Source organism: Filimonas zeae, from assembly GCF_014641615.1.
In the GTDB taxonomy this organism is placed as follows: Bacteria; Bacteroidota; Bacteroidia; order Chitinophagales; family Chitinophagaceae; genus Filimonas; species Filimonas zeae.
On sequence record NZ_BMIB01000001.1, the window covers coordinates 1,613,277 to 1,704,170 of the forward strand.

Here is a 90,894-nt window from a genome sequence, read left to right on the forward strand (position 1 = left end):
ACGCAAGAGTACAACTGGCCGTATTACGAATGCAGGAGGAAAAGGGCACTTACGCCATTCTGGAAACCTGCGAAATAACCAAAAACATATCCTGTATTCTGATAGAAAAAGGGCGCTTCTTTGGTATGGGCGTATTGCCCGACAAAAGTGCCGCGCAGGAGATTGAACTCATACGTACCCATATGACGCCTTATCCGGAAAACGAAACATTAAAAAGTATGCTCAGAAGCTACTCCGATAAATATCCCGCCCGGGTAAGGCAGCTGGGGTTATAATAAATTAATCATTTTTTACAGTGGCCACAACGCCCGTCATAATGGTTTTCCAAAGCAGGCTAAAGAAAGATTTATCCGGCGCACGCTCAAAATAGGCGTGGCGCGTTTTTAGTGCTTCACCCTTTTTGGGGTTCTCTTTGGTAAACACAAATGTTTTGGCAATAAAGTTGGCCAGGCCCTTCTTTTTCAACTCACCGTCATCATCCTTTTTTAAGATGGTTACATCCAGATCGTTGTAGGCCACTCTTAAATCGCCATTTGCACTGTTGTTGTTGCCTTTCATAAATACATAAAACTGTTTTATGTTGGCTTTTTTTACTTCAAACAACCCTAATGGTACGGTGGCTTTGTTCAGGCTGGTACCATCCATTTTACCCATACTGGCTTCCACGGTAAACAGGCCCTCTTTCAGGTGCGCCATGTCAAACTTCCAGGTGGTTTTCATATCCCCGTCGTTCATAAACTTACAGGTAGCATTTATCTGCATAGTGGGGTTGGCGGCTATTCTTTCTTCCCGGTTGGTAACATTGCTGATGGTTCCGTTTACACCGGTAAATTGTATAGTTCCCATCTGGCCCGATTTGGGGTTAAACTCGCGGTATAATATCTCAAACCGGTGCAGACCTATTTTGTCAATTGCCAGGGGCAACGGAATGCGCCCTACCTGCTGGTGCGGGTAACGGCCTGTTTTATTCTGTCCGCTCGGTGGCAGGGCCTTGTCACTGTATATTTCTACTTCCCCTTTATATATATCCACGCTTTTGGCATTAATACCCTGTTCAGAAAGGGCAGACCACCAGTCTGCCTCTTTCACTACGGCAGAGTCTGCTTTCAGGTCGTAACGGTCTTGCCGGAAACGTAGCTTTTTGCTGAAGGTAGCTTTATCGCCAATGGGTTTTAGCGATACGCCCCAGGCCTGAATAGAATTAGCTACCGTTTCAATCCGTAGCGAGTCTATTTTAAAACGATACAGGTTATTGGCTGTTTTCAGTTCGTACTCTTTCAAAAATATGCTGGCTTCGCGGGCATATAAAAAGCGCGTAGCATCGTTCTGCGTAGTATCGTTAAACAGAATATCGTTGAAGTAAAAAGTAAGGTCTTTTAAATGCACCTCTTTGTTTTTCTGGTCCATATCGTAATAATCTACCGCTACATGCTGCACGGTAGTATGGGCCAGTTTAAACGATTCAATCTGTTTGCTTACGCGCTGGTACAGGGTGGTGGTGGTATCCTTTACGCGGTTATAAGCGCGCTTACGGTGATAGATTTTAATTACCGGTTCTTTCAGATACAGATCCTGCAGGTCAATATGCTTTTTATCCAGTAAGTCCAGCGGTGTAATGCCTTTTATCTGTAAAGCCCCCAGCGATACGCGAAAAATATCGTCCGGTGCCTGCTGCCGTGCATCCAGCTGTTGCAGCCAGGCGCTATCCGGCAGCAGCTGTGCATTTATTACTGTAACTGTGGAATTTATTACATCAATTTCTACTTTGTCCAGCTGTAGCCGATACAAACTATCAGATCCGTTTCTTACCAGTTCTTCCAGTTTGCTTTTAATCAGCGGTTCAAAATCTTTGCTTTTGCGGGTGCTGAGATATATGATAACGCCTGCGGCTATTGCCAGCACGGTTATACCTGCTATCCATAGTACTTTTTTCATGGGTTCGGTTTTCTGTTGTTGAGTAGTTTATACAATCAGGTTCAGCTTTTTCAGTATCCGTATTACCAGAACTGAGCCAATGCTGAAGCCCGATGCCAGAAACCAGTCTAACTGCGTCATACTCTCCACCCGCAACGCGCGCGATAAGGCCGGTACCACCAGGGTAAGCAGGGTAATGCCCAGGCTGCTTAGCATGGCCAGCCACACGTAACGGTTACGGAACACTTCATTGTTAAAAAACGATGCTTTGGCCGAAGCCATGTTTAACACATGCAGCAGCTGACAAAAGATTAAGGTAAAAAAGAAGGTGTTATTGGAAGCGGCACTGGCTTCGCCCTGTAGTTCACCTACCCAGGCGGCACCCAGCGAGGCGGCTGCAATTACGGCAGAATATATCCAGATACTTATCCAGCGGCGTTTATCCAGCAGTGGCTGGCGCGGATCTTTCGGTTTTTTTTTCATCACCTCTGCATTGCCATCGGCCACGCCCAGCGCCAGTGCAGGCAGTACATCGGTAATCAGATTAATAAACAATATCTGCAAAGCAAACAACTGAAAGGGCAGGTTAAATGCGGCACAAACACCTATCACCAGTAGCTCGCTCAGGTTACAGCTTAACAGGAATATTACAAACAGGCGAATGTTATCGAATATAATGCGGCCCTGTTTAACGGCATCTACAATGCTGGAAAATGCATCGTCTTTCAGTATCATATCGGCCACTTCCTGGGTAACCTGTGTGCCGCGTATACCCATGGCAATGCCTATATCAGCTTTCTTCAGGGCAGGGGCGTCATTTACACCATCACCCGTCATGGCTACAATATCATGGTTTTCCTGTAACACACTTACCAGGTCCAGCTTTTGTTTGGGGCTTACCCGTGCAAACACGCTGGCTTTGCGCCAGGTGGTTTTCTGCTCGTTGCTAAGGCCTTCGGTATCGGGCATGTCTTTACCGGTAATTACCTTTTCTTCCTGCTCGCCAATATCCAGCTGGCCGGCAATATTCAGGGCGGTGGCGGGGTGGTCGCCTGTAAGCATCATAATTTGTATGTGCGCATGGTGGCATTCTGCAATGGCTTGTTTTACATCTTCCCGCGGCGGGTCTAAAAAGCCTGCCAGCCCCACAAATACCAGCTCTTCTGCCAGCTGCTGTGGTTCCTGGTCTGTTTCGCGCAGGGCAAAGGCAAGCGGCTTTAAACCCTTAGCGGCCAGTGCTTCTGTATGGTCCAGCCATTTTTTGCGTTCCCCTTCTTCTAAGGGGGCGGGTTGGCCATCCTGTAATATTTGTGTGCAGTGTTCCAGCAGGTTTTCTGTAGCGCCTTTGGCGGTAATGATAAAGCCGCCTTCTTTGCGTTGCAGTGTGCTCATAATTTTCACATCCGAATCAAAAGGCATTTCTTTTACCCGGCTGTACTGCTTGCGCCATTCCTCTGCGTTGGCACCTGCTTTTGCAGCAAACTCCAGCAGACTCACCTCCAGCGGGTCGCCAATGCCTTTGGCGGCTTCTTCTTTAGAAGTATCTACAGATGCGTTATTGCATAGTACGGCTACTTTCAGCAGGCTGTCCCACGCGGCATTGTCCTGCTTTTCCGGTTTGTCCTGTATGGCTATTTCCTCACCAGGCGGCAGGTTTACGGCCGTTACATCCATGCGGTTTTCTGTAAGCGTACCGGTTTTATCGGTACAGATTACGGTTACCGATCCCAGGGTTTCCACGGCGCTTAATTTCTTTACAATTACGTTGCGGCGGGCCATCAGCATCATACCTCTGGCCAGGGCCAGCGTAGCTACAATGGGTAAACCCTCCGGTATAGCGGCTACTGCCAGGGCAATAGAGGTTTCCAGCATTTCCTGCACGGGTACTTTGTTCAGCAGGCCCGCTATGAATATAATGGCTACTATTACCAGGGTAATACCCATCAGCCTTTTGCTAAAGTTGTCCAGCTTTTTCTCCAGCGGGGTGGCGGCCTTTTTAGCGCTTTGTACCATACTGGCAATGGCTCCCAGCTCTGTGTTCATGCCGGTGGTGGTACAAATAAGTCTGGCGTTGCCCTTACGTATAAAAGTACCCTTAAACAGCATGTTGTGCCGTTCTGCCAATGGTACATCGCCCTGCAGGGTATCTGTGTTTTTATCTACGGGTACCGATTCGCCGGTAAGCGCACTTTCATCGGCCTGTAGCTGTGTGGCTTCTGCCAGCCTTCCATCGGCCGGTACCATATCTCCGGCTTCTACCAGCAGTATATCGCCGGGTACAATATCATCGGCGCTAATCTCCTGCACCTTGCCATCGCGCAGTACTCTGGCCTGCTGCTGCGTCATTTTACTCAGCGCTTCCATAGAGCGGGCTGCCTGCCATTCCATAATAAAACCAATGATGGTGTTTACGGCAATTACCACCAATATGGCTACCGCATCGGCATATTCCTTAAAAAAAAACGATAGCCCTGCTGCACCTGCCAACAGGTAAACCACCGGGCTTTTCAACTGATTGAGTAAAATAAGAAACGGGCGCACGCGTGTGCCGGAAGAGGTAACATTCTTACCATGCTTTTCCAGCAATTCAGTAATACGGTCAGCGGCAAGTCCTTTTGCGGTATCTGTACCCAGTTCCCGGGCTACAGCGGTACTTTCTGCGTTGTACACAGGTGTATTTTCGGCCATGCTACAAGTTAAAGGTTAAAAGCAAAAGGTAAAAGTCAAAAAGGGGGCCGCTTTTCAAGTTTTCTTACCAGGCTTTTTAGTTTCCCGCTATATTTGCACCCCTTTAATGACCATCTATGTTAGAATTTGCACAAAGTATAGCCGCTAAGCTGAACCTACGTATACAACAGACTGAGGCTGTGCTTACCCTGTTAGCCGAAGGAGCCACTATACCCTTTATTGCCCGTTACCGGAAAGATAAAACCGGCGCGCTGGATGAGGTTCAGATACAGCAGATACAGGACGAAGCCAAGGCGCTGAAAGAGTTTACAGAACGGAAAGCCACTATTGAAAAATCTATTACCGAGCAGGGTAAAATGACGGAAGCCCTGCAGGCAAAAATTAATAAAGCAGTTACGCTGGCAGAGCTGGAGGATATTTACCTGCCTTACAAACCCAAACGCAAAACCAAAGCACAAACGGCCCGCGAAAACGGATTGGAGCCACTGGCATTGCTGCTGCTGGAGCAAACGGAAGCAGATATAGACAGCGAAGCTGTACAGTTCCTGAACGATAAAGTAGCTTCTGCCGATGACGCTTTACAAGGTGCGCGCGATATTATTGCGGAAATGGTGAACGAAGATGCCGTGGTACGTGCCAAAACCCGTAAGCTGTTTGAAAATACGGCCACCATACAAAGTAAGGTGCTGCCGGAAAAAGAAACAGAAGGCGTGAAGTACAAAGACTATTTCGATTTCTCTGAACCTATTCATAAAGTACCTTCTCACCGTATTCTCGCTATTCTGCGTGGTTTTCTGGAAGGCTTTCTGCGCGTGTCTATTTCACCCGTGGAAGAAGAGGCCATTGAGCCTATTGAAAAGCTGTATGTAAAAGGTATGTCGCCTGCTTCTACGCATATACGTAAAGCGGTTAAAGATTCTTACCGCCGTTTATTGCAGCCGAGCCTGGAATCGGAATTCAGAACCATTCTGAAACAGAAGGGCGATGAAGAAGCCATTACGGTGTTTGCTGAAAACCTGCGCCAGCTGTTATTGGGCTCACCCCTGGGTAGCAAACGCATTCTGGCTATTGACCCCGGTTATCGTACGGGTTGTAAAGTGGTTTGCCTGGATGAAAAAGGCGAACTGCAACACAACGATGTTATTTATATACATGAAAAGAACCGCCTGGCAGATGCGGAATACAAAATAAGAGATCTGGTTGCGCGCTATAACACACAGGTATTTGCCATTGGCGATGGTACCGCCGGCCGCGAAACAGAACAGTTTATTAAACAACTGCAATTGAACCTGCCGGTGTTTCTGGTAAATGAAGATGGCGCATCGGTATACTCTGCTTCTGAAACAGCGCGGGAAGAATTTCCTGATCATGATGTTACCGTACGTGGTTCGGTAAGTATCGGTCGTCGTTTAATGGATCCACTGGCCGAGTTGGTAAAGATTGATCCCAAGAGCATTGGGGTAGGGCAGTACCAGCACGATGTAAACCAATTCCGTTTAAAAGAGCGTCTGGACCAGACCGTGGTAAGCTGCGTAAACGCCGTAGGCGTAAACCTGAACACGGCCAGCAAACACCTGCTTAGTTATGTGAGTGGTATTGGCCCCACACTGGCAGAGAACATTATTAAACACCGCAGCGAAATTGGACGCTTCAGCAGCCGCCAGGAATTGCTGAAAGTGCCCCGCCTGGGTAATAAAGCTTTTGAACAGTGCGCCGGTTTCTTGCGCATTGCGGAAGGCGCTCATATTCTGGATGCCAGTGCCGTACATCCGGAAGCCTATGCTATGGTAGAAAAGATGGCGGCAGACCTCAACACCGATCTGCGTACCCTTATTGGCAACGAAAAGCTGGTTAACAGCATCGACGCTAAAAAGTACATTACCGAACAGTTTGGTGAGCACACTATTAAGGACATTCTGAACGAATTAAAGAAACCCGGGCTGGACCCGCGTAGTGAGCTGGAGCAGTTTGAGTATGCCAGTATTTATAAAATAGAAGATGTAAACGTGGGTATGGTTGTGCCGGGCGTAGTAACCAACATTACCCGCTTTGGTGCATTTGTAGATATAGGTGTAAAACAAGACGGGCTGGTGCACGTAAGCGAAATTTCTCACCAGTTTATTACCGATCCCTCTGAGGCATTAAAACTGAACCAGAAAGTGCAGGTAAAAGTGCTGGAGGTAGATGTTGTACGCAAGCGGATAGCCCTTTCTATTAAGCAAACAGAAGAGGCACCTGCCCGTGGAGCCAGCCGTAAAAGCGGAGGAAACGACAAACCACGCCCCAACGCCGGTAAAAAAGAAGACGATTTAAGCGGTTTGAGCGTAAATGACGCGCTGGCGCAGCTGAAGAAGAAATTTGGCAAATAATCAATTGTATTGCGCTGCGAGGAGGGATTCTGGCCCCCTGTTGTAGTAATTTGTGTAAATATAAAAGGCCTTCCCGGCAAATGGGAAGGCCTTTTTTTCATTTATACATCTTTCTGGTTTGTTCAGAAAAATTTCTAGCTAAGCCAGAAATCTTTCTGAGTTACTGGGAAATGTTTCTGATTAATACAGAAGCGTTTCTGTTTAATTTAGAAAGCTTTCTACATAGATGAGAAATGTTTCTGATTCAGTTGGGAGATTTTCTGGTTAGGTTAGAAAGCTTTTTGGCTCAGGTAGAAAGTTTTCTGGTTTGGTTGGAAAGTTTTCTGATTGAGGTAGAAAGATTTTTGTACCAACTGGAAATGTTTCTGCATATTATAGAAAGGTTTCTGAGAAAGTTGGAAAGTTTTCCTGGTGAATCAGAAAGTTTTCCAGGTGAACCAGAAAGCTTTTCCATTTTGCTGTTGCACTGCTCCACAGATCCGTAACGTACCCTTCAGCGGGGAATTTGCGCTTGCGCAACCGGATATTTAACTACGGGTGATATTGCCTCATGGCCGGAGTATGGTGGCATAGCCTACGCGGTCAGAACGGTATACCAGGATGCATAAATAAAAACAGCAGCTATATTACTTTCAAATACAGCTGCTGTTTACAGGTAAAGATATGTTGCACACAGTTGCAACGGCTCAGGGGAAAGCTACCGTTTAAACCCCGGCAATTGCCATTTACTCAATAATAATATAATTACAACCGGGGCCAATAGGTACATCTTCAATATCCAGATAATCTACAGCCCATTGCCCCTGCGCGCAGCCTACGCGAAAAAAGCGTGGGTCCGCATCAGTTGTGGCGGTGAAAATAACCCAGTATGTACCGGATGGAATAGTGCCAATATATTCTCCCTGTGCGCTTTCAACAGAAAAAAAGTACTGCTGAGCAGGGGAGGTAGTGGCATTGTAAAATTCAATAGTATAAATAGCGGTGCCAGCGGTGGAAGCATAAAGGTCCACATTTACAGGAGTAGTTTCATTGGTGTTATTTTTTACAGACATAGTACTACTGTTGTAAGCGCTGCCTGCTACGGGAAAATGTGGCCGGTATTGGGCCGGTGGCAGTTTGCGTTGAGCGGTTACTGTTTGTGTAATAAGTATTAACACTAATACAATGGCTGCAGACCGCAGCAGACGATACATGAATTTCATAAGCAAACTTTAAGTGGTGAATAGGTGATAGCTGAAAATAAGCAGAAATATCTTATTATCCAAATTTGTACTATGATTGCGTGTGTGTGACTTAATTGAAGCATCTGGAAGTTGTATCTTAGCCAACGGGTTACTTACAACAATGGAAAGCCTGTGAGATGTTTGCAGCAAAGGCGCTGGAGGTTGCTCAAAGATATGTTGATCCGATTGCAATTGTGAATGAGGCAATAGAGCTGCAAAAGACGCTGACGCGTAATGGCAAACTGAGCAAGGCAATGGAGATAGACGCGGTAATAGAAAAAACTTATCCCCAGCCAACCGGCTGCATCTGGTATGCCTGGATATATTTTTAAGGGGCAGCGAAACAGGGATGGATATAGCAGAGCAGTTACAGCAGGGTATTGGCTTTGTGTTTATTTCTGCCAGTACCTATACGTATATTGAGGAATGGGTGCAAACCATGCGGCCGATGGGTTTTATATCCAAACCTTTTCGTGAGCTGGATGCACTGCCGGTAATTGAAGCTGCCATGGCGCAGGTGTTGCAAAATGGCAGCGTATAAGTGGTATCTGACTTTTAATCAGATACTATTTTCTTTTTTGTTTGAAGAAGAAAACCTGGATGTCGGGGGCTGAAGCATTAATAATGGGTTTAAAAAGCTTCAAAAGGCTTGCAACAACCCATGCTTTTACACGCGACACGCTACGGTCTGCTCTTATTCTTTCTTCAATATGTTCAAAATCCAATGTGTCTAGTCTTAAACAAGCTTCATTAGTAAAACCATGCTTACTTAACAGCCTTTGGATATTATCTGAATTAAAATAGTTCATGTGCGGGCTGTGAAAGTTAAACTGCCACATTCTTATTAATGGTTTGCTTACACCAAGCTTATGTAATGCTGTTGCCATCTTGTAAAAAAAGCCTTTGCTTATCGGTAAGTTAATAATAAGAATACCATCTTCATGTAAATCCTTTCTCAAGCTTTCCAGCAGACCATTTATATCAGGAATATGTTCAAATACATCATTAAAAATGATAAAGTCATATCCATTTTCTTTATGCGGACTTACATCGGGATAAAACCCATATAAAACATTCAGGTTTCCCGCTTTGTGATAGGATTCGTAGATGTGTTCCGGCTCAATACCCACACAGTCAAGGCCATTTTGTTTACATGTTTCCAGCCACCATCCGTTACCACAGCCAATTTCCAGGCCGGAGAGTTGTTTGAATTTTTCTTCTGTATGCTTTTTCAGCATTGCAATAATGGCTGAAAAATTTTTTAAACGCAATTGTTTCAGGCCTACGTCCCTTGCATCCGACTCCAGGTCTGATTGAAAGGAATGTTCAAACTTAGCATCTGCGTGTAACAAGTCGCATTTGCCACATTCGTATACACTGTACTTTAATTTATATTTCAATGCAAGCATGTGGTCGCATATCGGGCAAAGCAGTGCGTTCATGGTATGGTGAAATTTCCGGTAAGATAAGAAAGAAAAAAAGATGATGGAGCATCGTATGTGTCAGATGCTATGCTCCTATACACCGCTTTTATTCCGTTCTTAAACTCTTTACCGGATTGGCTATGGCGGCTTTAATAGCCTGAAAGCTTACTATCAGCAACGCAAGTAGCGTTACCATAGCACCCGCTGTGGCAAACAGCCAGCCGGAAAGCTGAATATGATGCTCCATAGACGCCAGCATTTTTTGCATTACAAACCCTGCCAGCGGTACCGTAATAGCAAATGCCAGAAAAACAGGGGAGAGGAAGTCTTTGGAAAGCGACAGCCAGATAGTAGAAGAAGAAGCCCCCAGTATTTTTCGGATGCCTATTTCTTTGGTACGCCTTTCTGCTATAAACATACTCAACGCCAGTAAACCCATACACGATATAATAATGGCCAGTACACCTACCATGCTGGAGAAAGCCCCGCCGGAACGGATGCCGGTAAATTTATTATCGTACATTTCCTCTGTAAATTTGTAAACAAAGGGATAACCGGGAGCTGCCTGTTTAAAAGCCGCCTGAATACCTTCCAGCGTTTGCTGCCTGTTAGCCTGTTTATTTATGCGTACCAGAATATGACTCAGTTTGCCGGTGTCCAGAAAAGCCACCAATGGGGTAGGAGCAGCAAATACATTGTTATACACAAAATCTTTAGCTACACCAATCACCCTATGGCTGCCAATCATTTTACCCACCACCGGTTGCTGCAGGCCCATGCGTTTTACGGCTGCCTGGTTTAGTATACAGGTCAGTGAATCATTACCATAGGCACGGCTGAAGTCGCGGCCATCAAGCATAGCTATGCAGGTTGTTTTTGCCCAATCGTATTGTACATTGGTAGTATATACCGGAAAATCCTGATCGCTTGTTTTGCCGGGCCATAAGAGGCCGTTGGTGCTGGTGTTGATGTTTACGATATTATCGGAAGAGGCAGTTACAGCCTGTACGCCGGGCTGCTGTAACAAGGTGTTGCGAAACAGCTGAAACTTATTGCCTATATCACCCCGTGCCGGTATTTCCACCAGCCCCTGTAACTCATAACCTGCCGGAAACTGCTGCCCAAACTGTACCTGCCTGTAAATAACCAGTGTGGTAATAATAAGGAAGGACGAAATAACAAACTGAAAAGTAACCAGCCCCTTGCGCAGCAACGACCGGCCTTGTTTGGGGGAGGCAGTATCTTTCAGCACTTTCACCGGCTGAAAGCGACTTAGAAAAAAGGCAGGGTAGGCTCCGGAAATAACTGCCGTAACCAATGCCGTTGCCAGCAACGCCACCGGTATTTTCCAGTTACCAAAATCAAGCGTAGCATTTTTGCCGGTAAGGTTGTTAAAGGCGGGTAGCAGCAGTTTGGCTGCGGTAACCGCTGCTATCAGAGACAGAAAGGTTACCAGCACTGCCTCTGTTAAAAACTGCCATACCAGACTTGTTCTGGAGGCACCGGCTGTTTTTCTAATGCCCACTTCTTTAGCCCGGCGTTCGGAACGTGCGGTGCTCAGGTTCATAAAATTAACGCAGGCAATTACCAGCACAAACAAACCCAGTATGCTCATCATCAGCAGCATTTCCATGCGGCCGCCTGCAGGCTTTCCGTTTTTAAATTTGTTATGCATAGCCATTTCTGCCAGCGGATAGGCAAAGAAATCTGCTTTTTTATTATCTGCTCTGGTACGTACCAATGCACTTAATTTGGCATTTACCTGCTGCACATTCGCACTAGGTTGCAGCTGCACCCAGGTATTAATAAAGTTATTATTCCAGCCGGCGAGCGAAGCGCTGTTCTCTTTTTCAAATAGTGTAAAGGGCAGCACAGCACTGAAGGTATAACTGCTGTTAGAGGGAATATCTTTAATAACCGCGCCCACAGCAATGCTGTGTTGATTATTCCAGGTAACAATTTTGCCTATGGGGTTTTCTCCGTCAAATAATTTTTTCGCTGTTTTTTCGGTAAGTATTATAGTATTAGGAGTATTCAAAGCCACAACAGCATTGCCTGCAATGGCGGGAAAAGTCATAATGCGAAAATAATCCGGCTCTGCATATATAGTTTCTTCATAAATAGCCTTATCCATATAAGCAATCAGTTGCTGGCCCGTATTGGTTACCCGCGCAGCATATTTCACCTCCGGTACTTCACTACGCACTGCTGCAGCTAATGGGCCCGAAACAGACTTTACGGTATAAATATCGCCTCCCTGTTCCATGTTTTGCATAATGCCATATATATGAGGCAGGTTTTTATGAAACTTATCATAACTCAGTTCATCAGCCACCCAGGCCATAATAATAAACGCCACCGCCAGGCCAATGCCCAACCCGAGTATATTTACCAGCGAAACAAATCTGTTTCTTACAAGATTGCGCCATGCTATTTTAAAGTAGTTGCTAAGCATAGTGTTGAAGTGGTTTATAGCTGAAAGGCAATAAAAGATGTGCCGGTTTGTAAGCGGCTGATTGCTAGCTGTTTGTTTAGCTTTTACTATAGGTGTTGTGCGGTTTTGATACAATGGGTGTATGGTATTATTATTTAACGTCGTTGAAGGCTTCCCGATGGTTTTGCGGCAGATAAAGGAATCGGTGGTTTTTTGCATATTGATTCCCAATGTATTAAATATTTGAGGCAAACCACATCCCAAACTTAATACATTCAAACACCAATTACGGCTCAATTCTCCGTACTTTCACCACGTTTCAACGGCCCCTGAACTTTTAAAAAATGTGATTTTGCGGCCCTGTATTAAGTTAATTCCAATATTCCTGTTCGGCCTTCTGTTTGCTTTGCCGTCGTTCGCTACACATATTGTGGGGGGAGAAGTGTTTTATACCTGGCTGGGAGAGGGCGCTACTGCCGGAACCGGAAAGTATAAGGTTACACTGCGTTTGTTCCGTGCCTGTAACCAGGCCTGTGGAGCGGGGTCAGGTATAGCCTGTTTGCCCGATTCTGCACTGGTGAATGTGTTTGCAGCTAAGGCGCCTTTTGCACAGGTGGTTACGTTAAGAATGAGGATGACAGGCAATCAGCCACTTACCCTGGAAACTTATCCTGCCTGTATTGCTTATAAACCGGTTATTTGTTATGAAATGCGCACTTATACTACAGAGGCAGATCTGGCATATACGGCTGGTGGATATATTATTGCTTATCAGAACTGCTGCCGGGCCCAATCGGTAAACATAAACAATGTTGGGGGAAGCAGTAACGGATATCCAGGTTCTACTTTTGATTGTTTTCTGCCAGGTACAGATACGTTGGCTTTACCGCAGCACAATTCTTCAGCCGCTTTCCGGGTAAAAGATACGGTATTGATCTGTAGCCGGGCTCCGTTCAGTCTTGATTTTGGAGCTACCGATGCAGATGGCGATTCGCTTAGCTATGTATTTACAGGCGCTTTTGATGGTGGTGAATTTACTGCCTCGTTTGATGAGCGTCCGGCCGGTCCGCCGGAATACAGAATAGTTTCCTATAAATCGGAACTTGGCTTTTCCGGAGGGGGCCCAATGGGAGAAAAAGTGGCAATAGACCCGCGCACAGGACTTATCAGTGGCGAATCGCCCACGCCTGGCAGGTATGTATTAAGTGTGGTAGCTACGGAGTGGCGTGGTGGTATTGCTATTGCGGCACACCGGAAAGACTTTATGGTGCGGGTGGAAGATTGTAATCCTCCGGAAGCTATTCTTGAACCGGAATACCTGAACTGTCAGGATTCTACGCTTGTGTTTACCAACCAATCGGCTTCACCTTTAATTAATAGTTATTACTGGTCGTTCGGTACCGTGGGTGGCAATACATCTGTAGAGCCGCAGCCGGTGTTTACGTTTCCGGATACAGGGCAGTTTACCGTACGCCTGATTATTAACAGAAACCAGCAATGTACCGATACTACTACCACGCTGGTAAAAATATATCCGGGTTTTACACCCGCTATTGGTATAAAGGGCATTTGTGTATTGCATCCTTATGATTTTGCCGATGCATCGGAAATAGCTTTTGGAAATGCGGTGGCATGGACATGGCGTCTGGGAGATGACAGCGCTGCTGACGATTCATCATTATTGCCGCGTGTTACATATCAATACCCCCACGCGGGAGATAAGCAGATTTCGTTAAAGGTTACCAGCAGTATGGGGTGTACGGGCACGGCTACCCATGTATTACATGTGCGTGAAAAGCCAACTGTTGATTTGCCTTTCCGCGATACTACTATCTGTAGTACAGATACTATTCAGCTGCGGGTGAATAACCGGAATGTATTATATCAATGGCAGCCGCAATATAATATCAACAACACAGTTATTGCCAGCCCGGCGGTATGGCCGCGTGTTACGCAGGCATGGTATACAATTAATATTGACGAAGACCGTTGCGTAAGCACAGACTCTGTGCTGGTAAATGTGATAACCCGCTATCCGGTAAGTCTGCCTGCAGATACGGTTGTTTGTGCAGGTGATGATTTTCCGTTACATGCAGTAAGTGATGCACAGCGTTTTGAATGGTCACCTGCAACAGCAGTAAATAATGCAACCCTGCAATCGCCATTGGGGCGTATACAGCAGTCTTTAACCTTACGGGTTACTGCCAACCCCGGACGTTGCCCTTCGCAGGCTGTTATTGCAGTAAAGGCAGTGCCTTACCCGGTAGTATCGCTGCTGGCAGATACGGTGGTGTGCTATGGGCATACCGGCTGGCTGCAGGGTGCTACCAATGGTGCCTTTTTTAACTGGTGGCCGGTAAATACTCTACTGTATGCCAATACCCTCCGCCCACTGGCAGGGCCTGCCACCTCCACCTGGTACCGGTTTACGGCAACGGATACTATTGGTTGCCCTAACCCCACCATAGACAGTGTTTTTGTGCGCGTGGTTCCGCGTGTAATTGCGTTTGCGGGTAATGATACTACTGTGGTGGCTAATCAGCCTTTACAACTTACTGCTACCGGTGCCACTTACTATGCGTGGGCGCCCTCTACAGGACTTTCTAACAGCCTTGTTTATAACCCGGTGGTAAAACTGCCTGCCGGTACCGATTCTGTGGTGTATACGCTTACTGCTACTACGCCGGAGGGGTGTTTTGCTACCGATCAGCTGGTGGTGCGTGTATTTAATACACCGCCCGATTTACTGGTTCCCACTGCGTTTACACCAGATAACAACGGGTTGAACGATTATTTTCATCCCATTGCAGCAGGCATCAGCAACCTGGATTTTTTCAGGATATACAGCCGCTGGGGGCAATTGCTGTACGAAACTACCGATATTAAAGCCAGAGGCTGGGATGGTATGCATAAAGGGCAGCCACAGGCACCCGGTACCTATGTGTTTGTGGTGCAGGCTACCGATTATAAAGGCAATAAAATTCAGCGTAAGGGAACAGTAGTATTAATCCGTTAACCTTTCCTGTACCTTATTTAAGGCAAAAAGTCTTTACCGGGCAGGATAATCTGTTGTATGGCAGAATATACCAGACAGATCGCTTTAATTTGTGCCCGTTCATACCCCGCTGCATGATAATTAGTCATGTATAACCATATCAGCCCGAATTCTTTTATATGAAACAGTTTTGCTTATGCTTTGCGGCAGTATTTTGTTTTATGCCTTATGTATTGTCGCAACCGGTAGCCTGTAAAGATTCTTCGTACCGTAAAATATATGGCAGCGGCAGCGATACCGTTAAGGGGTATCATCATATAGCACTATCCAATAACCGTACTGTTATTGCCGGCAAATACAAGACCACCGGCGCTGCTGTTAGCGATGGGTGGATGATGCTGGTACAAGAAGATGGCACGCCCGTTAAAAGCAGCAGAACTGCCTCGCCGGATGCGGCTAAATCATTTGCCTGGGTGCAGAGCGTTTCGCTGCAAAATAATGCATCGGTATTGCTGGGTTTATTATACGATAAGTTTACACATGATGGGAATGAACTGGTAGTTACTAAAAGAGACGGTAATTTAAACCCGGCATGGACGCGCCGGTACCGCCTGAACCCGGCTGTATTAGGCAGTTTGAATGAACTTTTTATTACCAATCAGTTTTTATGGGAAGCCGGTAATGGTGATGTGATATTACTGATAAACGGCGTACATCCCGGTGGGCTGATGGCTAACTTCCATATGGTGGCACGTATCAGTAGTACAGATGGCAGCCTGGTGTGGCACAAAACTTTTATTCCTGTTCATCAGGAAAGTTTTGGTTATGCTTCGGGGGCTTTTCAAACAGGTAACTCGCTGGTGATAACCGGTTATATGGATATGCCACCTATAACAACCGGGGATGTACCTGCGGTATATGCTATGCGGTTAAACTGGGCCGATGGCAGTTTGCAGCTGCTGAAACGTTACCGGTACCATAATAATGATTTTGGGGCATGGGGTAACTCCTTCGATCAGTATAAAGGGCGGAGAATGGCTGGGGGAGGTTATGAAATATATGGTGAAGAATACCAGCAGGGGCATACAGAAGACAGGGAGTATATAGCTGTGCAGCTGAATGAAAATCTGGAATTAACCGGTAGCCAGTCCTGGGGTATCGATTATACTTTTGCTGATAATGAAGCATCCATAGCAGATGCCGCAGGCAATTTTGTGGTGCTGAACAGAGGAGGCTCTGGCAGTTCGGCAACACACCTGAGTGTTTATAACCGTAACGGCAAACACAGAAGAAGACGGCTGAACACCACGCAAAACAATGCAGACTGGAGTGATGAACAAAATGGTGCCCGCGTAGCTTTTAAACCCAACGGTAACACCACCGTGCTGCTGAACTATTACAATGCTGGCAGGCCTGTAACAGAACTGATGCAGCTGGTGCCTGAAGATACTCTTACGGGATGTACCGGCACAGAGGTAAGTGCAGGCATGGAACCCATTTCTTTTAAACTGGAGGCTGATCCTACCGGCTGGAAAACGATAGTAGATAACGGACTGGAAGAACGGGCCGTTACCCTTACCGATGTGGCATTGCCTGTTACAGAAGATGCTGTATGTAAAGTGGTGGTACCGGTTATGGCAGGCGCCTTATCGTTAGGCAGCGATGCGGTTGTATGTAACAATGATACGCTGGTGTTAACGGCCACCGGCGGTTTGAGCAATTATACATGGCCGGTGAGTTATCATTTGCTGCCGGTAAATGACAGCACGGTAAAAATAGCTCCTGATAAAGACACGGCTTATATAGTGCAGGCATTAACCAGGCGGGGCTGTACGGTTGCTGACACGGTGCAGGTACAGGTATGGAATACGCCGCAACATTTTTTACCCGCAGATACGGTTATTTGTGCAGGTAGCAGCGTAGTACTACAGCCTGTGGATGTGTTTAATACTTATCAGTGGAGTACAGGCGCTACAGCTGCTTCGGTAACGGTAAATAATGCGGGTAGCTATACGCTGAAGGTTACAGATGCCAATGGCTGCCGGGGAGAAGACGATATAAAGGTAGCGCTGAAAAGCTGCTCTGCTTATGTATATATACCCACTGGCTTTACACCTGATAACAACGGCGTAAATGATTTGTTAAGGCCTGCCGTAGCGGGTAACCTGGCCAGCTATTATTTTGCGGTGTATAACCGCTGGGGCCAGTGTGTATTTGCCTCACGCCAGCCAGGCGACGGTTGGAACGGCACTTTTAAAAATGCCAGACAAGGGGCCGGTACCTATACGTGGATGTGTAAATACCGGTTTGAAGGCGGTGATGAAAAACTGGAGAAGGGTACGGTAGTGCTGATCCGCTAAAGCCGGCTACTGTTTTACAGGATCAGTAACAATAACGTGCGTGGTTTTTTCCAGATATTTGCCTTTATTGGCATCCGTAATAACCAGTAAACGGTTTTTAACGGATATAATACCTTCCCAGTTATAGCAGTCATACCCAATTTCCTGCAAAGGCTGCCAGGTGAGCTGCTGGTTGTCGAGTTGTAGTTGCAGCACCCGGCCATAGCAGCTGAGCTTTTGCGCAGGGCCCCTGAACTGTGCGCTGTCTTTTACAGGAAGCGGTGTTTGCGGATTGCAGGTAAAGTAATCGGTATACTCGCCGCCCCACCAGAAATTGATACCATAGAATTGTCCGTTTTTACCGGCACACAAATCTGTAATACGAAAAGGGATGGGCTGCTGAATATATACAGGTGTTAAGTTTTCAGCAGGGCTTAGCAGCGTATCGGCCAAGTAGCCTATGGGTGTTTGCGTAACATCGGGTACATTGGTATACTCAAATACTGCCAGTAGTTGATTGGTGGCTGCATTATACGTAAGACTTTCGTAACCGGCATTGTTTACCACTTTGCCGTTGCATTTTACTTTGGGCAGCGCCAGTATATGTGCTGCATCCAGCACTATATGCTGTTGTTGTTTGTAGCCTTTTACCAGATAACAGCTGTCTGTAGCTTCATCGGTTTCAATACTCAGGAATAAAGTGTTGTTTACGGCTACTGCGCCTTCCACACCCTGATAAAAGTTGCCACCCAGGTTAACACGGGCCATAACAGCCGGCAGGTTTTGCAGGGTAACTTCTGTAAAAGCTTCTGTAGTAAAAGCGGGAGATGCCTGCTGAATGGTTTTCTGCACTGTTTTTACCGGTATGCTCCAGGTTTTCTGCTGATCGGGGTATTGCGGTATCAGCAGTATCTGCTTTTTTATGGTGGCCAGTGCAGAGTATTCTTCTGCCGCATTAGCAATGGGCTGTGGAAGCGTTACCGGCTTCTGGGCAAACAAGTAAAAACCTGGCAGTAGCAGAAACAGTGCCTGCAGTAGATGTGTATACATGCGCATGGGCTCAAAAATAGGCACAAACACCAATAAAAAAGGCTGCACCGTTGCCGGTACAGCCGCATTGCTTAACGGGGAAAAGCAATGGTCATGAACGCATCACGCCTATAGTATTGCCTTTCCAGTCGGGGAAGAGAACCTTATCATTATGAATATTCAGGTGTTTACCTGCCACTTCACTGAATACGCTGCGGAAGTCGGTGGTTACGGCCAGGTCGCGTCCGTCTTCCAGGTTTTCTACAGAAAGTGGCTGCACGTTACCATGTACTTTACCGCCGTTTACATCATTACCCAGCACAAACAGGCAGGAAGCACGGCCGTGATCCGTGCCGCCGGTTCCGTTCTGTTTTACTGTGCGGCCAAACTCGGTCATAGTCATCAGTGTTACATCGTCCTGTAAAGCGCCCAGATCTGTCCAGAAGGCTGTAATGCTGCTGCTGAGGTCGGTTACATTCCGGGCAAAAATTCCGGTGGCTGTACCCTGGTTAAAATGCGTATCCCAGCCGCCGGATTCGGCAAACGCCACTTCCAGGCCCACATCCATTTTAATCAGCTGGGCTATCTGCTTTAAGGCGTTGCCCAAAGCACTGGTGGGGTAAACGGCACCGTTGGCTGGTACGTATTTAGATACATCTGTTTTCTGTAACATTTTCACCGCATCAAAGCTTTCTTTGCCGGTTTCTTTTAACAACGAGGAAGATGTTTGATCGTACAGTTCTTCAAAGCTTTTTGCGGCCATGTTGGCAGCCATGGGGTTGCCCTTCATCTGTATAGAAAAATCGCGCAGATTACTGATGGCAATAGCAGCGTTATCGCCATAAAAAGAGCGGGGCAGGGAAGAGGTAAGACTTACCGAACGAAAAGGGGAAGCATCATGCCCCAGTAAACCCGCAGCCCGGTTTAGCCACCCGCTGGCAGTGCCTTTATTAAAGGGCGTGCCTGATTCCATATAATCCTGCGCATCAAAGTGAGAACGGGTGTTGTTGGGCGATCCTATGCCATGTACAATAGCCAGCCTGTTTTCTTTAAACAATGGTGCAAAACTACTCATGGCGGGGTGCAGGCCAAAACGCCCATCCAGATCAATCAGCGGGTTGTTATTGCCCTGTGTAGCAGCCGTCATAAACAAACCGGGCCTTGCTGCTTTCAGGTATTCATCTGTAAACGGGGTAACAGCCATCAGGCCATCCATTGCCCCCCGCTGAAATATGCATACCATTATCTTATTCTTCTTATACAGGCCGGTTGCCTTACGGCTGCCGGCTGCCCTTGCCATAAAGTTGGGCACACCACCAATGCCTATGCCAAACAATGCCAGCCCACCTGCTTTTATAAATGCTCTGCGCGATGTCATATGCTGTGTTTTTGTAGATTATCTTCTTTGAAATTCCGGACTGCCTATAATAATGCCTACCACCTGCGATAACTGATATTTATTAGCTGGTGCCATAGCTGTTGCTGCTGCTTTGCTGCGTTGCGCGGCGTAGCCGGGCTGTATGGTTTCCGGGGTTTCACGGTCTGGCTGCTGCATGGTGTTTTTGGCAGCGGCTTTATCTATCTTTTGCTGCAGGCGTGGATCGTTTAATAAAGGTGTTAACCGTTGTATAGTGGCTTCGCTGTTGCGTTCCGGCATCAGCAGGCGGCAGTAAGTTGCCAGTGCCGCTTCTGCACTCTCCGGCTCATGGTTATTGTTCAGCGCCAGCAGATTAAAGCTTACACCAGGTACCCGGCCCGAGGCCAGCGCCAGCCCAAAGTTCATTCTGTTAAGCAGCGAGCCGGTGTTAATCCAGTACGTGCCTTTGTCGGGAAAGCCGGTGGGGGCCTGATAATAGTATATTCTTTCGCCCATGCGGCTTATCCATGTATATAATTGATAAGGCTGGTGAATGCGGGCATCTAATCCTCTTACAGCACTTATAGCCAGTTCAAATGGTGACTTGGTTTTTTCGCGCAGGGCATCACTGCTCCAGAATTCCGGGGCATTTACCATAGTGATCAGCACCTGTTTAATATCCCCTTTTTTGTCGATAAAGGTTTTTGCCATCTTATCTATCAGGCTTTGTGGCGGATTATCACTTACAAATTTTACGGCCAGTTTGCGGCTGATAAAAGTGGCAGTGGAGGCGTGGTGAGCCAGCATATGCAATAATTCCACGCCTTCTTCATAGCCGCCGTTGGCCGCAAACTGTTTGCCTAATACTGTTTTGGTACCCATATCGTGGCGGTTGGGCTGAAACAAAAAATCGCCGGTATGCACTACGCCTCTGCGTTCCAGCGCAGCCGGATTGGCACTTTCCAGGCGCTCGCGGTTAGCTTTGTTATAATAATCGTTCATGGGGTAAAGCGTCCAGCCGGTAAGTACACGGGCTGCTTCTGTTACATCCTGTTGTGTATAACCACCATCCACCCCCAATGTATGCAGTTCCATTACTTCCCGTGCATAGTTTTCATTCAGGCCACCTGCTTTCTTTTTTCCGCCCTTACCATTGGGCATTTCTTTGGCGCCGGTGCTGTTAAAGTTGTCCAGATAGGTTAGCATAGCAGGCGATTTTGCCGTAGCCAGCAACAGTTCTTCAAACCGGCTCAGGGCATGAGGGCGTATCACCTCTCTTTCGTACACAGGAATATATTGTTCACAATCGTTTTTAGTAAACGATACATTAAAGTGGTTAAACCAGAAGCTGGTAAGTACTTCCTGCAGCTGATTTTGTGTATAGGCCGCACGTAATACTTTCTGATTAATAAAGAGTCTTGTAAGCTCCTGCACCGGCTTTAATCCCTTCTGTTGCATATATTGCTGCAACATATCCCTATAGGCTTTCTGATCGCCTTTGTTTACAGAATCTTTATTAATAAAGCCATCCTGTATAGCCATACGCTGTACCTGTGCATTGCGTGGGTAAGTATTTACAATTTCAGTATTGCTGAGTGTTAAGGCTTCATTACCCTGTAACAACACCTGTAACGAATCATCCGGAAGGCGGGCTTCCAACTGTTGCTCAAACCATTTTTCCAATCCTTGTTTTACTACTGCTTCTACCTGGCCTGGTGTGGCGCCATAGGTAAAGCGGCTGAGCAAATGAGCAGCAGCCTGCTCTTCAGTAAGTCCGGCCTTACGCCATGGGAAGCGTAAAGAAGAAAACCGGGCGCCTGCGATAAAGGAACTCAGTATTGCCAGGAACACGCAACAACTGCCTGTTACCACAGCAATCCGCAATAGTTTTTTCATTGAATACTTTATTTAATAAATGCTTTAATTGACATCTTCAACTCCGTAGCTTTCCTTCTTCCTCCGCTTACGCAATGCCTTCCGGGCATTGCAGCGCTCATAGGGGAACCGGCAGCATAAAGCCTGCAACTGCTGTGCCCTTTTGGAATAACCTGTTTTATAGCTTAGTCTTCGTACGTATACTATTGACTATGAAGGGTACAAAAGGTTTAGCGCTACAGGAATGTTAATATTGACTTTTTTACAACTACCATCTCAATCGCCTTTGAAACGCGGTTGGGCTGGTGAGTCTCTTTTGATCACCATGTTCCGGAAATGGCAGATAATACTCATAAATGTACAAGAGAAACGGGCTGTTATTATTCATTTTTGTACAGTAAGCAAATGGTATAGGATACGCCATTTATTTATGGCTAAAAACAGTTTTGCTTTTTGGTAACTGAAGTATAAATAAGACAAGTTATGACAACCAGAAAAGACTTTATTAAAACAGCCGGACTACTGGGTATGGCAGGCATTATACCCCCGGCATTAACGGCTACCCCTATTGAAAAGCAGGCAATGCGGGTTGCATCTCAATGGGCAGATGGCAGCCGCCTGGTGGTATCTGCCCATTGAGATGCAGTTTGAGGCCGGAGGACAACCGGAAAATGCGGAAAGTCCGTTTCCGCAGAATATGCAGCAAGGGTATAAAGACCTGCCTGCGGAAACCTGGTACCAATACGGCTATAAAGAGGGGATTCCGCGTATGCTGGACAACTGGGATAAACACGGTATTAAGGTAAGCTCGCATATGGTAGGCGCTGCCGTGGCTAAGAACCCTGCCCTGGCAAAAGAAATAGTACAACGTGGCCACGAAGCTGCTGCCCATGGCATGAGCTGGAGCCGCCAGTTTGATATGAGTTATGAAGTAGAGAAAAAGTTTATCCGTGATGGGGTGGAAGCAGTAAAACAGGCTACCGGTGCTACAACGGTGGGTTATAATGCCAACTGGCTTAGAAGGGGAGAAAACACCCACGATCGTATAGGAGGCAGTCCACAAATGGTAAAAATGACGGGTGAGTTACTCAGGTACATGCAGAAACATAAGGGCGTGGTGTTCAAAAAGAAGAAGAAATAACGCAAATGATTCTGACGGATAAAACAGCAATACGCGAATAGCAGCGTTTTATGCTGGTATGATGTTTTTATGTGCTGTTATGTACTAAAACCTAAGCATATGAATACAACCACTATTAACACCGCCAATGTAGCTAAAACGGATGAAAAACGGTTTAAAGAGGATGAGCGCCAGCACGATAAAAAAGGAGATAATAAAGGATTGGAGAAAACGGAACACCAGCCGGAGCCTGCCACTGGCGATAAATGTTCCGGCAGCATTCACCGCCACAACACACCAGCTAAATAACCTGTAGAATTTAATAACCAGTAAAAATACCATCTATGTTTTATATACTTAATGATTACGCTATAACCGAACTGGATGTTGAACCAGTAATAATTAATAGTCTACAGGCTGCCTGGCCAGGCGGGGAACATGACGAAGACGACGATTTTGATGAAGAGGAAGATGAGGAGGATGTGCCGGGTATAGCAGACGGAGATGCGGCTGAAGAGGCATTACCTGTGCTGGACGATGAAGATTTGGAGGATGCAGATATTGATGAAGATGAAATAGAAGATATTGAGTGGGACGAAGAGGATGATTTTGAAGAGGAGGAAGATGACGATGATACGGAAGAGCCTTAAGATAATACCAGAACATTCCTTATTGCCCGCATGTAGGTAAAAGGGAGTGTTTTAGGTTTTGGTCGTGTTGTTGAGTGAAAGAGGCTATCTCGTCTGAGACGGCCTCTGTTGTTTATTACGGTTGCTGCTATGGCTATTGCATGGAGTGAAAATTAAAGAGGCGCCTTTCAGGGGCGCCTCTTTAGGTTATTTCGCTTTCTTCTTCCTCGCCACCTTTTTGGGTGGGTTGGCTTTCAGCTCTTCTATAATAGCTTTTACCTCTTCTATAGTCAGTTCTGCGGCTCTTTCCTGTTGCTCTTTGCTCAGCTTGTAGTTGCGCAGTCCCTGCTTAATATAAGGGCCATAAGGGCCTTTCAGTACCTGAATTTTTTCTTTCTCAAACACTTTAATCGTGCGCTCGTCTTTTGCCTGGCGCTTTTCTGCAATCATGGGCGCTATTTCTTCCAGCGTTACGCTGTAAGGGTCCATTTCCTTGTTAAGGGAATAGAACTTTTTATCGTGCGCGGCATAAGGGCCAAAACGACCAATGTTAACGCTTACTTCAGAGCCTTCAAACTCACCCAGCTGGCGGGGCAGTTTAAACAGCTCCATTGCTTCATCGTAGCTAATGGTTTCAATGCTCTGGCTGGCTTTTAACTTGGCAAAGCGTGGCTTTTCCTCATCATCGGCATGGCCAATCTGTACCATGGGACCATAACGGCCCATACGGGCAATTACTTTTTTACCACTGGCTGCGTCTACACCCAATTCGCGTTCGCCTTTGGCACGCTCTGCAGTTTCCAGGGTAACTTCAATATTGCTGTGGAAGGGTTTGTAAAACCCGTCAATCATATTGTTCCACTTCAGTTTACCGCCTGCTATTTCATCAAACTCTTCTTCAATACGGGCGGTAAAGTTGTAGTCCATTACCTTTTGAAAGTGTTGTTTCAGGAAGTCAGTAACCACCAGGCCCAGATCGGTAGGAAACAGTTTGGATTTTTCCGCACCGGTATTTTCCTGAACCACTTCTTTTTTAATCTCGTCCTTTTTGGTCAGTTCCAGAATGTTCACATCTCTCTTTACGCCTTCTTTATCCCGCTTTTCCACGTAGTTACGCTTCATAATAGTGGAAATGGTAGGGGCGTAGGTAGATGGACGGCCAATGCCCAGTTCTTCCATCTTCTTCACCAGCGAGGCTTCCGTGTAACGGGGGCCGGGGCGTGTGAATTTTTCGGTAGCAGTCATACGGTTAAAGTCCAGCTGCTGGCCGGTAGTTAACGGTGGCAGCATGCCTTCTGTATCGTCCTCGTCTTCTTCTTCGTCTTTACCCTCCAGGTATACCTTTAAAAAGCCGTCGAACTTCATTACCTCACCGGTAGCGGTTAACAGGTCTTTATTGGTAGAGATACTGATTTTTGCAATGGTTTTTTCAAACTCCGCATCACTCATTTGTGAGGCGATAGTTCTTTTCCAGATCAGTTCGTACAGGCGGCGTGCATCTGCATCATCTACCGTATGTGCATTCATGTAGGTAGGGCGGATAGCTTCGTGCGCTTCCTGTGCGCTCTCGTTTTTGTTTTTATACTGGCGGCTCTGATAGTATTGGTTGCCGTAGCTATGCGTAACCTCGTTACGGATATCGCCCATAGCGGTATCACTCAGGTTTACGCTGTCTGTACGCATATAGGTTATTTTACCGCTTTCGTACAGCTTCTGCGCCAGTAGCATGGTTTTACTAACACTGTAACCCAGTTTACGGGAGGCTTCCTGCTGCAGAGTTGAGGTGGTAAAAGGTGCGGCGGGTGTACGTTTGGCAGGTTTAACCTGTATATCAGCCACTTTATAAGCAGCGCCCTTGCAGCTTTCCAGAAACTGCTGTGCGGTTTGCTGACTGTTTATTTTAGCAGGGCCATCTGCTTTAAAGCTTACTTTCTTTTTATGAATGTCTTCTGCGGTAAAAAACGCTTCTACCTTATAGCTGCTTTCTGCTTTAAAGGCGTTGATTTCGCGTTCGCGTTCCGCAATCAGACGTACGGCTACGCTTTGCACACGTCCTGCACTAAGGCTGCGCTGCATACCTATTTTACGCCACAAAACCGGGCTCAGTTCAAAACCCACCAGCCTGTCCAATACACGGCGGGCCTGCTGGGCGTTTACCAGGTCCATATTAATACGGCGCGGGGTTGCTACTGCTTTTTTAATGGCAGGGGCTGTAATTTCATGAAACACGATGCGTTTGGTGTTTACGGGATCCAAACCCAGTACTTCAGCCAGATGCCAGCTGATACTTTCCCCTTCACGGTCCTCATCCGATGCTAACCAAACCTCATCGGCTTTTTTGGCAAGTTGTTTCAATTCTTTTACCACCTTTTCCTTATCCTCTGGCACCATATAACGGGGCAGGTAGTTGTTATTAAGGTCTATACCCATATCGTCCTTTTCCAGGTCGCGGATATGCCCGTAACAGCTTTTTACCTCGAAATCATCACCAAGAATTTTTTCAATGGTCTTTGCTTTCGCCGGAGATTCGACTATTAAAAGGTTTTTTGCCATGCTGCAATATTAAATCAATCAGTTAAAAGACAAACAATGTTCTCATATTTTCAAAATAAATTGAAATCTGCGATCTGCTGCTGAACAGATTGTTCCCGGTAAATCTGACTATGTCCCCATCCGGTAGTTTGTACAAAGGTTACATGCGGCAGATGTTTAAGCCGGGTATCGGCTGTGTCGGCAAAAGGGCAAATCTTGTCCTCCGTGTCGTGCAGCCACATTACCGGCTGCTGCAGGTGCTGAACAATGCGGTTTACCGAAAACCACTGTACGGGATGTCCTCCTGCCGCCTCCAGCCTGGTAACAAAAGCGGCATGGGTAGCAGGGGAAAGCCGGAAAATATGGTTAAACTGATGCACAGCACGAGAAAGCTCAGAAGCTGGCGCTATCAGCGTCAGTTTCAGGTCAGGCTGCTGTAGTTCTTCCGCTGCCAGAGCCACCGCCAGGGCACCTATGGAGTGAGACAGAATGCCATTTACCGGGCCGAAACGGTGGATAATATCCAGTATAATCTGTTTATATTCAACAATATTCAGTTTTTTTCCATCGCTGATGCCATGGCCGGGCGCATCAAAAGCCAGCACCCGGTAACCCAGCTGCAGAAAACGGGTTACATAGTCTTCAAAACGGTAACTGAAGCTGTCAAACCCATGGCAAATGAGCAAAGTATGGGTGGCGGGCATACCCTGTGGCAGCCATTCAAAACCCCTGATGGTCAATTGCTGAAAAGTGAGGGAAACAGGCGTACCCTGTTGAAATACAGGAGGCATTTCCCTTTTGGGCTTACCGCTGTAAGGGGTGCAGAATAGCTGGAAAGCGGCTTCGGCTGCTATCCGGGGAGATACGCTGCCAAGTGTTCTGAACCTGGCCCTGTAATACCCTTTTGCTATCTTCTGTAAAAGCTTCATCCGGTTTAAGGTTTAAAAAAAGCAGGGCAACAAATTATAAGCCCTTCAAAAATAAGGGATTCGAAGTTGGAATTTTTTTTTAATGCCGTACGTATTTTTTCTCTTTGCGTACTCTTTTAACACGGAGAGAGCGTAAAAGCATTGTTTTGATGCCTTACTTTCTTTCCTGAAAGCAATGGCTATGGAAGCGTTCCGGGGGGAAACTGGCTTTTATAGCCTTTCTTTTTTTATGCCCGCTGTAGTTTGCCGTTCTCAGGCAGTTTTTGTGTCACATTGCTGCAACAACTCATTTATCAGCGGTGTATCGGCAGCCATTTCCCGGCTTTTCAATAACCATTCCCTGGCTTTTTCCGGTTCCTGTTTCAGCAGGTAATAAATACCCAGATTGCGCCAGGCGTATGAATTTTCTCTGTCCAGCTGAATAGCATGCTGTACATCTGCCAGCCCTTGTTCCAACTGGCCGGTTTTCATGCGGGCATATCCGCGGTTATTCCAGGCATAGCTATAATTATTATCCAGTTCAATGGCTTTGTTTAGCCAGGGTAAAGCCGATTCAAAAGCCTCCAGGGTGGTAAACAGGTAGCCGAGTGCATTCAACGTGTAGGGGTTATCTGGTTGCAGGGCTAATGATTGCTCCAGAAAATACTGCGCTTCTTCCGGTTGGTTCAGGTTCAGGTGCGCCATGCCCAGGCAGTACCAGTCATCCGCATTCAGCGGGCATTTGTCGCACAGCGCCATGTATATCTGTATTACTTTGGGGTACCGCCGGCAAAAAAGCCAGGCGGTGCCCGCCAGCCGGTAGGTTTCTTCATTGGTCCACCCGCGTTTTAATAACCGTTCAAATAATGTGGCCGCAGATTCATATTGTTTATCGCGGTAGTATTGCAGGGCCTGATGGTAGGTTTTGGCTGATTGTTTCAGCCGCAATAACTGAATAAGGGTGCGGCCATCGGAGTAATATGTCTGGCCTGCCTGCGTGCGTTTCAAAAACGGATTAAAATTAAACAGGATATCAAACAGGGCAGATGTAAACAACAGCGTGCAGAAAATAAGCAGCGGCATGGGCAGGCTGGCTGATAAAAGCAGGTACAACATCAGCAATGCAAAAAACAATGAAACCAGCGCGCCACCCATTACATAAATCACCTGCCTGGCCACGCTCATGCTACCACAATCCGCTTCGCACAGGCCCCACCACCATTGCAAGGGGTTACGGCGAAACCAGCAGGTAAGGCGCCCCAGCTTTACAGATTTGCTCTGATGGGTTTCTTCAAAAGAACCTATATATATAGTAACCGGCCCGCGGCTGAATAAAAGTGCAGGAACAGCATGGCCCAGCTCGTGAAGCAGCACCGTTAATGGCCTTGTAACAAGTAACATTACAAGCACCGGAACAATGGCGGGTGGGTATTCCATATATTGTTAACACATACCGGCACAGGGGATAGTAATACCGGTGGAATGTGATGGTTGATTCTAAAATAGGCAAAAAATGGCAACCAGGATAAAATCATTTCCTACGGTTAAGTGTACCGGCTGGTTGGCTGCGAAAAAATATTCTCTTACTTTCAGGCACGAAAAAGCTACACCTGAAAAGTATTACAACATGAAGATAGTACTCATCGGATCTGGAAATGTAAACACCGTACTAGGCAGAAGAATGGTAAAAGCCGGTCATTCTGTATTACAGGTTATCAGCCGTAATCTGGATAATGCCAGTAAACTGGCGGCAGAGCTGGATGCCACCGCTGCCGATTCTATGCAGTATTTAAATGGAGATGCAGATTTGTATATGGTTTCTGTATCGGATACAGCGCTGCCGCAGGTAGTGGAAGAGGTGCTGCTGCACGAGCAGCTGGTGGTGCATACTACCGGAGCTGCGCCTTTACAGATACTGAAAAACAGCTCGGCCAACTATGGCGTATTATACCCTTTGCAGAGTTTGCGTAAAAATATGGATAGTGAGCCGGTGATACCCCTGTTTACCGATGCCAATACACCGGAAGCGGAAGAGGTAATTACCCGGTTTGCCCAAAGTTTATCGCCCATTACCGGGCATGCTGGCGATGCAGAGCGTTTAAAACTGCACGTAGGCGCCGTGTTAGCCTCCAACTTTACCAACTTTTTATACATGCAGGCAGAGGAGTTTTGCAAAAAAGAGAACATAGGTTTTGAAGCGTTACTGCCTTTAATACAGGAAACGGCCGCCCGTTTACAGCATTATTCGCCTGCCAGCGTGCAAACCGGCCCTGCAGTAAGGAGGGATATGGTAACTATTGAAAAGCATTTACAGGTGCTGAAACCTTATCCGGAACTGACTGATTTGTATAAACATCTTACCGGTGCCATTATAAGCCATTAAAAAAACACCCCGTGCGGAGAACCGGACGGGGTTAAAATCAATAGCAAGCAACCGATAAACATTGTAAATGGATGGCAAAAATAGGGGCGGATAATTGTATTAACAAACAATTGTTTGTTTTTTGTTTTCGGTCAGCTGTCTGCATTACGCCCGTCAGGTTGGTTTTATAGCTTTATCCCTACTTTTGCAGCGCAAACTGAATGAGTTATGTACCAGATAAAGGTGAAATTTGAGCAGGTGGGAAGGTCGCCGGTAGTTTTACATCAGGTAGCGGCCAGCCAGTCTTTGCTGGATATTTGCCTGGATAATGGTATAGAACTACAGCATAAATGCGGTGCTTCCTGCGCCTGCAGCACCTGTCATTTGTACGTGGTAACGGGCATGGCATTTCTTTCGGGAATAACCAGCCGGGAAGAGGATTTTATTGAAAGGGCAGAAAATCCACGCCCGGAATCGCGCCTGGGTTGCCAGTGTACGTTATTGCCGGGAACAGGAGAGCTGGAAATAATGGTGCCCGATCAGCAACAGTTTGTGCAGGAAGAAGAGGGGATACTTTTGTGAACGGAGATAATTAAGAAATATAGCGGTAAATGAATGTACTTGAATTGTTTAAACCCATAACCACCTTTGTTTTTGATGTAGACGGGGTGTTAACAGATGGAATGTTACTGGTAATGCCTGGTGGTTTAATGGCCCGGCGTATGAATATTAAAGACGGTTATGCGTTACAGCTGGCCGTAAAAAAGGGATACCGTGTGGTAATTATTTCCGGTGGCAATTCGCCGGAAGTAAAAGAACGCCTGAACAATCTGGGTATTACCGATGTGTTTATGCGGGTGGAGAATAAACTGGAATGTTTACAGCAATACATGCAGCAGCAGCAGCTGCGTAATGAAGAATTGCTTTTTATGGGTGATGATATACCGGATTATGAAGTGATGCAACTGGTAGCTTTGCCGTGCTGCCCAAGTGACGCGGTAGCGGAAATAAGAGGTGTTGCCCGCTATATTTCCCCACTGAAAGGAGGAGAGGGATGTGGCAGAGATGTAATTGAGAAAGTACTGAAGCTGCGTGGCGACTGGATGGCAGATACACAGATTAAATCGCAATAAAACCTATTTTAGTTGAAACAAATCACCGCATTTTTAAAATTAATCAGGTGGCCTAACCTTGTGTTTATTGCGTTAACACAGGTTATGTTTAAGTACTGTGTACTAAAGCCTGTGTTTGATCAGGCCGGATTAAAGCCTAATGTAGAAGGTATTTATTTTGTGCTGATTCTGCTTTCTTACGTGCTGATAGCTGCTGCAGGTTACATTATTAATGACTATTTTGATTTGAATATAGACCAGGTAAACAAACCTGATAAAGTTATTATTGACCGCGTAATCCGCCGCAGAAAAGCGCTGGCGCTGCATATTCTGCTGAGTATGCTTGCTATTGGTTTCAGCTTTATTGTAGACCTGCGGGCTGGCAGTAAAATTGCGGGGCTAAGTGCCATAGCATGTGTAATACTGTTATTCTTTTACTCCACCACACTCAAGAAAAAGTTTCTGATAGGTAATGTACTGGTAGCGGCTATTACAGCGTGGTCTATCATTGCGCTTACCTGGTTTGAAGGTAACCAGTTTTTTCTTTCTAAAAGCCGTGCAGGCAATCTGGAAATTGAAAAGATATTCCGGCTTACCGTATTATACACCGGCTTTGCCTTTATTATATCACTGATACGCGAAGTGGTAAAGGATATGGAAGATGTGGAAGGCGATCGTAAATATGGTTGTAAAACCATGCCTATAGTGTGGGGATATAATGCTACCAAGGTATTTGTAATGGTATGGCTGATTGTGCTGATTGCCATGGTGGGTACTACACAGGTATATGTAATACAGTTTGGCTGGTGGATTAGTATTGTATACTCCGTGTTTCTGATTATAGGGCCATTGCTGAACATAAGCCGGAAACTGTTTTCAGCACAATCGCCGGCGCATTACCATAAACTCAGCAGCCTTATTAAACTGGTAATGCTTACGGGTATATTGTCTATGGGTTTCTTTCTTATTTATTCCGATGTAATATGTCGTTATTTTTAACATTATGCAGCAAGAGGTAATACTGGCATCACAATCGCCCCGCAGAAAGCAGTTGCTGGAATGGGCAGAAGTGCCTTTTAAAGTAGTAGTACAATCCACTGACGAGTCTTATCCGGAAGGAATGGCTATTGCAGAGGTGCCTGTGCATATTGCACGTAACAAGGCGCTGGCAGTAAAAGCGCAGTTATGGGGCGGGGCGGCTGTAGAAGCGCCTGCACCAGTGCTGGCTGCTGATACTGTGGTGGTGCTGGGGAAAAAAATAATAGGCAAACCTGCCAGCCGCGAAGAAGCTATTGAAACGCTTACCGACCTTGCCGGACAGCGCCACGAGGTAATTACCGGAGTGGTGCTGCTGTACGGAGAAAAGGAAATTGCTTTTTATGATGTTACCCAGGTAGAGTTTCATTTTCTTACGCAGCAAGAGATTGCTTTTTATGTAGATAAATATAAACCATATGATAAGGCTGGTGCCTACGCCATACAGGAATGGATTGGTGTAACGGGTATTAAAAGTATTTCAGGTGACTTTTATAACGTGATGGGGCTGCCGGTAAGCCGTGTGGTAAAGGCCTTAAAAGAGTTGGAAATCTTGTGATTATGAAGCCGGTGGTTTATATTTGAATAAACCACCGATTGCTTATGCTGACTTATGTGCCACAGGCAGCTGTTATTCCTGAAAAATTATTGCAGTTTATCTGGCTGCATCGTTACTTCAATTTCAAATCGGCTTATACTACAGAGGGGGAGAAGATTCACATTCTTCAGCCAGGTATGTTCAACACCAATCAGGGGCCCGATTTTCTGAATGCACGTGTACGTATTGGCAGTAAAATCTGGGCCGGGCATGTAGAAGTACATATACACGCCCGTGATTGGGACAGGCATCATCATTCCGAAGACAGTAATTACGACAATGTTATTCTGCATGTAATATGGCAGCAGGGAACGCCCGCACAGTCTATGGCTAACCGCGCCATACCTGTGCTGGAGCTGCAACCATTGGTATCGGTATTAATGCTGAACGAATACCAGCGGTTAATGGAAGCGCCGGTTACGCCTGCCTGCGGTGCTATGTTGCCGGTACTTTCTGCCCTGGGCTGGACGGCCTGGAAGGAAAGGCTGGCAGTGGAAAGGCTTACCCGCAAATCGGAAGCCATACGCCAGCTGCTGAAAGAAACCAATAACCATTGGGAAGATGTGTTCTGGCGCTTACTGGCCCGTAATTTTGGTATAAAAGTAAACGCGTCATTTTTTGAACAGGTAGCAGAATCACTACCGGTGAACGTGCTGGCTAAACATAAAAGGCAGATTAACCAGCTGGAGGCGCTGCTGCTGGGGCAGGCTAATCTGCTGGAAACGGAAATGACCGGTAGCTACGAAATAATGCTACAGAAAGAATACCGTTATCTGCGCCATAAGTATCAGCTGAAGCCGGTAAAAGCTACTGCCTCCTTTCTCAGAATGCGGCCCGCTGCTTTTCCTACGGTAAGGCTGGCGCAACTGGCTATGCTTATTCATAAAAGTAACCATCTGTTTTCCTGGATACGCGATGCGGCAGCGTTAAGCGAAGTAACGCGTTTGCTGGATATTACTGCCAATGATTACTGGCATTATCATTACCAGTTAGAACAACCGGCAGACTATTTACCTAAAAAGCTGGGGCAGGCCATGGTGTATAACCTGGTAATTAATACGGTAGTGCCTGTATTGTTTGCTTATGGTTTGCATATGAACGATACGGCTATAAAAGAAAGAGCCGTGGCATGGCTGCTGCAAACCCCCAAAGAAAAGAACAGTATTCTGCAGGATTGGCAGCAGCATGGTATTACGGCAGCAAATGCCATGGATTCTCAGGCACTGATTGAATTGAAAAACAATTTCTGCAATGCCAAACGATGCCTGGAATGTGCAGTAGGTAGTGCTTTGTTAAAAACTACCATCCAAAACTGATGCTCTGCACCAGATCGGGATGCAGGGTTTTGGCTACCGGGCAGTGGCGGGCGGCGTTTTCCAGAATGGTTTTGTCTTTATCGCTCAGTTGCAGGCTTGCGGGAAAGGTAAATGCTACCTGTATTTCACCTATCCGGCGCGGATCGGCGGCCATAATTTTGGTAATAGCTATCTGCGTGCCTGCCAGGTCAATCTGCATATCCCGTGCTTTTATGCCCATAATAGTAAGCATACAGCTGCCCAGTGCCGTTGCCACCAGATCGGTAGGGGAAAACCGCTCGCCTTTGCCCTGGTTATCGACGGGTGCATCGGTTTCAATGATGGTTGCACTTTGCAGGTGACGGGCCTCTGTTCTCAGCTCTCCTTTATAAATTATTTCTGAAGTCATTGGACGAAAAATTTGCCTAAATTTACGCTTATCAAATAAATACGTTGTGAAGAAAACCATATTAGTTGCCCTGGCAGGACTTGTAGCGGTAGTCGCATTTGGACAGGATAAAAAGACCCGGAAACAGAAACAGGACGATAGAAAACAACGGATTAACCAGTTGATAAAGCAGGAGGAGGAAGGGGCACTTATCTATCACAAACAAGGTGCATTTGGTATAAAGCTGAATACAGATGGTTACGGTATTTTTTACGAACATGGTAAATACAAAACTATTAACCGCACCGATCTCTGGTGGATGGAACTGGGCGAACACCAGAGCAAAAAGCAGGAAAAAAGGACTAACTCGCTCGGTGGCTACTACATAGGCAACCCCTACGTGTATGGTAAAATCAATAATTTCTATCATTTTAAGCTGGGTTTAGGTCAGCAAAGGCTGATTGGGGGCAAAGGCAACAAAAATGGGGTAGCCGTTTCGGCTATTTACGGCGGCGGTTTATCTGCCGGTATGCTTAAGCCTTATTACCTGAGCGTATATTATTCCAATACAGGCCAGTCTAAAGATATCCGCTATACTGACGATCCGCAGAGTTTTCTCGACCCCTCGGCTATTGACGGGGCGGCAGGCCTTTTTAAAGGTTTTAACAAAATTAAATTTGTGCCCGGTGTACACGCCCGCGCAGCCCTCCGGTTTGATTACGGACGTTTTAATGAGTTGCTGAGCGCCATTGAAGTAGGGGTGAATGCTGAGTATTACACGCAGAATATGCCAATTATGGTGTACGACAGCAATCAGAAGTTTTTCTTCAACGGATATGTTGCCCTGGTGTTTGGTAAGAGAAAGTGATTTAATTTTGTTGATTATGCAGGAATTACCGATAGTTACGAAGACGACGGAGGAAACGATAGTTACGGCGGAGGGAAGGCCTAAAAAACCCAACTGGTTACGTGTAAAACTGCCTATTGGCGAAAGCTACAAACACGTGCGCAACCTGGTTGATACTCACAAACTACATACAATATGCGAAAGCGGTAACTGCCCTAATATGGGCGAATGCTGGGGAGCCGGCACCGCAACGTTTATGATATTAGGTAACACCTGTACGCGCAGCTGCGGTTTTTGTGCGGTTGCTACCGGCAGGCCCGACGCGGTGGATTGGGATGAGCCGCAGCGTGTGGCAGAAGCTATTCACCTGATGAAGGTGAAACACGCGGTTTTAACCAGTGTGGACAGGGATGAACTGAGAGATGGCGGATCTATTATCTGGTACAATACCATTAAAGCGGTAAAATCGCTGAATCCGGATACTACATTGGAAACCCTGGTGCCCGACTTTAAAGGTCAGGTAGAGAATATCCAGCGTATTATTGATGCGGCACCCGAAGTGGTGAGCCATAACATGGAAACTGTGGAAAGGCTTACCCGTCAGGTACGTATTCAGGCTAAGTACAGACGCAGCCTAGAGGTATTGAAAGTGTTAAAAGAAGGTGGTATGCGCACCAAAACCGGCCTTATGCTGGGCCTGGGCGAAACCAAAGAGGAAGTAATACAAACGCTGGAAGACCTGGCAGCCGTGAATGTGGATGTTATTACAATAGGACAATATTTACAACCTACACAGAAACATTTGCCTGTACACCGCTTTGTACACCCGGATGAGTTTGCCGAACTGCGCGAAATTGGCTACCAACTGGGCTTTGATTATGTTGAAAGCGGTCCGCTGGTACGTTCATCTTACCATAGCGAGCGCCACGTATTTGAAGGCTACGGACGTAAAAAATGGATGGAAGAGAAGGAAGCCAAAGAGGCTGGCATCTTTCTTGGATAAAAGATAGGAAACACTATTATTCACTCAATAAAGAAGTTTCCTATGAGCGTACAAAAAGTATTGATCGGTGCCTTGTCTGGCGTAGTGGCTGGTGTAGCCATTGGTTTATTGGTAGCACCTGCAAAAGGTAGCGAAACCCGCACTAAAATTGCTGACTCTGCCGATCAGTTAAAAAGAAAATTCCGTCGTTTAAGAGGCCAGGCTGATGCTGAGCTGGACGAACTGAAAGAAATATTTGAAAGCGAAATAGATGGTTTAAAAGGTGATGTGCGTGAGCGTGTGCTGAAGCTGATTGAAGCCAGCAAAACCAGCTATAAGCATATGAAAGAAGTAAAAGAACAAAACGGAGTAGAGGTAATATAATTGCCACCTTCTCTGTTTCAGATAAAAAGGCCGTTTACCGATGTAAACGGCCTTTTTATTGGGTGCAACCCGGCAAGTACGAAGATTTTACTATTTTCCGTTTAAATTGATGATATGATTAAAACCCACCGTAAAAAAGTGGCGGTTATTGGTGTACTGTGTGCTTCTGTAATTCTGAGCCTGGTAGCCTATAAACCCGTAGAACAACCCCGCAAAAGAAACCTGAAAGTTTTGCCTCAAAACATTAGTCGTGACAGCCTTGACAAAATAATGAAGTCGTACAACGAGGCATTGGGCGTTAAATGCAGCTACTGCCATGCAGAGAACAAAGAAACGGGTAGAATGAGCTTTGGTAGTGATGACAAACACGAAAAGGAAACCACCCGTCATATGATGATGATGACCGATGATATTAATAAGAAATACTTTATGGACGCGGTAGACTCTGCAGATGCAGCGAAGTTTTTACCTAAGGTGAGTTGTATTACCTGCCATAAAGGCCAGACAATTCCATAGCAGAAAATGCCGGTTCCGTAGAAAGACCGGCATTTTTTATAGTAATCAAAATTACATTGATAAACATGAGAACAGCAGTAGGGGTAATTTTAATAGTTATTTCTATTTTATTACTAAAAACCAACCTGGAAGAGCGAAAAATTGCCCGAGAGGGAGAAATAGTAAAAATGACGATTGTGGACCTGCCGGAGTCATGTGCTAGCATAAAAGGAAATTACTTTGTAACCTTTCAGTATCAGCAATTTTTGTTTAAGAAAAGAATACCGGCAGGGTTTTGTAAAAAGCATAAAGTAGGTGAAGTAATGGATGTGCGTTATTCTGATCAGCATTATACTGTGCTGTGGCCTGGTGAAGATGTAAATAAGGGACTTTGGTTTCCGGTATTAGCCGGAGTAACCGGATTGGGAATTATTACCTACGCGTTATTCCGTAAAAGTACAAGCATCGGAAGCGGGAGTAAACAGGGTAAGAACAGCCGTAAATAAAAACTCCCTTACAAACAACTGTAAGGGAGTTTTATATATTGTACGTTCTCTTATTTCTTAGGAGGTTCTTTTACTGCACCGGCACCTCGTTTCAACCGCACAGCCTCGCTTTCCCGGAAGTTGCTGCTCAGGTTTACTTCGTAGCGGTGGTCTTTGTCTGTAATAATCATTAATGCGGCGTTAGGAGGTATGCTGCCCAGGTTCTCGGCAAACATTACTATTTCATTATTAGCCGTAATACTATCTACAAATACGCGGAAGCTGATGGGCTTGCGGGTTTCCAACTGCTGTTTGTGCTGCACCAGTTTGCCGTTATAGAAAACAGAAATGGTATCATTATCAAATTCACCGTTGTCGTACAGGTCAATACGTACCGAATCTTCCGATACATCCAGTTCCTTCACCACTTTTTTAGTACGCATATTCAGCTGAATCAGTGCCTCCCGCTCCAGTTTTAGTACCGGGTTTTCCGGTTGCTTCAGCATGGTATCTTTTTCCAGTTGCTCAATATCGTTTTCTACCAGGGCCTTAAACGGTACTTCTTTCAGCAGTTTGGTAAGCCGTATATTAATAGGAGCACAGGTGTACTTATGGTCTTCATCGCTGTTGAACTGTCCGGTAAGCGTGCTTTCTGCTCTGGATACTTTTAAGGTAAATTCCCCTTCCATGGTACATTCCACCCCCACGGCTGCGTCTACTGTACGGTGGAAGATGATGGGAATGAATTTAATTTTCAGCAATCTTTTATCGGCATTATAAGTGCCTTTGATTTTGTTGCTGAAATAACCGTTGCGGAAAAAATAATTGAATTCTCCGGTAATAACATTACCCTTTTGCTCCAGTAAAAATTCGCAGAGATAGTTACTGGTATTGCCGGTAATATTAACGTTACCTACACCATACCATTTACCTTTAATGCTTTGTGCATGAGCGGATACCGGGGCAAACAGATACATAAGTACCAGCGCCAATGTGCAGAGGCTTTTATACAAACATTTCATGCCGGGGAGATGGTTTTGCCGAATTATTCAAGAATCATGCTAACTAATCATTACCTGTAACAATAACCTACACATAACGCTTCAGTTCCCTGTCGTTGTCCCTTTGCTTAATGGTATCCCGCTTGTCGTACAGCTTTTTACCTTTACCCAAACCAATTTCCACTTTCACCAGGTTTTTCTCGTTTAAAAATACGCGGAGTGGCACAATAGTATACCCCTTCTCCTTCATTTTTAACGTAAGTTTTTTTAATTCCCTTTTGGTTAGCAGCAATTTGCGGTCGTGCACCGCCACGTGGTTATTGGTTGTTCCCAGTTTATACTCTGCAATATATAAACCGCGTACCCAAAGTTCGCCATCATCAAACAGACAGAACGCATCGTTAAAGCTTACTTTTCCTTCTCTTATCGATTTTACCTCAGTACCCAGCAATACCACCCCTGCTACATATTTATCTTCTATGTAGTAGTTGAAGTACGCCTGCCTGTTATTCATTTCTTTAGCCATGTTCTATAAAAAACCATCCCGCCTTTAGGGCGGGAGAGGATGTAATATAATATGTTTTTCCGGCTCACTAGCCTTGGAACAAGGTAATCAGTTGTGCCAGCTTGTCTTTCAGCACTTTCCTGTCTACAATAAAATCCAGAAAACCGTGTTCCAGCAAAAATTCGCTGCGCTGGAAGCCCGGAGGAAGATCTTTTTTAATGGTTTCTTTAATTACACGCGGCCCGGCAAAGCCAATCAGCGCACCTGGCTCGGCAATGTTCAGATCGCCCAGCATTCCAAAACTGGCAGAGATACCGCCAAAAGTAGGATCGGTCATCAGCGAAATGAACGGTAAACCGGCATCGCTTAACTGAGACAGTTTACCCGATGTTTTAGCCAGCTGCATTAAGCTGAAGGCACTTTCCATCATACGGGCACCACCACTTTTAGATATTACCAGGTAAGGCAGTTTGTGTTCAATACAGTAATCCACGGCGCGGGCAAATTTTTCGCCCATTACGCTACCGAGCGATCCACCGATGAATTCAAAATCCATTGCTGCTACCACCAGACCTTTGCCGTTTACGTTACCGGTGGCAACGCGCATACTGTCTTTCAGGTCGGTTTTAGAATGAATTTCGTCCAGCCTTTTCTGGTATGGCTTCAGATCGGTAAATCCTAAAAAGTCTTTGCTGTATATGTTTTCAAACAGAGCGGTGAATTGCTCTTCGTCGAAAATGATTTTAAAGTAGTCTTCACTGCCTATGCGGTGGTGGTAGTTACATTTAGGACAAACGTACAGGCTTTCCTCCAGCTCTGTAGTTGTGCAGATGTAGTTACACTCCGGGCACTTGCTCCACAAACCTTCAGGCGTTTCCTTCTTTTCTGAAGTAGTGGTGGTAATGCCTTTACGTAATCTTCTGAACCATCTTTCCCTGGACTCAGCGGTATCTGGATGGTTTGCGTCGTTATCAGCTTCACCAGCCAGGTTTGATTCAAAATCTTCTTCTTTTTTCATCCGAAATTTTAATTTAAAAAGAGGGTTCGGACAGCAAAAATAAGCAGTTTGCGCTTATACGGTCAAACCTGTGTCATTTATTTGGTTTGAATGTTCGTGTTTTATACGTTTATTTTGCAGCGCCTAGTGTATGTAAGCTTATTCTAAAACTTTAAAATTTTTCAAAATGGCCAGGTATCGTGCCGGTGTTTTACACGGAGAAGAGTTAACAGCTTTATATGAAGACGCAAAAGCCAACAAATTTGCCCTGCCCGCTGTAAACGTAATTGGAACCAACTCCATTAACGCCGTATTAGAAACTGCTGCTAAAGTACAGTCTCCTGTAATTATACAGTTCAGTAACGGTGGTGCACAGTTTTTTGCCGGTAAAGGCATGCCTAACGACCAGTTGCAGGCGAATATCGCCGGTGCGGTTAGCGGTGCTTTACACGTGCACAACGTAGCTAAATATTATGGTGTACCTGTAGTACTGCATACCGACCATGCTGCCAAAAAATGGTTACCATGGATTGATGGCCTGCTTACTGCCGGTGAAGATTATAAAGCTAAAAACGGCCAGCCCCTGTTCAGCTCGCACATGTTAGACCTGAGCGAAGAACCACTGCACGAGAACATTGAAATCTCTGTAGAATACTTCAAAAGAATGGCTAAGCTGGGTATGAGCATTGAAGTAGAGCTGGGTGTAACCGGTGGTGAAGAAGATGGTGTTGACAACTCTGGTGTTGAAAACTCTAAATTATATACACAGCCTTCTGAAGTAGCTGAAACTTACGAAGCACTGGGTAAAGTTAGCCCGCTGTTTACTATTGCTGCTTCTTTTGGTAACGTACACGGCGTATACAGCCCCGGTAACGTGGAACTGCGTCCTGATATTCTGAAAAACAGCCAGACTTACATTCAGGAGCATTTTAAAACCGGCGATAAGCCAGTTAGCTTCGTATTCCATGGCGGTAGCGGCTCTGCAAAAAGCCAGATTACCGAAACACTGGACTACGGTGTAATTAAAATGAACATTGATACCGATATGCAGTGGGCTTTCTGGGAAGGCGTACTGGGCTTTTATAAAAAGAATGAAGCTTATCTGCAGGGCCAGCTGGGTAACCCTGAAGGTGCAGAGAAGCCTAACAAGAAATTTTACGATCCGCGCGTGTGGCTGAGAAAAGGGGAAGAAACTTTTGTGAAGCGCCTTGAAGAAGCTTTTGCCGATCTGAATTGTATTGGTAAAAACAAATAAGCCTTTAACTCCATGGTTGACAACAACTGTGGTTGGTTGAAAGTTCTCAATAGTAAGAATGGCGCCTGTCGTTTCCACGACAGGCGCTTTCTTTTATATCCAATTGCTAACAATTGTTATCTTTATGAAAATCGATTGACATATGGATAAAAGAACGGTATATGTGGTTGCAGCAGTGCGTACACCTATGGGAAGCTTTGGCGGAGCGCTGAAAGATTTTTCGGCCACCCAGCTGGGGGCGGTAGCCATTAAAGCCGCCGTAGAAAAAGCCGGCCTGAAACCTGAACAGGTAGAAGAGGTGCTGATGGGTTGTGTGTTACAGGCTAACCTGGGCCAGGCGCCTGCGCGGCAGGCAGCTATATTTGCAGGGTTACCTGCTTCTGTAGTGTGCACTACCGTAAATAAAGTATGCGCCAGTGGTATGAAAGCTATTGCGCAGGGCGCACAAAGCATATTACTGGGCGATGCAGATATAGTAGTGGCCGGTGGTATGGAAAGCATGAGCAACGTACCTTATTACTCAGCCAATACCCGCTGGGGCAACAAATACGGCGATATCAGTCTTGCAGATGGTTTAGCCAAAGACGGTCTTACCGATGTGTATCATAAATATGCGATGGGCAATGCGGCCGAACTTTGCGCCACAGAATGCCATTTTTCACGGGAAGACCAGGATGCGTTTGCCATTGAAAGCTATAAACGCAGCCAGGCTGCCTGGGAGGGCGGTAAATTTGCTGCTGAAGTAGTGCCCGTGCCTATTCCGCAACGCAAAGGCGATCCGGTATTGTTTAGCCGCGACGAAGAACCCTTTAATGTAAAATTTGATAAGATACCCGAGCTGAAGCCTGCTTTTGTAAAAGACGGCACCGTAACCGCTGCCAATGCCAGTACCATGAATGATGGTGCAGCAGCCCTGGTACTGATGAGTAAGGAGAAGGCAGAAGAGTTGGGTATACAACCATTGGCGGTTATACGCAGTTATGCAGATGCGGAACAGGCGCCGGAATGGTTTACCACTACACCCTCACTGGCAGTACCTAAGGCAGTTGCCAAAGCAGGATTGCAGTTAAATGATATAGATTATTTTGAGTTAAACGAAGCCTTTTCTGTAGTGGGCCTGGCTAATATTCAGAAGATGGGGCTGGACGCAGCCAAAGTAAATGCACACGGTGGTGCGGTGGCGCTGGGGCACCCGTTGGGTGCCAGCGGGGCACGTATTATTGTAACGCTAATACATGTATTAAAGCAAAACGGTGGTAAAACCGGTGCTGCCGGTATTTGCAATGGTGGTGGTGGCGCCAGTGCTATGGTGGTGGCATTGCCCTAAGCATAATAAAGGCAGTGTTATCGTTGAGCCACACGCTTACCGGTTGAATAATAAAAGTAGCAGGCAGCGGCCTTCATGGGCTTACCTGCTGCTTTGTTGTTTAATGGCTTAAAGCAGGCTGCATGTGTGTGGAAACGCCAATTCTGTTCCAGGCGTTGATGATAATAGCCGCCACTATTACATCAGCAGTACGCTTTTCTCCTAATACGGTTATTGCTTTATCATACGTAGCATCAGATACCTGTTGGTGAATCAGGGTTACCTCCTCTGTTAAGGCAAGTATAGCCTGCTCTTCTTCTGTAAAAAGGGCGTTTCCCGCCAGGGGCTCAGCGTGTACAGGCGCTGTTCCGTTTCGCCGTATTTTCTGGCATCTTTTGCATGCATATCCAGGCAGTAGGCGCAAGCTGTGGTATATCTTTAAACAGCGCTTCTTCCCGGCTCTTATCAATGGCAATAATTTCAGAAGGCTCTACAGTTTGTATAAAAAACTGCGAAGGGGTTTGCAATAGCAGGCTCATATGATCCGCCAACCACCAGTTTTCCAGTGCAAACTGGGTAATATGTTCTGCCTCTGTATCTTCCTGCAAAAAGTACATACGTAAACAGCCTTTTGCTACAAAATAGTGCGCCTGGCATATGTGCCCTGCACGTAACAAAATGGCTTTTTTATCCGCCTCTATCAGGCGCAAATGAGGCAATAGCAACGGCACCTCCTCGTCAGAAAGTGGTACGTATTGGCGGATATGTTTAACCAGTGCCTGATGCATACATGCAAGGTGGCCAATATCCGCAAATATTCTGTAACCGTACAATTTTATGTATCGTTACCGTACAGCAGGGTAATGTGTTAGTTTGCAGGTGGTTGATAATCAGTTTTTTGCAGTCTGGCATTATATGGGTTTGCAACTATGGGCATCTATGCCCTGTAATGGAAGCTCAATACCCGCTAAAACTTAAACCATGCTCAAAAACTATCTGAAAATTGCCTGGCGTAATCTGAGTAAACATAAGGCGTTTACACTGATTAATATTCTGGGCCTGGCAGTAGGTATGACTGCCTGCTTTCTCATTTTTCTGTATGTAAGCTTTGAGTTGAGTTACGATCAGTTTCATACAAAAGGCGATCGTGTTTACCGGTTATCGTGCGATATTAAAACTCCCTCTGAAACTATAAAGTCAGGTGTTTCTTCCTGGGCTTTCGGGCCTAACCTGAAAAACGAATTTCCGGAAATTGAAACTTATACCAGAGTGGCATACGATGGTATGCTGGTGAAGAAAGGCGATATTAAATATCAGGAAGAGGGTACCATGTTTGCGGATTCCACTTTCTTTAAAGTGTTTGATTATAAACTGGTAAAAGGCAATGCGGAAACGGCTTTAAAAGAACCGCTGAGTGTTGTGTTTACTGAAACTGCCGCCCGCAAATATTTTGGAAATGAAAACCCTATAGGCCAGACGGTACAGATGACTGGTGATTTGTTGCCTGCTAAGGTTACCGGTGTGGTAAAAGACTTTCCGGCTAACACACTGCTGAAAGCAGAGATGATTGTTTCTATGTCTACCTATCCGCAGGCATTTCACCGGCAGCTTGATGAACAGTGGGGCAACTTTGGCGCTATCACGTATCTGTTGCTGAAACCCGGTACAGACCAGGCCGCTTTGAACAGCAAGTTCCCTTCATTTTTAGAGCGGCGGGTGGGCGAGCAGATGCGTGTGGGAAAGATGTTTTTTATTTTTTCTCTGGAACCTATGAAAGATTTGTATCTGCACGCTACGCGGGATGGACTGGAACGCGGAAGCATGAACAATGTATATGTATTCTCTATCATAGCTGTTTTTATACTGTTGATTGCCTGTATCAATTTTGTAAACCTTACCACAGCGCGTGCAGCAGAAAGGGCTAAGGAAGTAGGCATACGTAAAGTAGCAGGGGCACAGCAGCAGCAACTGGCTTTACAGTTTTTAGGCGAATCGTTGTTGCTATGTCTGGCCGGGTGTGTACTGGCAATAGCATTGTCTTCCTTACTAATGCCGTTGTTTAATCAGCTGGCAGGCAAAACGGTAAGCCCGGGTATATGGCATAATGGAAAGGCGTTGTTATGTCTGGTGCTTACGTCATTGGTAATAGGGTTGCTGGCTGGTTTTTATCCGGCAGCAGTGTTGTCTAATTTTCAGCCGATTACTGTACTCAAAGGGCGTTTTAGCACTGGTATGAAAGGTGTTGCCCTGCGGAAGGGGCTGGTACTGGCACAGTTTACCATTTCTATCTCTCTTATAATAGCCACTATTATAGTATATCGTCAGATGCATTTTATGCGCAGCCACGATCTGGGTTTTAATCAGGATCAGGTGCTGGTAGTAGAAACCAGTGGCGATCCGGCGCAGGAACTTTTTAAAAAAGAAATAGCCGGGTTGGCAGGGGTGCAGTCGGTAGCTGTATCATCCTCTGTGCCAGGAGGCGGTAATGCCGGGGCTTACTCTGAAATACAGAATAAACAGGGCGATTTTCAGGTGGCTAATCTGGATGCTTATTTTGTAGATTTTGATTATATACCGCAGTTTAAAATGAAAATGGTAGCGGGCAGAGCTTTTTCCAAACAGTTTGTTACGGATACTACAGAAGCTATGGTTATTAATGAAGCCACTGCTAAGTTGCTGGGGTTTGCCCGTATGGAAGATGCCATTGGAAAACGTTTTAAACAATGGGGTAGAGAAGGCGCCATTATAGGTGTGGTAAAGAACTTTCATTTCCGGTCTTTGCAGGAAGATATCAAGCCGCTTACTATGAGAATTGAACCCGGAAACTTCAGCATGGTATCCGCAAAAATTGCAGCTGGCGATGCAACAGCCATGGTAAAGGCGCTGGAAAGCAAATGGAACCAGCTGGTGCCCAACCGCCCCTTCCGGTATTTTTTCCTGGATGACTATTTTGATAAGCAATACCGCGGTCAGCAGCGTTTTGGCAATCTGTTCCTCAACTTTGCTATATTGGCTATTTTCATATCCTGCCTGGGGTTACTGGGCCTGGCTTCTTACAGTACCTTACAGCGTACGCGTGAAATTGGGGTGCGCAAAGTAATGGGTGCTTCTGTAACTAGTATCATAAATCTTTTATCGGTTGATTTTCTAAAACTGGTAGTGATAGCATTTGTTATTGCTGTGCCTGTATCCTGGTATTTAATGCACAAATGGTTACAGGATTTCGCATATAAAGCGGCTATCTCGTGGTGGATTTTTGCGGCAGCGGGTGGTATTGCATTATTGACTACCTTAATTACCATCAGCTTTCAGGCAGTTAAAGCAGCCATAGCCAATCCGGTGAGGAGCCTGAGGGCGGAGTAGGGGAGTTGTTAGTTGGAAGTTTGAAGTTGGGAGTTGATAGCTTGAGTTGATGGTTGATAGGTGAGGTGAGAGTCAGCTTTTTGCTGAAAAGGATAAATAAAAAGGGAAGCAGTTGTTTGCAAACTGCTTCCCTTTTTATTATAGTAAGCCAGGAATATAATTCCCAACTTCAAACTCCCAACTAGTATCTGTAATGCTCAGCCTTAAACGGACCATACTGAGGTATACCCAGGTATTCAGCCTGTGCGGTAGTAAGCTCGTCCAGTACCACGCCAATTTTTGCCAGGTGTAAACGGGCTACTTTCTCGTCCAGGTGTTTAGGTAACACATACACTTTGTTCTCGTAGTTTTTGTGGTTAGTCCACAGTTCTATCTGAGCCAGTGTCTGGTTGGTGAAAGAGTTACTCATTACAAAAGATGGGTGACCGGTAGCGCAACCCAGGTTAACCAGGCGGCCTTCAGCCAGGATGATGATGTCTTTACCATCTACATTGTAAATATCCACCTGTGGCTTAATAGTATCTTTGGTATTACCATAGTTTTTGTTCAGCCATGCCATATCAATTTCGATATCAAAGTGGCCGATGTTACAAACGATAGCTTTATCCTTCATCAGTTTAAAGTGCTCGCCGGTAATAATGTCGCGGCAACCGGTAGTAGTAACTACAATATCGGCTTCTTTAACAGCATCCACCATTTTCTTCACTTCAAAACCGTCCATAGCTGCCTGTAAAGCACAGATGGGATCAATTTCAGTAACAATTACGCGGCAACCTGCACCTTGTAAAGAAGCGGCAGAACCTTTACCCACATCACCGTAACCGGCAACAGCTGCTACTTTACCAGCCATCATTACGTCGGTAGCGCGGCGGATAGAATCCACCAGCGATTCTTTACAACCGTATTTATTATCAAATTTGCTCTTGGTAACAGAGTCGTTTACGTTAATGGCAGGAATAGGTAAAGTACCTTTTGCCATTCTTTCGTATAAGCGGTGTACACCGGTAGTGGTTTCTTCGCTTAAGCCTTTAATATTCTGAATCAGCTCAGGATATTTGTCGAAAACGATGTTGGTTAAGTCGCCACCATCATCCAGAATCATGTTCAATGGCTTGTCTGTACCGCCAAAGAACAGGGTTTGTTCAATACACCAATCTGCTTCTTCCTGTGTTTGTCCTTTCCAGGCAAAAACACCAATACCTGCAGCAGCAATAGCAGCAGCAGCATGATCCTGTGTAGAGAAGATATTACAAGAGCTCCAGCGTACTTCAGCACCCAGGGCAATCAGGGTTTCAATCAGTACAGCGGTTTGAATAGTCATGTGTAAACAGCCGGCAACACGGGCACCTTTCAGAGGTTGGGAAGCGCCATATTCTGCACGCAGGGACATAAGGCCCGGCATTTCAGCCTCAGCCAGCCTGATCTCTTTACGACCCCATTCAGCCAGGCTGATGTCGGCCACCTTATAGGGAAGGCTCAGGTCAATCTTTTGTACGCTTGTAGACATAATTATGTATTTATGCCGCAAATGTACACAAGCAGGATAAAATAAGGAACATAACTGCAAAAACAGGAGAAAAGAATAAAAAAGCGTTGCTTTGCAGAACAAATTCAGGATAAATGGCGGCTAAAGAAGTTGAAAAAGAACAAAATGCTATGCCCTTTCCGGCACTGGATGCCAAAGACATGGCTATTCTGAAATTACTGCAGCAGAATGCACGCATTACCGTGCGGGAAATAGCCGAACAGGTACACCTGAGCACCACCCCGGTACACGAACGCATCCGCCGTATGGAAGAAACGGGGGTAATTAAGCAATATGCCACCCTGGTAGACCATGCCAAGGTTAAAAAAGGCCTTATGGTTATCTGTTATGTATCGCTGAAGCAGCATAACCGCCGCGCCGGGGCCCGGTTTATTAAAGACATTCAGGAGATGCAGGAGGTAATAGAATGTTATAATATTTCGGGCGAGTTTGATTTTATGCTGAAGGTGGTAGCCGAAAATATGGATGCCTATTACGATTTTCATGTAAACAAACTGAGCCAGGTAGATAATATGGGCCATTTGCAAAGCGTGTTTGTTATGGGCATTATTAAACAAACGCACCAGCTGGTACATTAGTGAATATGGCCGTAATACGTGTTATCAGTACATTTGCAAAGCCATGACCAACCTGCGTGCAATTTTTCATTCTATAGGAGCCCTCACCGCAAAATTCCTGCACATAGGCGTTCGTCCGGAAATGTCTTTTTTTGAAAAGCAGAAGATTCATTTACTGAATATTATGATTCTTCCTTCGGTGCTGCCCATTACTTTTTTTGCACTGCTGAATCTGGCGGAACGGCCGGGTTTGTCCATCCTCAACATGGCCAATGTAATCTGTTATCTGGCGGTAATTATTCTTAACCTTAAAGGGCGTTATCTGCAATGGCGGTTAATTTTTATAGCAACCAGTGCGGTTATCTTTTTTCTGGAGGCATTGTTTTTTCACAACGGAATGGAGTTTGCCCTGCTGCTCACCGTTATCTGTAGCCTGGTACTGGTAGATAAGGGATGGCAGTACCTGTTAATTCTATTGGGCGTAACGGCTGCTTTTTGTTACCTGCAATACCGGGAAAATATGCAGGTACACAAGGATAAAGCAATGGTATTAAGAGTGGTAAGTACTATTGCCAACTGTCTGTTGCTGTTAACCGCAGGCCTGTATTATTTCAGGGGCATTTATCTCAAATACCACAAGCAGGTAGAAGCACATAAAAAGCTGCTGGAACAGCAGCAGGTGCTATTACTGGTTCAGAAGCAGGAGTTGGAACAGAATAATAAAGATCTGAAACTACTGAGCGAATCGCGCCAGAAAATCCTTTTTACCCTTGCGCACGATCTGCGTAATCCGCTCAGCGGCATTGAAGCACTTACCAATACCATGCTGGAGGGCGGGGTAGCGGATGAGCAGGAGCGTAACGATCTGCTATCCGTAATAGCCTCCACCGCCAACCGGTCGTTAAAACAAATGCAGGAGTTACTGAATGCACACCAGTATGCTGAGCCGAAACGGGTAGCCGAAAAGGCAGCGGTAGATGTGGGTGAACTGTTACAACTGGTGGTAGTACCACTACAGCACAAAGCAGCAGAAAAAGCCATTACTATCCGTTATCAATTGCCCCAGGCTGGTACCGGTGTGTACGCCAACAAGTGGCAGCTGATACGGGTAATGGAAAACCTGCTGTCAAATGCCATCAAGTTCAGCTTTCCCGGAGGTATGGTGGTGGTAGGAGCAGAACAGACACCAGGTTGGATTACTTTATCGGTAACGGACAAGGGCATCGGTATTCCTGCTGAAAAGCAGCCTTATATATTCGACAACGTGCACCGTGTGCAACAAACCGGCACTGGTGGTGAGCAGTCATTTGGTCTGGGCCTGGCTATCTGCAGGCAAATAGTAGAGGCACATGGCGGTTCTATTGCTTTCCGGTCGCTGGCAGAAGAAGGTACCGTATTCTGGGTAAAGTTGCCCGATGCTGCCAATGTTGCTGATTGAGTATAGTGGATTGCTAAAATAATATCATACAGATTGGCTAATCCATAGTAGATTGGCTTTTTGTTAGTGTAACCAATATATATGAAAAGGATTTTGCTTTGCCTTATGGCCGGAATGCTGGCCAATACCTTGTATGCGGAGGTTCGCCTTCCCGCCCTTATATCCAGTAACATGGTACTGCAACAACAGAGTAATGCACATTTATGGGGGTGGGCAAACCCTACCGATAAAGTGTATGTTACCACCTCCTGGAATAACCGGAAAGACTCTGCCATAGCCAGCCGGGATGCCAAATGGTCTATAGCCATACCTACACCTGTGGCTGGTGGCCCTTATACCATTACCATTCAGGCGGGCAATACCATAGAACTGCAAAACATTATGATTGGCGAGGTATGGGTTTGCTCCGGCCAGTCGAATATGGAAATGAGTGCTTCCTGGGGGCCAGACGCCCTGCCGGAGATCAATGCTGAATTACCCACTGCCGCCAATAGCAAAATCCGCTTTTTTCAGTCGCCCCGTGCCACGGCAGCTTATCCGCAGGATAACATTACCGGCAGCTGGAAAGAGTGTGATGAGGCCACGTTGAAAAACTTCAGTGCTACCGGCTATTTCTTTGGTAAAATGTTGCACCAGAAACTGAATGTTCCGGTGGGGCTTATTAACGTAAGCTGGGGAGGCACCTCTGCCGATGTGTGGACGCCTGCTGAACTGGTACAGAACAATCCCGATCTGGATGCTGCCAATAAAAGACTGCAGCAGCACCCGTGGTGGCCCGTAACACCAGGTGCCTGTTATAATGCCATGATTGCCCCGTTACTGCAAATGGATATTGCCGGTGTAATCTGGTACCAGGGCGAAGGGAATGTTGATGCCAGGGGCGATTACCACCAATTGTTTGCTACTATGATTAACAGCTGGCGCAGGGCATGGAATAAACAGTTTCCTTTTTATTATGTACAAATAGCGCCTTTTAATTACGGCGGTAAAGAAGCCGCAGCATTATTGCGCGAGCAGCAGGCAGCAACCTTATCGCTGCCGGGTGTAGGCATGGTGGTTACTACCGATCTGGTAGATACGGTTACCGATATACACCCCAAACAAAAACGCGCGGTAGGCAACCGGTTGGCCGCACTGGCTTTAACAGAAGTGTATCACCAGCAGGCAGGCAACTGTTACAGCCCCGTTTTCAGCAAAGCAGCCGTGGTAAAAGATAAACTGATGGTGTATTTTTCACATGCTGAAAATGGACTTGTAATTAAAGGGGGCGCGGCGAAAGAATGTTATATAGCGGGGGCCGACCGGCGTTTTGTGCGGGCTACCGTAAAGGCAGAAGACGATCATCTTATTGTTTCTGCACCGGGCGTACCGCATCCGGTAGCTTTCCGGTTCGGATTCAGCAATGCAGCGGTGGGTAATATATTTAATGCAGAAGGCTTACCTGTAGTACCTTTCCGTACCGATAACTGGAACAATGCCATTACGGAATAACACAATCTGTTTAGTATGTCCAAACCTGTAGTTACTATAGAATATTGCCCTAAATGCGGCTGGCTGTTGCGGGCCGCTTATTTAGCCCAGGAGTTGTTAACCACCTTTCAGGAAGAACTGGGTGGGGTGCTGATAAAGCCTGCTGAAATCAACGGACGGTTTTCTATTACGGTGGATGATCAGCTGGTATTCGATCGCAAACAGCAAGGGCGTTTTCCGGAAACCAAAGAGTTAAAGCAGCTGGTACGCGATGTTGCCTGCCCCGATAAACCACTGGGGCATTCGGACAAACCCGGTGCATAGTATTGTTTTAAGAGGCTAATGCCTGTTGCCGCCGTTCCGGCTAAGGCAGGCATCAGGTCAATACCGTACAAAAACTGTCCGTTTTCGTACACCTGCGTATTGCTGCCACCTTCATAACGCTTACTAATAAACAGTTGCTACCCTGGCATATCTGTTGGGGCAAGTATTACTGTTGTAGTAATCATCTTTACAATAAGCGTTATGTTCAGAAATTATGTTCTCATTGCTTTCCGCCATTTTGCAAAGCATAAGCTGTTTTCTGCCATTAATATATTATGCCTTTCCATTGGCATAACCTTTTCCATCATTATCGGCGCATACGTGCTGAATCAGCAGGGGGTAAACAGTAAGCTGCGCCATGCCGATCGTCAGTTTTACATTAAAACCGCCTGGAAGGAAAAAGATCTGGGTTCCGAAATAGTAACCATTTCACCGTGGGCTAAAGCTATAAAGGAAGCGTATCCACAACTGGTGGCTAACTACTTCCGGTATAATCCTGTTACCAATGTAGTATCCAATGGCGACAAACATTTTAAGGAGAATATTGCTATCTGCGATACCACATTGGTATCTATGTATGGTTTTCCGCTGCTGCATGGCGATAAAAACAATGCTTTTACCAGTAACAACGCTGCGGTAATTACGGCAAAGTTTGCTGAAAAGTTATATGGTACAACCAATGCTATTGGTAAAAGGCTTAGCATTCAAACAACGGTAGCTGGTGTTACCCAGGAATATATGGTATCTGCCGTATTGAAAGATATACCTTATAACACAGTTACGCATCTGATGAGTGAAACCTATAGTGTGTATGTACCTACTACAGGTAACCGGTATTTTGCAATGGGGGATCCTTCTCAGGGCTGGGATGACCTGAACCTGATAAGTTTTATAGAATTACAGCCGGGTGTTCAGGTGAAGGCGGTGAATAAGGCATTGAACCAGCTTCTGAAAAAACATTCATCAGATTTTGTATGGAAAAATTTATGGGCTAACACCGTACCGGTTAAAGATTTTTATCTTACCGATAACAATGGTGCCGTTAAAAAAATGATTACCATTCTGTCTGCAATAGCCGTGTTTATATTGTTAATGGTTATCATCAATTATGTAAACATCAATATAGGCACATCTGTTTCCCGCTTAAAGGAAATTGGCTTGCGTAAAACATTTGGCAGTGCCAGAAAGCAGGTGGTAATGCAGTTTCTGCTGGAAGCACTGATACTTAGCGTTATTGCTGCGGTTTTATCCCTGTTACTTTATCAGCTACTGGCTCCTGTATTTTCAAAGGTGCTCAATACCACGCTTAAACCGGTGTGGCAGTTAACTGTTACCAATATTATGCAGCTGGTGGGGCTTGTGGCAGCTATTGGTTTGCTGGCCGGTATTTATCCGGCATTTGTATTAAGCGGCACCAACCTTATCCGGGCGGTAAAAGGCAAAACGGAGCATGCAAAAGGCGGGCTGGGGCTAAAACGTGCATTGGTGGTGGTGCAGTTTTCGCTGGCCATACTGGTGTTTATTTGCGCGTTAAACCTGTCTAAACAAGTGTCTTACCTGTTTCATAAAGATCTGGGTTATAGTAAGGAGCAATTGCTGGTAGTATCTGCATTTCCTAAACAGTGGGATAGTGCCGGATTACTAAAAATGCAGACTATTAAAAAAGACCTGCTGCAAATACCGGCTGTACAAAACATTTCGTTAGCCTTTGATTTGCCTGAAACCACACCGTTTGGCAGAATAGTATTGTTTCCACCCGGAAGTGCCGGAACTAAAAAGCAACTGAATCTGCCCATTTCCAATGCAGATGAGGATTATGCAAAAGCCTTTGGTATAAAAATGAAAGCAGGTTCTTTCTTCGATGCCAGCGGAGGTGGTATGGTTCTGAATGAGGCCGCTGTTAAGCAACTGGGGCTAAACAATGAAAATGCAGTGGGTACACAAATTAAAACATTAGGTGGGCCGGCTACCATTAGCGGTGTAATTGGAGATTATCATTTTTCGTCCATGCAGGAAAAGATAGGGCCGGTGGGTTTTAGTCATGTAAAATATGGAATGTCATATCGGTTTCTTGTGGTAAAGCTGAACACAGACAATATTGCGCAAACCATGGAGCATATAAAAGCACGCTGGCGTGCCATGTTACCCAATGCGCCTTTTGATTATTCTTTTATGGATGAGAAGTTTGCTGCCATTTATAAATCTGAACTACAGCTAAAAACGGCGGCGGATGTGGCTACCGTACTCAATCTGATAATAGTGCTGCTGGGGGTACTGGGCGTAATGGTATTTACACTCAATAAACGGAAGAAGGAAATTGCCGTAAGGAAAGTATTGGGTGCAGATGTGATAAGCATCATCTCACTTTTTCTGAAAGAATATTCCTGGTTAATCGTTATTGCCAACCTGATAGCCTGGCCGCTTGCTTACATGGCTACAGAACATTTTTTACAAACCTTTGCCTATCGTATTCAGCAAAACATTTTCCCCTACCTGTGGGTATTAATATCTGTAGCTGCTATGGCGTTTACATTAATAAGCGCTTATAGCGCTAAAGCGGCTATTGCTAATCCTGTAAAAAGTTTGAAAGCGGAATAAGAGGGCATTTCCTTGTTTTTATAACATAGAAAATACCCTCTCTTTTATCAATTACATAAGCGGTAACTGCGCCAGCATTTCCTCTAACGCCTTTCCATGAATATTCCTGGCGATGATAGTGCCGGAAGGGTCAAGTAAATAGGTTGTTGGAACGCCATAAATCTGGTAAAGTATTGCAGCGGCATTATCCTTTTGCAGATCGCAAAGCTGTAACCATGGCAGCTGATCGTCGCTGACTGCTTTTAACCAGGCATCACGTTTTGTATCTACAGATACCCCCAGCATGGTGAAGTTTTTACCCTGGTATTTTGCGTACAATTTTACAAGCTCCTTATTAGCGGCGCGGCATGGCTTACACCAGGAAGCCCAGAAATCGAGTAATACATAACGCCCCCGCAGCGAAGACAAGCTGAAGGGCTTTCCGGTGCTATCCGGCTGAAGGAAGTCGGGTGCCGTCATTCCGGGCAATAATCTTCTTTTCTTTTGCAGGGAGGCATAAAGTTCCTGTCCTTTTTTACCGGCCTGCAGTTGTTTGTCCAGTCCATTAAAGAGTACCAGCAAAGAATCGAAAACCGGTAACGTATCCGCATCATTACTCATAAAACGAATGGCGGTAAGACTGATGAGTGAGGCTGGATGCTCTATAACAAATTTCCGGTTAACAGCTGCTGCCTCGTGCTTCAATGTCTGGTAAGGCGATTCGCCTGATTGTATGGATGCCATCAGCCTATTATACTGCCGGAATTCTTCGTTAACCGTGGAGCCGGCTACAATAGCATTTTTTATAGAGTCGCGGCTATTAATGAGCAGTGTACCTGCATCAATATAAAACATCAGCTCATCGTATGGCCATTGTATAGGTTTACCATTTCTGGAAAGAAGGAGGGAAGCCGGTACCGGGTCATCTGTTTTTCCGGTGAACTGGAATACACCCCGTTTCAGCGTAACAGAATCTATATGAGGTGTTTTATTGATGGAGTAGCGCAGATACAATTTCGCGGGAGCTTCCAGCGAGCCTATCTTTCCTTTTAACGTAAAAGTGTGGGGCTGCGCGATACCTGTGATGCACAGTAATAACAGGCAGCCGCTTATCAGAAATCGCATAACTTTCTTTTAATGATGTTTATTAATAGCCTTTGTTCTGGCCCAGCCTGGGGTTAATGGTCACTTCTGTAAGTGGCAGGGGAAGAATGGTGTCATTTAAATTCCATTGTCCGCCTTTCAGGGCAGTGATGCCTGTGGTGCCTGCCATCAGCGCATTCAATGCGCCGGTACGTTTCAAATCAAACCAGCGGTGCCCCCATTCGGTAAATAACTCTACCTGTCGCTCATGCTGAATGGCTTTTAACAAAGAAGCCTTATCCATTGCGCCGTTGTAGTTACCCAAACCTGCCCGGTTGCGGATTTTATCCAGATCATCCACTGCAGTAGCAATACCCTGTTGCGCCAATGCTTCAGCGCGAATCAGGTATTGCTCGGCAAGCCGGAATACCATAAAGTATTCCGTTACAGCTGAACTTCTTTCACTGTTCTTGTATTTGGATGCAAAGCGATAGGTAGTGCCACCTGCGGTGAGGCTGCCTACCCAGCCTGTTTTGCGTGCGTCACCCGCTTCAAAGGCATTAAACAGCCAATCGGTCATACTATTGTGATTAGAAATGCCGGGGGCCATTTTAAGCGTATAATAAAAACCATCCATGGTATTGGTAAAAACAGGGCTGGCACTGGCCAGCTGCCAGATGGCTTCCTGGCTGTTTTTCAAAAACACCGAATTTAATGGTGGCAGGCCATAACCTGTATTGTTAATCAGTGCGGTCGCCTGCAACCCGGCGTTTTTCCAATCGTTCAGATAAAGATATACACGCGCCAGCAGGGCAGTAGCTGCTGCTTTATTGGGCCTTATCTTTTCGCTTGTTGGCAGGTTGGCAGCACTCAGGTATTCATTAGTAAGTAGCTGCTGCGCAGCAAGCAGATCATCTATAATAAATTTATACACTTCTTGTGAAGAGCTGCGCGGGAGTTTGTTGTTGATGGTATAATCAGTGCCCGTAACAATAGGTATGGTACCGTATAAATTCACCGCATAAAAATTAATGAATGCCCGCATAAATCTGGCCTCTCCTTTTAACTGCTGCTGCACGGCGGGTTTTAACGAAGCAGACTTTTCAACACCTTCCAGCGTGGAATTGGCTATATAAATAAACTTGAAGAAGTGTTCCCAGAAATAAGTGCCCGGATTAGAGGAAAGATCATTCTTATAAAACTGAGTAGCCGCTACACCAATAAAATGATTGTGTAACTCATCGGCAGCGGTAGCCATATACTTTCCAATGCTCCAGGTGCCGTCTGATATATTGGCGGGCGAATGCATGGTATTATATAGCCCCGTCATTACAGCGGTAGCGGTTTTATTATCGGAGAACACGGCCGATCCTACCAGGCTGCTGGTAGGTGCCGGCACTTCCACTGCCTGCTTACAGGCTGCAAAACCTATATAGGATAACAGTAGCGTGGCTATTACTGATTTCTTGTTCCGGGTATATGTAAATGCGAACATGGTAATCTGTTTTAAAAAGTGAATTGAGCCCCCAGCGTAAATACTTTTAAGGGTGGCAGTACCAGGTAATTTCTGTTTTCAGGATCGTAGCCTCGGTAACGGGTAATAGTCAGCAGATTCTGCCCCTGAAAGTATATTCTTGCCTGTTGCAGACGCGCGCGGGTTATCCAGCTTGCGGGTAAACTATACGATAAGGAAACATTCTTCAACCTTATATAAGAAGCATCACCATATTGCAGATCGCTGTTTACCGCGTTGTTGGAAGATTCAATGGTACTATAGTCCTGGTTGTAGCGCTGAAATCTGGCTACATCGCCCTCTTTCTGCCAGCGATTTAACACGTCTACGGGTTGGTTGGCACTGAAAGTACCTGGCAACCCCTCCACATGTTCGTAATAATAATTCATACCCTTTTGCTTCACAAACTGAAACAGAAAGTCGAGTTTGAAATTGGCGTAACTGATATTGTTCTGCAGGCCGCCATAAAACCTGGGGCCAAAGTCCAGCAGGCTGATATTATCTACCAATGGTATCGGACTTATGGTAGGCTTACCATCGGCACCCATAAACTGAAAAAGTCCGGTTTGTGGGTCAACACCGGCATAGCGGTATGCTTTGTACGCCGTAAGGGGCTGGCCAATAGTCAGCTGTTCACTATAGCTGGATGCTTCAAAGTTGGGAAACGACACCAGCTTGTTACGGGGGAAGGTGATATTGAAAGAAGAGCTCCACCGGAAGGCGGCGTTGTTGATATTTACCGTATTAAGGGTAAATTCCAGCCCCTTGTTTTCTACTACTGCGGGCAGGTTTTCTGCAATGGAACCAAAGCCTGTTACCACTGATAATGGCGACTGCACCAATTGATTGCCGGAGCGGTTTCTGTACCAGCTGGCCGAAAAGCTAATCCGGTCTTTCAGAAAACCCAGTTCCAATGCAGCTTCCAGCTTTTTATTCTGTTCCCAGGCCAGCATGGGGTTGAAGAAGTTAACCGGATATAAGCCTTGTGACCCACCATAGGTGTTTACAGTAGAGTTATAACGATCCAGATAACTGTAATCTGCTACCTGGTCGTTACCGGAAGTACCATAACTGGCACGCAGTTTACCAAAACTTACAAAAGGCAATTGCTCCTGCACCCAGTTTTCAGCCGAAAATACCCAGGCGGCACCAGCTGCATAAAAGTTAGCAAACTGTTTGCCCGGGCCAAAGCGGCTGCTTCCATCGCGGCGGGCGGTTAAGTTAAATATGTATTTGTCTGCATAGGCATAGTTAAGGCGGCCATATCCTGCATTGTATTTATAAAAGATATCTGTTAGCCTGTCCACTGTAATGAGAGAGGCAGCCTGCATATTTTCCAGTAATAAGTCGGAGCTGAAGCCCCTGGCGCCTATACGCTTACCCTGGTTATGGCTTTGCTGAAAGCTTAGTCCGGCCAGGGCAGATAGTTTTCCTTTACCAATATTTATTTTATAGTCAACCTGCGGCTCTGCTATCCATGATCTGGTATCGGAATTGTTGAAACTGGCTGACCCGGAGGTTTCCCCTTTCAGCGGATCAATGGTAGAGAAGGGAATAAGCCTGCGCTGGTCTATGTTTATATTGGTGTAACCTAAACTGGTTTTAAAATCGAGCCCTTTGGTAATATGGTAACTGATCATCAGGTTACTCAGCAGGTTAGTGGTATGCCCTTTAAAAGGCTGTAACAGAAAAGCATAGGGGTTGCCTTTTAACCAGGTGCCATCTGCCCAGTTCAACAGGCCGTCTTCAGTAAAAGCCTGTGGCGCGTTGGGCGCCAGGTACGACATTATTGATACCGGGTCTGTAACAGGCAGCGTGGTATTTTCGTTTACGTACGAAGCAGAGAAATTGAACTTCAGCCGCTGATCTCTGGATCCGCCACCTAAATTCACATGCATAGATGCTTTCTGCATGGCGTTCTCGCCAGGGTACACTGCTGTTTCCCGGTGATAGCCACCACCTATCTTATACTGCATTTGTTCACTACCACCCGAAACAGAAGCCTGGGCATTGGTATACTTAGCGGTGTTGCCAATCAGTTGATCCTGCCAGTTGGTATAGCGGTTCGGATTCCAGGTACTGCCACCCAGCACATCTACATCAATAGCCGGATCAGGTGTTGCTCCGTCATTCTTAAACGCTTCCTTACGCATCTCCAGGTATTGTTCTGTATTCAGGTATTCTACCTGGTTGGTTACTTTGGCTATGCCCTGGTAAAAATTAACATCCACCTTCGCCTGCCCGGCCTTTCCCTTTCTGGTAGTAATCAGCACCACACCATTGGCGCCCCTGCTACCATAAATAGCTGTTGCATCCGCATCTTTCAATACTTCAATGCTGCTGATATCATTGGGGTTAATCAGATTGAGTGGGTTGCCACCTGCGGGGTTCAGGTTATTACTGTTCTGTAGTTCCGGCGCAATGGAAAAGGGCACCCCGTCAATTACATAAAGCGGGTCGTTTCCATTTGCAATGCTGTTGATACCACGAATCTGCACCTGAAAAGCACTTCCGGGTGCGCCTGACTGCTGCGCAATGAACATGCCTGGCACGCGACCGCTTAATGCTGCCAGCGGATTGGATACAGGTTGCCGTGCTATTTCTTCCCCTGATACCCTGGACACGTTGCCGGTGCTGGTTTTTTTTGTATCTGTATAATAGCCTTTATTTACAATCACTTCCGCCAACTGCGAGGTGGCAGGCGATAAAGCGATAGAAAAACCACCTGTACCTGCAGTAAGCGTTTGCCCTTTTTGTAAACCTATAGCTGCTGTTTCGCCGCCAGCCTCTGCGTTGGAAGATACCACCACAGCAGTAGTAGCAGACAATAGTTTCAACTCAATGGTACCATAACCTACAAAGCTGATGATTAAGAGTTGCCCGGCCTCAGCAGCCAGTGTAAAAGAACCATCGGCACCGGAAGAAACCGAAGCTTTGGTGGAACGGTTTAACACAGAAGCCCCCGCCAGCCCATTACCAGATGCATCGTGTACAATACCCTGAATAGGAGCGGGTGCATAGGAATAGCTGCTAACAGATTCAGGTAACCGTTCACCGGCATTATAGGAGGAAACGTTTACTGTTTTACTCTCAATGGAATAATGCAACGGCTGATCTCTGAAAATCATTTTCAGAAACTCGTTAACAGGCATATCAACTGCTGCCACATTCACCCGCTTTGCGCTTTTTAACGCATCGGTAGGGTAGAGAAAGAAATAGCCGGTTTGTTTTCTCACCTCTTTAAAAACCTGTTCAATAGACAGTGCCTTACCCGACAGGGTAACGGTTTGTGAATACCCGGCAGCACTTACCTGCAAACACGCCAGCAGCATCAGAATAGCAGTTAATTTCATTACCATCAGCAGTTTTTTCCTGATTATACCATGAGGCCATACGCTGTTTGCGGTACATGATAGCACAGGTGGTTGAATAGAATGGTTACCCCCACGGGCAGGCCATCCGCCAAAAGCAGTTTTTGTCATACTTTCGCTTTGTGTTTTGGTTAATTAATAAGCAGTCTTGTGGGACTATTTTTATGTATTACCCGAACATTCGCCGGGAAGTGGTGCAAACACTTTCCGGTTTTTATTGGGGCATACTGGTAAGGGGGCATTTAGTTTTTTGTTATAGTAAGAACTCTGTTGTTTAAAGTGGTGGTAAAACCATATTGTTTTAAAAAACGTTGAATACCAGATAAACTCACGCCTCTATCCATTTCCCCGGTTAGTGACAGGTTGCCGGTATTGCCTTCAAATATTACCTGTACATCATACCATCTTTCTATCTGCAGGGCCACCTGGCGCAGGTTCAGGTTATCAAAGCTGAAGTAGCCATTTTTCCAGGCCAGTACACGGTTTACATCAATGGCAGATGCTACTGCAATGGGTTCCTTTACCGCAGCACGCACTGCAGCCTGCTGGCCGGGTGTAAGTATTACAGCAGCAGGCGCGGTTGCAGACAATACTTTAATACTTCCGTTTATCAGGGTGGTTCTTATATAGCCGTCATCTGCGTAGGAATTAATATTAAAATCTGTTCCCAGCACCTGTACCGTTGTTTTTCCATCAATATCTACTATAAAAGGGCTGGCCCTATGTTGTGCCACTTCCATATACACTTCACCCGCCACTATTACCTTACGTTCCTTACCTGTAAATACTGCCGGATAGGTAATAGAACTACCGGCATTCAGCCACACCCTGCTTCCATCAGGTAAAACAAGGGTAAACTGATGCCCTGCGGGGGTAGTGAGCGAGTTGAAAGTGGGAAGGGGGGAGTTGGTAATTGCAGATGGGTTATAGGTGAGCTGGTTGTTTTGAAGCTGAATAGCAGCGCCGTTTTCCAGGGCTACCTGCCCATTGCCCATGCTGTCCAGCACTATTTTGCGGCCATCAGACAGTGTAAGAATGGCGCCGGATGTGCCGGGTGCAATATCATTGCCGGCAGATGGTTGCTGTGTGGGGCTGCTTTTTTCATGCGTAAGCAGCAGCCATGTGCCGGCAACAGCCAGTAATAATATGGCAGCAGCGGCCACCCATCTCAGGCGGCGCAGCAAGGTCACAGGCTTCTTAGAAAAAATCTGACCTGATAAACGTTCCCAGCCCGCCTGCCGGCTGGCATCATAACTATCCCATTGGCGAATAGATTGCTGCAGAAAAGCGGGATCTTCCAGTAAATGCAGTGCATTGCGGTTATTACCGGAGGCCTCTAACCATTGCTGCAACTGCTGTTCCTGGCTGGCCGTTAAAGCAATGCCATTCAGGTGCAAAAGAAGGATATCTGTTATTGTTTCATTCATGTGATAATTCCTTTACAGGGGAGCCTGCATGAATGAAAAGACATGAGAAAGCAGTTTGTGACAAAAAAGCCAGACTTTTTTTTTAATCTTTCCAGGGCATGCGTTGCTGCACCAGCAGGTAGAACAATGCCAGCTGTGCTATTTTAGCACCTACCACCTTGTTGCGAAGCATTTCTATGGCCCGCTCTTTTCTTTTGCGCAGGTTATCTTCACTTATATTCAGCGCGGCAGCTGCTTCCTTTATACTTTGTTCCTGCACAAATAAAAGCCGCACTACCTCTCTGTATCTGGGGTTTAGTTGCTCTATTTCCTGGTAAATACTGCCTATCATTTCGGCTATAACCATGCGGCTTTCTGCAAAGTCATTGTCTATGGCAGAAGCTTGTTGTGCTTCCTGTACGTGCTGGTGTCGGGTGGCCTGCTGGCTGGTATAACGGTAACAGGCATGGCGCACGGTAGTATACAGGAAAGATTTTACAGCTGCTATTGCCTGGAAGCCCTGGCGGCGTTCCCAATATTGCGTAAATGCCACCATTACTATATCTTCAGCCGGTACGCGTTCACGAATCAGGCTCTCCGCATAAAACAGCAGTGGTTTATAAAAGGCATCATATAAACGCCGCATAGCTGTTTCATCGCCATCGGCAATCCGCAATAGTATTGCATCATCTATATGTGTTTGCGCAGTTTCCAACAGGGGATATCAACCGTTTTACCGGATTCTGTTGCAAGATGCCGAATCCCTGCGAAACGGCAAATAAACTTCAGTATATCCATGCTGCCACGGCAACGGTGATAATAAAAAGAGACTGTATCTACCTTCGATACAGTCTCTTTTGTTAGAATAATGTTAACCATCTTAACCGGTAGAAGTAGTAGAGTATTACTGCAAAGCAATTTCCATTACGTAGTCATTCATAAAAAAGCCATTGCCTATGTCGTTGTCTTCTTCACGTATTACCTGAAAGCCTTTCTTTTCGTAAAACTGTTTTGCGTTGTTAAAACGGTTTACGTTCAGTTGCAGTCTGCTGCCACCAGCTGTTTTTACCTGCTCTGTTACATACTGCAGTAGTGATTTGCCTGCTCCTTCCTTTTGAATGTTGGGTAATACATACAGCTTATCCAGCTTGTATAAGCCCGGTTCCGGGGTGGGGGAGTAGCCTGCAAAGCCAACTGCTTTACCTTCAATTTCAGCCAGTGCAAAATGATGTCCTTCTGCTTCCATCTGACGTTTTAATACGTCTGTGTTGTACATGGTAGCCAGCATGTAATGCATCTGCGGTTCTGATAAAATTTCTCCGTAGGTGGCAGGCCATGTGGCATACGCAATTCTTTGAATCTGGGGGATGTTCTCTAACGAAGCGTCTATAATAGTCATACGAAATTTGAAAAAGCCCCTGCTCATGATTCAGGGGCTGATTTGGGTTATAAATTATTTAGACTTTCCTGTATGGTGTTAATCCGGGCTTCTGCATCAGCCTTCTTCTTCTGTTCAGAGGCTAATACTTCCGGTTTGGCGTTCTGCATAAACTTCTCATTGTTCAGTTTCTTCATTACGCTCTCTAAAAAGCCCTGCTGGTAAGCCAGGTCTTTCAGTAACTGTTCTTTCAGCGCAACAGTATCTACCTCCAGGTTGCTTTCAATAAAGAATTTGTCTTTCTCTACGGCCACAACTATGGTATTGGCAACGGCATCTGTTGCATAACTTACTGTTTCTGCATTTACCTGCTTGGCCAGTATGGTTTCTATAGCCTGATAACCGGTTACATTGGCTGTTTGTATATGCAGCTGAATGGTATCTTTCGGCTTCAGCTGGTTTTTATTACGGGCATCGCGTATAGCAGTAATTACTTTTTTCAGCAACTCACCTTCTGCCAGTATTGCAGATGGCTGGAAGTTGTTTTCTGCAAACTGCTTCACACATAAATCGTCATGCTGCTCTTTCAGTAAATGATAAATTTCTTCTGTAATGAAAGGCATAAACGGATGCAGTAACTGCAGCAGCTGCTCAAAATAAGAAACTGTTTTTTCATATACTTCCGCTGCAATGGGTTGTTCAAAACCTGGCTTCACCCACTCCAGATACCAGCTACAGAAATCATCCCATATAAGGGAGTTGGCTACCATATTCAGTGCTTCGCTCAGCTTGAACTGTGTAAACAGCTTTTCAATTTCTGCGCGTACTTCCTGTAAGCGGCTTTCAAACCAATCCAGTGCAAACCGGCTGGATGCAGCTGTTACATTTTTATCTACTCTGCCTTCCCAGCCTTTTATCAGCTTTAAAGCGTTCCAGATTTTGTTGTTTACAAAGCGGCCCTGTTCCAGTGCTGCCTCATCAAACAACAAATCGTTACCGGCAGGGGCAGAGATCATAATACCATAACGAACGGCATCTGCACCAAATTTATCAATCAGGCCCAGCAGGTCGGGTGAGTTACCCAGCTGCTTACTCATTTTACGGCCTTGTTTGTCGCGTACCATACCGGTGAAATACACGTCTTTAAACGGTATTTCCTTCTGAAACTCCATACCCGCCATAATCATACGGGCCACCCAGAAGAAAATGATATCCTGTCCGGTTACCAGTACCGCAGTGGGGTAGTAGTAGTTAATTTCTTCGTTACCAGGCTGTGTTATACCGTTAAATACTTCTGTAGGCCATAACCAGCTGCTAAACCAGGTATCTAATACATCCTCATCCTGTTTTAACTCCTCTATTTTTACGTTTGAATTTTGACTTTTGAATTGCTCAAAAGCCTCTTCCCGGTTGGCAGCTACCACAAAAGTACCATCGGGTGCGTACCAGGCAGGTATCTGCTGGCCCCACCACAGCTGGCGGCTGATACACCAGTCTTTTACATTCTCCAGCCAGTATTTATAAGTGGCCAGAAATTTATCGCCGGGGTGTATACGTATATCGCCATCTACTACTGCTTTCAGGGCAGGTTCGGCTATTTCCTTCATTTTTACCCACCACTGGGTGCTTATGCGGGGCTCCACCACCGTATCGGGGTTACGCTCGCTGTAGGCTACACGCGTAGGGTTTTCTTCTACTTTTACCAGCAGGCCTTCTTCGGTTAATTGTGCAATAACCAGTTTGCGGGCTTCAAAGCGGTCTTTACCTACATATACCTGTGCAGCAGCACTTAAAGTACCATCTGCATTCAGGGTATCAATTACTTCCAGGTTGTGTTTCAGGCCCAGATTGTAGTCGTTAATATCATGTGCAGGCGTTACTTTCAGGGCGCCGGTACCAAAAGCAGGGTCAACATACTCATCATAAATAACCGGAATTTCGCGGTTAACCATGGGTACAATTACCTTTTTGCCTTTCAGGTGCGCATAACGTTCGTCGGCAGGGTTCACGCAGATAGCGGTATCGCCCATAATGGTTTCGGGGCGCTGCGTAGCTACGGTAATATACTCGTCGCTGTCCTTCACCTTGTATTTAACGTGATACAGTTTACCTACTGCATCTTTATAAATCACTTCCTCATCACTCAGGGCTGTTTTGGCGCGGGGGTCCCAGTTAATCATACGGGCACCACGGTAAATCAGTCCTTTATTATATAAGTCAATGAATATTTTAATAACAGCTTTGTAATAGTGGTCGTCCATGGTAAAGGTTACCCGGTCCCAATCCACGCTGCAGCCCAGTCTTTCAATCTGATTGTAAATAATGCCGCCGTACTTTTCTTTCCACTCAAAGGCATATTTTAAAAACTCTTCGCGGCTCAGGTCGGCCTTTTTAATACCTTTTTCTTTTTCCAGCATCTGTACCACCTTAGCTTCGGTGGCAATAGAAGCGTGGTCGCTACCCGGTACCCAGCAGGCGTTAAAACCACTCATCCGCGCTTTACGAACCAGAATATCCTGTACGGTTTCGTTCAGGGTATGGCCCATGTGCAGCACGCCGGTAACGTTGGGAGGAGGGATGACGACGGTAAAAGCCTTGCGGCCATCGGGTTTACTGTTAAAATAACGCTTGTCTTTCCATATACCGGTCCATTTCTGCTCGGCCTGTGCAGGTTCGAAGTTGTTGCTGAGTTCCATTGTATTTCCTTATTCGGGCGGCAAAAATAAGATATTCGCGCCTTATTGGAATCTTTAACGCCACACGCTTGGTAGATTAGGGAAAAATACTATTTTTAGTCCATGCATACCAAATCCAATGACTTTGTTTGGTCGACAGAGCCAAATCCCCATCATGTGAGAGTGCGTCAGATTTTGAAGCAGCACCCGGAAGTAAAAGAGTTGATAGGAAAAACCCCTTCTACCATTTTCTTCATTATAGGTTTAGTAGGCGCGCAGATTACTGCGTCGTATCTGTTAAAAGATTCGCCCTGGTGGCTGGTTTTTGTGGTAGCCTACCTGTTTGGTGCCTTTGTAAGCCACGCTTTATGGGTAATGATTCACGAGTGTAGCCACGGTTTGTTGTTTAAAGGCAAAGTGCCCAACCTGCTGGCAGGTATCCTGGCCAATATGCCGCACCTGGTACCCAGCTCTGTAAGTTTTCAGCGTTATCACCTGAAGCACCACGCCCACCAGGGTGAGCATGATCTGGATGCAGATCTGCCCGATTTCTGGGAGGCTAAATTGTTCAGCCCCAATCCATTAACCAAAGCAATGTGGTTTCTGTTCTTCCCGGTATTCCAGGTAGTACGTACCGCACGTTTAAATATTGAGTTGTTCGACAGATGGGTATTTGTAAACTGGGTTTTCCAGATTGCTTTTGACGTGGCTTTATATTCTCTGTTAGGCCCTAAAGCTTTCTTTTATATGCTGGCCAGCTTCTTTTTCTCCGTAGGCTTACACCCACTGGGCGCCCGCTGGATTCAGGAGCACTATCTTACCCTGCACCCAACGCAGGAAACGTATAGCTATTACGGCCCGCTGAACAAAGTAGCGTTTAACGTAGGTTTCCATAACGAGCACCACGATTTTCCATCCATTCCATGGAATAAACTGCCCGAGTTAAAAGAAAAGGCACCTGCTTACTACGATTCGCTGATTTCTCACCAGTCGTGGACAAAGCTGATTCTGCTGTTTATATTTAATCCAAAACTGTCTCTGTATTCCCGTGTGTTACGTAAAGAGAAAGTGCGTATTGAAAAAGAACAGGCAGCCGGTGCAAAACAATCAGCAGAGGCCGTAGCTTAGGCTACTCTACTGATTGATGAATATATTTATTACCCTTCAGCCGGTTATTGTTGATGAAAATAACGGCTGAAATACAATAATTGGTAAGGTAGCGCATTATTCCAGTAGGCCCAGTCATGTTTTCCCGGGCGTTCTGTGTAATCATGCGCTATCTTTTTTTCCACCAGTTTCTGGTGCAGGTTGCGGTTTACACTTATAAAAAAGTCTTCCACGCCGCAATCTACTATCAATGCCAGTTCACCTGTTTTCAGGTCGTCTACCAGGTTAATGGCTGTATTCTTATCCCACTGCGCCTGGTTTCCGGCATAATCTCCCAACCTTTGTGCAATATGCCAGTTGTTGGGAAAAGGGCGAAAATCTACCCCACCACTCATACTGCCCGCCGCTCCAAAACGGTCTTTGTGTTTAATACCCAGGTAAAGGCCACCATGTCCGCCCATACTTAAACCGCTAATCGCCCGGCCTTTGCGGTTGGCAATGGTGCGGTAATGCGCATCAATATAATCCGGTACTTCCTGCGCCACATGGGTTTCGTATTTCCAGGCGGTATCCAGCGGGCTGTCAAAATACCAGCTGCTTACATTGCCATCGGGGCACACCACTATCAGTTTTAATGCATCTGCCCAGGGCTGCAGGGTAGCCGTATTGCGCACCCAGTTGGCGTAATTGCCGCCGTGGCCGTGTAGCAGGTACACCACCGGGTATTTGTCATTACCAGATTGATAACCTTCCGGAGTTACTACCACACATTTAATAGGTTTACGCATACTGGCGCTTTGTATGGTTACTGTGTCTACGCTGGCGCTGAATGCGGGAAGGAATAACACGCTCAGAAAGGAGAGAAGCAGAAATCTTGCTGTCATGATTGGTTGGTTAAATAATAATAATGTCGGATATCTGCTTCTAAATTACAGTACCTGCAATTGATATATTAATAAAAGACATGTTACATTGCAATAAACAATTCAACCTTAACTCAAATTGCTTATGAAAAAAATAACGCTGCTTCTGCTGCTGACTGCATGGGCAGGGATACAGCAGCCTTTACAGGCGCAAAAAGATTCTTCCTGGTTACAATTATCGCGCTTTAGTGTTGCCCGGCAATCGGTTCCATCTTTTACCATTACTGGTGCACAGCTATCTGAAATGCCTTACTCCGATCTGGGGCAGGCCATAGGTGTATGGATTGGTCCTGCGCTGGCTACGGGAACTAACACCATGTTTGTGGTAGATGGCATACCTGTAAATGATGTAAACATTTATAGCATACAGGATATCGATTCCATTACTTTTCTGCAAACCGGGCCAGGCCAGCTTGCGGGGTTGGCCCGCTCACAGCAATACATGGTATTAATTTCCACCAAACGCAATACCAGTGGTAAATGGCAATGGCGGGCAGCAGGAGCTACTGCATTCGTAAACCGGGCTGACTCTGCAGCCAAAGCCGGGCTGTATCATCAATACAACCTTTCTGTTGCTAACGGAACAGACAAGCTTAATTACGGTGCTTCGGCGGGGTATACGCATGATGTTTTTCCTCAGGTGGAGCTACGGGGGTACGAAAAGCAACGGCCGTTGCGGGAAAACCGCTACCGCGTTAATACATGGCTGGAGGGAGCGGTGCTGCAGCACCATCGTTTCAGACTGGATGCGGCTTATGTAACACAACGACATTCTGATAGTTACCGTATTGTGGGCAACGGTGCCTATAAATATCTTGATTATAACATGCTGAATAAAGATCGTCTATTGAATCTTAAAGCAGATATCAGGTCATCGTTGGGGGCAGGTTTTTCAAACCGGATAATAGCAGACTTTTTCCATCTGCGGTTTGGAGAGGAAAGTATCGGGGAAATACCGGGAGAATCTGTTAGTTTGAGTCGTTTAGATAAAAAGGTAAGAAACTGGATGGTAGGAGAGCGGTTTGGCTACGATTTTCACCGGAAGCAACAGTACTTCTCAGCTTCGGTGGATGTGCGTTACCGGCATATTGATTACACTGGCACGGGCTTTTCATGGGTTTCTACAGCTGGTGTTAATGGGGCGATTGTGCAAACAACATGGTCTACAATGAGGACCAAAAGCTTAATAGCCACACCTACTTTGGCGTGGGGCGTTCAGGACCTGGTAGATGTTCAGGCAGGAATGCTATACAGCATATTGAAATACCAGAACCAGCCAAAGCATTTTTTTCCGTTTGCTTCAGCTTCGCTTGATCTGTTGCATTGCATTTACCGGCAAAGCCCGGTAAGCCTGCGTTTGTATGCATCTGTGGCTGCTGCTAATGATTTTCCTGAAACAGGTTGGGGCAGGCTCACTCAACCGGGCAAACAGGCGAGTCTTTTGGAACAGGGGCAGCTTAACTTCTTCCCTGGCTCATTTGGATATTACAGTGCCTTTACCCTTTTCAATAAAAATAATAACAATACACGCTTTCAGGGCGGCGTACGGTTAGGAATGTTGAAGAACAGTTTGTTGCTTGATTATGTTTTCGATAAAAGCAATATCCTGGGTGGGTATTACTTAAGCGTACCTTATAATTTACCCACGTGGATAAATACGCAATCGCCTTACACCAGACACCGTTTTGCACTGTCTGTCAAAGCGGATCTGGGGCGTATAAACTGGATATCGGTTCTTTCAGCTGAGGTGATAAGACATAGGCCGGAGTATAAACGGGGCCTTTACGACCCGGTAGAGGTGAAAGACTTTTTTACCACAGCAGGTTTTGCCAACAGATTAACTTATAACAGTTGGTTTGGTGCCTTGGATTTAGTGGGAGCTTTTAACAAAGCATCAGGCGTGGATAAACGTAATACTATTGTGTTACAGCAAGTACACCTGGGCAGGAAGTTTACCAGTAAAGCAACCGCTTTCGAATGGTATGCGTTTGCCAGAACACCTTTCAACAATGTAAACCTGCCACTGGCAGATCTGCGCAGGTACTATGGCATTGGTTGTACAGCAGCATTTTAAATAAGGCAAATAAAATAAAACAAAGAGGGTGCTTGTTATACTCAAATGAGCACCCTCTTTATTTAAAAACAATCCCGTCTTTAATAATGGTTTTACCGGCCAGAAAGTGCTTGTAGTTGTCGAAGGGACTTTTATCCCATATCAGCAAATCAGCATGTTTGCCTTCTTCAATTACCCCGTATTTATTATCCATTCCTAAAGCAGTGGCTCCGTTTATGGTTGAAATCTGCAATATCTGAGGAATGGTAAAGCCGTATTCTGCTAAAAGCAGTTGTTCAGAAAGCATCACCTTGCCGCCGCTGGGCCAGTCGGTACCCATTCTCAATGTTATTCCTTTGTCAAATAGTTGCTTTACATAACCCATAAACATCGCAAAGTTCTCTTTACACCGGTTGGTTTGTGCCGGGGTTAATGTGGTGTCTTTTTGGTTGGTAAAATAAGTTAACCCAAATGGCTCACCCATCAGGTGAATAGAGGTGGAGTAGGTGGTGTTGCTTTTAGATAGTTTATCAATTAACGAATCTATTGCGCCGGGCCTTTTATCATGCATAAAACGAAACATTTCCAGGCGTTCCACCTGGCCATTGGCGTGGCCCGGGCCATACTGTTGCAGCATTTCTGCGTTAAAGCGTTCGCCTTCCGGGCTGTTCACATGCAAAACGCTGTTTACCAGGGTTAAAACATGCTCGTAGTTGCGCAAGCCAATATCAAACGCCGTATCAATAAACATCACATTCTGGTCAATATGCCCGTATACCTTCATGCCCAGGCTATCCGCAGTTTTAAATGCCACTTCAAATTCGGGCCTGCGTAGTTTCCAGTAAAGCTTAATATGCCTTATGCCTGACTGGTAAAATGCTATCACCTTTTCCCGGGCGGCAGCAGGGGAGGTCACCATGGCGTGGTTGATATAAGGCTTGCGGCTCTGGCTGGATACCAGTGCGCCCCCTACCGTATAAATGTTCAGATAGTGGGGCTGTGGATTGTTTTGCCAGTCCAATATGGGCGGCAGCCATTTTTCAGATTGCCCCAGAATCATGGCGGTGGTTACGCCGTAAGGCAGGTAAGTATCGGATAGCCGCTTTCTGTAAAGTTCTAAAGAGTCTTTGGCAAAATATTCCTGTAACGGTCCATAGCTGCGGTATACATCTGTGGGGTGAATATGCGTATCAATAAAACCCGGTGTAACTAATTTGCCACCGGCGTCAATGGTTTTTGCAGCAGCATAATGTTTGCTACCGCTGGTTACCTTAGCAATAACACCTTCTTTAATCAGAATGGTTTGTTTATGCACAAGTTTTCCTGTCCGGCTGTTAAACACATTGGCATTCTTTATTACAAGGTCAAATGTCGTTGTCTGTCCAAAGGAGCAGGTAAGCGTAACAGAAAACAATAGTATTCCAACAAATATCTTCATCATAACAAGATGGGTGTTAAAATAAAAACAGCGATACGGAGTTGTACATTCCGTATCGCTGTGCATTGCTATAAAGTTAGGCTATTTCTTTATTTCTGCATGGGGTTCATTCCCTGCGATTGGCCGCGTACTGCCTGTTTGCTTTTGTATACTTCAAACCGGCTTTTTACTTCCACAGCAGGCCAGCTGTTATTGCTTACATCAATATCAGCGGTTTCGCGCAGCGGGTCCAGCTGAACACTGGCTACGGCTTTGTTTTTCAGAAACACTTTGTCAAAATGCTTCTCGTCTTTACGCCATATCTGGGCAGGAATCTTTTCTGTTTCCTTGCTGCCATCTTCGTAAGTCCATTCAATAATTACCGGCATTACCAGGCCGCCTTTGTTGGTAAAAGACAGTTCGTACAAATAACGTCCTGCAAACTTTTTACTGGTGCTGTCATCCAGTGGGGCAGCTGCGGGGTCTGTGTAATCGTACGTAAAAGTAGAGTCGTATGGCACCAGCCCTCTGTCGTACTTCCAGTAAAAATCCTGCAGGCTGGTATCTTTATCCGTTAAAAATTCAATGCTTTTATCGTTTCTGTTTCTTATTTTAGAAATATCATCAAACTCAGGCACCGCAGGTTTGTCCAGCTTTTTCTTTTCTGTTTTAGGCTCAGGTAGCATTACTTTTTTACCATCGCCCAGCACATATCCTTTTACACTGTCTAAAGCAATATCGCAGGGGTCAATGCCATAAAACCAGCCTCTCCAGAACCAATCCAGATCTTCTCCGCTGGCATCTTCCAGGGTACGGAACAAATCGGCAGGGGTGGGGTGTTTAAATGCCCAGCGGCGTGCATATTCTTTAAAAGCATAGTCAAACAATTCACGGCCCATAATGGTTTCACGCAGAATGTTCAGGCCTGTGGCAGGCTTGGAATAGGCGTTAGGCCCAAACTGTATAATGTTTTCACTGTTAGTCATAATGGGCTCCAGCTGGTTTTTAGGCAGCTTCATATAATCGGTAATGGCCCAGGCCGGCCCACGGCGGCTGGGAAATTTGTTGTCCCACAGTTCTTCCGTCAGGTATTGTGTAAACGTGTTCAGGCCTTCATCCATCCAGGTCCACTGGCGCTCATCGCTGTTTACAATCATGGGGAAGAAGTTGTGCCCCACTTCATGAATAATTACCCCAATCATCCCGTTTTTAGTAGCTTCTGTATACGTGCCGTCCTTTTCAGTACGGCCATAGTTAAAGCAGATCATCGGGTATTCCATACCGTTAGAGGCTTCTATGCTCTGCGCTACCGGGTAAGGGTAGGGAATAGTAAACTGCGAGTATGATTTGATGGTGTGCGCCACTGCTTTGGTAGAGAAGCGGCGGTACAGCCCATAGGCTTCTTTGCCATAAAAGCTCATACACATTACCTTCTTTTTCTCTACCGTAACCGGCATGGCATCCCATACAAATTTGCGGGAAGATGTCCACGCAAAGTCGCGTACGTTATCCGCTTTAAATATCCAGGTTTTGGTGCCGGATGCTTTTTGTTGCTCAGCCTGTTTTGCTTCGGCCAGGGTTACAATTTCCACGGGCTCTTTGCTGGTTTGCGCTTTTTGCCAACGGGCCAGGCGGGTGCTGTTAAGTACGCTGGCGTAGTTCTGGCATTCGCCGGTACTGCCCACTACGTGGTCAGCAGGCACCGTAATTTCTACCTGAAAGTTGCCGAAAGTAAGCGCAAACTCACCACTGCCGGCAAACTGATGGTTCTGCCAGCCCTGAAAATCGCTGTACACACACAGGCGTGGGTACCACTGGGCCATGGTAAACAGCATATTGCCATCTTCCGGAAAATACTCATAGCCACCACGGCCGTTGTATTTCTGGCGGTCGCTTATTTTATAGTTCCATTTTATAGTAAACACTAACTGCTGACGCGGTTTTAGCGTAACCGGCAGGTCTATCCGCATCATGGTTTTGTTAACGGTGTAGGGCAGGGCTTTACCATCTGCGCCGGTAATGCTGATAATGTTTACACCGTGGCTGTCATCCGTCTGCGCCCTGTCCATCTTTTCCAGTTCGCCCAGGCTTAGCTTGCTTGCTGAAGAAGCTACCTGGTAGCCGGAGTTTTTACTGGCGCTGTGCTGGTTTTCATCCAACTGCAGCCACAAATAGGTTAGTGGGTCTGGCGAATTGTTGTAGTAGGTAATGGTTTCTGTACCGGTAAGGCGTGTGGCCTTTTCGTCCAGTGCACATTTAATGCGGTAGTCGGCACGCTGCTGCCAGTAATCGGGCCCTGCGGCGCCACTGGCGGTACGGTAGCTGTTAGGAGTTGGTAAAATGGTACCCAGCTGCTCAAAGTCGTTACCGTGGTTAGAGCCGGGATTGTTGCGGATATTCTGGGCCTGCGCTGCAAAACCCAGGGTGGTAATACCCGCCAGAATAAACAGTTTTCTCATTACTATGTTGGTCTTTTGAAACAGGAATCCGTTCTATCATCATCTGTAAGGCCAGGGCCGCTATGGCTCCGCTTACAAAAACAATTACTTCTCTTTTATTGCGGCGCAATATGCGTATGAAGATAAAGGAAAGAAACAGTATCACCGCTACAATGCACAACTGACCCACTTCCAGGCCCAGATTAAATGCCAGCAGCTCTACTATAATGTTTTCATCCTTTCCCAACATGCTCTTCAGCAAACTACTGAAGCCCAGGCCATGTATCAACCCAAATACCAGTGCCAGCAGGTACAACAACGGCATTTTGCGGTTTACCGTATGTTCCCGGTTGCTTAAATTGCTGATGGCTGTAATTAAAATAGTTACCGCAATCAAAAACTCTGTCCAGTCTCTCGAAAACACCAGTATATTTAAAGTGCTCAGTGCCAGCGTAATAGAGTGGCCTATGGTAAAAGCAGTTACCAGTATCAGCAGTTTCCTCCAGTCGCTCACCGCGTACCGTAAACAGAGTGCCGTAACAAAAAGTATATGGTCAATTCCGTTTAAGTCCGTTATGTGTTCAATGCCTGTTTGAAAGAAAAGCCCGAAATTGCTCATACTCTCAAACTTAAAATACACCTTTACAGTTTCAAAAAAATATCGGTGAATGGCTGCAATCTTCTATAACTGTGTGCTAAATGCTTTTTTCTTCTTCCATCCTTTTTTTGTGTCTGTTACCGACCTAAAGCAGAACACAAAGGATAAAACCATTGAAATAAGCAGCAAGCTGTTTATTGACGATTTTGAAAAAGCACTTACGGCGGCTGGCAAAGCTCCGGTAGATCTGAGCCATCCGGCCGATAAAGAAAAGACTGATCAGCAGATAGCCGGTTATTTTAAACAGCACTTTCAATTAAGCGTTAACGGGCAAAAAATGCCGGTATCCTATATCGGATATGAAAAGGAAGGCGAGGCAGCCTGGTGTTATTTACAGGTAACCAATGCACCTGCTGTTATTAAACGGGTAGATATTGTATCCGATGTTTTGTATAAACAGTTTGAAAGTCAGATACATATATTTCATGTAACTGCTGGTAAGGAACTAAAGAGTTCTAAAATAACCAATCCCGAAAGCAGGGTTGGTTTTGACTTTTAGTCTTTGCCGGAACAAAAAAAGCAGCTTACATGCTGCTTGCTGCTTCGGTGCTTAGTGTAACCAGTATTTTATCAATACGCAGGGCATCCATATCTACAATTTCAAACGTAAACTCTTTCCATTTCAGTATTTCACCGGTTTGGGGTATACGTTCCAGCTGGTGCAGAATAAAGCCGGCCAGGGTATCAAATTCGTGCTCGCCTTCGTGCATCCACTCGGTTTTGTCAAAGCGGGCCAGAAAGTCGTAAAACGGAATCTGGGCATCCATTAAAAAGCTGCCGTCTGCACGTTCTACTACTTCATAGTCGTTTTCGGCATGCACGGCCAGTTCGCCTATAATAGCACCTAAAATATCGTTCATGGTAATAATACCCTGCAGGGTACCGTACTCATCTACAATAAAGGCGTAGTGGTTCTGGCTTTCCTTAAACTTCTCCAGCAGCTGGTAGGCGGTATTGTTTTCCGGTACATAAACCGCTTTGCGCACCAGCGATTTCAGTGGCGTATCGCCCGTTGCCAGAAACAGATCTTTCAAAAAAACCACGCCCTGAATGTTATCAATGTTTTTATCGCAAACCGGGTATACAGAATAAGCCATTTCGCCGGTTTTTTCCCGTACATCCTGTACGGTGCTGCTTAAATCAAACCACACAATATCTGCCCGGGGCGCCATCAGCGAGGTAATATTACGGTCGCCCAGGTGAAACACCCTTTCAATAATCTCCTGCTCGGCTTCCTCAATAGTACCCTGCTCGGTGCCTTCGTTAATAATGGCTTTTATTTCGTCTTCCGTAACCTGGTTATCGTTGTTTTTAACGTTAAACAGCTTTACCAGTGCATTGCTGCTCCACGATACCAGTGCTATAAATGGGTAAGCTATTTTGGTAACCACCCGCATAGGGCCGGCCACATTTTTGGCAATACCTTCCGGGTTGCTAAGGCCAATACGTTTAGGTACCAGCTCGCCAATTACCAGCAGCAGAAAAGTAAGTACCATTACCACAATGGTAATGGATAAGGGGCCGCTGTAAGGTTGAAGAGAGGGGGAGCGGTTTAAAATGGCAGACAGCGCATCTTTAATGTCCTGTCCGGCATACACACCTATAATAACCCCGGTAAGGGTAATTCCTATTTGAATGGCGGAGAAAAAGTTTTCGGGTTTACTGGCTAGCTTCAGTGCTTCTTTTGCACGCAGGTCGCCTTTGTTAGCCTGGCTTTCCAACCGTGCTTTTCTTGACGCTACCAGGGCTGTTTCAGCCAGAGACAAAAGTGCATTTAACAGTATAAGGCCAAGAATAATAAATAATTCTATCATACAGATTGATCAGTGATCAGTTGTAAAACTAAGGAATCCGGGCCTTATTCCACTGTTAACTCCTTAAAATCAGGGGGGATTATCTACCCTGGCAGGTATAAATTGTATGCAAACGCCCCCTGAAGGCTATATGCTCAGGGGGCGTTTGGGCTTGTAAAACCCTGTTTTTCAGGCCGGGTTAATGTTTACTATTGCCTATAGGCTCTGCCGGTTCGGCGGTTAGTCCCTGCTTTTTAATGTTCAGTGTATACCGGCAGGTTGCACATACTTTATCGCCACAGTAGGCTACGTAGCTAATGTAATAAGTGCCAGCCTGTGTAAACGTATGGTTTATGCCGGTGCCACTCAGCGTTTGTGTAACATTGCCACCGGGGCCGCTTATGTGCAGCACTATTTTTTTAGTACAATCGGGTGATGCGCATTGAAAGCTGGCATTGAACAAATAGCTGGTATTTACAAAAAGCGAATACGTTTTATCGCACTGCACCTGTATGGCATTGGCCAGCACCGGTGGTACTATGGCCTGGCTGGTTTTTGCCAACGATACATCTGGTGTGGTGGTGGCTACTGCCTTCCACGATATGCTGTTGCCGGTAAAACGGCTCTCTTTACAGCAATCAACCGTATCGGTACCGCCATTACCGGGTGTGCTGCCACTGCGCACGCAAATAATGGTATCGCAGGTATTGCAGTCTTTATCTTTAAACGTAACCCGGAAGCAGATGGCGTTAATACGCAGGCGGCAGCATTCTGTAACGGTAGGTACCGGTAATGTTAACTGCACCGGAATCTGGTAAGTACCGGCAGGTGCCTGGGTGCCCGGCTTCCACACCAGCTCTTCCAGGCACTGGTTACCGGAGGCATTGGGTGGCAGGGTAGTGTTGGCATAGTTATCCCACACCAAACCACCTACGGTTTGTGTGCTGCTTTGCGGAAACAAACAACCGCGGCCAATTACCGGTGTGTTACAGTTACCACAGCCTTTGTTTTCCCAGGTGTAATTAATATCTGCTACACTAATCTGCAATTCCTGCAATGCTTTGCTGGTGGTAACCTGCAAGGTAGCCTGTTGCAACTGGTGGCTGGTATCTGTTTGCAGCTGCCCTAACGAAGCAGTAACACTTTTCAACACCTCCTTACAAGGCGTACAGGGTGGTGGCGGTACTTCCTGCTGTTGCACGGTAAGGCATACGTTGTTGCTTTCTACCGGGTTCATGGCAGAGGTACTGTTGTTGTTAGCTACCAGATCGCATATCATGCCAATGGTATTACAGGCCTGCTGCCCTGGTGTGGCGTTGGCAGGTACGGTAACCGGAAAGGTAAACGTGTAACTACCGCCTGCGGGTATGGGGTTGGCCAGGCTTATTTTAATACTGTTGGGTTGAAAGCTGCCTGAAAAACTACCCGTGTTGGCGCAGCCGGTAGCTACTGTAGGCCAGCCGGTGGCTATATTGGGGGTAGAGGAATACGTAACCGTTGCACCGGGTATGGTAAGTGGTGCGGTGGGAAACAGGCTGAACTGACTGTTGCGCGGTGTGCACGTCATAATAGTAGCATCACCCACAAAAGGCATTCTGTCAATCAGCACAATGTTGCCTATAGGCGTATTACCGGTGTTTCTTACTGTAATCTGATATGTGGCTGTGCTGCCGGGGTAACCATTGCCGGTGCTGCTGTAGGTAGCATCCAGATTACCTTTTACCGCTTTTTCCACCTCTGCACGGGGCAGCGCACATATGTTAATTAAGTACTGGCAACCCAGGTTTCCGCTGCTGTAGCCGGTTCCGGTAACATTATAGTTCATGTTATAACTGCCGTATGGCGCGTTGCTATTTACCGTTGCTTTAAAGCAAATGGTATAGGTACCGCTACCGGTGGGTATGGTGGGCAGGTTCCATTTGGCATTGGTGCTGCTCTGGTAAACAGGGTTGCTGCTAAAGCCGGTAAAGGTTTCAGAGCCTGGCAAAAAGGTAAGAAAGGCGGGCAGGTTGTATTGCAACACCCCACTGTTCAAAGCCGTTTCGCCGTTGTTGTCAAATTTCAGACAAACATTTACTGTATCGCCGGGTTCAAAACAACCGCCAGGGGCAGATTGTGCATAACACCGGATATTGGGTTTTAAGGAATATACTGCTGTATCCTGTACCATACCGCCGTTGCCGGGTGTGCAGCTATAACAAGTCTGACTAAGATTGCTGGTGGCGCAGTTAAAGGTGAGGTTAGATATAAAGGGATAGGTGGTTTGCGTGGGTACACCTGAGCAGGAATTGCTGAGGTTGTAATAGGTAACAAAAGTAGCGCTATGGCCTGGTAACAGATTGTTTATAGCCATAGTGGTTTTAGTGGCATATAACGGCGGCGTGCTGTTAGAGGCGCCGGGCAGCAGCGGATAAGTGGTGGAAGCGGTGTTGCTGCAATCGTAATAGGTTAAACCTGCAGTAACACCTGTGCTTTGTGTGGTACTGGAAAACTGCACCGATGTGGTGGCAACGGGTGGCAGCGTATTCGTAAGCAACAGGTTTAAAGGCGTATTACCGTTATTGGTAATGGTGTTATAAAAATACCCCATGGCACTGGTTATGCTCATGGTAGCACTGGGGTTAGAAGCTACTACTGCAGGCAGGGTATAACTGGCCACCGGCAATGTTGCTATGGTGCTGTTTGCGGTACCGCAATTGGTACCTCTTAGTACTGCGGTGCTGGTAACTACAGTACCTGCTGCGGTATTACAGGGTATTTTAACGGTATAGTAATACACATAGCTTCCGGTAAAAAAGCTGGAAACAGCAGGTGTAATAATATTACCGCTTACAGTAGCATTACTGGCGCTTACCACGGTGCCTATAGAAGGGGTTACCACAAAGGATGGATTGTTTACCTGAAAGCAGGTACTGCCAAATACAATAATGCGGAAAGTAACTTCATAACTGCTTTGTATAAAGCTGAAAAACGTATGCTGTCCTGTCCAGGTGTTGCTTACAACAGACGATACACCCGCCGGTGGCGCATTGGCCGATACAGAACTGGAAGGCGCATTGATACTGCCGTTGATAGCACTGTTGATGTTAGTACCAGTGCAGGTTTGCGGACACCGGAAGCTAAAACACATCATAATAACCCCGGTTTGGTTATTGCCTGCTGCGGCAGGAAAAGTATAGGTAATGGTTTGTGTGGTAGAGTTTACAGCAGTACTGGTATACGGGTAAGGAAATGAAGCACTGCCACAGAACGATAGCAGGGTAGGATTGTACGTAATAGCCACTTCAATATTACCTGTGATATTGCTGTAATTGTAATTGGCAAATACCTGAAAACTGTTGCCGGCAGTATAAGGCTGTGAGCCTTGCGGGGTAAGCGTTAAGCCTACCTGTTGCGCTTTAGCCGCACCTGCAAAACAAAATACAAAGCAGGCGAGGAGTATGGTTATTAACTTTTTCATCTTCTCTGTTTTTATTGGTGAGCTCCACGCTGTGCTTTCTGGAGAATAGAATAGCAAACCAGTTTTTCGCAGGTTTTACAATCGCGGTTGGTAAAGGTGTACCGTATGCAAAACCTTATTTTACGGCTGCAGCATTCCAGTGGTGCCAGGCCGGGCAGGCCCAGTTGCATCTGCAATTGCAGGTTGCCCTGGTTGTTGCTGTTCCAGCGTATTATTTTAGCGGGAAAGGTATGGGTGCTGTTACCTGCAGTACCTGCAATAGCCCCTCCACCATTCCATTGTGCCTGCTGGTTACCCGTAAAATGGTATACGGCTGCTTCATTTTCTGCACAGGCGCGGCAGGCCTCATCTATACCATCTTCTTCTATATACACCAGCTGTGCGGTAACAGCAGTAATGTTATGCGGTGTTACGGTAAACTGTTGCTGTACCTGAATGTTACCTCCGTTTTGCGTAACGTTTTTGGTGCCCTGGCTAATGTTCATATTGGCCGGATCGTCGCAGTAATTACAAATACAGCAAGGCAGCGAAATGGTGTCGGCGCAGGGTATATGCGCTGGTGAGCTCAGCGTGGGGCATTGATAAGAAAAATCATAAAACACCCGCAGTTGCCTGTTACACATATCGCCTGTTATATCAAAACTGAATGAGGTTGGCGAAGCTGTTGTAACGGTTACCGCACTGCCGGGCTGAAAGTTGATGGGCGTAACACTGGTGCTGGTAGTGGTTTCAATAAAAGTAGGGTCGAAGGTGAGTACACCGCTGGTAACACCTGCTGCGTTGGGCAGTATCTGCGCATGGCCATATACACGAATGGTATCGCCACCCAAACAGCGGGTGCTATCCAGTTGAAAAAGATGATCTACGGTGCAGTTGTTTTGTATGTTAAACTGTGCAATATTGCTTTCTCCGTTGTTTTCATATACAGGTATGGCAGCAGCTGTAAACTGTAACAGGTTGGAACTGCTTTTGGTGCTGCCGGAAGCGCCGGGTTGGTAAAAAGCAGTCAGCTGCGCTTCGTACAGGCTTATTCCGGTTGAATCTACCTGTAACAGTTTGCCGGGCACTATACCGTTCCAGTGCGGGCCATATTCCTGTTGTACTATGGGGGTTCTTTTACCATCACGTATACGCCATATTACCAGGCGGTAGCTGCTTTGCGCAAAGCTGGAAGGTATGTAGTGGATGTATAAGTTCTGCCGGTGCATACTGGCAGTAATATTGCCCGCAGGGCTGATGATGATGGGTGCGGTTGCTTTTACAGTAGTTTCGTTGCTATCAGCACGGGGTTGAGCCGGTTGCGCCGCGGTGCGGGCAGGGGCAAACTCATTTTCCGGCGCTGGTTTCAATGCGCTGCTTTTACTACCCGGCAAACTCCATGCAATGCCTGTTTGCAGGTTCCAGGCAGTAAGTGCAGCAGATACGGTGCGCGAAATGTTTTTACCTTCTATATACTGGCCAACAGTGTACTTACCATCTTTGGCTTCGCCATAAGGTTGTAATACCTCACTGCTGCTGGTAACCGTAGGCCCGGTCATATAACTGATGCCTGCACGCAGGGTTATTTGCTGTGTAAGCGCCAGCCCCAGTTGTAAACGGGGTGTTACTACCAGTCCATTGGCCTTTATATCGCTGGTGGTAAGAAAGGTAACCTGTTGTTTGCGGTCAGCCGCGCCACCGGGCGATAGTGAATCGCTAAGATTGTTGCCTTTACGCGCCAGCTGCATATACCCGGCACTAATGCCAGGCGCAATACTAAACTTACCCAGATTCCAGCGCAGCTGCGGCCCGGCAGTAAGGGTATACATATGCCCACCATCCAGCCCGCCTGCGGCATGTGCCTGAATGGTTCCATCTTGTAACTGGTATTGTGTGCGTACAAAGTTGGCGGCTTTGCTGGCAGACAGGCCGGAGTAGCTGCCCTGTACCGCAATGTCCAGGTGTTTAAACAGGGGAACGGTCAGCTCTCCTCCCCATTGCCACCCCTTATCCAGAAAGGCGGTGTTACTCAGTTGCTTATTGGCCATTTGCCAGTTGCCGGCCAGGCCAGCTAATGTAATACCCTTGTTGGGTATCCAGGCCGGTAAGGAGGGCTGCTGGCCGTAAACACACCGGCAAAGCAGCAGTAATAAGAGTGTAATGTTGTGTTTCATAAAGCTTGTTTTATAAGCTTATATCAACACATGTTTGCTTTTGTTACCCCCTTATTCTATTTTTTATTGCTAAATAAAGCATGTTCTGGTACACAGCTACAATGTTTGAAAGGCCATATGTGCAAACCGCCTGTTAAATACCCTTGCCAGCTGGTAGCCTATTACACTGCCCAGCACAGCGCCGCCAATAATATCCAGCGGATAGTGTACGCCAATATATACCTGGCCATAGCTTACCGTTGCTGCCCAGAAAAACAGCAGGTAACCCCATTTTTTAAAATAAGGCAGCATGGTAAAGAACATAAAACAGGCTACGCCAAAATGGTTGGCGGCGTGGCTGCTGGTAAAGCTGCCGCTGCCGGGGCAACGGCCCAGTAACAGGCGCACGTACTGGCTTAAAAAAAAGTCGTTACAGGGGCGGGGGCGGTTAATCCAGTTTTTCAGCAGGGTGCTGCTTATCTGGTCCGTAAGGGCCACGGTAACTATTACACCGGCTATCCAGGGCCAGCATTTCCAGCCAAAATTGTATAAAACCAGTAATAAAAGAAAGAAGTACAATGGTATCCAGGTGTTGGAGTCGCGCCACCACGGAAAAATACTATCCAGGAAAGAGTTGGTCCATTCATTGTTAATTTTCAGAAATAACCAGGTGTCGCCGGCGTTTAAAATAGCCAGTAATTTCATCCAGAACCCGTTAGTATTTAACAACATCATGCGCTAAAGGTAAGCAAATCCGTACCTTTGCGCGGCATGGAAAATCTGAGAGTACCCCGCTATGTGCGGTGGATAGCTGCTACCGGCATCTTTTTTTTGTTACTGATGACGGCGCTGCGGATTGTATTAGTGTATGTATTCCGTACCCCTTCACAAAAAGATACGGAACTGATTGACGCCTATCTGATGGGCCTCCGGTTCGATTTACGTATTGTAAGCATAGGCTGCCTTATCGTTTTTCTTATAGGTACCATACCGCCGCTGCACCCGCTGGATAAAAAATGGGGTAAGCGGGTAGCTTTCTGGCTATGGGGCATATTTATTACCGTACTGGCTATATTTTATATTGTGGACTTTGGCAATTTCGCCTATCTGTCTCAACGCCTCAGCGCCACACTGCTTAATTATGCAGAGGATACCAAAATATCCCTCAGCATGGCCTGGCAAACCTACCACCTGGGGTGGACTATTCTGGGGCTGGCTTTAATTATTATACTATTACTGTCTGTTATACGGGTGTTTTACAACCGTGCACTGCAGCAACCAGGGCCTATATCCCGCACAAAACGTATTGTATGGGGCGTAGTGTTTTTTCTGGCGCTGGGACTGGGCATTTTTGGCCGCATAGGGCAGTTTCCACTGCGCTGGAGCGATGCTTTTGGCATACAGGGGGGCGATTTTGCCGCCAACGTGGCGTTGAACCCGTTGCAGTCTTTCTTCAGCACACTTAATTTCAGACATGCCACTTACGATGCAGAGAAGGTGCGCGAGGCTTACGGGTTTATGAGCAACTACCTGGGCGTACAGCAGCCAGATAGCAATACCCTCAGTTACAAAAGGGTGGAAAGGCCAGACAGTCTTATTGCCGGTAAGCCCAACGTGGTGCTGGTTATATGTGAGTCGTTCAGCATGTATAAAAGCTCTATGGCTGGCAATCCGCTTAACACTACACCGTATTTTAACGAAATGTGCCGCCAGGGCATCTTTTTTAACCAGTGTTTTACCCCTACCTATGGCACAGCCAAAGGGGTATGGGCTACGGTTACCGGTATACCCGATGTGCAGTTGTTTAAAACCGCCAGCCGCAACCCGGCCGCGGTAGACCAGCATAGCATTATTAACGATTTTGCCGGGTACGAAAAGCATTATTTTATAGGAGGCAGTGCCAGCTGGGCCAACCTGCGTGGCCTGCTTACCAATAATATACCCGGCCTGCATTTGTACGAGCAGGACGATTATGAGGCAGAGAAAGTAGATGTATGGGGCATCAGCGATAAAAACCTGTTTCTGGAAGCCAATAAGGTGCTGAAGCAACAGCAGAAGCCTTTTTTTGCGGTTATACAAACAGCCGATAATCACCGCCCTTATACCATACCCGCCGAAGATGCTACGGAGTTTAAAAGAGAAAGCCACCGGCTGGATTCGCTGAGAACCTATGGGTTTGGTAGTAACGATGAGCTGAATGCTTTCCGGTATACCGATTTCTGCTTCCGTAAGTTTATAGAAGCTGCCAAGAAGGAACCTTATTTTAACAATACGGTGTTTGTGTTTATTGGCGACCATGGTATACCTGGCGATGCCACCGCTATATTGCCTAAGGTATATACCGATCAATCGCTTACTGCGGAGCACGTACCGCTGCTGTTTTACGCGCCAGGTTTATTGCAGCCACAGCAACACAGTGCACTTGCCTCGCAGATAGATGTACTGCCTACTATTGCCGGCCTTTGTAACATTGGTTATACCAATACAGCGTTGGGCCGCAACCTGCTGGACAGGCAGCGACTGGCGGCCGATTCCGGACGCAGCAACTGTGCGTTTATTATTGATACCGAAAAGAAAAGGCTGGGGCTTTTACATAAGGGGTACTTCTATAGCTATGGCATGGATAACAGCAGCCCCGAGCAGATGAATAGTATTGAACACAATAACAAAACAGAAATAACGGACGCTATGCGTAAAGAGTATCGTGCAATGACGGATGCTTTTTACGAAACATCCCGTTATCTGTTACTAAATAACAAAAAAGCGAAGTAGGTTACTTCTTCGCTTTTTTGGCTATAATAATCATCCGGGGCGATTTGCGTACATCGTAATGCCCCAGGTTATAATCTCCAAAGGCTTCCTGCACCTGTAACCCCTGGTAAGCCAGCATATCTGTAAAATCGCCCAGCGAAAACTTGGCCACCCGCTCTGTATACAAATGCTTCAGCACGTGGCCGTTCTGCTCAATCTGTATCTGCTTAAAAAAATGCTCTTCATCGTGCCAGCGCGATATATGAAATAAGGTGTCATCTACCTTTTTACTTTCCACGCGCGTAAGGTGGTCTTCTGTATAGTGTACGTTCAGATAGTCTATTACAAAAGTGCCATCGTTGTTCAGGCTCTGGGCAATGGTACGAAAAGCCGCATCATGCTCGCGCCGTGTTCTGAAATAACCAAAGCTGGTAAAAAAGTTAAACGCAAAATCAAAGTAGTTAATCCAGAAAGGCTGGCGCATATCGTGCAGAAAAAACTGCAGATGCTCTTCCTCATTAATTTTGGCCGCTTCAATGGAGTCCGGCGCTATGTCAATACCCGTTACATCATATCCCATTTCAGCAAGCGCCTTGCTATGCCGGCCTCTGCCACAGGCCACATCCAGCATTTTACTGCCAGGCTGCGGGTGCAGGTAAGCTATTAATCTGTTAATAAATTCAAATGCTTCATTATCATTTCTGTTGTTATACAATAAATGATAATAGGGGCTACTAAACCAGTCTCTGTACCAGGCTTTCATCGGCATAAACGGAGGGTTATTATTATTCTGCAAATGTATATCCCTGAAACAAAATAGCTAAGTTTGCCGGTACGAAACTTTAAAATATGTCGCTTATAAAAAGCATTTCCGGTATCAGAGGCACAATTGGTGGCAAACCCGGCGAAACTTTAAGTCCGTTAGATGTGGTGAAGTTTACAGCGGCTTACGGCAAATGGCTGATGGCACAGCAGCCTGATAACAGAAAAGTGGTAATAGGGCGTGATGGAAGAATAAGCGGCGCTTTAATACAGCGTTTGGTAATAAGCACGCTCAATGCCATGGGCATTGATGTGGTAGATCTGGATTTAAGCACTACGCCTACGGTAGAAATGGCGGTGAAGTTTGAAAAGGCTGCAGGTGGCATTATACTTACTGCCAGCCATAACCCGCAAAACTGGAATGCGCTGAAGCTGCTGAACAGTGAGGGGGAATTTATAAGCGCAGCCGATGGCGCCCAACTGCTGGAATTTGCAGCAGCAGAAGATTTTGAATTTGCACCTGTAGAAAAACTGGGCGGATATACAACAGACAATACCTCGTTAGAAAAACATATTGAAGCTGTAATCAACTACCCGCTGGTAGATGTGGCTGCTATACAAAAAGCCGGCTTCAGCATTGTGCTGGATGCTATTAACAGCACAGGTGCTATTGCCGTACCTGCGCTGCTGCATGCACTGGGTGTTACCAAAGTAACCGTGCTGAACGGAGAAATCAACGGCAAATTTGCCCATAATCCCGAGCCGCTGCCGCAGCACCTTACACAGCTGTGTAATGAGGTGGTGAGCCAGAAGGCATCGCTGGGTATTGCGGTAGATCCGGATGTGGACAGGCTTTGTTTTGTATGCGAAGATGGAACCCTGTTTGGGGAGGAGTATACGCTGGTAGCAGTGGCCGATTATGTACTGCAGCACCGCAAAGGAGCGGCGGTAAGCAATATGTCCAGCACCCGTGCGCTGAAAGATGTGGCGGTAAACCATGGTGGCGAATACTACCCCAGCGCCGTAGGCGAGGTAAACGTGGTTACTAAAATGAAGCAGGTAAACGCTGTAATAGGGGGGGAAGGCAACGGAGGTATTATTGTGCCCGACCTGCATTATGGCCGTGATGCGCTGATAGGTATTGCGCTGTTTTTAACACACCTGGCACACAGCCAGAAAAGTACCCGCCAGCTGCGCAACAGCTATCCGGACTATTTTATGAGCAAGAATAAAATTGAGCTGGAAAACGGGGCAGATGTAAACCATGTGTTCACCAAAATACAAGACAAATACAAAAACAACCCTATAAACAAGGAAGACGGCCTTAAGATTGAATTTGATAACGATTGGGTACATTTGCGCACCAGTAACACAGAGCCTATTATACGCATTTACGCGGAAAGCAGCTTTGAAAGTACTGCGGATAACATAGCGAAGCGACTGATGCAGGACATACGGGAGAGCATGTAAAAAGCGTAACTTTACACAATACAACCGAGTACATGAATAGAATTTACCTGGACAATGCAGCCACCACAACGCTGGACCCTGTTGTGCTGGATGCCATGATGCCGTATCTGACAACCAATTTCGGCAACCCTTCCTCCATTTACAGTTATGGCCGCGAAAGCAGACTGGCTATTGAAAATGCACGCAAAGCCGTTGCAAGAATCCTGAACGCACACCCGGCGGAGATTTTCTTCACCAGCGGTGGTACCGAAAGCAGCAATACAGCTATTACCGCCTCTGTGCGCGATCTTGGCTGCAAACACATCATCAGTTCACCCATCGAGCACCATGCTACTTTACACACCGTAGAGCATCTGAAGCACACGGGCGAGGCAGAACTGAGCTATGTTAAAATTCAGCCAGACGGCCACGTGGATATGGCACATCTGGAGCAATTACTTTCTGAAAGCAAAGTAAAATGCCTTATTACCCTTATGCACGCCAACAACGAGGTGGGTAATATGATTGATATTCATGCTGTAGGCGAGCTGGCTAAAAAATACAATGCTATTTTCCACAGCGATACGGTGCAAACTGTAGGGCATTTTCCCTTCGACCTGCGTAATACCTATGTACACTTTATTACCGGTGCCGGCCATAAGTTTCATGGTCCTAAAGGCGTGGGTATGCTGTATATTAACGAGAACATCAAAATTACTCCTTTTATCCAGGGCGGTTCTCAGGAGCGCAACATGCGCGCCGGTACCGAAAACCTGTATGGCATTGTAGGCTTTGCCAGAGCATTACAACTGGCTACCGACAATTACGAAAAGGACAGCGCTTATATTAAAAGCCTGAAAATGTACATGAAAGAGCAGCTGGAGAAAACCGTTGCCGATGTATCATTCAATGGCGATGTAAACGGCCGCAGTTTGTATACGGTGTTAAACGTAAGCTTTCCTAAAACAGAAAAAAGCGAAATGATTCTGTTTAACCTGGATATTAACAATATCTGCGCATCAGGCGGTAGCGCCTGTACCAGCGGGGCAGATGCGGGCAGCCACGTAATACGTGCTTTTGCCGCCAACCCTAACAGAATGGCCGTTCGCTTCTCATTCAGTAAAATCAATACCAAAGAAGAAATTGATCTTGCGGTGGCTAAACTGCAGGAGCTGATTTAGTTTATTATATAGCGCCTATGAAAAAAGTGGCCGTCATTGTAGCAGGAGGAGCAGGCACCAGAATGGGCAGTGCTACTCCCAAGCAGTTCCTTCTGCTGCATGACAAACCAGTACTCTGGCACACCCTTACCGCCTTCCTTAACGCTTTTGACGATATGGAAGTGGTACTGGTACTTCCCCCCGCACACTTTCCGGTGGGCGAAGAAATTATAAACAATATATACGCCACACTGCCCGCTACCGAAGGCCGCATTACCATTACCGCCGGTGGCGATACCCGCTACCACAGTGTACAAAATGGCCTGGCGCTGGTAACAGAAGCCTCTGTGGTTTTTGTGCACGATGGTGTACGCTGTATGGTTTCTGCCGCCTTAATTCAACGCTGCTACCAGCAGGCGCTGGAAAAAGGAAGCGCCATACCCGTAGTAACCGCTACAGACAGCATCCGCTTGCTGGATCAGGCACCCGTACAGGGCCAGATGGGGGCCTCTGCCGTGGCAGACCGTGCCAAAGTATGCATCGTACAAACCCCGCAAACCTTTGTAAGCAGCATTCTGCTGCCCGCCTTTACCCAACCTTTCAGTGATGCGTTTACCGATGAAGCTACGGTGGTGGAAGCCGCAGGGCACGCCGTGCATCTGGTAGAAGGGGAGTACGCTAATATTAAGATTACAAGGCCGGTGGATTTGCTGATTGCGGAGAAGTTGCTTCCCGCTTAAACTTAAAAGTGTTTTCATCTTTACTGCTACTTCATAATTGTATTAAATTACCGGCTAAAACAATAACTCGTTTTGGTATGAAATCATTTGTGAAATTCGGAGCTTATGCCGCAATCATTCTCGGAGCGTTTGGGATGATGTTTTGTTTGCCTTTTTTATTCTCTGCCCGTACCAACGATTTAATTGGAGCAGGATTTCCATTCGTAGGTGGGGCCATTATCGCAAGCGGTGGACTCATTGCTTTGTCTATTTTAACAAAACAGGATAATGCATAAGATTGCTGTCCTATATCATTATATAACACAAAATGAAAAGACTACTCCCGTTGTTAATGGCTGCTTTATCAACAACCGTATTGGCACAAACTAACCCGAACCCCACCGATTTTATACCTAAAGGATATATGCTTTTTGAAAAAGTAACCGGCGATTTAAATAAAGACGGCGTGGATGATTGTATACTTGTTATAAAGGGTACAGATAAAAGCAGGGTTGTTATTAACAGCTTTGATAAAAAGGTAGACCGTAACCGGCGTGGTATTATCGTTTTGTTTAAACAGCAGGATGGTTACCAGGTAGCATCAAAAAACTACGATTGTTTTTCTTCTGAAAACGAGGATGGGGGAGTGTATTATGCTCCTGAGCTATCTGTTGAAATTAAAAAAAGTAACCTGTATGTTCACTATGCACATGGCCGGTATGGCTATTGGGCATATACATTCCGCTACCAGAATGCCGATTTTGAACTGATTGGTTATGATGCCAGCCGGGGTGGGGCAGTTATTGAAGGCGAAACCAGTATTAATTTCTCCACTAAAAAAATGCGGGATGTGGTTAATACCAACACAAGCGCGGAACCTGGTGAAGAGGTGTTTAAAGAAACCTGGAAAAAGATAAACATCAGCAAGCTGCTGCGGCTATCGGAGATAAAAGATTTTGATGAGCTGGATATGTATAAGTATTAAAGCTATATTATAAATCATCATACTTTCTTCTGATGGGCCTGATGCCTGGAGGTAGCAGGCTTTTTACCAGTTGTAGTGCGGTTGCAGCATTGCCTTCACCTACGTATTGATAACGATTAATGGTGACCACAAAAACTTCTCCTTCATCCGGTTGGGCACCCATGGGGGCGACCTTTCTTTTGTCTAAAGGGTGGGCGTAATTCTCATAGGCTTTGGGGATAACAAAAGGCATGCAGATATTGTCAAAAGGATACTCCGTGCATCTGCTGAAGCAAAGTGTATATAAACTTGTATAAGGGGATAATTTGCTTACCACTTCATCTTCCGCAGCTAAGCGCAAAAATGCCTGTAGTTCGGGTACTTGTCCATCTGAGCAATAGGCACTCCATCTTTTCTCCACTTCTTTAACTGCCGCTGCCTCGTCAGAATTATCATATGGCGTAATAAAGGGGTATTCATGTATCAGGTCATCTACATCAATATCTGCTTTTAACCAGTAGTTTATGGCCTGGGCAACAGGAGCCAAAACGTCAAAGTATCCCTGCGCTACATATACCCCGTTATGCCAGAACTCATGCAAATATGTGTTTTTGCCAGCTTCTATATACACCTGCACAAACCGGTTGCCGTAGCTTACAATGGCTATTGGGGTGGCCAACTGCATAACTACTTCTTCCGGCACACAGCGTAGCGACGAATTGATTTGCGTCAGTGCTTCATCCAGTTCACTAGTAACACTTACCACTTCTGTTAGTTGAGGGTACGAAGGTGGTGGAACAGCGGGCTTATGCTTTCTAAAAAAACGGAATAACTGCATTGGATTAAATGTAGAGAAAAAATCAATTCCACAGCTAGCATACTGTATACCAGTGCTGTAAAATAACAAAGCGCAACCACTGTTGTTTTGGGCTTCCCTTAACAAAAAAAGTGGCCCGGAATTTCAGTATTATAATCGCCGATATTGTATTTTTGCATCGTGCACGACATAATCGTTGCCGATATAATATGAAAACTTTGTATCAAACAAGTGCCACGGTAACCGGTGGCAGAAATGGAAAAGTAACAAGTGAAGATGGTGCTTTAGAACTCGAAGTAAGAATGCCTAAGGAGCTGGGGGGAAGCGGAGCGGGGTATACCAATCCCGAACAGCTGTTTGCGGCAGGTTATGCATCTTGTTTTGATAGTGCGCTGAATCTGGTAATGCAGCAGGCAAAGGTAAAACCTGAGTCGCCTTCTTCTGTAAAAGCTTCTGTGGCGTTGGGGCCTAACGAGCAAGGTGGTTTTGTGCTGGGTGTAACACTGGCAGTTACCATTCCGGGCATTGAACGCCAGCAGGCGCAGGAACTGGTTGAAAAGGCGCATCAGGTTTGTCCTTACTCCAATGCCACCCGCGGTAATATTGATGTTCAGTTACAGGTGGTATAAAGTAAATTGCAGTGGGTTAACAACACCGTTATGAAGGCTGTACAAAAACAATACAACAAGCACGAAGATGCTTATAAACTGGAAAATCAATTATGTTTTCCACTGTACGCCGCATCACGGCTTGTTACTAAATGTTACCAGCCTGTACTGGATGAGTTGGGTATTACCTATCCGCAGTATCTGGTACTGATGGTGCTGTGGGAGCAGGATCAGGTAAGCCTTTCTGTACTGGCTGAAAAGCTGATGCTGCAATCCAATACCCTTACACCCTTACTGAAGCGCATGCAGGAAACAGGACTGATTGATAGGGTGCGTTCGCAGCAGGATGAAAGAAGTATTGTTATTTCGCTTACTGATAAAGGTCGGTTGCTGAAAGCGGAAGTACCCCGCTTACAGCAACAATTGCAGGATATAGGTATCACTTTTGAAGAGGCGGTACAATTAAAAAAGCTGCTATCTAAAATGCTACGGAAAGCAGAATAGCCGCTGCATCAGCAGGGGCAGTTAATTCTTCAGCAGGCAACATCACCACAAGTGTAGCGCTCATTTACATTGGTATGGATCTGATCGCTACACTTGATAACGGCGGTAAGTACTGCTACTTCTGATAATAATTATTCAAAAAGCTGGCAATGTAAGCGGCCTGTAGTTGTGTCGGTCACACTTGGGGGGCTGTTTTCACGGTAAAAAGTACTGTGGGGATGATCCCCATAGCTATGGGACTGATCGCCACATATGTGGGGATGAATCCCACAGCTGCTAAACTGAACGCCACATGTGTGGGGATGATCCCCACACATGTGGGACTGATCGCCACATATGTGGGGATGAATCCCACAGCTGCTAAACTGAACGCCACATATGTGGGGATGATTCCCACACATGTAAAACTTACCGCTACATATGTAGGACGCTTCAAATTGCTGTAAAATTCATCGCCACATATGTGGGGATGATCCCCATAGATGCTAAACTGAACGCCATATAGGCAGGTTGGGGTCTATTCAGTAAACTGTGTCAGTGAGGTTGTATTTATAGATATCGTTGTTCAAAGATAATCGCCATTTGTGCTTGTATG

The 90,894-nt window shown here is 46.1% G+C and carries 74 protein-coding genes and 1 pseudogene (1 of these 75 cut by a window edge); 40 read left to right on the forward strand and 35 right to left on the reverse strand.

Translation table 11 applies throughout. The features are described 5' to 3' along the window. On the forward strand, positions 1–275 hold the end of the coding sequence (locus IEY13_RS06460; RefSeq protein WP_188951111.1) for an exonuclease domain-containing protein. 1,063 nt of this gene lie to the left of the window's left edge; 275 of the gene's 1,338 nt are visible here — the last part of the coding sequence; the start codon falls outside the window, past its left edge; the stop codon is at positions 273–275. 4 nt (positions 276–279) lie between these two features. On the opposite strand, the gene IEY13_RS06465 is transcribed toward IEY13_RS06460, so the two are convergent. Continuing rightward, positions 280–1,935, reverse strand: coding sequence for a hypothetical protein (locus tag IEY13_RS06465; RefSeq protein ID WP_188951112.1), 1,656 nt, complete (start codon positions 1,933–1,935; stop codon positions 280–282). A gap of 27 nt (positions 1,936–1,962) precedes the next feature. After that, positions 1,963–4,602 (reverse strand): cation-translocating P-type ATPase, encoded by a 2,640-nt coding sequence (locus IEY13_RS06470; protein WP_188951113.1) that lies wholly within the window; start codon positions 4,600–4,602, stop codon positions 1,963–1,965. Positions 4,603–4,718: 116 nt separating this feature from the next. On the opposite strand from IEY13_RS06470, the gene IEY13_RS06475 reads away from it, so the two are divergent. Then, a complete protein-coding gene (locus tag IEY13_RS06475; RefSeq protein WP_188951114.1) occupies positions 4,719–6,971 on the forward strand; it encodes a Tex family protein in 2,253 nt (750 codons plus the stop codon). 725 nt (positions 6,972–7,696) lie between these two features. Here the strand turns inward: IEY13_RS06475 and IEY13_RS06480 are convergent. Further along, positions 7,697–8,173, reverse strand: coding sequence for a hypothetical protein (locus IEY13_RS06480; RefSeq protein ID WP_188951115.1), 477 nt, complete (start codon positions 8,171–8,173; stop codon positions 7,697–7,699). 158 nt (positions 8,174–8,331) lie between these two features. On the opposite strand from IEY13_RS06480, the gene IEY13_RS06485 reads away from it, so the two are divergent. Then, the gene (locus tag IEY13_RS06485) at positions 8,332–8,526 is read left to right on the forward strand and encodes a hypothetical protein (RefSeq protein ID WP_188951116.1); all 195 of its coding nucleotides are present in this window, start codon (positions 8,332–8,334) and stop codon (positions 8,524–8,526) included. 17 nt (positions 8,527–8,543) lie between these two features. After that, the gene (locus tag IEY13_RS06490) at positions 8,544–8,735 is read left to right on the forward strand and encodes a response regulator (protein ID WP_188951117.1); all 192 of its coding nucleotides are present in this window, start codon (positions 8,544–8,546) and stop codon (positions 8,733–8,735) included. A 25-nt stretch (positions 8,736–8,760) separates the two neighbouring features. On the opposite strand, the gene IEY13_RS06495 is transcribed toward IEY13_RS06490, so the two are convergent. Together IEY13_RS06495 and IEY13_RS06500 are read right to left on the reverse strand one after the other, a co-directional pair. Next, positions 8,761–9,636, reverse strand: a complete 876-nt coding sequence (locus IEY13_RS06495) for a class I SAM-dependent methyltransferase (RefSeq protein ID WP_188951118.1) — start codon at positions 9,634–9,636, stop codon at positions 8,761–8,763. 88 nt (positions 9,637–9,724) lie between these two features. Beyond that, positions 9,725–12,073: an ABC transporter permease gene (locus tag IEY13_RS06500; RefSeq protein ID WP_188951119.1), complete on the reverse strand. Its 2,349-nt coding sequence runs from the start codon at positions 12,071–12,073 to the stop codon at positions 9,725–9,727. 385 nt (positions 12,074–12,458) lie between these two features. On the opposite strand from IEY13_RS06500, the gene IEY13_RS06505 reads away from it, so the two are divergent. Together IEY13_RS06505 and IEY13_RS06510 are read left to right on the forward strand one after the other, a co-directional pair. Further along, positions 12,459–15,068, forward strand: a complete 2,610-nt coding sequence (locus IEY13_RS06505; RefSeq protein WP_188951120.1) for a PKD domain-containing protein — start codon at positions 12,459–12,461, stop codon at positions 15,066–15,068. Positions 15,069–15,226: 158 nt separating this feature from the next. Beyond that, positions 15,227–17,407, forward strand: a complete 2,181-nt coding sequence (locus IEY13_RS06510) for a T9SS type B sorting domain-containing protein (protein WP_188951121.1) — start codon at positions 15,227–15,229, stop codon at positions 17,405–17,407. 6 nt (positions 17,408–17,413) lie between these two features. Here the strand turns inward: IEY13_RS06510 and IEY13_RS06515 are convergent, their stop codons facing one another. The 3 genes from IEY13_RS06515 to IEY13_RS06525 form a co-directional block, all read right to left on the reverse strand. After that, on the reverse strand, positions 17,414–18,436 hold the full coding sequence (locus IEY13_RS06515; RefSeq protein ID WP_188951122.1) for a hypothetical protein: 1,023 nt from the start codon (positions 18,434–18,436) through the stop codon (positions 17,414–17,416). 91 nt (positions 18,437–18,527) lie between these two features. After that, positions 18,528–19,793, reverse strand: a complete 1,266-nt coding sequence (locus IEY13_RS06520; protein WP_188951123.1) for a DUF1501 domain-containing protein — start codon at positions 19,791–19,793, stop codon at positions 18,528–18,530. Positions 19,794–19,811: 18 nt separating this feature from the next. After that, entirely contained in the window at positions 19,812–21,668 is a 1,857-nt protein-coding gene (locus IEY13_RS06525) for a DUF1800 domain-containing protein (RefSeq protein ID WP_188951124.1), read from the reverse strand. Between the two features lie 462 nt (positions 21,669–22,130). Here IEY13_RS06525 and IEY13_RS30100 point away from each other — a divergent pair, with 462 nt between their 5' ends. The 4 genes from IEY13_RS30100 to IEY13_RS06540 all read left to right on the forward strand — a co-directional run bounded on the left by IEY13_RS30100 (position 22,131) and on the right by IEY13_RS06540 (position 23,417). After that, complete coding sequence (locus tag IEY13_RS30100; protein WP_229687758.1) at positions 22,131–22,286, forward strand: hypothetical protein; 156 nt, start codon at positions 22,131–22,133, stop codon at positions 22,284–22,286. Continuing rightward, positions 22,255–22,788 (forward strand): polysaccharide deacetylase family protein, encoded by a 534-nt coding sequence (locus IEY13_RS06530; protein ID WP_229687759.1) that lies wholly within the window; start codon positions 22,255–22,257, stop codon positions 22,786–22,788. The genes IEY13_RS30100 and IEY13_RS06530 overlap by 32 nt, the downstream gene beginning before the upstream one ends. A gap of 99 nt (positions 22,789–22,887) precedes the next feature. Continuing rightward, positions 22,888–23,076, forward strand: a complete 189-nt coding sequence (locus IEY13_RS06535) for a hypothetical protein (RefSeq protein ID WP_188951125.1) — start codon at positions 22,888–22,890, stop codon at positions 23,074–23,076. A 35-nt stretch (positions 23,077–23,111) separates the two neighbouring features. Continuing rightward, the gene (locus IEY13_RS06540) at positions 23,112–23,417 is read left to right on the forward strand and encodes a hypothetical protein (protein WP_188951126.1); all 306 of its coding nucleotides are present in this window, start codon (positions 23,112–23,114) and stop codon (positions 23,415–23,417) included. 186 nt (positions 23,418–23,603) lie between these two features. Here the strand turns inward: IEY13_RS06540 and topA are convergent, their stop codons facing one another. From topA to IEY13_RS06555, 3 genes are all read right to left on the reverse strand, one after another. Continuing rightward, positions 23,604–25,949: a type I DNA topoisomerase gene (topA, locus tag IEY13_RS06545; RefSeq protein WP_188951127.1), complete on the reverse strand. Its 2,346-nt coding sequence runs from the start codon at positions 25,947–25,949 to the stop codon at positions 23,604–23,606. Positions 25,950–25,999: 50 nt separating this feature from the next. Then, positions 26,000–26,857: an alpha/beta hydrolase gene (locus tag IEY13_RS06550; RefSeq protein WP_188951128.1), complete on the reverse strand. Its 858-nt coding sequence runs from the start codon at positions 26,855–26,857 to the stop codon at positions 26,000–26,002. 252 nt (positions 26,858–27,109) lie between these two features. Next, the gene (locus tag IEY13_RS06555) at positions 27,110–28,273 is read right to left on the reverse strand and encodes a tetratricopeptide repeat protein (RefSeq protein WP_188951129.1); all 1,164 of its coding nucleotides are present in this window, start codon (positions 28,271–28,273) and stop codon (positions 27,110–27,112) included. A gap of 76 nt (positions 28,274–28,349) precedes the next feature. On the opposite strand from IEY13_RS06555, the gene IEY13_RS06560 reads away from it, so the two are divergent. The 6 genes from IEY13_RS06560 (at position 28,350) to IEY13_RS06585 (ending at position 33,259) form a co-directional block, all read left to right on the forward strand. Beyond that, complete coding sequence (locus tag IEY13_RS06560) at positions 28,350–29,219, forward strand: Rossmann-like and DUF2520 domain-containing protein (protein ID WP_229687760.1); 870 nt, start codon at positions 28,350–28,352, stop codon at positions 29,217–29,219. Between the two features lie 207 nt (positions 29,220–29,426). Beyond that, positions 29,427–29,780, forward strand: coding sequence for a 2Fe-2S iron-sulfur cluster-binding protein (locus IEY13_RS06565; RefSeq protein WP_188951130.1), 354 nt, complete (start codon positions 29,427–29,429; stop codon positions 29,778–29,780). 29 nt (positions 29,781–29,809) lie between these two features. Beyond that, entirely contained in the window at positions 29,810–30,331 is a 522-nt protein-coding gene (locus IEY13_RS06570; RefSeq protein WP_188951131.1) for a KdsC family phosphatase, read from the forward strand. Positions 30,332–30,415: 84 nt separating this feature from the next. After that, positions 30,416–31,309 carry a geranylgeranylglycerol-phosphate geranylgeranyltransferase gene (locus IEY13_RS06575; RefSeq protein WP_229687761.1) on the forward strand — a complete coding sequence of 298 codons (894 nt, stop codon included), beginning with the start codon at positions 30,416–30,418 and terminating at the stop codon, positions 31,307–31,309. Positions 31,310–31,313: 4 nt separating this feature from the next. Then, complete coding sequence (locus IEY13_RS06580; RefSeq protein WP_188951133.1) at positions 31,314–31,904, forward strand: Maf family protein; 591 nt, start codon at positions 31,314–31,316, stop codon at positions 31,902–31,904. A 44-nt stretch (positions 31,905–31,948) separates the two neighbouring features. Beyond that, the gene (locus IEY13_RS06585; protein ID WP_229687762.1) at positions 31,949–33,259 is read left to right on the forward strand and encodes a DUF2851 family protein; all 1,311 of its coding nucleotides are present in this window, start codon (positions 31,949–31,951) and stop codon (positions 33,257–33,259) included. On the opposite strand, the gene IEY13_RS06590 is transcribed toward IEY13_RS06585, so the two are convergent. Further along, on the reverse strand, positions 33,243–33,647 hold the full coding sequence (locus IEY13_RS06590) for an OsmC family protein (protein WP_188951134.1): 405 nt from the start codon (positions 33,645–33,647) through the stop codon (positions 33,243–33,245). The genes IEY13_RS06585 and IEY13_RS06590 overlap by 17 nt on opposite strands. Before the next feature lie 46 nt (positions 33,648–33,693). Between IEY13_RS06590 and IEY13_RS06595 the strand changes: the two genes are divergently transcribed. The 5 genes from IEY13_RS06595 (at position 33,694) to IEY13_RS06615 (ending at position 36,840) form a co-directional block, all read left to right on the forward strand. Further along, the gene (locus IEY13_RS06595; protein ID WP_188951135.1) at positions 33,694–34,494 is read left to right on the forward strand and encodes a hypothetical protein; all 801 of its coding nucleotides are present in this window, start codon (positions 33,694–33,696) and stop codon (positions 34,492–34,494) included. 16 nt (positions 34,495–34,510) lie between these two features. Next, positions 34,511–35,476 carry a lipoyl synthase gene (gene lipA / locus IEY13_RS06600; RefSeq protein ID WP_188951136.1) on the forward strand — a complete coding sequence of 322 codons (966 nt, stop codon included), beginning with the start codon at positions 34,511–34,513 and terminating at the stop codon, positions 35,474–35,476. Between the two features lie 42 nt (positions 35,477–35,518). Beyond that, positions 35,519–35,839, forward strand: coding sequence for a YtxH domain-containing protein (locus IEY13_RS06605; RefSeq protein WP_188951137.1), 321 nt, complete (start codon positions 35,519–35,521; stop codon positions 35,837–35,839). A gap of 114 nt (positions 35,840–35,953) precedes the next feature. Then, positions 35,954–36,355, forward strand: coding sequence for a c-type cytochrome (locus IEY13_RS06610; protein ID WP_188951138.1), 402 nt, complete (start codon positions 35,954–35,956; stop codon positions 36,353–36,355). Between the two features lie 65 nt (positions 36,356–36,420). After that, positions 36,421–36,840 carry a hypothetical protein gene (locus IEY13_RS06615; RefSeq protein WP_188951139.1) on the forward strand — a complete coding sequence of 140 codons (420 nt, stop codon included), beginning with the start codon at positions 36,421–36,423 and terminating at the stop codon, positions 36,838–36,840. A 50-nt stretch (positions 36,841–36,890) separates the two neighbouring features. On the opposite strand, the gene IEY13_RS06620 is transcribed toward IEY13_RS06615, so the two are convergent. From IEY13_RS06620 to accD, 3 genes are all read right to left on the reverse strand, one after another. After that, the gene (locus IEY13_RS06620; RefSeq protein WP_188951140.1) at positions 36,891–37,841 is read right to left on the reverse strand and encodes a hypothetical protein; all 951 of its coding nucleotides are present in this window, start codon (positions 37,839–37,841) and stop codon (positions 36,891–36,893) included. 67 nt (positions 37,842–37,908) lie between these two features. Beyond that, a complete protein-coding gene (gene smpB, locus IEY13_RS06625; RefSeq protein ID WP_188951141.1) occupies positions 37,909–38,346 on the reverse strand; it encodes an SsrA-binding protein SmpB in 438 nt (145 codons plus the stop codon). A 67-nt stretch (positions 38,347–38,413) separates the two neighbouring features. Then, complete coding sequence (gene accD / locus IEY13_RS06630; protein WP_188951142.1) at positions 38,414–39,343, reverse strand: acetyl-CoA carboxylase, carboxyltransferase subunit beta; 930 nt, start codon at positions 39,341–39,343, stop codon at positions 38,414–38,416. A gap of 166 nt (positions 39,344–39,509) precedes the next feature. On the opposite strand from accD, the gene fbaA reads away from it, so the two are divergent. Further along, the gene (gene fbaA, locus IEY13_RS06635) at positions 39,510–40,577 is read left to right on the forward strand and encodes a class II fructose-bisphosphate aldolase (RefSeq protein ID WP_188951143.1); all 1,068 of its coding nucleotides are present in this window, start codon (positions 39,510–39,512) and stop codon (positions 40,575–40,577) included. A gap of 142 nt (positions 40,578–40,719) precedes the next feature. Continuing rightward, positions 40,720–41,904 carry an acetyl-CoA C-acyltransferase gene (locus IEY13_RS06640; protein ID WP_188951144.1) on the forward strand — a complete coding sequence of 395 codons (1,185 nt, stop codon included), beginning with the start codon at positions 40,720–40,722 and terminating at the stop codon, positions 41,902–41,904. A 270-nt stretch (positions 41,905–42,174) separates the two neighbouring features. Here IEY13_RS06640 and IEY13_RS30410 read toward each other — a convergent pair whose 3' ends face one another. Then, the gene (locus tag IEY13_RS30410; RefSeq protein WP_373286921.1) at positions 42,175–42,288 is read right to left on the reverse strand and encodes a hypothetical protein; all 114 of its coding nucleotides are present in this window, start codon (positions 42,286–42,288) and stop codon (positions 42,175–42,177) included. 47 nt (positions 42,289–42,335) lie between these two features. Then, a pseudogene (locus IEY13_RS06650) lies at positions 42,336–42,671 on the reverse strand (Crp/Fnr family transcriptional regulator); the annotation flags it as partial. Positions 42,672–42,864: 193 nt separating this feature from the next. On the opposite strand from IEY13_RS06650, the gene IEY13_RS06655 reads away from it, so the two are divergent. Then, positions 42,865–45,246, forward strand: a complete 2,382-nt coding sequence (locus tag IEY13_RS06655) for an ABC transporter permease (RefSeq protein WP_188951146.1) — start codon at positions 42,865–42,867, stop codon at positions 45,244–45,246. A gap of 181 nt (positions 45,247–45,427) precedes the next feature. Here the strand turns inward: IEY13_RS06655 and ahcY are convergent, their stop codons facing one another. Next, complete coding sequence (gene ahcY, locus IEY13_RS06660; protein ID WP_188951147.1) at positions 45,428–46,753, reverse strand: adenosylhomocysteinase; 1,326 nt, start codon at positions 46,751–46,753, stop codon at positions 45,428–45,430. 113 nt (positions 46,754–46,866) lie between these two features. On the opposite strand from ahcY, the gene IEY13_RS06665 reads away from it, so the two are divergent. The 5 genes from IEY13_RS06665 to IEY13_RS06685 all read left to right on the forward strand — a co-directional run bounded on the left by IEY13_RS06665 (position 46,867) and on the right by IEY13_RS06685 (position 53,179). Next, a complete protein-coding gene (locus IEY13_RS06665; protein ID WP_188951148.1) occupies positions 46,867–47,370 on the forward strand; it encodes an Lrp/AsnC family transcriptional regulator in 504 nt (167 codons plus the stop codon). Then, positions 47,327–48,787, forward strand: a complete 1,461-nt coding sequence (locus IEY13_RS06670) for a sensor histidine kinase (RefSeq protein WP_188951149.1) — start codon at positions 47,327–47,329, stop codon at positions 48,785–48,787. Before IEY13_RS06665 ends, IEY13_RS06670 begins: the two co-directional genes overlap by 44 nt. Before the next feature lie 81 nt (positions 48,788–48,868). Continuing rightward, a complete protein-coding gene (locus tag IEY13_RS06675) occupies positions 48,869–50,278 on the forward strand; it encodes a sialate O-acetylesterase (protein ID WP_188951150.1) in 1,410 nt (469 codons plus the stop codon). 15 nt (positions 50,279–50,293) lie between these two features. Then, positions 50,294–50,581 (forward strand): Rdx family protein, encoded by a 288-nt coding sequence (locus IEY13_RS06680; protein ID WP_188951151.1) that lies wholly within the window; start codon positions 50,294–50,296, stop codon positions 50,579–50,581. A gap of 201 nt (positions 50,582–50,782) precedes the next feature. Continuing rightward, positions 50,783–53,179: an ABC transporter permease gene (locus IEY13_RS06685; protein WP_188951152.1), complete on the forward strand. Its 2,397-nt coding sequence runs from the start codon at positions 50,783–50,785 to the stop codon at positions 53,177–53,179. Positions 53,180–53,230: 51 nt separating this feature from the next. Here IEY13_RS06685 and IEY13_RS06690 read toward each other — a convergent pair whose 3' ends face one another. The 7 genes from IEY13_RS06690 to IEY13_RS06720 all read right to left on the reverse strand — a co-directional run bounded on the left by IEY13_RS06690 (position 53,231) and on the right by IEY13_RS06720 (position 64,605). Next, positions 53,231–54,283, reverse strand: coding sequence for a TlpA disulfide reductase family protein (locus tag IEY13_RS06690; protein ID WP_188951153.1), 1,053 nt, complete (start codon positions 54,281–54,283; stop codon positions 53,231–53,233). A 22-nt stretch (positions 54,284–54,305) separates the two neighbouring features. Then, the gene (locus IEY13_RS06695) at positions 54,306–55,736 is read right to left on the reverse strand and encodes a RagB/SusD family nutrient uptake outer membrane protein (protein WP_188951154.1); all 1,431 of its coding nucleotides are present in this window, start codon (positions 55,734–55,736) and stop codon (positions 54,306–54,308) included. Between the two features lie 11 nt (positions 55,737–55,747). Then, complete coding sequence (locus IEY13_RS06700) at positions 55,748–59,113, reverse strand: SusC/RagA family TonB-linked outer membrane protein (RefSeq protein ID WP_188951155.1); 3,366 nt, start codon at positions 59,111–59,113, stop codon at positions 55,748–55,750. Between the two features lie 254 nt (positions 59,114–59,367). Continuing rightward, positions 59,368–60,552 (reverse strand): FecR family protein, encoded by a 1,185-nt coding sequence (locus IEY13_RS06705; protein WP_188951156.1) that lies wholly within the window; start codon positions 60,550–60,552, stop codon positions 59,368–59,370. 82 nt (positions 60,553–60,634) lie between these two features. Beyond that, positions 60,635–61,246, reverse strand: coding sequence for an RNA polymerase sigma factor (locus IEY13_RS06710; RefSeq protein WP_188951157.1), 612 nt, complete (start codon positions 61,244–61,246; stop codon positions 60,635–60,637). Between the two features lie 189 nt (positions 61,247–61,435). Further along, a complete protein-coding gene (locus IEY13_RS06715) occupies positions 61,436–61,930 on the reverse strand; it encodes a GNAT family N-acetyltransferase (protein WP_188951158.1) in 495 nt (164 codons plus the stop codon). 47 nt (positions 61,931–61,977) lie between these two features. After that, complete coding sequence (locus IEY13_RS06720) at positions 61,978–64,605, reverse strand: valine--tRNA ligase (protein WP_188951159.1); 2,628 nt, start codon at positions 64,603–64,605, stop codon at positions 61,978–61,980. A gap of 102 nt (positions 64,606–64,707) precedes the next feature. Here IEY13_RS06720 and IEY13_RS06725 point away from each other — a divergent pair, with 102 nt between their 5' ends. Then, on the forward strand, positions 64,708–65,712 hold the full coding sequence (locus IEY13_RS06725) for a fatty acid desaturase (protein WP_188951160.1): 1,005 nt from the start codon (positions 64,708–64,710) through the stop codon (positions 65,710–65,712). A 44-nt stretch (positions 65,713–65,756) separates the two neighbouring features. On the opposite strand, the gene IEY13_RS06730 is transcribed toward IEY13_RS06725, so the two are convergent. Then, on the reverse strand, positions 65,757–66,575 hold the full coding sequence (locus tag IEY13_RS06730) for an alpha/beta hydrolase (protein ID WP_188951161.1): 819 nt from the start codon (positions 66,573–66,575) through the stop codon (positions 65,757–65,759). A gap of 124 nt (positions 66,576–66,699) precedes the next feature. Between IEY13_RS06730 and IEY13_RS06735 the strand changes: the two genes are divergently transcribed. Further along, complete coding sequence (locus IEY13_RS06735; RefSeq protein ID WP_188951162.1) at positions 66,700–68,688, forward strand: TonB-dependent receptor; 1,989 nt, start codon at positions 66,700–66,702, stop codon at positions 68,686–68,688. 58 nt (positions 68,689–68,746) lie between these two features. Here the strand turns inward: IEY13_RS06735 and IEY13_RS06740 are convergent, their stop codons facing one another. From IEY13_RS06740 to IEY13_RS06750, 3 genes are all read right to left on the reverse strand, one after another. Beyond that, positions 68,747–70,108: an amidohydrolase family protein gene (locus tag IEY13_RS06740; RefSeq protein ID WP_188951163.1), complete on the reverse strand. Its 1,362-nt coding sequence runs from the start codon at positions 70,106–70,108 to the stop codon at positions 68,747–68,749. Between the two features lie 86 nt (positions 70,109–70,194). After that, entirely contained in the window at positions 70,195–72,543 is a 2,349-nt protein-coding gene (locus tag IEY13_RS06745; RefSeq protein WP_188951164.1) for a M1 family metallopeptidase, read from the reverse strand. Continuing rightward, positions 72,458–73,141: a HupE/UreJ family protein gene (locus IEY13_RS06750; protein ID WP_188951165.1), complete on the reverse strand. Its 684-nt coding sequence runs from the start codon at positions 73,139–73,141 to the stop codon at positions 72,458–72,460. The genes IEY13_RS06745 and IEY13_RS06750 overlap by 86 nt, the downstream gene beginning before the upstream one ends. 49 nt (positions 73,142–73,190) lie before the next feature. Between IEY13_RS06750 and IEY13_RS06755 the strand changes: the two genes are divergently transcribed. Then, positions 73,191–73,679: a DUF6702 family protein gene (locus tag IEY13_RS06755; protein ID WP_188951166.1), complete on the forward strand. Its 489-nt coding sequence runs from the start codon at positions 73,191–73,193 to the stop codon at positions 73,677–73,679. Positions 73,680–73,704: 25 nt separating this feature from the next. Here the strand turns inward: IEY13_RS06755 and IEY13_RS06760 are convergent, their stop codons facing one another. The 4 genes from IEY13_RS06760 to IEY13_RS06775 all read right to left on the reverse strand — a co-directional run bounded on the left by IEY13_RS06760 (position 73,705) and on the right by IEY13_RS06775 (position 81,300). Then, the gene (locus IEY13_RS06760; protein ID WP_188951167.1) at positions 73,705–74,994 is read right to left on the reverse strand and encodes a hemolysin family protein; all 1,290 of its coding nucleotides are present in this window, start codon (positions 74,992–74,994) and stop codon (positions 73,705–73,707) included. 178 nt (positions 74,995–75,172) lie between these two features. Next, complete coding sequence (locus IEY13_RS06765; RefSeq protein WP_188951168.1) at positions 75,173–78,433, reverse strand: COG1361 family protein; 3,261 nt, start codon at positions 78,431–78,433, stop codon at positions 75,173–75,175. Positions 78,434–78,444: 11 nt separating this feature from the next. Continuing rightward, positions 78,445–80,586, reverse strand: a complete 2,142-nt coding sequence (locus IEY13_RS06770; RefSeq protein WP_188951169.1) for a hypothetical protein — start codon at positions 80,584–80,586, stop codon at positions 78,445–78,447. A gap of 96 nt (positions 80,587–80,682) precedes the next feature. Beyond that, positions 80,683–81,300, reverse strand: coding sequence for a phosphatase PAP2 family protein (locus IEY13_RS06775; protein WP_188951170.1), 618 nt, complete (start codon positions 81,298–81,300; stop codon positions 80,683–80,685). Positions 81,301–81,336: 36 nt separating this feature from the next. Here IEY13_RS06775 and IEY13_RS06780 point away from each other — a divergent pair, with 36 nt between their 5' ends. Then, entirely contained in the window at positions 81,337–83,337 is a 2,001-nt protein-coding gene (locus IEY13_RS06780) for an LTA synthase family protein (RefSeq protein ID WP_188951171.1), read from the forward strand. Position 83,338: 1 nt separating this feature from the next. Here the strand turns inward: IEY13_RS06780 and IEY13_RS06785 are convergent, their stop codons facing one another. Then, positions 83,339–84,085 carry a class I SAM-dependent methyltransferase gene (locus tag IEY13_RS06785; RefSeq protein ID WP_188951172.1) on the reverse strand — a complete coding sequence of 249 codons (747 nt, stop codon included), beginning with the start codon at positions 84,083–84,085 and terminating at the stop codon, positions 83,339–83,341. Positions 84,086–84,165: 80 nt separating this feature from the next. Here IEY13_RS06785 and glmM point away from each other — a divergent pair, with 80 nt between their 5' ends. From glmM to IEY13_RS06810, 5 genes are all read left to right on the forward strand, one after another. Next, complete coding sequence (glmM, locus tag IEY13_RS06790) at positions 84,166–85,548, forward strand: phosphoglucosamine mutase (protein WP_188951173.1); 1,383 nt, start codon at positions 84,166–84,168, stop codon at positions 85,546–85,548. 32 nt (positions 85,549–85,580) lie between these two features. Continuing rightward, positions 85,581–86,708, forward strand: a complete 1,128-nt coding sequence (locus tag IEY13_RS06795; RefSeq protein ID WP_188951174.1) for a cysteine desulfurase family protein — start codon at positions 85,581–85,583, stop codon at positions 86,706–86,708. A 17-nt stretch (positions 86,709–86,725) separates the two neighbouring features. Then, complete coding sequence (locus IEY13_RS06800; RefSeq protein WP_188951175.1) at positions 86,726–87,427, forward strand: 2-C-methyl-D-erythritol 4-phosphate cytidylyltransferase; 702 nt, start codon at positions 86,726–86,728, stop codon at positions 87,425–87,427. Positions 87,428–87,504: 77 nt separating this feature from the next. Continuing rightward, the gene (locus tag IEY13_RS06805; protein WP_188951176.1) at positions 87,505–87,702 is read left to right on the forward strand and encodes a hypothetical protein; all 198 of its coding nucleotides are present in this window, start codon (positions 87,505–87,507) and stop codon (positions 87,700–87,702) included. A 32-nt stretch (positions 87,703–87,734) separates the two neighbouring features. After that, on the forward strand, positions 87,735–88,391 hold the full coding sequence (locus IEY13_RS06810) for a hypothetical protein (protein WP_188951177.1): 657 nt from the start codon (positions 87,735–87,737) through the stop codon (positions 88,389–88,391). 7 nt (positions 88,392–88,398) lie between these two features. Here the strand turns inward: IEY13_RS06810 and IEY13_RS06815 are convergent, their stop codons facing one another. Next, entirely contained in the window at positions 88,399–89,208 is an 810-nt protein-coding gene (locus tag IEY13_RS06815; RefSeq protein ID WP_188951178.1) for a DUF6193 family natural product biosynthesis protein, read from the reverse strand. Between the two features lie 188 nt (positions 89,209–89,396). Here IEY13_RS06815 and IEY13_RS06820 point away from each other — a divergent pair, with 188 nt between their 5' ends. Together IEY13_RS06820 and IEY13_RS06825 are read left to right on the forward strand one after the other, a co-directional pair. Further along, a complete protein-coding gene (locus tag IEY13_RS06820; RefSeq protein WP_188951179.1) occupies positions 89,397–89,816 on the forward strand; it encodes an organic hydroperoxide resistance protein in 420 nt (139 codons plus the stop codon). 30 nt (positions 89,817–89,846) lie between these two features. Beyond that, positions 89,847–90,299 carry a MarR family winged helix-turn-helix transcriptional regulator gene (locus IEY13_RS06825; RefSeq protein ID WP_188951180.1) on the forward strand — a complete coding sequence of 151 codons (453 nt, stop codon included), beginning with the start codon at positions 89,847–89,849 and terminating at the stop codon, positions 90,297–90,299. Positions 90,300–90,894: the final 595 nt, after the last annotated feature.

Coding starts and splice junctions, on each gene's coding strand:
- IEY13_RS06555 (WP_188951129.1), bottom strand. CDS start 28,273: ATGGAATACCCACCCGCCATTGTTCCGGTGCTTGTAATGTTACTTGTT.
- IEY13_RS06740 (WP_188951163.1), bottom strand. CDS start 70,108: ATGATGAAGATATTTGTTGGAATACTATTGTTTTCTGTTACGCTTACC.
- fbaA (WP_188951143.1), top strand. CDS start 39,510: ATGGCCAGGTATCGTGCCGGTGTTTTACACGGAGAAGAGTTAACAGCT.
- IEY13_RS06640 (WP_188951144.1), top strand. CDS start 40,720: ATGGATAAAAGAACGGTATATGTGGTTGCAGCAGTGCGTACACCTATG.
- IEY13_RS06495 (WP_188951118.1), bottom strand. CDS start 9,636: ATGAACGCACTGCTTTGCCCGATATGCGACCACATGCTTGCATTGAAA.
- IEY13_RS06515 (WP_188951122.1), bottom strand. CDS start 18,436: ATGTATACACATCTACTGCAGGCACTGTTTCTGCTACTGCCAGGTTTT.
- IEY13_RS06795 (WP_188951174.1), top strand. CDS start 85,581: ATGAATAGAATTTACCTGGACAATGCAGCCACCACAACGCTGGACCCT.
- IEY13_RS06480 (WP_188951115.1), bottom strand. CDS start 8,173: ATGAAATTCATGTATCGTCTGCTGCGGTCTGCAGCCATTGTATTAGTG.
- IEY13_RS06665 (WP_188951148.1), top strand. CDS start 46,867: ATGGCGGCTAAAGAAGTTGAAAAAGAACAAAATGCTATGCCCTTTCCG.
- IEY13_RS06700 (WP_188951155.1), bottom strand. CDS start 59,113: ATGGTAATGAAATTAACTGCTATTCTGATGCTGCTGGCGTGTTTGCAG.
- IEY13_RS06775 (WP_188951170.1), bottom strand. CDS start 81,300: ATGATGTTGTTAAATACTAACGGGTTCTGGATGAAATTACTGGCTATT.
- IEY13_RS06580 (WP_188951133.1), top strand. CDS start 31,314: ATGCAGCAAGAGGTAATACTGGCATCACAATCGCCCCGCAGAAAGCAG.
- IEY13_RS06745 (WP_188951164.1), bottom strand. CDS start 72,543: ATGAGAAAACTGTTTATTCTGGCGGGTATTACCACCCTGGGTTTTGCA.
- ahcY (WP_188951147.1), bottom strand. CDS start 46,753: ATGTCTACAAGCGTACAAAAGATTGACCTGAGCCTTCCCTATAAGGTG.
- IEY13_RS06565 (WP_188951130.1), top strand. CDS start 29,427: ATGTACCAGATAAAGGTGAAATTTGAGCAGGTGGGAAGGTCGCCGGTA.
- smpB (WP_188951141.1), bottom strand. CDS start 38,346: ATGGCTAAAGAAATGAATAACAGGCAGGCGTACTTCAACTACTACATA.
- IEY13_RS30100 (WP_229687758.1), top strand. CDS start 22,131: ATGACAACCAGAAAAGACTTTATTAAAACAGCCGGACTACTGGGTATG.
- IEY13_RS06590 (WP_188951134.1), bottom strand. CDS start 33,647: ATGACTTCAGAAATAATTTATAAAGGAGAGCTGAGAACAGAGGCCCGT.
- IEY13_RS06780 (WP_188951171.1), top strand. CDS start 81,337: ATGGAAAATCTGAGAGTACCCCGCTATGTGCGGTGGATAGCTGCTACC.
- IEY13_RS06485 (WP_188951116.1), top strand. CDS start 8,332: ATGTTTGCAGCAAAGGCGCTGGAGGTTGCTCAAAGATATGTTGATCCG.
- IEY13_RS06500 (WP_188951119.1), bottom strand. CDS start 12,073: ATGCTTAGCAACTACTTTAAAATAGCATGGCGCAATCTTGTAAGAAAC.
- IEY13_RS06615 (WP_188951139.1), top strand. CDS start 36,421: ATGAGAACAGCAGTAGGGGTAATTTTAATAGTTATTTCTATTTTATTA.
- IEY13_RS06655 (WP_188951146.1), top strand. CDS start 42,865: ATGCTCAAAAACTATCTGAAAATTGCCTGGCGTAATCTGAGTAAACAT.
- IEY13_RS06520 (WP_188951123.1), bottom strand. CDS start 19,793: ATGACATCGCGCAGAGCATTTATAAAAGCAGGTGGGCTGGCATTGTTT.
- IEY13_RS06815 (WP_188951178.1), bottom strand. CDS start 89,208: ATGCAGTTATTCCGTTTTTTTAGAAAGCATAAGCCCGCTGTTCCACCA.
- IEY13_RS06720 (WP_188951159.1), bottom strand. CDS start 64,605: ATGGAACTCAGCAACAACTTCGAACCTGCACAGGCCGAGCAGAAATGG.
- IEY13_RS06800 (WP_188951175.1), top strand. CDS start 86,726: ATGAAAAAAGTGGCCGTCATTGTAGCAGGAGGAGCAGGCACCAGAATG.
- IEY13_RS06750 (WP_188951165.1), bottom strand. CDS start 73,141: ATGAGCAATTTCGGGCTTTTCTTTCAAACAGGCATTGAACACATAACG.
- IEY13_RS06525 (WP_188951124.1), bottom strand. CDS start 21,668: ATGAAAAAACTATTGCGGATTGCTGTGGTAACAGGCAGTTGTTGCGTG.
- accD (WP_188951142.1), bottom strand. CDS start 39,343: ATGAAAAAAGAAGAAGATTTTGAATCAAACCTGGCTGGTGAAGCTGAT.
- IEY13_RS06675 (WP_188951150.1), top strand. CDS start 48,869: ATGAAAAGGATTTTGCTTTGCCTTATGGCCGGAATGCTGGCCAATACC.
- IEY13_RS06820 (WP_188951179.1), top strand. CDS start 89,397: ATGAAAACTTTGTATCAAACAAGTGCCACGGTAACCGGTGGCAGAAAT.
- IEY13_RS06510 (WP_188951121.1), top strand. CDS start 15,227: ATGAAACAGTTTTGCTTATGCTTTGCGGCAGTATTTTGTTTTATGCCT.
- IEY13_RS06490 (WP_188951117.1), top strand. CDS start 8,544: ATGGATATAGCAGAGCAGTTACAGCAGGGTATTGGCTTTGTGTTTATT.
- IEY13_RS30410 (WP_373286921.1), bottom strand. CDS start 42,288: ATGCATGCAAAAGATGCCAGAAAATACGGCGAAACGGAACAGCGCCTG.
- lipA (WP_188951136.1), top strand. CDS start 34,511: ATGCAGGAATTACCGATAGTTACGAAGACGACGGAGGAAACGATAGTT.
- IEY13_RS06535 (WP_188951125.1), top strand. CDS start 22,888: ATGAATACAACCACTATTAACACCGCCAATGTAGCTAAAACGGATGAA.
- IEY13_RS06685 (WP_188951152.1), top strand. CDS start 50,783: ATGTTCAGAAATTATGTTCTCATTGCTTTCCGCCATTTTGCAAAGCAT.
- IEY13_RS06735 (WP_188951162.1), top strand. CDS start 66,700: ATGAAAAAAATAACGCTGCTTCTGCTGCTGACTGCATGGGCAGGGATA.
- IEY13_RS06730 (WP_188951161.1), bottom strand. CDS start 66,575: ATGACAGCAAGATTTCTGCTTCTCTCCTTTCTGAGCGTGTTATTCCTT.
- topA (WP_188951127.1), bottom strand. CDS start 25,949: ATGGCAAAAAACCTTTTAATAGTCGAATCTCCGGCGAAAGCAAAGACC.
- IEY13_RS06715 (WP_188951158.1), bottom strand. CDS start 61,930: ATGACTATTATAGACGCTTCGTTAGAGAACATCCCCCAGATTCAAAGA.
- IEY13_RS06785 (WP_188951172.1), bottom strand. CDS start 84,085: ATGCCGATGAAAGCCTGGTACAGAGACTGGTTTAGTAGCCCCTATTAT.
- IEY13_RS06810 (WP_188951177.1), top strand. CDS start 87,735: ATGAAAAGACTACTCCCGTTGTTAATGGCTGCTTTATCAACAACCGTA.
- IEY13_RS06825 (WP_188951180.1), top strand. CDS start 89,847: ATGAAGGCTGTACAAAAACAATACAACAAGCACGAAGATGCTTATAAA.
- IEY13_RS06585 (WP_229687762.1), top strand. CDS start 31,949: ATGCTGACTTATGTGCCACAGGCAGCTGTTATTCCTGAAAAATTATTG.
- IEY13_RS06690 (WP_188951153.1), bottom strand. CDS start 54,283: ATGCGATTTCTGATAAGCGGCTGCCTGTTATTACTGTGCATCACAGGT.
- IEY13_RS06605 (WP_188951137.1), top strand. CDS start 35,519: ATGAGCGTACAAAAAGTATTGATCGGTGCCTTGTCTGGCGTAGTGGCT.
- IEY13_RS06755 (WP_188951166.1), top strand. CDS start 73,191: ATGGCTGCAATCTTCTATAACTGTGTGCTAAATGCTTTTTTCTTCTTC.
- IEY13_RS06620 (WP_188951140.1), bottom strand. CDS start 37,841: ATGAAATGTTTGTATAAAAGCCTCTGCACATTGGCGCTGGTACTTATG.
- IEY13_RS06725 (WP_188951160.1), top strand. CDS start 64,708: ATGCATACCAAATCCAATGACTTTGTTTGGTCGACAGAGCCAAATCCC.
- IEY13_RS06540 (WP_188951126.1), top strand. CDS start 23,112: ATGTTTTATATACTTAATGATTACGCTATAACCGAACTGGATGTTGAA.
- IEY13_RS06465 (WP_188951112.1), bottom strand. CDS start 1,935: ATGAAAAAAGTACTATGGATAGCAGGTATAACCGTGCTGGCAATAGCC.
- IEY13_RS06695 (WP_188951154.1), bottom strand. CDS start 55,736: ATGTTCGCATTTACATATACCCGGAACAAGAAATCAGTAATAGCCACG.
- IEY13_RS06570 (WP_188951131.1), top strand. CDS start 29,810: ATGAATGTACTTGAATTGTTTAAACCCATAACCACCTTTGTTTTTGAT.
- IEY13_RS06550 (WP_188951128.1), bottom strand. CDS start 26,857: ATGAAGCTTTTACAGAAGATAGCAAAAGGGTATTACAGGGCCAGGTTC.
- IEY13_RS06470 (WP_188951113.1), bottom strand. CDS start 4,602: ATGGCCGAAAATACACCTGTGTACAACGCAGAAAGTACCGCTGTAGCC.
- IEY13_RS06765 (WP_188951168.1), bottom strand. CDS start 78,433: ATGAAAAAGTTAATAACCATACTCCTCGCCTGCTTTGTATTTTGTTTT.
- IEY13_RS06760 (WP_188951167.1), bottom strand. CDS start 74,994: ATGATAGAATTATTTATTATTCTTGGCCTTATACTGTTAAATGCACTT.
- IEY13_RS06705 (WP_188951156.1), bottom strand. CDS start 60,552: ATGAATGAAACAATAACAGATATCCTTCTTTTGCACCTGAATGGCATT.
- IEY13_RS06610 (WP_188951138.1), top strand. CDS start 35,954: ATGATTAAAACCCACCGTAAAAAAGTGGCGGTTATTGGTGTACTGTGT.
- IEY13_RS06680 (WP_188951151.1), top strand. CDS start 50,294: ATGTCCAAACCTGTAGTTACTATAGAATATTGCCCTAAATGCGGCTGG.
- glmM (WP_188951173.1), top strand. CDS start 84,166: ATGTCGCTTATAAAAAGCATTTCCGGTATCAGAGGCACAATTGGTGGC.
- IEY13_RS06530 (WP_229687759.1), top strand. CDS start 22,255: ATGGCAGCCGCCTGGTGGTATCTGCCCATTGAGATGCAGTTTGAGGCC.
- IEY13_RS06770 (WP_188951169.1), bottom strand. CDS start 80,586: ATGAAACACAACATTACACTCTTATTACTGCTGCTTTGCCGGTGTGTT.
- IEY13_RS06560 (WP_229687760.1), top strand. CDS start 28,350: ATGGCAACCAGGATAAAATCATTTCCTACGGTTAAGTGTACCGGCTGG.
- IEY13_RS06805 (WP_188951176.1), top strand. CDS start 87,505: ATGAAATCATTTGTGAAATTCGGAGCTTATGCCGCAATCATTCTCGGA.
- IEY13_RS06575 (WP_229687761.1), top strand. CDS start 30,416: ATGTTTAAGTACTGTGTACTAAAGCCTGTGTTTGATCAGGCCGGATTA.
- IEY13_RS06475 (WP_188951114.1), top strand. CDS start 4,719: ATGTTAGAATTTGCACAAAGTATAGCCGCTAAGCTGAACCTACGTATA.